Below are 115,343 nucleotides of genomic sequence, written 5' to 3' on the forward strand. Positions count from 1 at the left end.
GTCGCGTCCGAACACCCGCACATCGACACCATGACCGCGACCAGCGCGCGCCAGGTCCAGGAGAGCGTCCGCCCCCATTCCTTCGCCCTCGGCATGCTCATTTCGTTCCTCCCTCGTGGTCGTGGATGTCGTTGCAATGGGCAAGTCACACCGTGCCCTGCTCGGACTCGATGCAATGCCCTCACGCCGCCGGCTGGCGAATGCACGGACCCGCACGCCCGCGCGCGACGCGTCGCCATCGGGCGCGCGCAGGCACGGGTGTCCGTACGGGCCACATGACCGAATGACCTATATTTTGACCAAACGGACAACATTTCGCACGACGAGACGAGCCGGTCAATCAGGGCGCAGCACGGGGCGCGCGTCGAAAAGCTGCTGTCCGCCCTGCTCGTCCCTCGATCGCCCGCATCCTGGAGGACGGGACGGCCGTCGGCTCGACAAGGAGCCTGCGGGTACTACGGGGGGAGGCATGAGATCCGGATTCATGGCCTGGTCGATGGCGGGGGCGCTCTCGTTGCTCGGGCTGTCGGCCTGCGGTGGAGCGAGCGACGACGACGGGAGCGGGACGGCCGGCGGCGGTGGGAGTCCTTCCGGCAGCGGGGGTCCGGGAGGTGCGGGGGGCAGTGGCGGCGAGGGTGGAGGGGCGAGCGCGTCCTGCCACGATCTCCCGATGACGTCGGCGCTGGTCGCCGAGGGGTCCTGGGATGCGAGCCTGACCCTCGCCGGCTTCACCGGACACGACGGCCTGGTGCCCGGGGTGTTCGATTTCGCGCGCGATGCCGACGGGGCGCTCCTCGCGGTCGGCCGTTTCCAGTACATCGGGCGTCGCGCGACCCGCCCCCTGGCGCGCCTCGAAGGTGACGTCTGGAGGCCGGATCCGCGGCTGTCGTTCGACACGGATCCGCCGAGCCTCGGTGCCATCGCGACCGACGGACAGGGCCGGATCGCCGTCGCCACGCATGCCGAGCTGCCGTCGTCGCTGGAGGAGCGGGAGGGCGAGATCTGGGTGAGCGACGGCGGGGCATTCACGCGGGCAGGCACCTTCCAGGGCGCCGTGCGGCGGATGGTGTGGTTCGACGGTGCGCTGTGGGTCGGTGGGCTGTTCACGCTCGACGATCTGCCGAGCGCAGAAGGCCTGGCCGTGCTCGACGAGCAGGGGTGGCAGGCGCCCCCGGGTGGCGCCGTGGATGGGCTCGGGGTGTACACGCTGGCGACGCAGGGAAACACGCTGCTGGTGGGCGGTGCGTTCTCGTCGGTCGGGGGCATCCCGGCGGCGTCGGTCGCGACGTACGATGCCGGAGGGTGGAGGGCGTACGATCTTCCGGGGGCGTCGGTGTACGCGCTGGCGCGCGACGACGCGGGGGAGCTCTATGCCGGTGGGCTCTTCTCCGTGGAGGGCTCGTCGGAGACCGGGGGCATCGCGCGGTGGTCCGGGAGCAGCTGGGAGTCGGTGGGAGGAGGCCTGGCGAACCGCGTGTTCCGTGGCGTCGTCTCGGATCTCGCGGTGCTCGACGGCGCGCTGCACGTGGCGGGGTGCTTTTCGTGGGCGGGTGGGCCGCCGACGGAAGCGGCGTCGATCCAGGCCGCAGGGCTCGCGCGCTGGACGGGTCAGGCGTGGGAGGCGCTGGACGAGGGTGCGTCGCCGGTGGCGAGCGGCTGGTTTGCGCCGCTGCGCTGTGGCGACGAGGGGCCGGGCGCGGTCTGGGACATGGAGAACCAGCGGCTCTTCGCGGATGGGGAGCGGCTCTTCGCGGGTGGGTTCTTCGGCGGCAAGGGAGGGGTGCCGTCGCACGGCGTGATCGCCCATGAGGGCGGGGGCTGGGTCGCGCAGGGGGAGGTGGGCCAGGGGCTGTCGGGGGTGCCGAGCGCGCTGGCGGTCGGCGGTCCGAGCTGCGCGGTCCACGCGGTCGGGCCGATCTCGCACGCCGGGAGTCTCGCGGTGGACCGGCGGGTGCTCCGCCACACGGGCATCCGCTGGGAGCCGGTCGGGGCGCCAGCGCCAGCAGGTCACGACTGCGATCGGGTGGCGGTGGATGCGGCTGGGATGCCGTTCCTCGGGTGCAGCAGGGCCCCCGTGAACGACGGCGACCATGCGACCGGGGTGGTGCTCCGGTCGACGGGGGACGGCTGGGAGACGGTGGGCGACGGGTTCGGCGAGGGCGGCGTGGCCGCGCTGGCCTTCGATCCGGCCGGCGCGCTGTGGGTCACGGGCGGGGTCACCCAGGGCTTCGTGGCGCGGGTGGAGGGCGATGGGTTCGTGCGGCACGGCGCGTTCGACGGGCGCGTGAACAGCCTCGCGTTTCGGCCCGGCAAGCGGGGCGGGCCGGTGGAGGCGGTGGTGGGCGGGTCGTTCGGCAGCGTCGATGGGGTCGCGGTCCGCGGGGTGGCGCGCTGGAGCGGGGAGGCGTGGGAGGCGCTGGGTCCGGGCCTCTCCGGCAGCGTGCTCGCCGTCGCGTACGCGCCGGATGGGAGCATCTACGCGAGCACGGCGGACGATGGCAGCGACGATCGGTTGATCCTGGGGCGCTGGGACGGCGCGGCCTGGTCCGAGGTGGCGACGCCGGAGCCCGGCCCGGTGCCGGCGGGGTATGCGTTCAGCGCGCTGCTCGCGCGTGGCAACTACGTCATCGCGGCAGGCTTCGCGTGGCCAGGCTCGGGGGAGCGCAATGTCTTTGCGTACGACGGGGCAGCCTTCCGCAGCGTGCGCGGAGGCATCACCGCCATCTCGGTCGATCAGGTGGCGCTCGCTGGCAACGGGCTGTGGTTCGGTGGGTCGATCGCCGAGGCTGGACCGCCGAACGGCAGGCTCCCCACCGTCGGGGTCGCCCACCTGCGTTGACCCGCGAGCGCCCGCTCTCGTGCCCCCCGGGCGGACCTCGGCGGGGCACGAACTGCACGCCTCGCCTGTGGACCCGTGTCCGACGCCCACCGGCCGAGCCTCGCTCCTCGGCGCCCCTTGCCAGGCGCGACGAACCATTCTCTCCGCCCCTTGCCAGTCGCAACGGACCGCTCTCGGCGCCCCTTGCCCAGCGCGACGGACCGTCGACCTGGCCCGGCACGCGCATGCTGGAGGCCGTGCTCGATCCGTCCTACTTCCGGGACGTCCTCGCGGCTTCCGACCCGGACCTCGCTCGGCTTCGCCAGGCGGGCCGCGCGACCCTCGCCGCCATGGCGGCCACCGCGGTGCTCCACGGCGTCGCCCGCGCGCTCGGCCAACCCACGACCGCCGCGCTGATCGGCGTCAACATGGCCATGCTGGGGGCGGTCATCGTCAACGACCCCACCCCGCGCGCGCAGCGCATCACCACAGTGTGCATGCCCTTCGTGGCCAGCAGCGCGCTGTGCCTGGGCGCCCTGGTGTCGCCCTTCGCCTGGCTGCGCAACACCGCCCTCATCGCCATCGTCTTCGGCGCCGTGCTGATGCGCCGCTTCGGCCCTCGCGGGACCGGGCTGGGCATGGTCGGGTTCCTCTCGTACTTCTTCGCGCTTTTCTTCCACGCGAGTCCCACGCAGCTCCCGCTCATGATGACCGGCGTGTTCGTCGCCTCCGGCCTCGCCTACGCCACGCGCTTCTGGGTGCTGCGCGAGCGCCCTCAGGCCGTGCTCCGCCGTCGGATCAGCGCCTTCCGCCGCACCCTCGCGCTCGCGCTCTACCACCTCGCCCGTGCCAGCACCGAGGGGCGCTGGACGCCCCACCGCGAACGCGCCGTGGGCCGCGCCATGAACGCCGTGAACGACGCGGCCCTCTCGATCGACGATCAGCTCGAACGGCTCGGTCCGAAGGCGTTCACCTCGGGAGAGGCTTCCCCCGAGCTACCGGCCCGCATCTTCGCGCTCGAGCTGGCCCTGGAGGGGGTACTCGGGGCCGTCGAGCGCTTGCTCGCCACCGAGACCACCACCGCCGGAGAGCGCGCCGCCGCCGCCACCGCCCTCCACCAGGCCCGGTCGGCCGTGCGCCCTGGCGACACGATCCTCGAACCTCACACCGCGCGCGCGCTCGACCTGCGCCTCGCTGCGTTGCCGCCCGACGACGCCGAGGGAGGCAGCGCCCTCGGCGAGACCCGGCGCGCCATCGAGGAGCTGCTCCGCACCGCCTGGCGTCCCTGGCGCCCCAGCCCCCCCGAGCTGCTCGCCAGCACCCAGCACACGAGGAATGCCGCTGACCCGACCGACGCCTCGGGAACGCCGAGCGCGCCCCCCCCGGTCCCCGCGGAGTCGTCGCTGCGCCTCGCCCTGCAGGCAGCGCTCGCGGCGACGCTGGCCTTGTGGGCAGGGGAGGCCGTGTCGCCGAGCCGAGGGTACTGGGCGGTGATCGCCGCGTTCGTGGTATTCACGCGCGCCTCGACCGTCGGCGCCACCGTCGCACGCGCCTGGCAACGGGTGATCGGCACCGTCGTCGGCGTGTTCGTCGGCATCCTCGTCGCCCACGCCGTCCAGGGGCGGGTCTATGCGGAGCTGGCCGTGGTCTTCGCCTGCATGTTCGTCGGGTACTACACGCTGCAGGTGGCCTACGCCTGGATGGTCGCGTCGATCACCACCCTCATCGCCGTGCTGTACAGCCTCCTGGGCAGGTTCTCGCCCGAGCTGCTCTACCTGCGCGTCGTGGAGACCCTGATCGGCGCCGGCATCGGGACCGCGGTCGCCGCGCTCGTGTTCCCCGCCTACGCGAGCGAGAAGGTTCGCGCGGCCATGGCGGACGCGCTGCGCGATCTCGGCGACTACCTGAACGACACCGTGGTCGAGCGCTCTGCCAGCCGGGCCGACCTGCTCGACTCCACGCGCGCCCTCGACCGCAAGCTCCGCGACGTGCGGGCGGACATCCAGGCGCTCTCGGGTGGGCCTCCCTTGCGTACGTCCCGGGAGATGGCGCGGGTGTTCCTGCCGTTCTCGGCGGTGTTCTTCTATGCGCGGACGCTGGTCGATGCCGAGTGGCTCGCCGCGAGCGACCCTGAGGGGGGCTGCGTGCGCGCCGCGGGGCACCGCCTCGCCGACAACGCCCGCGCGCTCGCGGAAGCGCTGGAAGGGCGGGGAGGAGAGGCCATCACGCCGGGCGCGCGGACGCTGGAGGCCGGGCAAAAGGACCTCACCGACGCCGAGGCGAGGCTCTGGGGCTCTGGCAGCGCGGGCGCCGCCTTGAAGTGGCTGGAGCGCATCGACGCCTCGATGGTGCTGCTCGACCGCGTCGTGCGGGAGACGGAGCTCACGCGGGCGCACCGGCGCCGGGGCGCGGGGCGGCTGCCCGCCATGGGCTGGTTCCACGCCCGAGGCGGTCCGCACGACCGTTCCGGAGGGGCGCCCGGCGCTGGTGCTCGAGCGGGGGCGCGCGGCCCAGCGTCTCCAGGGGGCTGACCCCGAGGCGGTCGCCTGGACGGGCCACGGGGAAGCAGGCTAGAAATGGCGGGCGTCGCGTGCCGGCTCTCCCAGCCCGACCGTCGCACGCGGAGGACTCATGAAGCCTGGAAGAAACGATCCCTGTCACTGCGGCTCCGGCGACAAGTACAAGAAGTGCTGCCTGCCGAAGGACGACGCGCAGAAGCTCGCCGACTACGAGGCCACCAAGGCGGCAGCCGCCGCGGCCGCTGCAGCAGCTGCGGCTGAAGCCAGCGAGGCTGGCGAGGGGGGTGACGCGGCGACGCCGGCGGCCACCTCCGCGACCCCACCGCGCCGCGGCCAGGCCCCGGCGCCCGGCAACCCGCAGAAGCGCCAGGTGCCCACGGCCAAGGCGCCTCCGGTCCGCCGCCGCGCCGTCTGACCTGTCCCGCCCCCGTCGTCCCCCCCGACCACATCCAGCTCGTCGAGTCATCGCTCGGCCATGGTGCAATCGCACGAAAGTGATTGCAGTGCCGCAGTGGCGACTCGCATGACCGGATCATGAACTCTCGGGATGAAAGCGCGCCTCGGGCGCCGAAACCCCACGTCGCGTCGACGTTGTCCGTCAACGCTCCGTCATGGGGAGCAGCAACGAAAACCCACCGTGTTGTACACGAATTTTGGCTCATGCCATTCCACGAACTCACAGAAACAGGCGTCTGCCATGAAAGAGTACGTCCCTCCCGCGGTGGCACACCTGAACACGCCGTCTTGCATGAGTGCGCAACTATCGATCCATTCGGCCGCGTTACCGCTCATGTCGAACAGCCCGTCGAATCCACCTTCACAACCTGCCAGTGAGCCGACGGGGGCCGTCCTGTTCCGCAAGCTGTTCTCGTTCGTCGGGGAGCTGTCGCCATCGCGGCAGATGCCCGACGGCACATTCGCCGGCGAGGGTCGAGCGCCATAGGGATAGGGTTGGGATCCTCCCCTCGTGCAGGCATGGAACCACTGGGCGTCCTTCGGTGAATCTATCCTGTCATCAACCACCGCTACCGGGCCGCCGGCTCGCGCCCCACAAAGCCGCTTTCCAGCCCATTTGCAGTACGCCGTCGCGTCACACCAGTCGACGAAGCGAACAGGATGGTCCATCTGCGACTCGTCGTTCGCATCAGCTCGAACCATTTTGTTCCACCAGGAGGCCAACCCACCCTCGGGTATCAGCGACTCGTTATCCCCCTTGCTGCAGCCCGGTCCCTGCTCATCGAGAATGGATTCATCCAGTGCGGAGGCATCGACGAACTCCAGGTACTGGGCGATGGTGACCTCCGTCGAATCGATGCAGTAGGGATTCGGGTTCGCTTCCACGCGCACCATGGTCGGCCCCGGGCCAGCAGGGCACAGCGACGGCTCGCCAGGCCCTGCCGCTCCGCCTCCTCCCGTCGACGCGCCACCGCCTGCTCCCGTCCCTCCGGGGTCTGTCTCACCACCTGAAGGGCCGTTGCTGACGCCCGTCCCTCCTCCCGTGCCGTCGCCCCCGTTTCCCAGGCTGTCGAGGTCCGCCAGCAGCGAACAGCCACCGAGCAAGATCCCGCCGAGCAGCGCAGCCGCACCCCATGACATCGCCGCACGGTCGCCGTGCTCCGCGCCCTGGTGAAGCCCCCCTGCACGCGCACCCTGTCCAGCGTCCGGTTGCCTTGTCACACCGCCATTCTACCAAGGACGCGCGCTCTCGTAGCCTCGAACCCGCCTTGCTCGCAGCTCGGCCCGTCTGATACGCGCATGCCGCACGAATGAAGGAACACCACCAGGAAAGACGACGGCTCGGATCCTCGGATCTCGACATCACCTCCGTCGACTTCGGCGCCTGGGTCATCGGTGCACCGCTGCAGGATCGACACCGCCACGGTCCACGGCCTCGAGCTCGCACGCGTCACCCCCGTCTCACCAGTCACCAGCGACCATCCGCCGTACTCGCTGCTCGCGCGCAAGATGAATGCGGAGATCCTCGCCTGGTGCGTGGCGCCAGGAGCGGGTCGATACCGACGCGCCACTGCCCTCGGCCCAGCTCACCGTCGCGACGACCCCGGGAGCGCGCCACGGCGCTGCCCACGGACGACTGGAGTCGAAACCGCCCCGCATTCCAGCAGGCGCAGCTCTCGCAGAACCTGAAGCTCGTCGAGCGGCTCCTCGCGGTCGGCGCACGCAGCGCGCAGCAGGTCGGCGGCTGCATCCACGCCGACAACTTCCGCACGGACCAGGAAGCCTTCGCCGGGATCGCGAACGGCCGAGTCCTCTTCCCGCTGGCTCGTCGCCCGCTGCACTTCGTCACGCTTGCATCACGACGTCCACACGACGTCGATTCAAAGACGAGTTCGCTTCCCGTCGGCGCCGGATGATTGCGTTCGCGTCGTGACCTCGCCCAGGGATCTCCCCAATGCACCAGGAGAATCCCCATTCAATCGTGTGACGATTCCGATCTGATGCAAATTCAACGCTGGAGCGTCGGTTGACATCATTGCGATTCTGTACGATCTCATTGGCCCCAGACGCCCCCATGAGCAATCAATGGAGGGCTTCACCGGCCCGCCGCTCCGTGGCCGGCCGCGCGATGGACACCACGAAAGGATCTTGCAATGAGCCGCATCGAGAATCGTACCGCCGTGGCACGGACCCTCGCCTCGCTGGTCGGCGTGGCTGCCGCCCTCGCCGTCGGCTGCGCAGGTTCGCAGGCTGAGCCGCAGATGGTCGATGCCATGCCGCCGGAGCCCGCCATGATGGGCACGCCGCCCACGCCCCCGCCTGCCGAGGAGCCCGTCGCCGCGGCCGAGCCGGCCCCGGAGGCCGCCGTCGAGGCGCCCACGCCCGTGCCCACGCCGCTCAGCGACGAGCAGATCGCGGCCGTCTCGGAGGCCGCGAACGCCTCGCACATCGACTCCAGCAAGATCGCTCAGACCAAGGCGAAGGACGCGCGCGTCAAGAAGCTCGCCGCGACGATCCTCAAGCACCACACCGAGGTGCAGAAGAAGCAGGCCCAGCTCCTCACCAAGGCCAAGCTCGTTCCGGCCGAGAGCCCCGTCGTGGAGAAGCTGAAGACGGACGTCCAGTCGGGCATGACGGCGCTCAACGAGACGCCGGCCGCCGACTTCGACAAGGCCTACATCGAGCTGCAGGTGAAGCTGCACCAGGAGGCCCTCGCGACCATCGACAACCAGCTCCTGCCGAACGTGAAGAACGAGGATCTGAAGACGCTGCTCACCGAGCTGCGGCCCAAGATCGAGAACCACCTGAACGAGGCGAAGGAGATCCAGACCGCGCTCACGCCAGGGGCGACGGCCGTCTCCAGCCAGAAGTAATCGCGCGTCCGGCACTTCAGGGCAGGCCAGCGCGCCCCGTGGACCTTCGGAGGCCATGCACGGAGCGCCTCGGAACCTCCGAAGCCATTGCGCGTGGATTGCCCTTCGCCACTCAGCCGCCCGACACCGCAATGGTATCGAGGCGGCTTCGCAGTCCGTACACTGCAATCCAGAGGTAACACGAAAGCGGGCATAGCAGCGCCGTGCTCAGCGACGTGTGGTCGGCGGCGACCCCGGTCAGCAGGGGGATCACGGCGCCGCCGACGATCGCCATGCAGATCAGCCCCGATGCCTGCGGGGTCTCTTCGCCCATGCCTTCCAGGCCGAGGGTGAAGATGGTCGGGAACATGACCGAGTTGAACAGGCCCACGGCGATCAGGGTGTAGCCAGCGACGATGCCGCTCGTCGCGACCGAGACCCCCACCAGCGTCGCCGCAGCGACCGCGCAGGCGCAGAGCGTCGTCCCGGGCGCGAACCTTCGCAGCACGAAGCCGCCCAGGAGGCGCCCCACCATGGCCCCGCCCCAGTAGAAGCTGACCAGCCTCCCGGCCTCCATCGGCGGCAGGCCCAGGGTCCGCGGCAGCATCAGGTAGTTGGTCAGCAAGCTCCCGATCGCGACCTCCGCGCCGACGTAGACGAAGATGGAGAGCACGGCGAAGGCGAGGCGAGGCCGCCGGAGCAGCTTCAGCGTCGCCGCGAGGCCCCCGGGGTGCTCGGCCCGTGCCGACCCCATCGCGTTCCTGGCCAGCCAGAACAGCGCCGCGAGGACCAGGAGCCCCGCCGCGATCAGCAGGAAGGGCACCTGCACCGCCTGCGCCTCGTGCTGCCGGACCGCGGCGAGCTGGGCCGCGGTCAGGGTCGCAGGATCCGGGGTGACGATACCCCCGGCCAGGATCAGCGTCGCCCCCACGTGCGGCCCGATGGCGGTGCCGGCTGCGTTGAAGAACTGGGCGAAGGTCAGGCGGCTCGGCGCTGTCTCTGGCGCCCCGAGCAAGGCCATCAGCGGGTTCGCCGCCACCTGGAGCAGCGTGATGCCCGAGGCCATGACGAACAGGGCCAGGAGAAACCCCGGGTACAGGCCGAGCCGCGCCGCCGGCGCGAACATCAGGCACCCCGCCGCCATGATCGCGAGGCCCGCCACCACCGACCGCAGGTAGCCCACCCGGCTCAGCACCTGGCTCGCTGGCAGCGAGACCACGAGGTACGCCAGGAAGAAGCAGAACTGCGTCAGCATCACCTCGGCGTAGCTGAGCGCGAACAGGCCCTTCAGCTTCGGCACCAGCGCGTCGACCAGCACCGTCGCGAAGCCCCAGGCGAAGAACAGGGCGAGCACGAAGGGCGTGAGCCACCGCGCACCCCCGCTCGCCTGCGCCGTCGGGCGCGCTCCCGTCACGTGCTCCATGGTCGCTTCCCCCCGTTCCGCGCGCGGCCTACTTGCCCTGGTACACCGGCTTGCGCTTCTCGGCGAAGGCGCGCAGCGCTTCGAGGCGGTCCTCGCTGCGCAAGGTCTCGTCGTAGCGCGTGCGCTCCAGCTCGAGGCCCAGCTCCAGCGGCACCTCGAACGAGTCCTCGATGGCCTTGAGCGCCGCGGCCTGGGCGATGGGTGCGCCGTTCGCGATGGGCTCGATCCAGGTCAGCGTGTCGTCGAGCACGGACACCCCCTCCGGCGAGACGCGGTTCACGAGGCCCCAGGCGAGCGCCTGCTGCGCGTCGAGCCGCCGGCCGAGGAGGATCATCTCCTTCGCCCGCGCCTCGCCCACCACCCGCGGCAGCCGCTGCGTGCCGCCTGCGCCCGGGATGATCCCCAGCGTCGTCTCGGGCAAGGAAAGCTCGGCGTGGGGCGCGGCGACGCGCAGATCACAGATCAGCGCCAGCTCCAGTCCCCCGCCGAACGCCACGCCGTTCAGCGCGGCGATCACCGGCTTCGGGCTCCGGTCGAGCACGCCCAGCTCCGAGCGGTAGAGGCCCACCTGCACCCGCACGTCGTCGGTCGACATGCCCTGGCGCTCCTTGAGGTCGGCACCGGCGCAAAAGGCCTTGTCGCCGGCGCCGGTGATCACGATGGCCCGGATCTCGGGGTCGGCGACCAGCTCGCGGCCGAGGCGGCCGATGGCGAACAGCGCGTCGCGGGACAGGGCGTTGCGGCGGTCGGGGCGATCGAGGACGAGCACGCCGACGTGACCGCGGCGCTCGAGCTTCACAGGGGAGCTGGCTTCGGACATGGCGAGAGCCGTAGCCGAGGCCACGCGCGGCGTCAGCCCTGGCCCCTCGCCCGCGCGTTCAACCTCGGCCTTTGACCCGCTCGGCCAGGCGCGCCAGCACCGGCCGCACCAGCGCCTTGGGGACGGACTCCAGCGACACCATGGCCGCCCGCAACGGCGCGCCCGGGATGACCCGCGCCCGCCCCGCCTTCAGCCCCGCGACGGCCTCCTCGGCGCACTGGGTCGCCTCCACGTGCAGCGCCTTGGGGATGGTGTCCAGGCGGTGGCTCCCGGACACCTCCTGGAACTCCGTCGGTACCGGCCCGGGCGACAGGTTGGTCACGCTCACCCCGGTCCCGGTCAGCTCGGCGCGCAGCCCGTCGCTCAGGAGGTTCACGAACGCCTTCGTCGCCGAGTAGGCCACCATCTCCGGGTTCGGCGCGATGCCCGCGCACGAGCCCACGTTCAGCACGGCGCCGAAGCCCCGCGCCACCATCTTCGGCACCAGCCGGTGCAGGAGGAACGTCGCGCTCACCACGTTCAGCTCCAGCATCTGCTCGGTCTTCGTCCAGCCGCTCTTCACGAAGAGCGCGTGGTCGCCGAAGCCGGCGTTGTTCACGAAGATGTCGACTTGCTCGCCTTCGCGCTCCAGCGCGTCGAGCATCTCGCCCGTCGCGCTCCGGTCGAGCAGGTCCACGGCGCGCACCGAGACGCGTAGCCCGGGCCGCGCTGCCGTGAGTTCCGCCGCCAGCTCGTCGAGGCGTTCTCGCCGCCGCGCCACCAGGATCAGCGCCCCCACGTCGCGCGCGAGCACCCGGGCGATCTCCCGACCGATGCCGGCCGAGGCCCCCGTGATCAGCGCCGTCCTGCCGTCGAAATTCAAGCTCATGGCTTCGACTCCCCCTTCTTCGCGCCCTTCTGGGCGCTCGACACGCCTTCGAGCTTCGACACCCGCGCCTTCAGCTCGTGGTGCTCCCGCCGCAGCGTCTCCAGCTCGTCGCGCAGGCGGTCCGCTTCACGCCGCCCCGCCCCCGCGAGATCCCGGAGGACCTCGCGCAGCCGCCGCCGCACCCGCCCGTCCAGTTCCCGATCCAGCGCGCGCTGCATCGCGCCCCGCGCCTTGGGATCGCCCAGCTCGGCGAGCGCCCGGATCACGTCCACCCGCACGTGCGGATCGGCCGTGTCGAGCAGGTCCTCCAGCGCCTCGCGGATCTTCCGGTCGGCGCCGATCCGCGGCAGCGCCAGGATCGCCGCCCGCCGCCCGCGCGCCGGCACCCCGTAGCGGGTCCGCGCCAGCACATGGGGCAGCGCACGGTCGTCGCGCAGGTGCGCCAGCCCGTCCAGCGCGCCGCTGCGGATCACGTCGCCCCACGACGGCCGGTCCAAAATCTCCACCAGCGTATCGAACGCCGCGGTTTGCCGCGTCGCCCCCAGCGCCCGCGCCGACTCGGCCTCCACCAGGTAGCTCGCGTCGCGCAGCGCCAGCTTCTGCAGCGCCTCCGCGGCCTTGTTCGACCGGAACCGCCCCAGCGCCCGCACCACCGCGCGCCGCACCTTGGCGTGCTTCAGATCCACGCGCCCGATCAGGATGCTCAGCGCCTCGTCGGAGCGGATCCTTCCGAGCGCCTCCGCCGCCTCGGCGCGCACGCCCCAGAACTCCTTCTCGTCACCGAGCGTGCGGGAGAGGGCCTTCACCGTCACCGGATCGTCCTTCTTGCCCAGCAGGTGCGCGGCGAGCGCCCGACCGCGCGCGGTCGGCGCGTGCGCGAGCTGCCCGCGCAGAAGATCCACCGGCGCTTCCACCGACAGCTCTCCGAGCACGCGCAGGTCCGGATCCACCACCACGAACTTCGGCCGCCGCGGCAGCGGGATCGCGAAGGTGTGGGTCGCCTGCTCGACCCGCCGCACCTCGCGCTGCACCTCGCCGAAGCCGAAGTCGAGCACCAGATCGAAGGCGAAGGCCGAAGGCGCCGCGTCGGTGGACGGGCCATGGTCCCTTGCGTCCCTCGAGCCTCCGGGCCCGTGAGACTGCTTCACGGTCACCGTGCAGAGCGTGTCGTCGAACTCGATCTTGACCTCGACCTCCGCGTGCCCCGACCGGAACACCCACTGCTCGAAGAACCGCTCCAGCGACCGGCCACTCGTGTCCTCGAAGGCCCGCTGCAGGTCCCGCGTCTCCACCACCCCGCGCGCATGGCGGGTCAGGTAGGTGTTCACCGCGCGCCAGAACAGCTCGTCGCCGAGCTCGCGCCGGAGCAGGTGCAGGACCAGACCGCCCTTCTCGTAGAGGTGCCGGTCGAACAGATCGATCGGCACGTCGTAGTCGAGACAGACCACCGGCCGGCGGTAGCGCCCCTTCGCCTCGCCCAGGTAGGCGTCCATGTCGCCGACCAGGCCGTGCTCGTACTCGTCGCGGCCGAGGTGATGCTCCCGGTCCACGTGCTCCATGAAGGTCGCGAACCCCTCGTTCAGCCACCCGTGCGACCAGTCGCGGCACGTCACCAGATCGCCGAACCACTGGTGCGCCAGCTCGTGCGCGATGAGGTCGTCGCTCGAGATGTCGATCGCGGCGCGCTCGTCGAGCAGGATGTGCTCGTACATCGTCGTCGCCGTGGTGTTCTCCATCCCGCCGAAGATGAAGTCGCTCACCACCACCTGGCTGTAGCGCTTCCAGGGGTAGGGCACGCCGAGCTTCTCGCCGAAGTGGCGGATCATCTCCGGCGTGCGCGCGAACGTGCGCTTGCCGTCTTCCTCGCGGCCGCGCGGCACGAGGTACGCGAGCGGCACGCCGTTCACTTCCTCCTCGATGCGCGTGAACTCGCCCGCGACCAGCGTGAACAGGTAGCTCGGGTGCGGCTCGTCGAGCCGGAAGTGGAAGATCCCCTGCTTCTGGTCCTTCGCAGGGCTCAGCAGCTCACCGTTCGACAGGCAGGTCCATCCGGCCGGGATCTTCACCCGAAGCTCGGTGGTCTGCTTGATGTGCGGCTTGTCGACGCACGGGAAGATGTGGCGCGCGTCCTCGTCCTGGCACTGCGTCCAGACCTGGCGGGGCCGCTCCGGCACGTGCTCGTCGGGCGCGAGGAAGTACATCCCGCGCCGGGGCACCGCGCGGTACTGCACCCGGATCGATGCCTCGGCCGCCCCCTCGGGCACCGTGACGCGCAGCGCCTCGCCGTCATACGAGTAGTCGGCGGCCGAGAACCCGGCCCCGTCCGACGCCTTCCCCTTCGCGCTCGCCTGTGCTTTGGCTCCCTTCCCCTTCGCCCCCTTCGCCGATGCCTTCGCCGGAGGCGCCTTCGACGCCCGCTTCACCGACGACGCTTCGCCCTCGGCTTGCGATACGGCGATCTCCACCGCCGCGATCTCGAACCCGAGCGCGTCGAGGGTGATCTTCGTCGCCGCCGGGTCGAGCCGGACCACGTCGAGACGCGCCGACCCCTCGATGCTCTTCGCATCGATGTCGAGCGCGAGGTCGAGCGCGATGTGCCGGACGGTGAAGGGACGCGGGCGCTCGTAGACCCGTTTGGTACCGGCGAGCGTGAAGGGGCGAGAGGCCGCGAAGGAGGAGGAGGACGACAGGGAGGAGCCGCAGGCGCAGCGTTCGTGGAGACGAGACTCGGCCATGGGCGCCGAGTTTCATCGTGCCGCCGGCGCAGCCGCAAGGGCTATCTTCACGACCACGACGGAAGACGAATGGCCGGGCCCCGTCGCCGGGCAGATCGTTGGACCCCCAGCCTTCAGTCGATGTGTCCGCCGAACTGCAAGTAGACCGACGCGACCTGACCACGATCGAAGGCGGGGCCGAGAGGACGATCGACGGCGAGCAGAGCGCCCGCGCGCATGAAGAACGTCCGCTGCGTGTCGTACACGAAGTAGGGCGAGATCAACGTCTGCGCGATGTCCCCCGACGCCGTGGGAACCAACCAGGTCATCAGCGACAGACCACCACCTGCGCCGGAGCGGCTCTGGAACTCGGGCTCGACCTTGAGCTGCAGCGCCACGTCGAAGTCCCCCGAGCGGACCAGGCCGAAGTTCCGGGTACGCCGCAGCGACGGGTACACGCCCAGATCACCCCCGGCGCGGAGCACGAACCAGTTCGTGAACCGGTACTCGATCCCACCGAGGCCACCGATCGGGAGCGTGTCGGTCGCCCACAGGAAGGGGTTCCAGCCCCCCATCGCCAGCATGCTGCCACCGAGCGCATACCGCCAGTCGCGCCCCTCGATCATGCCGAGCGGGAGCGAGACCCGCCCGCCCACATACCAGGTCAGGTCCTTCTTCTGAGCCGAGTACCACAGCGAGGCCGTGGGGTTGCCGAGGGCTGCGCGCGTCGAGTCGAAGCCGACGCCGACCGGGAACTGCAACCCCAGGTACAGGTTCCTCGCCACGTCCCACTGCACGAACGGCACGGCGGCAATCGACGTCCCCGTGAACCGTGCGCTCCAGAGGTAGAGGTCCACGCCCGCGTCGGAGCGGTGCATGATCGGATCCCACTCCGCGCGCGCCTCGCGGGCCGAGAGCAAGGTGGGCACGGCCGCAGCGGCGGCAACGGACAGCACGAAACACCGGCGGATGGCGCTCTTCATCGCACTCTTGCCTAGTGTTCCTGGGTGCCTTCCGTCAATGGCGGCGCACGCCCGAAGCGCGAGACTGTCCAGGGCGATCCTGAAGGCCCTCTTTCGTGAAACATTCCCGGCGGCTACCATGCATCGCATGACCCCCCAGAGACCTGCGGTCCCCTTCCTCGAGGCCCTGCAGCGCTCGATCCTCGTGTTCGACGGCGCCATGGGCTCGCTCCTCTACGAGCGCGGCGTGTTCGTCACCCAGAATTTCGAGCAGCTCAACGTCACCCGGCCCGATCTCGTGAAGAAGGTCCACGACGAGTACGTGGCCGCGGGCGCGCAGGTCATCGAGACCAACACCTTCGGGGGCAACAGCTTCCGGCTGGAGCGCTATGGCCTGGTCGACGAGGTCCGCAGCTACAACCTCGCTGGCGCGAAGCTCGCCCGCGAGGCGGCGGGCGAGGTGGCCTATGTCGCCGGCTCCATCGGCCCCACCGGCCTCGTCCCCGGCGTGGCCTCGCAGGCCGACCTCCGGGACGCCGCCGCGACCTTCACCGAGCAGGCCGGGGCCCTCGTCGAAGGGGGCGCCGACCTGCTCATCGTCGAGACGTTCCGGCACATGGAGGAGCTGCGCATCGCCATCAACGCCGCGCGCGCCGCGGCCCCCAGCACGCCCATCCTCGCCTCGGTCACCTTCGACGCGAGCGGCACCGTGGCCGACGGCACCCCGCCCGAGCGCGTCGCCTCGCTGCTGCGCGACTGGGGGGTCGACACCCTCGGCGTGAACTGCGGCGACGGTCCCCAGCTCTCGCTGTCCATGGCCGAACGCATGCGCGGCGTCGATCTGCCGCTCTGCGCGCAGCCCAACGCGGGCCTGCCCCGCACCGTCGACGGACGCCTGCTCTACATGGCCACGCCCGAGTACTTCGACGTGTTCACCCGCCGCATCATCCAGGCAGGCGCGCGGATGGTCGGCGGCTGCTGCGGCACCACGCCCGAGCACATCCGCTGGATGGTGAAGTCCGCGCGCATGCTCGGTGGCGGCGTCTCCCCCGTGGTCGCCACGCGCCCGCAGGCCGTCCCGCTCGAGGTCCACGGGCTCGATCCCGTCCCTCTCGACCAGCGCAGCCGCCTCTCCGCCAAGATCGCCGCCAAGCAGTTCGTGGTCTCGGTCGAGGTGAACCCTTCGCCAGGCCTCAGCCCCGACAGCGCCCTCGCCGCCGCAAAGATGCTCATCGACAACGGCGTCGACGTGGTCAACGTCGCCGACGGCCCCCGCGCGACGGCGCGCATGAGCAACCTCGCCTTCTGCTCGCTGCTCATCCAGCGCTACGGCATCGAGCCCATCCTGCACGTCTGCGGCCGTGACCGGAACCTCATCGGCCAGATGGCGCACCTGCTCGGCGCGAGCGCCATCGGCATCCAGAACCTGGTGGTCATCACCGGCGACCCGCCCAAGATCGGCGACTACCCCGAGGCGACGGCCGTCTACGACCTCGACTCCATCGGCCTGCTCACCATGGCCAGCACCATGAACCGCGGCCTCGACCCGGCCGGCAAGCGCATCGCCGGCGGCCAGACCTCGTTCCTGCTCGCCACGGGCCTCGAACCCGGAGCGCAGGACCTCGACCGCGAGATCCGGCGCCTGGAGCAGAAGCGCGCCGCGGGCGCCGAGATCGTGATGACCCAGCCCATCTTCCAGCAAGAGCTGCTCGACGACGTGCTGAAGCGCATCGCGCACCTGGAGATGCCGGTGCTCATCGGCGTGCTCCCCCTCGTCAGCTACAAGAACGCCGAGTTCCTGCACAACGAGGTGCCCGGGATGCAGATCCCCGAGAACATCCGCGAGCGCATGCGTCGCGCGCCTCCTGGCGCCGAGGCCCGCAAGGAGGGCGTCCGCATCGCGCGCGAGATGCTGTTCTCCGTACGCGACAAGGTGCAGGGCGCTTACCTGATGCCGCCGCTCGGGAAATACGAGCTGGCGCTCGAAGTGCTCGACGGCCTGAAGTAGGGCCTTCGCCTCGCAGCGCGACCCGAGACGACGGGAGGGCGTCATCGACACTCCGCCCCTACCGCTCTCGCGCGCAGGCATCGCACACATCACACGCATCACACGCATCACACGCATCACGCTCGTCGCGCGTGCCAGGCAATCCGCGGTAGGCTTCTCGAAGGGGGGTAGCTGCATGACGCTGCGGCGCGACGGTGCGCTGTCCGGGTTCTGTCGGGACGACTTCGCGTCCGTCGGCGCGAGGTTGCTCGGCATGAGGGGGACGTGCTCGATGGTCGAGATCCTCACCTGGGACCATGCGGGTGGCTTCGACCGGAGGAAGCTTCGTGAGCACACCGAACGGCGAGAGGCCGAAGCACTTCCGACGTTCGACTTCGCGCAGGTCCAGCGCTTCGCCGTGGTGTTCCGGCATCACCTGGTGAATGTCCGGACCAACGTCGTGGTGGAGCTTCGCCGCTGGCGTGGCGGGTGCGCGGTCGACGGGATGGTCTACCTCGATGGGCTGCTCGCCGAGACGACGGGCGCCGCGCGTCGTCTGACGGAGCTCGCGGCCGTGATCACCGACATCGCCGCGACGCTGCACGCCGTGCTGCTCAACCTCGTGGACGAGGATGTCGGGGAGGTCCTCTCGAGGACGGTGCCGGTGACCGAGCCGCTGCTGTTCTTCGTGTTCCAGCCCGCTGCATTTCCGGCGCTGGCTCCGAAGAGCGCCCCTGGTGCGGAGCTGGCCGTGTGCTGGGTGCAGTCGCCCGAGTCGTTCATCGACGACGAGCCACCGGAACCCGAGCACAAGCGCCAGGTCGTCGCGAAGCTGGCCGAAGGGCTGGAGTTCTTGCTGTAGCGACGACGCGCTGCCGGGGCGACGACAGACGTGGGCCCTTTCGAGAGGCTCGGGCCCCTCCATCCAGGAACGTCGCGACCTTCCTTCGATGACCTCGCCACCTCACCCCAGGAACGTCGCGACCTTCCTTCGATGACCTCGCCACCTCACCCCAGGAACGTCGCGACCTTCCTCCGATGACCTCGCCACCTCACTCCAGGAACGTCTCGACCTTCCTTCGATGACCTCGCCACCTCACTCCAGGAACGTCTCGACCTTCCTCCGATGACCTCGCCACCTCACCCCAGGAACGTCTCGACCTTCCTCCGATGACCTCGCCACCTTCCTCCGATGACCTCGCCACCTCACCCCAGGAACGTCTCGACCTTCCTCCGATGACCTCGCCACCTTCCTCCAGGAAGGTCTCGACCTTCCTCCGATGACCTCGCGACCTCCCTCCAGGAAGGTCTCGACCTTCCTCCGATGACCTCGCGACCTCCCTCCAGGAAGGTCTCGACCTTCCTCCGATGACCTCGCCACCTTCCTCCAGGAAGGTCTCGACCTTCCTCCAATGACCTCGCGACCTCCCTCCAGGAAGGTCTCGACCTTCCTCCGCACCGTGCCCTCCCTCACACCAACGAATGCCAACCCATCGAAATCACACCGTTCTCAGCGAGGCCCGATCCTCACCCCGTCCCAGTAGTCGCACTCGGCCTTCCTCAGCCCCGCTTCCGTCCGCGGCGCGATGTCCAGGATCAACGCTTCATCGGTCCCGGCGTCGTAGCGCGGCCAGGTGACCCCGGCCTCCGTCCCTGGCGCACCGCTCCTCGCGTGCCGACCCCAGAACCCCCGCATCGTCAACAGCAACGTCAGCTCTTCACCTTCGAGCGGCTGCGGCAGGAGCTGCGTCCGGTTGCCGAACACGAACTTGATCTCGGCCGAGTGGAACGCACCGAGATCGCCGAACAGCCCGTTCGGAGGCGCGTACGTGAAGTGGTACAGGTACGTCGGCACCCCCGCCGCAGCCACCGCGCGCGCCGTGCGCCGCGCCGGACACACGAAAGCTGCGTCCCCCACCGCGGCCATCGCCGCAGCCAGCGACGAGCCGTATGTCGCGCTCGGGTAGCGCGCCAGCACCGCCGCGCCTTGCCCTGGCACGAGCTGCTCGACCAGCGCCTCGAAGTCCGCGTCGTCGTTCACCTCGATGTTCCCGGCGAGCACCACGAACAGGTTCGCCTCGTTCGCGTTCGCGCCCACCACGGTCGGCACCTGCTCGAAGTCCCTGGCCGCGAGCAGGGTCTCCGGGAAGTCCGGGAGGTTCCAGCCGTCGACGACCGGATACCAGCTCGACCCACCGCTGATGAAATCCAGATCCGAAGGCAGCGCATCCAGGACCTCCCGGCTCGACTTGCCACGAAGGCACGCGAGCGGATCCGACGCCTCCTGACAGCCCAGGGCCTCGGAAAGCGCCTCGCCTCGCTGGAACGCCGTGGCCTCGTCGGCGACGAGGCTGCACGGCCCGCTCTGCACGATCGCGCGCTGGAACAGGCCGCGGCTCGCTGGCGAGGTCATGTGGATGCACACGCTCGCGCCGCCCGCAGACTCACCGAAGAGGGTGACCGCGCCTGGATCGCCGCCGAAGCCCGCGATGTTCGCCTTCACCCACGCGAGCGCGGCGCGCTGATCCTCGATGCCATAGGCGCCGGCCGAGGGGTGCGCGGTGTCCTCGGCCTTCAAGGCGGGCAGCGCGAGGAAGCCCAGTGGGCCCAGGCGGTAGTTGGCGGTGACGACCACGGCGCCGGTCGCTTCGGAGAGCCGCTGACCGTCGTAGCTGGGCTCGCCCCCGCTGCCGAAGGTGAAGCCCCCGCCATGGAGCCAGACCAGGACGGGCAGCGACGAGGACGCGGGCCGCTCCGGCGTCCACACGTTGAGGGTGAGGCAGTCCTCGCTGGTGTCGCCCCCCGAGGTGCCGGCTGGACCGGCCTGCGGGCAAGCGGAGCCCGGGGCGCTCGCGTGCAAGGTGTCGGTGCGCGCCTCGGGCGGGGCAGGTGCCTTCCAGCGCAGCTCCCCCACGGGCGGCGCAGCGAAGGGGATGCCGAGAAAGGTGCGGGTCGTGTCGACGAGCGTCCCCTCGACGGGGCCTTGCTCGGTCTCGATGCGCAGCGGGCCCGGCTCGCCGGGCTCGGGCACCTCGGGATCGCTCTCGCCGCAGCCCATCGCGAGCAAGCCCGAACTCGTCGCGAGCAGGCCGAGCAGCAGGGCACGAGAGGCAGCGCGAGGGAGGCTCATGACGGGGATCTCCGGGACGAAGGGAGGAGGCAGGGAAGCACCGCGAACCCGGCAGAACGTCCGGGTACGCGCTCGTCCATCGGACCGGGGCTGTGCGCGGGCGGCAAGGCGCATCGCGCCGGATCCCTCACGCGCTCATCGCACCTCCCCGCCGTTTTCCTGGCGTGACGGACGGGGTGGCCCTGGATGACCGGCGCGACGAAGCCCTGCCCCAGCTCAGGCGAACACATCGGGCACGTAGCGGCCCTCGCGCTCCATGGAGGTGAGCCAGGCCGTCGCATCCTCCTCGGTGCAGCCCACGGCTTCCTGGCGGATGCGGACGAGGGTCGCGCGGACGGCAGGGGCCATGCGCTGGCCGTCGCCGCACAGGAAGAAGATCGCGCCTTGCTCGTAGAGGTCGCGGATGCGCTCGCGCTCTTGCCAGACGCGGTGCTGCACGAAGGTGACCTCGCCGTCCGGCTTCCGGAAGAAGGCGGGGCGCACGTCGACGATGCCGTCGCGCTCCCACTGCATCAGCTCGTCGCGGTAGATGAAGTCGACGTCGGGGTGGTCGCAGCCGAAGTACAGCACCGCCTCGCCCACGGCCTCGCCGTGCGCGTACCGGTCGGCGCGCTCCTGCAGGAAGCCGCGGAAGGGGGCGAGGCCGGTGCCAGCGCAGATCATGACCACGGGCGTCTCGTTCGAGGCGGGCGGGTGGAAGGGGACGTTCGGGGTGCGCACCGCGACGGGGATGCGGTCGCCAGGGCGGAGCCGGGCCAGGTAGCTGGAGCAGGTGCCGTGGAACTGGCCATTGCCCGAGTAGGCGGGCGCGGAGAGGACGGACACGGTGAGCGTGCAGCGCGTCGGATCGAGGCGCGGCGAGGACGAGATGGAGTACTGGCGCACGCGCATCGCGGGCAGCATCTCCAGGAACTCGGCGAACGACACGATGCACGAGGGGTAGGTCTCGAGCAGGTCGAGCACGCTGACGCGCTTGTCGAGGATCTCGGCCTTGTAGCGGTCGAGATCGCCGACGAGAGCGGCGAGGTGCGCGCGGTGCGGAGGGCAGGGGTTCTTCTCGGCGAGGCGCTCGAGGTCCTTGCGGGTTGCAGGCGCGGACAGCTCGACGTGGCGGCCGAGCAGCTCCTGGATGGAGACGGGCTTGCCGAGCGGGAGCGAGGCGGCCATGGCACCACGGGTCGAGCGAAGCACGACGGCGGCGTCGGTCCGGACCCCGAACCTGCGCGCGGCGCGCTCGACGAGATCGGGGTGGTTCTCGGGGAGCACGGCGAGGTAGTCGCCAGCGGCGTAGCTCGCGCCCTCGGGCAAGGTGAACTCGATGTGGTGCTTGGAGCGGCCGAAGGGGGAAGAGAGGTCGACCAGCTCACGGTTGGCGATGACCGTGGCCAGCGCGAGCTGGTTCTGCGCGAGGAGCTCGGCGCTGCCGGACGGGACCGCCTCGACCTCGTAGAGGGGGCTCATGTCGATCTCTTGCGGGGCGACGCCGAGCGCTTCGCCGAGCGTGCCCCAGAAGGGGGCGTACCACTGCTCGAAGTCACCGAAGAAATCGGCGCGGGCGTCGCCTTCGCCGCGCGGGAGGAGGACCGTTGCGCCAGCGCGTGCGAGCTGCTCGTCGACGCGCCGAGGCACGTTCTGGTAGGTCGCCGCCCAGTCGCGGTTGCCGCAACCGAAGACCGCATAGCGCACGCCGGAGAGCGCGCCTTCGGGGAGGCCATCGAGCCAGGTGCAGAACTGGCGCGCGTTGTCGGGGGGCTGGCCATTGTACGAGGCGGTGATGATCGCCACCGCTCCCTCTCTGGGGAGCTTGCCCGCGTGGTCGTCGAGCGGCGCGACGTGGGTGGCGTAGCCGCGCGCGCTGCCATCGCTGGCGATGCGACGGGCGAAGGCCTCGGAGGCGCCGGAGTTCGAGCCGAAGAGCAGGAGGAGGGGCGTGCCGTGAGCGGGCGCGCGGACCTTGGTCTTCGTGTCTTCCCGGGGCTCTGCCCGGGGCGCCGGCCTCGCGGCGAGCCCGCGGACCGCTGGCTTGCGCGCTCTCGCCCGGAGGACGAGGCCCTCCGGCTTCATGGTGAGCGTCTCCTTGATGACGAGCCTGTAGCGGCGTGGCCGCGTGATCTCGAAGCGCTGCAGGAGCATGGCGAGGACGAGCGTCGCCTCCTGGAGCGAGAAGGCGCGCCCGATGCAGGAGCGCTGGCCGTTGCCGAACGGCATCCAGGCCCGGTGCGGGATCTCCTGGCGCACGCCAGGCGCGAAGCGCTCGGGCATGAACCGCTCGGGGTGCTTCCAGATCGCCGGGTCGCGGTGCACGCTGGGGAGCAGGACCATCAAGGCCTGCTCGGGGTGGATCGGATAACGACCTCCGAGCGTGGTCTCCTCGCGGGCATGAACGGCGAAGATCGGCGCGGTCGGATGGAGGCGCAACGTCTCGCGCAGGATCTGGTCGACGTAGACGAGCTGGGCGAGGTGCTCGTGGCGCGGGGCCTCGTCGCCGAGCACGCGGTCGACTTCCGCCTGGGCCTTCTCGAGCACCTCGGGGTTGTCGAGCAAGAGGTGGAGGGCGAACGAGAGCAGGCCGCTCGTGGTCTCGTGGCCGGCGACGAGGAAGGTCACGAGCTGGTAGCGGATGTTCTTGTCGTCCAGGCCCTCGCCGGTCAGCGGGTCCTTGGCGTTCAGCATGAGGCCGAGCAGGTCCCGCGGGGCCTCGCGCTGGTCGAGCTTGCGGCGCTTCTCGATCAGCTCGTCGGTGAGGCCGTGCATGAAGGCGTTGTCGGCCTCGAACTGGCGGCGGGAGAGGAACATGAGCTGGTTCTGGAGCGGCAAGCGCTTCGCGCGGTAGCCGGCCTCGAGGAGGGCGCGCACCATGGAGGCCACGAAGGGATGCATCTCGCGCTGATAAAATGAGTTGAAGCGATAGTTGAACCCGCAGAGCGCAATGGTGTCGAGCGTGAGGCGGGTCATGTTGTCCGCCACGTCGATATCGGTCTCCGGTCCGAATCGCTCCCATTTGACGAGCATCTGGTCAGCGATTTCGACCATGTCGTCGAAGTAATTGCGCATGGCCGCCGGGCCGAAGGCGGGCATGAGAACGCGGTGGGCTTTGCCCCAGTTCTCCTCGTTCGAGTCGGCGGTGAACAGGCCGTCGCCTCCGAGCGCGCGCAGCTCGTTCAGCACGCCGCCCACATACTTCCCGAAGCGGGCCTCGTCGCCCGCTTCGGCGGCGAGCGCGTGGTTGCCGAGCACGAGCATGGAGCGCCCGGGGAAGGCGAGCTTGTAAATGGGACCGAGCCGCTCGGAGAGCTGGACCATGCTCATCACCGGCGAATCGGTGTCGATGTCGGGCGCATTGCCCAGAAGGGGGCGCACGGGGGGCTGGGGAATGACGCTCTGGGCCGGCAAGTCGCTCACGGGTCGCTCCTCTCGAGCACGGCTCCGACCCGCAGGGGGACGCGGGGCGGAGCGCTCACGGGAGACGGTAATGAGGTCCGGAAACTGGTCAATCGGATCTGAGTTTCCGTGCCGCTCTGCGGAACGGTGGGGCGAGGCTCCCCAGCGCGACGACGCGGAGCGCGCGTTGACGGGACGCGGCGGGGGTCGTTCTACTACGGTCGAGGCGAGGCTTCTGGGCGGCCGAGGCGAGGTTGGTGGGAAAGGCGCACGCGGAGGAGGGGTTCGAGGTCGACGGGTCGGCTCGGTCGAAGGCGACGAAGAGGCCGGGCCCGGTGCTGCGCAGCGCGACGGCGACGCTGAAGACGTTCGAGATCGTCGCCGAGCAGCAGCCCGTCGGGGTGAGCGAAGTAGCGCGGCAGCTCGGTCTCTCGAAGTCCACGGTGCAGCGCTGTCTGGTGACGCTGCACGAGGCCGGGTGGATCCGGCCCGAGCCGGACGGGCCGACGCGCTGGGTGATCACGGCCAAGTCGTTCGGGATCGCGCGGCGGGTGGGGGACACGCGGCGGCTGCGCGCGACGGCGCGGCCGGTGCTCCAGCGGCTGCACGACACGACCGGCGCCACCGTCCAGCTCATCGTGCCCGAGGGGCGAGAGGGGATCCTGCTCGAGCGCATCGCCGGGATGACGCTCCAGCACGTGTTCTTGCCGCCGGGGACGAGGGCACCGCTGCACCTGCGGGCCGAGGGCAAAGCGATCCTGTCGCGCCTCGCGGACCGGGACCTGGAGGCATACCTCGCCGAGGAGCTGGCAGCGCCGTCGCCGCACGCGGTGGTCGATCCGGCGCGGGTGCGTCGCGAGCTTCTGGAAATCCGCACGCGAGGCTGGGCGCTGTCGAAGGATGAGCTGGTCGAGGGCATCAGCTCGATCGCGAGCCCGATCCTCGATCTGGAGGGGCGCCCGCTGGCAGCCATCTCGCTCGACGTGCCCACGCGTCACTTCGAGCAGGAGCGGGCGCGAAACCGGAAGCTCGTGGTGGAGGCGAGCATCGAGATCGGCGCGCTGCTCGACGGGCGCGCGGGGCGGAGCAAGAAGAGGCGCTGAAGGGGGGAGCGGCGCGCGGTGCAGCTCGGGGAAGAGGCGCCCGAGGAAGCACGCCTTTGGCCAGGGTGGTGCGCTGGTGGTAGGTGTGGGCGGTGCGACCCAGGCGCGAGCGACGGCGACCGGAGGAGCCCCTCCGAAACGATGGGCCCGTGGTCGAGGCGAGCGCGCGAGGCGCCGGAGACGCGGGCAAGGGCGAGCGTGACGGAGCGGCTGGGGGCGGGGGTGCCGACGCGCGGGGAGCGGAGGCGTCGTCGCCGCCGCCGAAGGGCAGCCTGGACGCGGCCATCGTGCGCTTTCTGGTTCACCTGCAAGGAGAGCGGCGGGCATCGCCGAACACGGTGGCGGCCTACCGGCGGGATCTCGAGCAGCTCTCGCGGTATGCGCACGAGCGTCAGGCGCAGCAGGGGGCGGGGCGCGAGCCCGCCGAGGGGGGGCGAGGGGTGCGCGGGGCGCGCGGGGCGCGCAGCGAGGCCGGGGGCGGTCGCGCGGCGGGAGGCCGAGGGCGAGCGCGCGCAGAGGCGGTCGAGGCGGAGGGGGGCGCGGCGTCCGAGGCACCGGTGTTCACACCAGGCGACGTCGACGTGCTGCTCTTGCGGAGCTTTCTCGGAACCCTGGCGCGGACGCACTCGCCGGCATCGATCGCGCGCAAGATCGCTGCCGTGCGGGCGCTGCTCCGCTACCTGGAGCGACTGGGGGAGGTGACGAAGAACCCGGCCACGGCGCTGTCGCTGCCCAAGGTGCGGCGGCCGATGCCGACGTTCCTGAACGTCGATGCGGCGGCCGAGGTGATGGAGATCCCGGACGAGGATTCGCCCGAGGGGCTGCGCGATCGGGCGATGCTGGAGACGCTCTACGGGGCGGGGCTCCGCGTGTCGGAGCTGTGCGGGCTGGATCTGGGCAACGTCTCGTGGCGTTCGGGACCTGCCGGCGAGCGCGAGGCGACGCTGCGGGTGATCGGGAAGGGCGACAAGGAGCGTCTGGTCCCGCTCGGGTCGAAGGCGGTGGCGGCGATGCGGGTGTACCTGGAGGCGCGCGGTCAGCTGCGGCATCCGAAGACGGGGGCGCTCGATCCGCGCGCGGTGTTCGTGTCACGGCGCGGCGTGCGTCTCGGTCCACGCTGGGTGCAGAAGCTGGTGCAGCGGTACGGGGCGCTCGGGGCGGGGCGGGCGGATCTGCACCCGCACGCGCTGCGCCACACCTGCGCGACGCATCTGCTCGACGGAGGGGCAGATCTGCGCGCGATCCAGAAGATGCTGGGGCACGCGAGCTTGTCGACGACGCAGCGCTACGCGCACGTGTCGGTGGATCACCTGATCAAGGTCTACGACGAGGCCCACCCGCTGGCGAAGGCGCGCAAGACGGGCTGAGCGCACGCCGCAGGATGGGCTGAGCATGCACCGCAGGACGGCCCGAGCGTGCACCGCAGGGCGGTGAGCGGCCCGTCGCGGCGGGGCCGAGAGCCCGGCAGGCCGCTCCAGGCGTTGCCCTCCCGCGTATGCCAGTGCTACGCCATCGCCCGTGAATACGCGCGATCGACGGAGTCCTGACGAGTTCGCGCGCCGTGGCTGGGGCGCTCGGCTCGCACAGAGCCTGCTCGGGGCTTCGGCGTTTGCCCTCGTCGCTGCGCTGCTCGACGCGGGCTGGGCCTCCGACGAGGGGCCCGGCACTGGCAGGTTTGCAGCGTGGCTCGCGGACGCGGGGCTCATCGCGCCGGTGGCGCTCCTGGTGGGCGCCGGGGCCGGGGTGGCCGCGCTGCTCGCCGATCCGGAGCGGCCGCCGTCGCCTTCCACGTTGATCGCTTCGCTGCGGCTGCGCGCCGTGGGGCGGCCGGCCGACGTGGCGGCGTTCGTGCCGCTCGTGGTGTTCGCCGCGTTCGCGTGGATGACGCTGTCGGCGCACCTCGCGCGCGCGCTGCTCACGCTGGACGCGCCGGCCGCACTGACGGGGACGGCCATCGCCGCCGGGGCGCTCGGGCTGGGGCTCGTGGCGGCCCTCGCCGTGCTGGCGCTGACGCCACCCCTGCGGCATCTCCTGGCCATGCTCAGCGAGCACTGGCGCGCGCTGGTCGACCCGGCAGTGACGGGCGCCGCTGCGCTGGTCCTGGTGGGTACGCTGTTCGGGCTGGGGATCGCGTCGGGAGGGCTGTCCGGAGAGGGCGGGGTGCTCGGCATCTACGGGGTGCTGAAGCGCCCCGAGCTCGACCTGCGCGCGCCCGCGATCTTGCTGCTCACGGTCGTTGGAGGGTTCTTCGCCCCCGTGCCGCTGCGCTCGCTCCGGGGCGCGGTGGCCATCGCGCTGGCCATTCTGCCGCTCGCCCTCACGGCGCGCGCCGCGAGCGCGCTGAACACGGAGACGGCGGTGGGTCAGGCGCTGGAGCGGAGCGCTCCACTCGGCGGCAAGGCGCTGCTCGTCCTGCGTCGGGTGACGGACCGCGATGGGGACGGGGCGAGCGGCTGGTTCGGAGGGGGCGACTGCAACGACGGGGACCCTCGGATCCACCCGCTCGCAGACGAGATCCTGGACAACGGGATCGACGAGGACTGCTCGGGCAGCGATCTGACCTCCGACGCCGTGAAAGAACTCGCGCCTGCGCCGACTGCTGCGCCGATTGCGAAGAGCGCGCCGAGCCTGCCCAAGGATCTCAACGTTCTCTTGATCACGGTGGACACGCTGCGATGGGATCTCGGGTACGCGGGCAACCCGAACCCGGTATCGCCGCACCTCGACGCGCTGGCCGCGCGGTCGACGATCTTCGATCGGGCGTACTCGCTCGCGTCGTACACGGGCAAGAGCATCGGGCCGACGCTCATCGGCAAGTACGGGAGCGAGACGCACCGGAACTGGGGTCACTTCAACAAGTTCAGCGAGGAGGACACCTTCGTCGCCGAGCGGTTGAAGGGCGCCGGGGTGTTCACCATGGGGGTGCACGGGCACCGCTACTTCGGCAAATTCGGTGGGCTGGACCGCGGGTTCGACGTGGTGGACATGAGCGCGGCGCCGCCGGAGAGCGCCGACTGGGCGGTGGACAACACCGCGTCGAGCCCCGGCCTGACCGACGCAGCGCTCAAGCTGCTCGAGGAGCATGGACAGAAGCGCTTCTTCCTGTGGGTCCACTACCTCGACCCCCACGCCGACTACCTGCAGCACAAGGACGTGCCGTCCTTCGGCAAGTCACAGCGTGACCTGTACGACGGGGAGATCGCCTTCACCGACAAGCACATCGGTCGGCTGCTCGATTTCGTGGCGGCTGCGCCCTGGGGGAAGCGCACGGCGGTGGTGGTGAGCAGCGATCACGGCGAGGCATTCGGCGAGCACAAGATGTACCGTCACGGCTTCGAGCTGTGGGAAGAGCTGGTGCGGGTGCCGCTCATCGTCCACGTGCCAGAAGCGAAGCCTTCGCGGGTGACGGCGCGACGGAGCTTGATCGACCTGGCGCCGACGCTCCTGGATCTCATGAGCGTGCCGCTCCCCGCGACGGGCAACGCCGGGGCAGCACCGGCCGAGTCTGCGGACGGCGCAGGCGCAGGCGACAGCGATTTCCTGTCCGGCGTCTCGCTCCTGCCCGATGTCTTCTTGCCCGACGGTCGAGAGGCCCAGACGCGCGACGTGATCGTCGACATGCCCGGAGGCCCGTACAACGACGCAAGGCGCTCGTTCATCCACGGAGATCTCAAGCTGACCATCTCCAACGGGGTGAGGTTCGAGCTGTACGATCTCGCGAGCGATCCCGGCGAGAAGAAGAACCTGTGGGACGCTCCGGATGCGCGCGCGCTGCGCGAGAAGATCGAGGCGCGCTATGCCGCAGCGAAGGCTCGTCTCCGCGAGATCAAGGTGACTGGAAAGCGGAAGTAGCGTCGCGCCGAGAGGCGTCGCAGGCGGCTCGTGACGCAGTTCGTCGAGGGCCGTCCAGGCTGATCAGGCATGTACAGCGACCCCGATCCGGGGTACTCGTCTGGCACAGATCGGCGGCCTGGGAGGCGCGGCGGCATGAGCGTGACGAAGCGAGTAGCGTGGTGCGTGGGGCTCGGGATCTTGCTCTCGAGCAGCACGGGATGCGAGCTGATCGCGAGCCCGGATCGTTCGAAGATCCCGGCCACCGGGAGCGGGGGCGCGGGCGGCGACGGGGGCGATGGCGCGGGTGCTGCAGGCGCCGGTGGTGAAGGTGGCACCGGCGGCCAAGGTGGCACCGGCGGCACGGGTGGCACCGGCGGCACGGGTGGCACCGGCGGCACGGGTGGCACCGGCGGCACGGGTGGCACCGGCGGCATGGGTGGCACCGGCGGCATGGGTGGCACCGGCGGCATGGGCGGCACCGGCGGCATGGGTGGCACCGGCGGCATGGGCGGCACCGGCGGCATGGGTGGCACCGGCGGCATGGGTGGCACCGGCGGCATGGGTGGCACCGGCGGCATGGGTGGCACCGGCGGCACGGGTGGCACCGGCGGCACGGGTGGCACCGGCGGCATGGGTGGCCAAGGTGGCGACGGCGGCCAGGGCGGCGGGGTCAATCCCATGCCGGTCTGTGGCAATGGGGTGATCGAGCTGGGTGAGTCCTGCGACGATGGCAACACCGCCGCTGGCGACTGCTGCTCGGCCCTCTGCCAGATCGAGGCCACGTGCGAGGTGGAGCCGAACGACAGCGCCGTCGAGGCCAACGAGCTGGAGACCATCCTCGCCGGAGGCTCGCGGCTGCGCGGCCACATCAACCCGGAGAGCGACGCGGACTACTTCCGCTTCGAGATTCCCCAGGGCTTCAAGGGCTCGTTCGTGGCCGATGCGGTCGCCGGGCTGAGCGGGCTCACCTGCGGCATGCCGAACCTCGATCCGGCGTTCGTGCTCTACGACGAGATCGGCACGATCGTCGCCCAGAATGACGACATCGACGCTGACAGCGGCAACTACTGCTCGCGGATCACCGTCGAGGGGCTGGGCGAGGGGGAGTACTTCCTGGGCGTCACCCGGTCGCCGTACGCCGATCCGATCACCTTCGGCTACCTGGTCGACACGGCGCTGCTGTTCGCCGAGTGCGGCAACGGCATCGTCGAAGGCACCGAGCTGTGCGACGACGGCAATACCGTCGACGGTGACGGATGCAGCGCCATCTGTCAGTTCGAGAGCGCGACAGCCGAGATCGAACCGAACAACACGTCGACGCAAGCGCGGAACAACCCGCACTTCACGCCGAACGTGCTCATCTCGGGCGCCATCACGCCCATCGGCGACACCGACATCTTTGCCATCGACATCCCCAGCACCGCAAGCCTGCACATCGAGACCTTCGAGCAGGGCAGCCTGTCCTCGTGCGGTACCGTCGACACGACGCTGGCCCTCATCGGACCCAACGGGTCGACGGTGCTCGCTTCCGACGACGACAGCGGCATCCTGGCGTGCTCGCGGCTGGATCCATCGATCAACAGCCGTCTCGCCAACCTCGCCCCTGGCACCTATTTCGTGCGGGTCCGCGAGTACCTGAACGACGCGACCATCCCCGGCTACAACCTGCTGGTCCGCTACGCTTCGCTCTGCGGTGACGGCGTACGGCAGCTCGGCGAACAGTGCGACGGCACGCCGGACTGCAACGCCGACTGCACGCTCATCGCGGTGTGCGGTGATGGCATCGTGGGCAGCGGAGAGATGTGCGACGACGGCAACACCGTCGATGGTGACGGCTGCGACTCGTCGTGCCAGCTCGAAGGGATCGTCTCCGAGATCGAGCCGAACGACTCCCCGGCAGAGGCCGAGGCGAACGGGACGACGCTGCCCGACGTGATCTTCTCCGGTTCGGCGGATCCGGAAGGGGACATCGACTACTACGCCATCGAGGTGCCCGCGGTGGCCGACCTGGTCATCGAGACCTTCGACGGCTCGGGGCCCGGCTCCTGCTCGGGCGTCGACACCGTGCTCGAGCTCGTCGCACCCGATGGCACGACGCTCCTCGCCGAGGACGACGAGGGCGGCATCAACAGCTGCTCGCGGATATCGGGACCTGGGGCGATCCAGCTCCCCGCCGGCACGTACTACGTCGGGGTGTACGAGTACTACGGCGACATCATCCCCGCATACATGCTGCAGGTGCAGTTCGCTGCACTGTGCGGTGACGGCGTCGTCGAGGGCAGCGAGGCGTGCGACGGCACGCCGAACTGCGATCAGTTCTGCCAGCGCATCCCGGTCTGCGGCGACGGCTTCGTCGACGCGCCGGAGACCTGCGACGACGGCAACACGGTATCGGGCGATGGCTGCAGCGCCACCTGCACGCTGGAGGCCACTGCGGAGGTGGAGCCCAACGACACCGCCGGCCAGGCCGACGCGAACGGGCCGGTCACGCTCGGCGCGCTGACGCTGGGCGCGATCACCCCCGAGACGGATGTCGACGTGTTCGCCTTCGAGCTGTCGACGGTCTCGGATGTGCGGGTGGAGACCTTCGGTCCCAACGGGGCCGGGTCGTGCGTCGCGACGGACACCTACGTGGAGCTGCTCGACAGCGACGGTGTGACCGTGCTCGCGTCGGACGACGACGGTGGCCTCGCCACCTGCTCGCTCCTGTCGGCAGGCACGACGCCCGGGGTGGCGCAGCTCCCCGCTGGGACGTACTACGTGCGCGTCCAGAGCTTCAACCACGAGTACGTGATCCCGGGCTACACCCTGATCGTCGATGTCGACTCGGTCTGCGGCGACGGGGTGGTCGAGGGCAGCGAGCAATGCGATGGCGGCCCGGGCTGCACGGCGACCTGCGAGCGGATCGCGACCTGCGGTGACGGGTTCGTCGACGCACCCGAGGGCTGCGACGACGGGAACACGACCTCCGGTGACGGGTGCAGCGACACCTGCCAGCTCGAAGGCGTCGTCCCCGAGGTGGAGCCGAACGACAGCCGGGTGGAGGCCGACCAGGCACCCCTGCAGATCACGGGGGACACGCGGATCACGGGCGCGATCGGGACGATCGGCGATCAGGATCTGTTCCACGTGAGCCTCGCGGCAGAGACGGTGGTCCGCGTCGAGGTGCTCGATGCCACGGCGACGGACTGCCGCGGCGGCATCACCTCGACGCTGCGGGTGCTCGACGAGACCGGAGCGATCCTCGCCGCCGACGACACCGTCGGTGACGATCTGGCGAGCGGCATCGGTGGCTGCTCGGCGCTGGTGGTGCGACTGCCGGCCGGCGCGTACTACCTGCAGGTCGAGGAGCGTGGCAACGACGCCCCCATCCCGTTCTACCTGCTCGAGGTGCGCACCCAGACGAGCGCTGGTAGCGAGGCCGAGGACAACGGCTCCATCGCCACGGCCAACCCACTGAGTGGGACGGACGTGTACCTCCTGGGTGCTCATCCGACCTTCCAGGACAGCGACTTCTTCGCCGTCCAGGTGGCCGAAGGCCAGTCGATCCGCGCGGAGATCCTCGAAGGGGATACGGTGTCCTGCGAGTCCGGTGAGCTGGACAGCCGTTTGACCCTGTTCGATGCCAGCGGGAATCAGCTCGCCGATGACGATGACGACGGACGTGGGCTGTGCTCGGTGCTGGACGGGACCGGCGCGCTGGCCCGGGATGCCGGAGCCCACCGCCTCTCGGCGGGGACCTACTACCTCCGGGTTCGCTCGTCGACGTTCGCCTCGAGCAGCGCATCGTCGTTCAACTATCGCCTAGCGCTCACGGTTCGCTGAGAATACCCAGGGGCTTTTAGATCCGAAGTCACCCGCCACCGTGAGGTGGTGGGTGGCCGATTCGAGAAGGGAAGCAGCACATGCCGACGAATCGACGCTGGGGATACACGAGCGCGCTGGCCTTGACCTTGTTTGCCACCGGCCTCGTCGGCGCGGGCGGGTGCGTGGTCGGTGGAGCCGCGGAAGGGGACGAGCACGGCGCCGTGCCGGATCATGCCAATGACCTCGCGGGAGAGGTCATGGCGGATCCCGATCCCGAGGAGCAAGCGGTTCCGAAGAGACCCGTGGACGCGGATCCCGATCCGGAAGAGCAGCTGGCTCCGAAGGTGCCCACGGATGCCGATCCCGATCCCGAAGAACAGTTGACCCCACCCCCTGGTGCGATGGCGGACCCCGATCCCGAGGAGCAGACGACGCCGCCTGCCGAGGCGATGGCGGATCCCGATCCCGAGGACCAGAACAACGACCCCTCGGGCGGGTACTCCATCGATCCTTCGACCCCCCCGCCAGCACCCCAGGGGCGCTCCTGCGGCACTGCGGACCTCACCCGCGCAGAGGCGTTGATCGTGGAGGCCCAGCTCGCCGAGACGCGGCTGCTCGAGGCCGCCAACGCAGCGCCCCCCGCCGTCATCGTCATCCCCGTCGCCTTTCACGTGATCAACAAGGGTGCTGGCGTCGGCAACGGCAACGTCACCGATCAGATGATCCACGACCAGATGGAGGTGCTGAACGAGTCCTATGCTGGGCTCACCGGCGGCGCACCGACGCGGTTCCAGTTCGAGCTGCTCTCCATCGACCGGGTCACGAACGCCGACTGGTACAACATGGGCGCCGGGAGCCTGCAGGAGACGGAAGCGAAGTCGGCGCTGCGCGTGGGCGGCCCCGAGACGCTCAACATCTACACGGCGAACCTCCTCGGCGGCCTGCTCGGGTGGGCGACGTTCCCGAGCTACTACGAGCAGTTCCCCCACGAAGACGGGGTGGTGCTGCTCCACTCGTCCCTCCCCGGCGGCAGCGCAGCCCCCTACAACCTGGGCGACACGGGCACGCACGAGGTCGGCCACTGGATGCATCTCTTCCACACGTTCCAGGGCGGCTGTGACAAGTACAACGACTACGTGCTCGACACGCCCGCCGAGGCATCGCCGGATTTCAACTGCACCGCGGGGCGCGATACGTGCAGCGCGGCAGGGCTCGATCCGATCCACAACTTCATGGACTACTCGGACGACGAGTGCCTCAACGGCTTCTCGCCAGGACAGGCCGAGCGCATGCTGACGGCCTGGCAGACCTACCGCCGCTGATCCTGCGGGACGTCCGTCGCTCCACGCGAGGGACTACCTCGACACGCCACCCACGTCGAACCCCGAGGTCGTCCGTCGCACCGAGCGGCGGACGAGGCGCTCGTGCTTCGCGTCAACGAGGACCTCACGGCCATCTTGGCGAAGGCCAGCCCCTGCGGGCGAAGCCCTCGGCGCGCTCCTCGGCTCAGCGAAGCAGGATCCCGCCAGCAGCGCCTTGCAGCACGAAGCCGGTCAGCGAGACCAGCGCTGCACGAGCGGGGCTGAGGCCATGCACCGCGCGCAGCCCGAGCGCGCACAGCGTGAGCACGCCGAAGAGCGCGAGCGGCGCGTAGAAGGGCATGGCACGAGCGAGCGCGCCGTGGCCTGCCACGAGGTACACGATCAGGTCGGGTAGGACGAAGAACACCGTGACCGGGACCGCGTAGCCAACGCCGATGACGGCGAAGGTCGCGCCCCTGTCGCCTCGCCCTCCTGCGAGCCGGCTCAGACCGTGCGCGGTGAGACCGTAGATCCACCAGAGCGCCACGAAGAGCGGAGCGACGAAGCCCGCTTGCCACAGGTAGTAGCGATCGCGGGGGATGGGCACCAGGGTGACCGACGGGGCGTGACCGCCGAGGTGGAGCAGCAGCGCGAAGGCGGCGTACAGCGCGCCGAGGAGCAGCACGGGCACGAGGCCATCACGAGGGTCACCCGCCTGCGCCAGCGCGCCGAGCGTCTTCCGAGGATGAAGAAGGAGTCCTGCGAGCGTCCGGATCACGACACCACGCGCGTACCACGCCGCGAAGGATGCGACGAGGCGTGCGTCACGGGACGCACCTCGGAGTTCCGTGGCGGCGGCATGGCTGCCAGGCGCAGCTCCTCGACGAGGCATAGACCTGCGGCCTCGTCGGGAACGAAGTGGAGCTGGAGGTCCTTCCGGTCCTTGTCCCGGCTGAGGAGGCGTGCGGCGTGAAACATCATGGTCACGAGCACGCGCTGCCTGAAGTTGGCGCCGTGAATGATCACGGCCCAGAACAGATGCCCGAAATCGCGCTGCCCCACGGTACGTCGAGCGCCGGGATCGAGGTCCCCCAGACGCGAGCAATCAGCGAGCCAGATGAGACGACCGTGTCGGCTCCGCTCGGCGTACATGAGATCGTGGAACACGTGGACGTCAGCCTCTTCGAGGTCTCCGATCATGCGCGACTGGAACAGGTCCGGGGGCTCCATGCGCACGTCGAAGGCCCTCATCCGTCGCCAGCACTGCCCGTCGGTGTCCATCCGCCCCCTCTTCCGAAGCCGAATCGAAGCCTGAACGATCGCCAGGCCGGTCGCCATCGGTGGCTTCCTCCGCGCCCGATCAGGAGTTGCTTCATGCAGCTTCAGGCCCGTCGTGCGTTCAGCACGGCTGGCACCGCGGGGGCGATGATACGTGGGAGCGGACAGAATGGTGTTTCGATCCGATGTGACATCACCGTGAGCGCGCGCCCGCACGCCGACCGTTCCGGGCTGCGCGCCGAGGACACGGTCGTCTGAAGCCATCACCAGAAGACGTGGGGGTGCGGTCGGTCGAGGACATGGTCGACACCCCTGGTGCATCGATGATCCACCAGGGGTCCTCCACCCCCGACCTCATGGCACCAAAGCGCTGAATTCACGATGGATTTACCGCTCTCGTCGTCTGGCACGCCTCGTGTATCGCTCCGCCGTCATGCTGAAGAAGACCGTCGCTCTCGCTGCGCTGCTCGCCACCAGCCTCACCGGCTCCGCGCTCGCCGAAAGCTATTACGATCTCGCGATCAGCGCGCCCAAGGCGAAGGCAAACGCCGAGTCCGTGGTGACCGTCAAGGTCACGTCCAAGGGCGACACCCACATCAACAAGAAGTACCCGACCCGCCTCACGGTGAACCCGCCCGAGGGCGTGAGCGTCAAGAAGACGCGGCAGACCGCGACCGACGCGGTGAAGCTCAGCGACAGCACCCTGGAGTTCCAGGTCGCGTTCGAGGCCGACGAGCCCGGGACGAAGACCATCAAGGGGGAGCTGCGCTTCGCCACGTGCAAGGGCGAGGAGAGCTGCCAGCAGTACACGAAGCGCATCTCCTTCGACGTCGACGTGAAGTGACCCCGAGGCCGGCCCGGGCGGCCTTTGTACGTCCGAGCCGGGCTGGATTCAGGGATGCGCTTCCGTTACTCCTGGGTGCATGAGTGACATCCGCCTCCCTGCCGAGGTGAAGCACCAGGCCGAACTCGAGGCCCTCTCCTCTGCCGACACGGCCCCCCGTCCTCCTGGATGGCGGCTCTCTCCACGCGCCGTGGAGACCTACCTCATGGGTAGCCCCAAGCCGGTCTCCGGGGTCGCCATCACCCCGAAGTACATCGGCGACCGCGCGCTGGTGCAGGTCGCGATCGCGACGCTGGCGTCGGACCGCGCCTTGATGCTGGTGGGTGAGCCGGGGACGGCGAAGAGCTGGCTCTCGGAGCACCTCGCGGCCGCGATCAGTGGCACTTCGGGGATGGTCGTCCAGGGCACCGCGGGCACGAGCGAGGAGCAGCTCAAGTATGGGTGGAACTACGCCCTGTTGCTCGCCGAGGGGCCGTCCCAGAAGGCACTCGTCGCCTCGCCCATCCTCCGCGCGATGCGAGAAGGAAAGTTCGCCCGACTGGAAGAGGTCACCCGCACCTCGTCCGAGGTCCAGGACTCGCTGATCTCCATCCTCTCCGAGAAGCAGATCGCCATTCCCGAACTGGGTGAAGCGGTGAGCGCGACCAGGGGCTTCAACATCATCGCCACCGCGAACACGCGCGACCGCGGGGTCAACGAGATGAGCGCGGCGCTGAAGCGACGTTTCAACTTCGTCACCGTCCCGGTCGTGGAGGATCTGGAGCAGGAGATCCGCATCGTGACCAAACGCGAGGCCGAGCTGCGGAACGACTACCAGGTAGGGGTGGAGCCGCCCGCCGAGCTCGCGAAGGTGCTGGTGACGCTGTTTCAGGAGCTGCGAGCGGGGGTGACCAAGGACGGCAAGACCAAGGTGAAGCAGCCGGGGTCGGTGCTCTCGACGGCGGAGGCGATCAGCGTGCTGTTCAACAGCGGCATCCTGGCGCAGCAGTTCGGCGACGGGAAGGTGACGCCGGAGGACCTGGCGCGGTCGCTGCTCGGCGCCGTCGCCAAGGAGAGCGGCGACGATGTGAAGGTGGTGCGCGAGTACTGCGAGACCGTGGCCAAGGGGCGCTCCGGTCCGTGGAAGGAACTCTACAGCGCCGCCAAGAAGCGGTTCAGCGCCTGATGGATCTGGCCCAGCTCCGGTCGGTGCACGTCTTTCCGGTGCGGCACCACTCGCCGCGCTCGAGCGCAGCACTGCGGGCATTTCTCGACCAGACGCGCCCCTCCCTGGTGCTCGTCGAGGGGCCGAGCGATGCGACGGCATTGCTCGACGCGCTGGTGGATCCAGGGACGGTGCCGCCGGTGGCTATCCTCGGCTACCGCATCGACGGCACCCCGGGCTCGTCGCTGTGGCCCTTCGCCACCTACTCCCCGGAGTACGTGGCCGTCCGCTGGGCTGCCGAGCGCGGAGCGCGCGCGGAGCTGATCGATGTCCCGATCGGGATGGCGCTCGCGCCTTACGAGGGCGAGCCGGTGGGGCACGAGGATCTGGACGATCCGGGCTCGATGGACGGCGACGAGGAGGACGACGGAGACGGCTTTCCCGCGTCGGCGGCGGGTGAGGTGGTCGAGGGAGAAGACGAGACGGAGGATGTTCCCAACATCTACCAGGCGTGCGCGGAGGCGCGGGGCTTTCGCTCGTTCGAGGAGTTCTGGGAGGCTTCGTTCGAGGCGCCGGCCTATGACCCAGGTTCGTTCCGGGACGCGCTGCTCGCTTACGCCGATCTGGTACGCAGCGAAGGCGATCGGCTGGTGCACCGGGCGCGCGATGCGTACATGGCGCGTCAGGTGCTGGAGCGAATCGGTCCGGATCTTCCCGCCGAGCGTATCGCCGTGGTGGTGGGTGCGGCGCACGCAGCGGCATTCGTGGCCGGTGACGTCGACTTCGCGCTGGAGGACGAGCTGCCAGCGCCCGTCCCCGCGACGGCGACGCTGATCCCGTACAGCTTTCCGCGGCTCGCCGAGCAGCTCGGGTACGGGGCTGGCAACCGCGCGCCGCGCTATTACCAGCGCGCCCATGACGCGGGCTGCGATTTCCAGCGAGCGACCCTGGAGGTGCTGGTCGAGTTCACCGAGCATCTGCGGCTGCGGGGTTTCATGGCGTCGCTCTCGGACACCATCGAGGCCTACCGGCTGGCGGTGCGCCTCGCCGAGATCCGGGACAAGGCTGGGCCAGGGCTCGACGAGGTGCGAGAAGCGACCATCGCCACGCTCTGCCGTGGCGATGCGACCCACGTCGATGGCTTCCTATGGCCCTCGGTGATCGGGCGGAGCGTCGGCCGTGTGGCGAGCCAGATTGGCAAGACCTCGCTGCAGGAGGAGTTCTGGCGCGAGGTGGGCCAGCGCCGCTTGCCGGCGACGGACGCTCCGGAGTCGTTCACCCTCAAGCTGACCAACGAGACGGAGGTCGGTACCAGCGTCTTCCTGCATCGGCTGCGCATCGCCGACATTCCGTATGCGAGCTACCTGGGGACACAGCGCGGCAGCGGGCGGCGCACGCCGCAGGGCGCGACCGTCGATGCACAGACCTTCCTCGCCCAGGTGAGCGAGGCGTGGGAGGTGCAGTGGACGCCGGCCACCGACGTGGCGCTGGTGGAGAAGATCGTCCTCGGCAGCACGCTCGAGCAGGTGGTGACGCGCGGGCTCGACGAGCGCCTGGCAGCGGCGGGTGGCGCAGGCGACGCGGCCGACGTGATGCTCGACGCGGTGCTCACGAGCTGCCCGGTGACGGTCTCCACATCGCTGCGCGCGTGCGATCGACTGGCCGCAAATGATGACGACCTCCCCTCGCTCGCTCGGGCTGCGAGCAAAGTGGCGTACCTGGCATCGTTTGGCTCGTCCCGCTCTCGCTCCTCGATCGGGGACCACGTGCTGCTCCCGCTCGCACAGAAGAGCTTCGATCGGGCCGTGCTCCGGGTGCGTGGTGGGTGCATGGGCAACGACGACGCCGTGGCGCCGGCAAAGTCGGCGCTGCGTACGCTCCACGAGCTGGCGCTCTCCAAGTCGTACCTCGACGGGCGCGCGTGGCTCGAGGTGGCGCGGGAGATCACCGACGACCTGGGTGTGAACCCCTCTTGCTCGGGCCTGTGCTGCGGGCTCCTCTACCTCGCGCAGGAGATCGACGAGACCGACGTGGCAGCGCTCGTGGGTCTGCGCCTCGGCGGGGCCAGCGAACCCCTCCCCGCGGCAGCTTTCCTGGATGGGTTTCTGGAGGTGAATGCGCTGGTGATGGTGAAGAGCCGTCCGGTGGTGGAGGCGCTCGATGCCTTCCTCGCCGCGATCGATCCTGCGCGCTTCAGGGACTGCCTGCCCGTGCTGCGACGCGCCTTCTCCCGGCTCGGCGCCACGGAACGACGATACCTGCTGGAGAACGTGCTCGCCGCACGGCGCATCGCCGATCACGCGCAGGCGGCGCAGGCCGTCCTCGCGGAGCAAGACAGGCAACGGATCGAGGAGATGGGGGAGGATCTATCCAAAGCCATGGACGACCTGGACGACCTGCTATGAGCACGGACGACCTGACACCGGAGGACCGACAGGCGCTGCTCCGCTGGCGGCTGGCGCTGGGCTCGGAGGCGGAGCGCACGAGCAGCCGGTTCGCACTGACGGGCCTGACCGAGGAGGCCGGTGGCGTGGGGCTCGAACCGGGACGTCTGGGCGATCTCGATCAGGCCCTGTCGTTCGTCTACGAGGCCAAGGAGGGCGGCCTCGGCGCGTCACGCCCGTACATCCCGAAGTGGCTGGCCGCCGTGCGTGAGCTGTTCAGCCACGAGGTGGTGGCGCTGGTGCAGAAGGACGCGATCGAAAAGAAGGGTCTGACCCAGCTCCTCTTCGAGCCGGAGACGTTGCCGCTGCTCGAAAAAAACGTCGAGCTGGTGGCCACGCTGATGAGCGCGCGCGGACTCATCCCGGATCGGGCACGGGAAGCGGCGCGACAGATCGTGCGCGAGGTGGTCGAGGAGATCCGGAAGACGCTCGAAAACGAGATCCGCACCACCGTGGTCGGTGCGCTGCGGCGGAACACGACGAGCCCGCTGCGGGTGATGCGCAACCTCGACTGGAAACGCACCATCCAGAAGAACCTCAAGGGATGGGACACGGCGCGCAAGCGCCTGGTCCCCGAGCGGCTCTACTTCTGGGCGAACCAGCAGAGGCGGCACGAGTGGGACGTGGCCGTCGTCGTCGATCAGTCGGCGTCGATGGGAGAGAGCGTCGTCTACAGCTCGATCATGGCCGCGATCTTCGCGTCGCTCGAGGTGCTGAAGACGCGGCTCCTGTTCTTCGACACCGAGGTCGTGGATGTGACGCACCTGCTCGTCGACCCGGTCGAGGTGATCTTCACCGCCCGTCTCGGCGGGGGCACGGACATCAACCGCGCCGTGGCCTATGCGCAGCAGAACTTCGTCGAGCGACCCGACAAGACGCTGTTCATTCTGATCACCGATCTCTACGAGGGGGGCAACGCGACGGAGCTGCTGGGGCGGCTCCAGCAGCTCGTCGACAGTCGGGTGAAGGTGCTCTGCTTGCTCGCGCTCACCGACAGCGGCACCCCTTCGTACGACCACGAGATGGCCCGCAAGCTCACCACGCTGGGGATCCCTTGCTTCGGTTGCACGCCGAAGCTCCTCGTGCGGGTGATGGAGCGGGTCATGAAAGGCCAGGACCTGAGCACGCTCGTCGCGCAGGAGGCGAAGTGATGACGGAGACGCTGGAGGAGGCGAAGCGGATCGGGACAGGCGAGCTGCGGAGCTGGATCTCCGACGCGGGGGAGCTGCGCAAGGGGGCCGAGCTGTACGACAAGGGGCAGCTCCTGAACCTCTCTCGCCACAGGGCCAAGCTCTTCTGCGATGCCAAGGGCTCCGGCGCCTCGCCTTACAAGGTGATGATCACCTACGCGGACAAGCCCATCCCCACCTTCAAGGCGCAGTGCTCCTGCCCCGCAGCGGTGCGGGGGCGTGGTCGAGGAGGGTTCTGCAAGCACGGAGCGGCGCTGATGGTGGCCTGGGCCCGCGCGCCGGAGTCGTTCCTGGTGAGCAACGGTCCAGCCCCAGGGGCCGTGGCGAGCAGCGCTGCGAGCACAGGCGCAAGCGCATCTCCGGGCGCGGCGAGCCCGGGGGCGCCCAAGCGGAACGAGGTGAAGAAGGGCAAGGTCAGCGCCCAGGAACTCATGCGGGCTGGCGTGGAGCAGGTGGGGACGCTGGTCCGTGAACTCGGGGTCGCCGGGGTCGCGTCGTTGTCGGAGGAGCGAGAGGAGCAGGTGCAGCTCCTCGGACAGACGCTGCGGGAGAACCGACTGCGCAGGCTGTCGGCGCGGACCATCGAGCTGGGACAGCTCCTCGGAGCGGCACGCACCTCGGGAGCCACCGTGATGCCAGGGAGGTACACGGGCTTGCTCGCGGATCTGCTGCTCACGGCGCGCAAGCTGGAGAAGCACCTCGGGGGTGAACCCCTGGAGGATCGCCATGTCGAAGAGCTGATCGGAAAGACGTGGCAGAAGGGGGATCGAGTTCCCGTCCGGGACCTCCAGCTCGTGGAGTACGCCTTCATCACGAAGACGACGAGCGATGGATTCGTGGTCCGCGAGAGCCGGTTCTTCGACATCGCCTCGGGGCTGCACCACAGCGAGAAGCAGATCTTGCCCGCAGCGATTGCCAGGCGGACCGAACCCAAGCCGAGCCGCGCGGGGTACCTGCTGGCTGGCGCGCGGGGGACGACCTTCCCCGGCTTCGCGCCCCATCGCATCGATTTCGACGACCTGGGCGACGGGCGGCTGCTCGATCCATCGGTGTATGCAGCCATGGTGGAGAAGGCGCTGCCCGGAGCCGGCGCGGCCCTCGCCGCGCTGCAAGAGCACCGGAAGGACATCTTCGCGCCGGATCGGATGCCCGTAGCGCTGCGGGTGGACGCGCTCCTGTTCCGTGGGAACCGGCTGGAGGCGGTGGACGATCAGGGGAACACGCTGCACCTGCCCGAAGATCAGGCGCTCGAGGAGCGGCTCGCTGGCGCGCTGCACGCGGGCAAGCTGCGCGCGCTCGTGGGCGACATGGGGATCGACGCGGCCCTGGCGACGCTGTGGCCAGCAGCGGCGATCATCGAAGGACCACTCGGTCTGGAGCTACGCGGGGTGATGGATGCGGACGGGGAGCGCAAGGTGGCGCTCGAGGGCTCCGCCTGGGTGGTGGCCGCACGCGCGGCGGGCATCTCCGGCGCCGCCATCGCACTCGGAGAGGTGCGCGAGGAGCTGGCCGATCTCTTTCTGGGTGGCCTCTCGGGTCTGACGGCGCGCCGGACGGAGCCGCTCGCGCTCCGGCTCGAGGAGCTGGGCCTCTCGAAGCAGGCGGCGCTGCTTCGCACGCTGGCGCTGAAGCCTGAGCCCAGCGAGCGGCTCGACGACTTCATCAAGCTCTACCAGGTGCTGGAGATCGCCCTGGTGCGCCTCACGGCCGCCGCCCACGTAGACCGGGCGACCGTCGTGGCCGTCCCGACCTACGCGGGAGTCTACGTCCATCCCCCGGAAGAGCTGCTCGAGCCCGGCGAGGTAACCCGTCGTCGGGCCCAGGGGACGCTCAACCGCTACCAGGCAGCGATCCACTACGCGCGCTACTACGAGGCGCTACCGCCGGAAGCGCTGGTGACCAGCATTTTCCCCATCTGGGCGGATGGCGCCGCGGCACCGCATGTCATGGCGGCTTTCGCGTCGCGCCCGGAGGAGGGCATCGAGGCCGCCGCCAAGGCACTGAGCGTGACCACCGCACGCATGGCGAGGATCACGGCGGTGCGCGTGCTCGAGGGGGTGGGCCTCGCGTCGGTGAAGGACCGACAGCGGGCGACGTTCGCGGCAAACGCAGAACTCATGCTCCGCCAGATCAGCCGGGAGTCGCGTGATGGAGGGGTGCGCGCCTTGGCGCGAGCAGCGCTGGACGCCATCGAGGTCGCCCAGGTCGGCTCCGACGTGACGGTGCGGCGGAGGAAGCTCGACGAGCAGCGGCAGGTGGAGGATCTGTGCCGTGAGCTGCTCACCGCGCCCAAGCGGGAGGAGCGTCTGGAGGCGCTGCGTCAGCTCGAGCATCTGGGCATCGCCACGGCCATTCCGGCGATCCGGCAGGCGTTCTGGAGCGATGCTTCCACGCTGGTGCGAGACGACGCATGCCATGTGCTGGCCATGCTCGGCGACAGCCAGATGGTGGAAGTCTTCGTGCGGATGCTCGCGTCACGTGCCGAGGACGAGCACAGCGCGCGGGTCGCGGCGCAGGCGCTCGGTCTCCTCGGCGACGTACGTGGACTCGACGAGCTGCTCTCGGCCTATGCGGAGGGGTACAAGCCCGGCATCATGATGGATGCGATCCGCCGCTTCGGCCCCGTGGCGCTCGAGCCATTGGTCGCGCTCGTCGAAGCCCGCCCCGAGATCGCGACCCGTCAAGCCGCGCTGTCGGCGCTACAAGCGCTGGACGACAAGGAACTCGCCGATTTTCTGACCGCGCGGCTGAAGGCGCGGCGAGGCCAGGCGGACCTGCCCGAGAAGGCCCAGATCAGCTTGCGGCTCGCCGAGGTGCACGTGTACACGCGACGCGCCGTGGCCTCGGTGGTCAAGGAGCTGCTCGCCGGCGAGGAGACGCCCGACGCACTGCGGGCTTCGCGGAATGCGCGCAAGGTGCTGGGCTGAGAGGCCATGATTCCCCGAATGCGCGCTCCGCGGAGAGAGGCAGCCAAGATCCCCGAGACGGTCTCGTGGTGGGCCGAGTTCTACGAAGTCATCCGCCGCATTCCGCGGGGCCGCGTCTGCACCTACGGGGCCGTGGCGGCGATGGCCGGGCATCCTCGCGCGGCACGCCATGTCGGGCACGCCCTGTCAGCCCTGGGGGAGTCGGGCGAGAGCGGCCGGGTGCCCTGGCAGCGGGTGCTCGGTAGTCGCTCACGACAGCGGGCAGCGATTTCCATCAAGGATCCCGTGGGAGGCGCGCTCCAACGTGCCCTGCTCGAAGCGGAAGGAGTGGCCATCGACGAACGCGGCGGGGTGTCGCTCGATCGGTTCGGTTGGTTCGAGAGCGGCCCCGTGGTCACGCCCCGTAAGAAAAGCGCCACCCAAAAGGGTGCCACGAAGACGGCCAGCACCACGAAGAGGGCTGTCACGAAGACGGTCAGCGCCACCAGGAAGGGCGTCACGAAGACGGTCAGCGCCACCAGGAAGGGCGTCACGAAGAACAGTCCTCCCGAGAAGGGGCCCACGAGAAAGAAGGGCGCCGCGCAAAGAAGCGCTGCCAGGAGCAGCGCTCTCGCGAAGATCGCCACGAGAACGAAAGGCGCCACGAAGAGGCAACGTGGACCCTCGACGAAACGCCGGACGCGCTGACTCGAGACCAGGCCGAGCGGGTCCGCTTGTCAGCCCTCTGAAAACGGGTAACGCTCTGCGGCGATGGTGCCTCCCGAGACCGTGTCGATGACGCCGGGCGAGGAGGCCGATCCCGGTCCGCTCGTGCCGGTCCGCGCGCTGCTCGCGCCGCCTCAGGCCAAGGTGCGGGCATCGGTGGTACGCCTGCCAGGCCAGTGGTTCATCGTCGCCGACGCCTCGGAGCTGGGGCGCAAACCAGTCCCAAGGATGCTACTCGGGACGCCACTGGTCCTGTTCCGCGATGGCGAGGGGCGCCCAGGAGCCCTGCTGGATCGGTGCCCGCACCGCAACGTCCCGCTGTCGATTGGAGACGTCGTCGAGGGGCAATTGCAGTGCGTGTACCATGGGTGGCGCTTCGACGGACGGGGGGCCTGCCGGTTCGTTCCTTCCTTGATCGGCGAGCCAGGAGGCAAAGCGCGGAACGCGACGAGCTTCGCCACCGTGGAACAGGACGGCTTCATCTGGGTCTATTCGACCCCCGGAGAAGAGCCAACGTCCCTTCCCTACCGGTTTCCCCAGCTCGGCGAGCAGGGCTACACCTCGGTACGTCGACGGGTCGAGTCCGAGTCGACGATGCACGCAGCGCTGGAGAACGCGCTCGACGTGCCGCACACACAGTTCCTTCACCGGGGGCTGTTCCGCTCGAACACACGCGGGATCCAGATCACGGCGAACGTGCAACGGTCACGCGACCGGGTCGTGGCAGAGTACGTGGGGGAGCCTCGACCTTCGGGGCTCGTGGCGCGGATCCTCTCGCCCTCGGGGGGGCTGGTGACTCACTTCGATCGGTTCATCCTGCCTTCCATCGCCGAGGTGGAGTACCGCATCGGCACCGAGAACCACTTCCTGGTGAGCGCGGCGATGACACCGGTCTCCGATTTCCTGACGCACATCTACGCGGTGGTCAGCTTCAGGGTGCGGCTGTTTCCCGGTTGGCTGCTCAAGCCATTTCTGATGCCTCTCGGGCTGCGCGTGTTCGCGCAGGACGCGGCCATCCTGAAGCTTCAGACACAGAACATTCAGCGCTTCGGCGGCGAACAGTACGCTTCGACCGAGATCGACGTGCTCGGGCGGCACATCTGGCGCCTCCTGAAGAAGGCCGAACGTGGGGACGCGTCGGGTGGCGACGAGGTGCACGAAGAGCAGGTGACGCTTCTCGTCTGACGTCCGCTCCTCGTTCGGCGCGCGTGTCATCGGATACCGTCCACGTCTCACCCCGTGACGTTCACGTCGGGAGCACGAAGGGTTCCGGGGGCGGTCCCAAGGTATCGCGGGATCAACGATCTCCGTCCGACGACGGAATGCCGCACAGCAGACGATCGCCGTTCGGTGACATCGCTCCGTCCAGCACGCGTGGACGACGTTTTCCTTGAATCACAGCGCTGTTCCCTGCCTTGCAGCACGAGCGATCCAGATGCTAGACGCTGGATCGAAGTGCTCGTTCAGTTGTGCGTGCAGCATGTCGTGGGCGGGGGCCGCGTGCGCACCGGAGATACGCTCGACGTACCCGAGGGCGCGGTGCTGGGGCGTGATCCAGGTGTCGACATCCGGCTCGACCATCCATCGATCTCGCGTCGTCATGCGCGCTTCCTGGGATCACCCCTCCGGATCGAGAACCTGTCCGTCTCGAGTGGCCTCTTCGTGGACAGCGTGCCGGTCACACGCGGGGTGCGCGCGCTCCTGAACGATGGGTCGTGGGTGCAGATCGGCGCGATCCTCTTCGCCATCGTCAGACCAGCGGCCTCACCCCTCGACGGCGCGGCGACGGAAGGCACGGACGCGACCCCCATCTTCATGATCCTGCGCGACGGAGACTCCTGCGCCGTGCAGTTCGATGGGCGGCATCTGGACCTGCCTGCGGCTGCGGCCCGCGCATTCGCCATGCTCGCCCTGGCGCCCACGCAGGTGGTCGCCGCCGCAGCACTGCAGGATGCGGTCGGTGGAGGGGAGACCGCTCCGGCGCTCATCACGGCCATCCGCGAGGCGGTGCGCGCCTTGCTGGAGGAGGGTTCACTCGACGAGGAGAGGCTGCGTTCGCTGATCGCACGAAGTGGCAGCAGCTATCGTCTCTCCCCCCTCGGTGGGCTCGATCGCGATGCGCTGTTACAGCGCCTCGTGCGCTTGCGCAAAGGACAGGGCTACACGCTCTGTCTCCCACGCGATGCGGTGTGCCTCGTGGAGGCCGGCTGAGCTGGCCGTGAGCGCACCGCGACGTCGCCCCCTCGCCATCGGCCCACCGCTGCGCTAGGGCGTGCGCCGATGAGCCAGCCTGTCCACGCCCTTTTTCTCGTCTCCGCGCCCGACCAGCCCGGGCTCGTCGCGCGACTCGCGAGCTTCTTCTACGCCGGTGGTCTCAACATCATCGACGCCAGCAACCACACCGACATTCACGCCGAAGGCGGAGCGCGCTTCTTCATGCGCCTCGTCGTCGACCTCGCCGGCCTCTCCACCCCCGCAGCGAGCAAGGCGCTCCGCGGCTCGGCGACGCGGGGCGCGCTCGAGACGGCCTTCGGGGAACTCTCGGCGTCGATCTCCGCCGACTGGTCGGTGCGCTACACCGATGTCGTCCAGCGTGTGGCCATCCTGGTCACCAAGGACCCGGCCTGCCTGTACGATCTCGTGCTGCGGCAACGCGCGGGTGAGCTGAACTGTGAGATCCCGCTCATCATCTCCAATCACCCGACGCTGGAGCCCGTCGCCGAGAGCTTCCGCATCCCCTTCGTCTGTCTTCCCGTCACCCCCGAGACCAAGCAGGATCAGGAGCGTCGACTCCTGGAGCTCGCCGCGCAGCACCATGTCGATCTGGTCGTCCTCGCCAGGTACATGCAGATCCTCACGGCGGGCTTCCTCGAGGCGGCGCCACCCGTGATCAACATCCACCACGGCTTCCTGCCCGCATTTCAGGGGGCCAAGCCCTACCACCAGGCCCACGCGCGTGGCGTGAAGCTCATCGGTGCGACCGCGCACTATGCGACCCAGGATCTGGATCAGGGACCGATCATCGAGCAAGACGTCGCCCGGGTGACACACGCGCTCGGCCCCGAGGAGCTGACGCGCGTCGGGAGGGACGTGGAGCGGGTGGTGCTCTCACGAGCGGTCCGGGCCCACCTGGAGCGGCGGGTCATCGTGGCGGGTCGCCGCACGATCGTGCTGTGAGGTCGTGAGGGGCACCGGCTCACGCCATCCGGCGACGGCCCGGCGGGGCTGGCTCAGCTCATCACATTGAACATCGCGCTGGAGCCGAGCAGGGACATGCCGCCATCGACCACGATCACGGCCCCTGTGATGTAAGCGGCTGCCGGGCTGCACAGGAACAGCGCCACATCGGCGATCTCGTCACGGGTCGCATAGCGACCCATCGGGACGGCCCGCATGACCTTCTCCTTCATCTCCGGAGTCGGCGTGAGGCGGCGCATGCCCTCGGTGTCGTCCACGGGTCCGGGCGCGATGGCGTTGAGACGCACACCGCAAGCGCCCCACTCGATCGCCAGCACGCGGGTCACCATGTCCACGCCACTCTTCGCGGCGCAGACGTGTGCCTGCAGCGGCGTGGGCGAGAAGGCTTGCGTCGCCGAGATGCTCAGGATCGATGCCCCCGGCTTCCGGAGGTGCTCGAAGGCCGCCCGGCAGGTGTTGAAGGTCCCCATCAGGTCGATGTCCACGACCGACTTGAACCCGTTGGCGGAGATGGCGGCAGCCGGCGCGGGGAAGTTCCCCGCGGCGCCACACACCACCACGTCGATCTCGCCGAAGCGCTCGTGCGTCTCGCGCATGATCTTTTCCAGCGCCGCATAGTCCCGCACGTCGGCCGCGAACCCCACGGCAGTGCCGCCCGCCTCGGCGATGCCTCGGGCCGCCGCATCGAGCTTCTCCTGCGTGCGACCCACGAGCACACAGCGGGCCCCCTGGGCGGCGAAGCGCTCAGCGATCCGCTGGTTGATCCCGCTACCGCCGCCGGTGATCACGGCGACGCGGTCCTTCATCAGCCCATCCCGGAAGATGCTCTCCATGCCCGCGCCTTACTCCGGCGCCGTCGACGGGGCTACCCACCGGCGGCTCACGCGCAGCATCCCGGTGCTACCCTCTTCCCCGATGACGCGCGCTGTCTTTCCTCCTCCGCCCGCCGAGCTGCGAGGTCGGCGTCGCGAGCTCGAAACGCTCACCGCCGCCGTCGCGCATGCCCACCCGACGCGGATCGCTCTGGTCGGCGCGGGGGGGAGCGGCAAGACCACCCTCGCCTGCGCGCTCGGTCACCAGCTCGCGCCCAGCCTCCCGGGCGGGATCCACTGGATCCGCGTGGGGGCGTGGGACATGCGGACGCTGATCGGCATGCTCGCCCTGCGCTTCCGCTCCGGCGATCCGCACTCGCTTCCGGCCCTCCGGCGATGCCTGAAGGCCCTCGAAGGCGCGCTCATCGTGCTCGACAACCACGAGGACGACCGCGCCGTGGCGGCGCTGCTCGACGCCTTGCGCGGCCTGCCGATCAGCTGGGTGATCACCGCTCGCCGCTGCCTCATCGCCGGGGTGACCATCTTCCCCGTCGCGCCGCCACTCGTCACCTCGGGGCAGAGTCCGTTCCCCGCGGTCACTTCCCTCACCCGGCTTCTCCGCTGGAACCCGGTCGCGCTCGAGATCGCGAACGCCGCCGTGACGAGGGGTGTCGTCGATGTCGACCCCCTCCGCGGCTGGCTCCTCGACCGAGGCGTCGACCGCGTGCGCGCGATCGCCCACGAGGACGACCTGCCCGAGGTGGAGCTGATGGTGGCCTGGTCCTGGGGCCACCTGACCCCCGCGGCTCGCCGGATGATGGCCGTGCTCGGCCACATGGGCGGCGATCACATCGATGAAGTGTCCCTGGGGACCCTCGCCCGCGCTGGGCGAGAACAAGAGGCCGCTCTCTCGGAGATCCGGGGACTCCGGCTGGTGCAAGAGCCTCTGCCCGGCCGCATCGCCCTTCACGCGACCGTGAAGCACGTCGTCGCCGCGCGCACCCGCGCCGCGCCTTCTCGCCACTTCGATCACTACGTGAAGCTCCTGGAGCGCCACCCCGAGCGGCTCGATCTGGAGCAGACTCACCTGTTCGCGGCCATGGATCACGCCCACGACTCGGGCAGCCTCGAAGCCTCGCTCCGGGTGCAAGCCCTCCTGGCGCGCCTGGGGCTGTGAGCACCACCAGAGCGGCGCGCGCCACCCGGCTGAAAAGTTGTTCCCTGGTGGCCCTGCGCCTAACCTTCGCCCGCCCCGCGGTCGGTCTCCTCCCGGGAAATCCATCCCTGGAGGCGCCCGAACCGTCGGCCACGGATCACTCCGCTGGGTCGATTTGAGGGTCGCAGGCGGATCCAGGTTGAAAGTCCGCCATCCCTGGCGTGTTTCGCGCTATGCGGTGCCCACCGGCGTACCGCGGCTACGGTCACAGGCTGGATGTTTCGACGACTGATCACGATCTGGTCCACCCACCTCGGGTCCCACCCTCCGTCAACCGGCACGAAAGACGCTCAGCAGAGAGAGATTGAGAAAGGACAGCGTAGCTCGATGAACATGTCTGCAACCACGGGCGCCGAGGCGCCGCAGGCTCGGAAGGCCGCCGCTCACGGCGCGCACACCGCCATGGGGAGGGCCCGCGGATGAGCCGGTACACTGGACCTCGCGTCAAGATCATGCGCGCGCTCGGGACCGAGCTTCCTGGCCTGTCGGCGAAGAAGACCGAGCGTCGTCCCTATCCTCCCGGCCAGCACGGGCAGGCTCGCAAGAAGCTCAGCGAGTACGCCCTGCGCCTCCGCGAGAAGCAAAAGCTCCGCCTGAACTATGGCCTGACCGACAGGCAGCTCCGTAACCTCATGATCGAGGCACGCGGAAGCGACATCGCCGCGGGCGCGAAGCTCATCGAGCTGCTCGAGCGCCGCCTCGACAACGTGGTCTTCCGGGCGGGCTTCGCGCGGACGATCCCCGCCGCGCGGCAGCTCGTGACCCACGGTCACGTGCTCGTCGACGGCAAGCGCGTGGACATCGCCTCCTACCGGCTCCGCGCCGGCCAGACGGTGAGCCTGCGCGAGAAGAGCCGCACCCATCAGACGGTCGAGACCGGCCTGGCCCGCAAGGACCTGGAAGCTCCGACCTGGCTGACGGTCGACAAGGACACCCGATCGGCGCGCGTGGCCTCTCTCCCCGACGAGACGAGCGTTCCGTTCGCGATCGAGGTCCAGCTCATCATCGAGTTCTACTCGCAGCGCCTGTGATCTCCGGCCGACCCTCAGGTCGGCCCTTCTCTCCCTCACTCTCACGCGCCGAATTTCACCGGACCGAGCTGGCCTTCGAGCCACCAGCCCGAGACACGCTCACGAGCCACCCTCTGCTGGCCGGCGTCGGCTGGCTCGCCAGGTGAGTGCGCCCGAGTTCGTCTCGAGACCTCCCGCATACAGCGGACCAGGAAGCCTGGCGCAGCTCAGGGTGGCGGCAGCCCACGCTGCACGCGCTCGTGCCAGAGTGCCATCTCTGCTCCCCCCGGCCCCCGGTTCCAGGCGTAGTCGTGGGGCCCGGGCGTCACGTGGAACTCATGGGCCACGCCGCGCTCGTCGAGCTTCTCGCTCAAGGCACGAACCGCGGGCAAGAACGGGTCTCTCTCGCTGGAGACAAGGCGCAACGCGAGCGGCGCCTTCTGCACGGCCGCGTGAGCCAGATCGGCGAACGCCACAGCCTCGCCCAGCTGAAGCGCAGGCTGCAGCGCTGCCACCGCGCCGAACATTTCGGGATGCGAGAGCCCGACCTGCAAGGCGAGACGCCCTCCCAGGCTGACCCCATCGATGCCCGTCGCCTGTCGACCCATCCCATTGCCAGTCTCCGTCCGCACGCGCGGCAGCAGCTGCTCCACGAGGAACCGCGCGAACCCGCGCGAAGCTGCAAGGCTCCGATCCCGGTTGTCCGGCGTGTACGGCGTGACGATCACCATGCCCTCGAACGGTGCCCTCTGGAGTGAGGCGTTCATCTGGATCAGGCGCTCTGGCGCGACGAGCCCTCCGAGATCGTCCGACGTGAGGGGTGGTGCCTGCAACCGTCGCAAGAGCCGGTCCAGGTGGTAGTCATCACGCCAGCCACGCGCCCCCGCGTCGAGGCCGCGCACCGCCTCACCACGCCCGTGGAGCGCGACGAGCACCGGCCGTCGCGGGGCGCCGTCGGGCACCAGCAGCAGCGCACGTTGCGCCTCGCCGTTCGCGGCGCCAGCCTCGAAACGAAGCTCTCGCCAGCGGGTATCGACCTCGATCGTGCGATCGTCAGCCCGAGAGGAGCCACCTCGGCACCCCGTCCATGCAAGCGCCGCGAGGCTGGTCAGGACCTGCCGCCTTCGCACCATCGGACCCATGCTAACAGCAACGCAACCCTCAGCGGACAGCTCCAGGGAAGGGCCCGTCCCCGCCCGGACGAACCCGCTCGGACGAGGCGCCGCGATCGCTCGCCAGCACGGCGAAACCGCCGTCAGACACGTCGCTTGAGCATCTGGCTCGGCCAGCTCCAGAGCCCCCGCTCTTCTTCGTGCCGTGGCTTGCGCAAGAGGACCACGCTGCGCCCCTGCGCGGTGATGTTCGCCTCGACGCGATGCGGGGCCTCGAGCCAGCTCGGTTCTGCTGCCGTATCGAGGATCAGATCCCACCCGTCGCCCAGCACCTCGGGCATCCGCAGATCGAGCGACTCGCCGTGGGCGTTGAAGATCAGGTAGAAGCTGTCGTCGATGACGCGGCGCCCATAGGGGTCGAGGCTGGGGATGCCCTCGCCGTGGATGAAGACGCCCATCGACCGCGCGAACCATGTGCTCCAGTCCGCGTCGTTCATTTCCTGCCCATCCGGCCGGAACCAGCCGATGTCCGTCAGGCCAGCGCCGCGGACGGAGCGGCCTTCGAACCAGCGGCGCCTCCTGAACGCGGGGTGAGCATACTGGAAGGCGATCAGCTTCTGCGTGAACGCGAGCAGGCCATCGTCCGCGTCCTCCCAGTGAACCCACGTCAGCTCGTCGTCATGGCAGAAGCCGTTGTTGTTGCCCTTCTGGGTGCGCCCCAGCTCATCGCCGGCGAGGAGCATCGGGATGCCCTGAGAGAGGAACAGGGTGACGAGGAGGTTGCGCTGCTGTCGCCTGCGCAAGGCGAGGACGGCCGGATCGTCCGTATCCCCTTCCACACCGCAATTCCATGAGCGGTTGTGGTTCTCCCCGTCGGTGCTGTCCATCCCGTTCGATTCGTTGTGCTTCTCGTTGTACGAGACCAGATCGCGCAGCGTGAAGCCGTCGTGTGCGGTGACGAAGTTGACGCTGGCGAACGGTCGCCGACCGGTGGAGCCATAGAGATCGGAGCTTCCCGTGAAGCGATTCGCGAACTCGGGCAGCGTTGCGTACTTCCCGCGCCAGAAGTCGCGCGCCGTATCCCTGAATTTGCCGTTCCACTCTGCCCACAGGGCGGGGAAATTGCCGACCTGATAGCCGCCTTCGCCGACGTCCCACGGCTCGGCGATGAGTTTCACCTGGCTGAGCACCGGATCCTGGTGGAGCAGGTTCAGGAAGGAGGAGAGACGATCCACGTTGTGAAGCTCTCTCGCCAAGGTGGAGGCGAGATCGAAGCGAAACCCGTCGACGTGCATCTCCTGCACCCAGTAGCGCAGGGAGTCGGTGATGAGCTGGAGCACGTGGGGGTGCTTCATGTTGAGCGAGTTCCCGCACCCCGTGTAGTCCATGTAGAACGCCGGGGTCTCGGCGACGAGACGGTAGTAGCTCGGGTTGTCGAGCCCGCGGAAGCTGAGCGTCGGGCCCTGGTGATTGCCCTCGGCGGTGTGGTTGTAGACGACGTCGATGATGACCTCGATGCCAGCCTCGTGGAACGTCCGCACCATCGCCTTGAACTCGCGCACCAGATCCCCGGGGCTCGAACTGGCGGCGTACTCGGAATGAGGGGCGAAGTAGCCGAGGGTGTTGTACCCCCAGTAGTTCTTCTTCCCCTTCTCCGTCAGGAAGTGGTCGTGGATGAACTGATGCACGGGCATCAGCTCGATCGCCGTCACACCGAGCCACTGCAGGTAATCGATCATGACCGGATGGGCGAGGCCCGCGTACGTACCGCGCAGGTGCTCCGGGATGCGCGGGTGCAAGGCGGTCATGCCCTTCACGTGGGCTTCGTAGATGACCGTCTTGTGCGCAGGTCGTCGCGGCGGTCGGTCGTTTCGCCAGTCGAAGAAGGGATTGATGACGACGCCCCGCACCATGTAGGGGGCGCTATCCATGCTGTTGATCTCCTCCTCCGACTGACCGAAGCGATACGAGAACAGCGCCTCGTTCCAGGTGACGGCGCCCGTGATGGCCTTCGCGTAGGGATCCAGCAAGAGCTTGCTGGCGTTGCAACGAAGCCCGCGGGCAGGATCCCACGGGCCATGGACCCGATAGCCGTACCGCTGGCCGGGTCCGATGTCCGGGATGTAGCCATGCCAGACGTAGCCGCTCATCTCCGGCAGGGTGACCCGCGTCTCTTTCCCTGCCTCGTCGAAGAGGCAGAGCTCGACCCGCTCGGCTTGCTCCGAGAAGACCGCGAAGTTGGTACCGGCGCCGTCCCAGGTGGCACCGAGGGGGTAAGGCTGACCAGGCCAGATCTCGGCTCGATCCATGACGTAGGCCTCTCGCATGCTCGGACACGCTGTCCGAGGGGCGGGAATCCTGCGCGAAAGCGGAGCGCTCGCCTATCGGGGGAAACCTAGCCTGCGCTAGGGCGGCGCCTTGTGCTCACCCAGGCGACCAGCGCGCCGAGCGCGAGGGTCCCCGCCGCAAAGGCGGCCTCGTTCAGCTCGGCCCCGGCGAGGAGGACCAGCGACCCGATGGCTCCTGCCCAGGGGATGACGTTCCCGCCTGGAACCACCCAGCGACGGGAAGCTTCCGCATCGCTCACCGGCGCGATGCGACGAAGCCGCACCACAGCGAGGCAGGTGCATGCGTATTGCACCACGATGGTGATGTTCGACATCCCCACGAGGCGCCGGTAATCGAAGAGCGACGCCAGGCACACAGCGAGCGCCGTGGTGAGCGCGATGGCGATGTGCGGAGTGTGGAAGCGAGGGTGAATGCTGGCGATGGGCGCAGGCAGGAGACCTCTCCTGGCAATGGCTTGAGCGAAGCGTGGCGCACCGAGGGCGCTGCCTGCGTTGAAGCCCCCGATGGACACGAGGCTCCCCACGAGAACGATGAGACCGAGGCGGGGCCCGAGATGCCCGGCGGCGTCCGAGAGGGGGCTCTGCGAGACCCGGTCGAGCGCTGGATACGAAGCGACGAGGGCAGCCTGGACGGTGATGAAGAGCAGCGCGGAAAAGAGGAGCGCTCCCACCGTGGCGAGCGGGATGGTGCGACGGGGGTCCTCGACTTCTCCTGCCGGGACCGGGGTGACCTCGAAGCCCTGGAGGGGAAACAGCGCCAGGTAGACCCCCGTGCCCACACCGGCGAAGCCGCGCGGCAAGGGCCCGCCCAGGCGCGAAGGGTCGAGCGCGAAGAGCGCGCCGGCGAGGAAGCAGAAGATCGCCGCCAGCTTGCCGATCACGAACACGTTGACGACGCGCGCTCCTGGTTTGACGCCGACGTAGTTGATGGCGCCGAGCAAGACGATGAGTGCCGCGCAGAAGGCCTTGCCGGCTAGTCCCTGGAAGCCCAGCAGCTCGGCGAACAGGGTGGTGTTCGCCGCCCAGCTCACGAACGCCGCCGTCCAGCAGAACCAGCCGACCAGGTAGCCGATGCGATCACCGAACGCGCGCTGAGCGTAGATGTAGGAACCGCCCGTCTCGTCGCATCGGCCGGCGAGCTCGGCGAAGCAGAGCGCGACCGGGAGCAAGAGCGCCGCGCACAGGACATATGCGAGGGGAGACCACCCGCCCATCGCGCGCTGCATGTCGTCCGGGAGGGCGAACACGCCCGAACCGACCGTCGCATTGACGCCGATGCAGACGACGTCGAAAAGGCCGAGACGTCGCGGCGACGTCGAGCTGGGTGGCGGGGTGACGCCGGATGAGGTCACGGGGTGCGTCCCTGATCGTTACGACGCGGTGAGCGCGTCAAGGCGCTGGGCCTAACACGGCAGGCCTGGCTACAGTAGCCCCATGGGTCTCCTCCTGAAACGAGCGCTCGACCAGGCCGCCGTCTGGCACCAGACCCAGCGGCGCAAATACCCAGGCGTCGACGTGCCTTACGTGAGTCACCTGGCCGGGGTGGCCGTGGTGCTGTCGAGGCACGGGTTCGACGACGAGGTGATCGCGGCCGGTGCCCTCCACGACGTGATCGAGGATCAAGGCGTGACCATCGCGGAACTCGCCGCGCGCTTCGGAGAGCGGGTGGCGACGCTCGTGAACCTGGTGACCGAGCAGGACAAGTCGGCTTCGTGGGAGGAGCGCAAGCGCCGCTACCTGGAGGCGTTCCCGACGAAGCCGTGGGAAGCGCAAGCGATCACCCTGGCGGACAAGATCGACAACTTCCAGTCCATCGTCGTCTGCGCGATGGAGCACGGCGATCCATGGGCCATGTTCAAGCGCGGGCGCGACATGCAGCTCGAGCGCTTCGAGACGCTCTCTCGCATGTGCCAGCGCCTGCCGGCGCATCCCTTGATCGACGAGTATTCCGAGGCCCTCGCGGCCCTGCGAGAGGTCTGAGGGACACTCGTCCCGGGCAGCGGCAGGCCTCAGCCCTGGCGCAACCAGCTCTCGAGCGGCCCGGTGATCTTCTCGTGCTCGGCCTGCACATCGACGAGCTGCGCGAGGTCGACGCGCAGCCGCTGGAAACGGACATCGACGCCTCCGACGACCAGCGTCTGAGCGCCTTCCTGATCCCACCCCTGCATCCGCTCCAGCACCGCTCTTGCGGCATCCCAGTCGATCCGCTTCGTCGGCGCCGACCACAGACCGAGATGCAGCTCGGTGGCCGCCTGGCTCTCGTCCATGAACCTCGCCGGATCGGGCTCTCCGTCGTCCACCGGGTTGTATCCGGAGTCCCCGATGGCCTCCACGATGACACGCCTCGCTCGTCCCTTCGTCGCCAGATCCCAGATGCACTCCACCTGATAGGCCGGCGTGAGCTCCCATGCCCAGCGGTCGGGCCCGAAGAATGGCTTCGTCGCTTTCGGGAGCCGGGCGACGTTTTTCGGCTCCCAGCGCGAGAACTCCATCCCCTCCGCGCGGAGGGTCTCGTCGATCGCGTGGAGCAAGTCGCACAAGCGGCGGTGATACACCTGGAGCAGGCGGTAGGCGCGGCGCACATCGGTCAGCGCGCACGAAAGGTCCTCGATCTGCGTGCTCATCGGCCTCTCCATCCTTGCAGGGCTCCGGCGGTCGTGTGGATGCGGTGGCGGTTCGCGAACATCGGAAGCGACGCGAAGCTCTGACGAGGTCGGTACCCCCAGGCAGCGAGCGCAGACCGGATGTCTCGCAGGATGACCGCGGTCGCCGGCGGCAAGGGTGTCTGCAGCCGCGTGTGGATCACCTCGCTCAAGCGATTCCAGTGGAGGAACAGGAGGCCAGGCGCCCTCTCTCCCAGAGCGCTCACGAAAGCATCGCGCTGAGGACCCACCTTCGACGGCTCTAGCCCCCCCGCTGCCATCAACCAGAGGGGCGCTGCCGCGAGGTTCGGCACGGCCCGCAGGGCGTGTACCTGGTCGACCCACTGAGCCGCGTCCTGCTGCCCGCGGTGCTTCACCTCGATGACCAGCACCAGCTCCCCCCACGACACGACGACATCAGGCTCCACGTACCGCGCGTTCCGGCATGCTCCGCGGCTCGCGTAGCGGGGCCAGAAAGACCAGTCGACCAGGCCCTGAGGACGCACCGGAGGGAGGGGCTCGCCATGCAGCACCTCGCTGACGTCCCGCAACAGCGCCCAGGCGAGGTCCGGATTGAGGTACGCCATCCGCTCGGCGACCGCAGACGTGAGCAGATCCTCACGCTCTGGCAGGTCGCAGGGGGGGGTCGTCTCGGGATCGAGCGGCGTGACGCGCAGCTTGCGGTGAAGCACGGCTTTGAGCATCCGCGCAGAGCTTACACGCACCGCCCGTGCGCACGCACCGCCGACCTACTCGTCAGCGCCACGCGCATGCAGCCGGAACGAGCGAAAGAACCGCTCGACGCCCGCCGCATGCGCCTTCCCTTGCGGGCCCACCACACTCACCTCGAACAGACGCCGCTCCCCCTCCACGAAGATCCAGTACTGCCCCGCCTGCTCTCCAGGAAACGCCAGCCGGATCTCCGAGGCCTCGACGTTTCCCACGCGAACGCGCCGTCGCTCCGTGAGGCGACTCCCAGGCCGCGCGCTGATCCACTGCTCCACCTGCGCGACCAGCGCGGGGCGGTGCTCCCCCGAGAGCCTCTCGGGCAGGTCGAAGCAGGCAATCTCGTACCGGCTCCCCTCGTGACCCCTCGCCCACGAGATCCGCGCAAGCATTCTGCCGTCGGGTGTCACCCGTTCACGCAGGGGCGCCGGCATCTCTGCAGTCGCGCCGCACGCCGTCACGACCTGACGCCACGTCTCTTCTTCGGGCGGGACTCCTCGCCCCTCGTCCCCGCCCCACGTGCTCCCCTGCGCGGCGCACCCGGTCACGCCCATCACGGCGCCGAAGAGGAACCCGATCTGCGCTGTCGTCCCGAGCACCAGGATCCTCTCCAGCAGGCGCCACCCGCACACGCCATCGCACGAGACCATGAAGCCTCGCGACGCGCAACGCGCCTGGCACCAAGTGCACAAGGCCGCAGACCTCCACCGGAGTGCGCTGCGTGCCGACACGCTGCTCCGCGCTCATGCGCCCGCTTCGCCGCTCCGCCGCCGCTTCCGCTGGATCCCACCGACGCGCCAGCTACCCTTGCCTACCGAATGAACCATGACGCACCCCACCTGGCCCTCGCCCGCCTCCGGGCGCTCTGGGATGCCGAGGTTCGCCCCTCCACACGCCAGGCCCTCGCCGCCTTGGCCGTCGCCACCCTGCTCGGCGCCGCGCACCTCGCGCGGCTGGGCACGCAGCCAGCCCGCCTCGCGGCGGCCGCAGCCCTTGTTCTTCTCGTGGTGGGTCTCGTCCTCCGCGCCGTGCTCCTCTGGCGCCGCCGCGCGGATCCGCGCCGCACCATCCGGCAGATCATCGGCGCCGTCGACCCAGCGCTCGCCGCCACCACCCTGCGGGCCCTGCGCCTCACCGAACGCGCCGCCGTCGACACCAACGTCGGCTCCCCCGCCCTCGCAAAGCTTCACCTCGATCGCTCGATCGCCCGTACCCCCGCAGAGCGCATCCGAGCACGCGCTGCAGCCGCAGCCACGCGCTGGTCCACGGTCGGCCTCGTCCTCGCCTCCCTGAGCCTCGTTGCGGGGGCCATCGAACCTTTGCGCATCATCGAGGGGCTCGATGTCCTCGTCGCCCGCGCAGGCCGCGCTCCCTTGCCACTCCCCTGGCTCGAAGAGGTCACCGTCACCGCATCACCGCCAGACTATCTCCACCGCGGCCGCGAGCCCCTCTACCCCTTCTCGCCCACCTTGCAGCCGCGAGGGACCGTCCTCGAAGTCCATGGGCGACCGCTGCATCTGGGCCGGCGCCTGATCCTCACCGATGGACGAGACGAGGTCCCCTTCACCGATGACGGCTCGGGCGGGGTGGTTGCGCGGTGGACGCTCGGCGACTCGTCGACGCTGACGATCGCAGCGCGGTTCGGCTTCGTGTCCATCCCCCAGGCGGACGAGCAGCGCGTCGGTTCCATCCCCGACGAGGCGCCCCACGTCTTCCTGGAGGGCGCGCCCCGCACCGTCCGCCTCCTCGACGAGCCCGACATCCCTCTCCGCTACGAGATCACGGACGATCACGGCCTGCGCGAGGTCAACCTCGTTCTGCGCGCCGGGACCCGCGAGGAACGCCGCGTCCTCTCACGCCCGGCGGGAGACGCACTCTCGGATCGCGGCGGCTACGAGCTGCGCAGCCGCGACGCCTTCTTTCGCCGCGTCTACGTCCCCGTCGAGGTCCGCGTCGAGGCCCGCGACAACGATCCGATCACCGGACCCAAATGGGGGCGAAGCGAGCCCCTGATCGTCATCCCTCCTCAGGTCGGCGAGCCCGAGGCGCTGCGCTACGCGGCACTCCTCAAGGCGCGCGACGCGCTCGTCGACCTGCTGGCCGATCGCATGGCGCAACCTGCCCCGGGCGCGAAGTCCACCCCGGGCGCGTCGGACCTGCCGCGACATCTCGAACAGGAGAGCGCCGCGCAACAGAAGGCCGTCGCACTCATCAACGAGGTCCTCGCTGGCGATTACGGGGGCCTGAAGATACGAGGCCGCGCCGCCACGCTCGTCCGCGGCCAGCTCACCCGACTCGCCAAGGCGCTCGACGCCGAACGGCGCAAGCCCTCTCGCGAAACGCACGAGGCCTTGCTCACCGAGACCGAGGGCGTCCTCCTGGCGTTCGACGCTGGCGTGCGCGGCCTGGGCGCTCGCGACACCCAGATCGTCGCCCGACGGCTCGCCGAGGTGGCCGACGAAGCTGCGAGCGCCTCGACGGCCATTCGTGGGGGGGATCGTTCCGCCGGGACGGTCCGCCTCGACGCAGCGGTCCTGGTCCTCGATGGCGGCAGCAAGCAGCTCCTTCGCCTCGGCGAACTCGGTCTCGACCTCGGCGAACTCGTGGCGAACGATCTGCGCCGCATCGACCGGGCCCGGCTCGCAGAGGACTGGATGCACGCGGAGCTCGCCGCTCGGGACCTGGCCGCGCGCCTGCGCAAGCCGGATCCGAGCTTCATGGGAGGTGGCGGAGCCGGCATCGGCGATGGCCACGGCCACGGTGGGGTCGAGGCAGGAGGACAAGGGCCGCCCCAGCCAGGCGAGGCCTCGGAGGCCGACGAAGAGGCGGCTCAGATGGCCCGGGAACTCGAGGAACTCGCGCGCGATCATGCGGCCGAGATGGGCGCCGTGGAAGAGTCGCTGGAGCGCGCCACCTCTCCCGAGGAGCTGCGCGCCTTGCGCGAGGAGGCGCGGCGTCACGGGGAGACGATCCGCGAGGCCGTACGCCAGCTCCCGAGATCCGACGCACCAGGCGACACGGCAGAGGGCGCCGCCACGAGTGGACGAGAGCAGGCCGAGTCCATGGCCGGCTCGCTCGAACAGGGCGATCTGAGCCAGGCCCTGGAGAGCGGAAAGCAGGCTGTGGAGGCGCTGAAAGACGCGCAGCGGCGGGGTCAGGAGGCCGGCGGGAGGCTCTCGGAGGAGCGCGCTGGTCACGAAGCCGGCCGCGCCGCAGGCACGCTGCAGCAAGAGCTCTCCTGGGCCGAGGAGGCCCTCCAGCGGCTGCGACAGATGCAGTCCGAGGGCGCAAAGGAGGCACTGGAACGCGCCGGACAGCGGGAACGAGAACTCGCCGAACGCGCGCGCGAGCTGCAGCGAAAGGGCGAGCAGGGGGACAGCAGCATGCCGGACGAGATGATCGAGCGCCTCGGTGAGGCCGAGCAGACGATGCGCGAGGCCGAGCAGCTCCTTCGCGAAGGCAACGGGGAGCGGGGCCTGCAGCGGCAGCGGGAAGCCCAGCGACTCCTCGAGATGTCGCAGGAGCCCCAGGACGAGGGGCAGAACGAGAGCCCGAACAACGCATCGGAGAGCCAGCGCATGGCGCGCAAAGCGGATGTGCCCGGCAAGGACAAGCACCAGACACCGCAAGAGTTCCGGCGGCGGGTGATGGAGGGGCTGGGCAAGGCTGGCGATCCCAGGCTCAAAGAGGCGGTACGGCGCTACGCAGAAGGGCTGCTGAAATGAAGTCCACACGACGAACGAGGCCGGCGACCCTGGCGCTGACGGCGATGGTCCTGGCGTCGAGCACAGCCTCCGGGCGCCTGCCTCTCGGCGATTTCGATCGCGCCACGCGCGCCCGCGAAGCCATCCTCGAGATGGAGCTCGGCGCGGCGCGCGCGATCCTCGACGGCGCCGATCCCTCGGATCCCGCCCTGACGCTCGAGCAAGCGCGGCTCCTCATCTACGACGCCGACTGCGACGGCGCAGCCGCCCTCCTCGCCCGCTCCGATCTCGCGGCCACGCGCGAAGGAGCTGCGCTCGGTGACATCGCCCGCGGCTGTGCCCGCGGCACCGCGGCCACCGTCGTCGTCGAAGACCAGGAGCGCGGCGTGTGGGTGCGCCTCCAGGACGACGACGACCGCGGCTTCGTCCCACTCATCGCCGACGTCGCGGATCGCGTCCGCGCCGTGCTCGCGAAGGATCTCGGCGTGGAGCTGCCGCGCCCCCTTCGCATCGATCTCGTTCGTGATCAGCACACGCTCGCGGCGCACACGGGCTTGCCCCTCGAAGCCGCCCAGACCACCGGGACCGTCGCCGTCGCCAAATGGGGTCGGGTGATCATGATCTCGCCCCGCGCCACCACCCGAGGGTACGGCTGGCTCGACACCCTTGCCCACGAGATGACCCACCTCGCGCTCTCGCGCGGCACGCGCGACAACGCCCCCCTCTGGCTCCAGGAAGGGGTGGCCAAGCGGGAGGAGGTGCGCTGGCGCGAGCCCGATCCGTTCGACGACATCCCCCCGGTCGACGCCGTGGCCCTCCTCGGCCTGGAGAAGGGGCTCGGGCGGCCTCTCGACAAGCTCGGACCTTCCATCGCCATGCTCCCCACCGCCGAGGAGGCCTCCGTCGCCTTCGCCGAGGTGGCGAGCTTCATCCGCTACTGGGCCAACGAGAACGGCGACGAAGCGCTGCCGCAGCTCCTCGTCCGCCTCAAGGAGGCCACCGAGCCAGGGGACGTCGACCGCGCCATCGCGGCCGTCTCGGGGACCGATCTCGCTGGCTGGGACAAGCGGTGGCGCAGCTGGCTTTCGACCACACGGCGTGACGTCCCCCAGGAGCTGCTGCCCTGGGGCGACGTGCCGAACCGCAAGGAGGTGGCCAAGCGGCTCCGCCTCGGAGATCTCCTCGACGCCCGGGGCCACCACACCGCCGCGGCCACCCAGCTCGCCCGCGCCCAGACCCTCGCCCCCCACGAAGCCCTGGCCCGCAGCGGCCTGACCGCCGCCCTCCTCGCCGCGGGGGAGCGAGGCAGCGCGCTCCCACTCGTCGAGAAGGTCGAGGACGTCCACAACCGGGTCGCTCGCTGGTGGACGCTCCACGGCCTGCTCCACGGAGGTGACGGCCCCGAAGCCGACCGTGCCTACGCGAACGGCATCGCCCTCGACCCGCTCGACGCCAAGGTCGCCTGTGAAGAAAAGCTCGCCCCCGAGCTTCCCCGAGATCCCCTTCGCGCTGGCATCTGCGAGATGGCCCGCCGCACGCCCCGCTGAAAGCCTCCCTGCGCGCGGGCGCGGACGTGGCAGCGCCGCTCAGGCCTGCCAGATCGCGAGCAGCCACGCCGCGATCCCGGCGACGCACAGCGCGATGCCCGGCGCCGTGCCCTTCCACCCGAGCCCTCCCGCGCGTGATCCCTGTCGCAGCGCCCAGATCGCGCCGCCGACCCAGCCCACGAACCCCAGCACCAGCACCAGCACCCACCCTGCCCGCGGCGCTTCGTCCTTCGACAGCACGGCCAGGTGCTCCCGCTCCACCACCGCGTTCGGCTCGGCGCGCGTCCCTGGAGGTCGAGGCAAATTCGCCGACAGCCGCGCGATCGCGGCGTTGGCACGCGCCAGATCGTCCTCGTGGGGCGTCTTCAACCACCGCGTCTCCAGCGCGGCCGTCCGCACGCCTCGCCAGGCGAGGAGCGCAATCTCCGCGTTCCCCAGCCCCTCCGCGGTCGTCGCCAGCGCGATCAGGCGCATGTACGCCACCCGCACGTGGGGCGCGCCAGGAGCGTACCAGCCCGCCGCACGCCGAGCGTGCACCGTGGCCGCATACGCATCCCCCTGCAGCAGCGCCTCGTTGCTCTCGCCGATCTCCCGCTCTCCCGAGAAGACCACCCAGCCCGTCACCGCCGCGAGCAACGAGCCCACCACCGTGACGGTCCAGAGCGCCCCCAGCACAGCCCCGAGCCGACGCCGCGACCGACGCGCGCCAGCGTCCACGCCACCGTCCGTCACAAAAAGTCGCGCCTCCGGAAGATGAACGCCGACACGGCCAGCAAACCCACCCCCCAGGCCACCGCGTTCACCCCCGCCCACCCCAGATACATCCCCAGATTGACGTCCGACACCTCACCCGTGAGCAGGGGCCGCGCCGGTACGTAGATTTGCAGGTTGGGGACCAACTTCGACAGCAGCTTTCCGCCGTCCACCAGGAACGCCGGAAAGAACTTCTTCGGCAACCTCATCAAGTTGTCAGCGTTCCGACCGATGACCAGCATGCCGACCGTGAACAGCGCCGAGAGGAACGGCGTGGAGAACGAGGAGAAGAACGTCGCCCAGGCCGCCACGATCCCGACCTCCAGCAGCGCGAGCGCCCCCCCGACGAGCAGCACCCTGCGCTCCACGGGCGCGACACCAGCGAGCGCGATGCCCACGACGAGCAGGACGATCGACCACGGAATGAACCCGTACGTACGGAGCGACGGAACGCGCCACGCCCCGACCGCCAGCGCCACCACGATCGCCACCCCGACGCCGATCGTGAGTTCGAGTGAGCGCCCCCCGATCCCGGCGGTGATCAGCAACAGCAGCCCGGTGTCGGCGAAGACGAACACCGCGATCGTGAGCAGCGTGCCCAGGTACTTTCCGATGAGATATTCACCCCGCCGGATGGGCCGCGCCAGGATCGGGAAGAGCGTCTTCTGCTCCAGTTCCCGCTGCAACGAGGTCGCACCGATGATGATCGCCACTGCGAGGCCGAAGAGAGAGATCGACGCGACCCCCAGATCGCTCACCACCCTCGCGCTCTGCCTCAACGTGAACGCGCCGACGATGATCGAGTAGAACGCGACGGCAAAGGCGACCACCGTGAGCCCGATGAGGATACGGGCCCGGAGCGACTCCCGGTACGTGTTGAGGGCAATCGCGAACACGCGGTCAAGCATCGGCCAGGACCTTACCATGCCACGTCGCCCACGGAGGATCGCCGGCAACCAGGGTGAGTACACTCGCCGGATGCGAAGCCCACCTTTGACGGCGCGCCCTGCGACCCCTGCCGATCACCCGCATTTCGCACGCCTCTTCCCCGAGCTCGGGACGGGGGATCCCATCCCATCTCCGGAGCGCTGGACCGAAACCATGGCGGCCGGCACCTTCCTCTTCGAGGACACCTCGGCCGACGTGGTCGCATACGCCTACATTCAAGTGCTCTCGGGGACGGCCTACGTGCGCCACCTCGTGGTGGATCCTGCACACCGCGGCCGCGGCCTGGGTCGCGTCGCCATGGGCCACCTCGCCACCCGGCTCCTCGCCGCCGGGTGCTCACAGTGGTGCTTGAACGTGAAGCCCGACAACAGACCCGCGGTCCGTCTCTACGAGTCGCTCGGCTTCTCGCAAGTCTATCTCTCCGCAGCATTCCGCTTCGGTTGGGACCTCCTTCTCCGGCTCCCCCGCCCCAGCGAGCGCTGCCTCGTCCGGCCGGTCTCACCCGCTGACGACAGCGTCATCGAGGCCGCCTTTGCCCTGCCGTCGGGCCAGCTCGACGACCTCCGGCGCAAACCCGACACCGCGCTGCTGTCTCTGCACGCCATCACGCCTCCAGATGCCCCGCCGCGGGCCTTCGCCGCCTACGACCCGCACTTCCCTGGCGCCTTCCCCTTTCGTGTGGCCACCCCGGCGCTCGCCCTCCCCTTGCTCGAAGCGATCCGGCCTCATGAGCACCCGGAGAGCCCCTACATGCAGCTCGTCTCGGAACAGCAGGACCTCACGGACATGCTCCTCGAAGCCGGTGCGACCGAGCGCCTCCGCATCATGCACATGCGTGGCGCCCTGCCGCCGCCGGACGGCTGAACGGCCACGGCCACCAGCCCGACGTCCCGTCGTCCCGTCCCGAGCGCCGCTGCAGCTTCCATCATCGAAGAGGTCAGAGGAGGGCTCATCGAGAGACCCCTCCCATCTCCCTCACCCCTGGCCCACGGAGGAGACGAACCCATGGGGATCCTCGACAAACTCTTTGGAACCGAACCCGAGGCGTCTCGGTTCGATCCTGCGCGGTCACCTTCGTCATCCACAGCGCCGCCACGTGACCCTGACGCTCAGGCCGTCGAGCGTTACCGCTACCTCCTGCGCACTGCCCCTCCCGATGCCATCGAAGAGGCGCACACGGAGGCGTTCGCTCGGCTCTCCCCTGACCAGCGGAAGCAAGTCCTCGAACAGATGAGCCAGGGGGTCTCGCTCGTCGAACGCCCGGCGAGCGACGACCCACAAGCGCTCGCCCGAGCGGCCACCCGCGCAGAGCTTCAGCGACCGGGCTTCATGGAGCGGACGTTCGGGGGCCATGCCCCGGGAGCGCTCGCATCGGGTACAGGTCTAGGTGGCACGCTTTTCGCCACGATCGCCGGCAGCTTCATCGGCAGCTCCATTGCCCATTCCCTCTTCGGAGGCATGATGGCGGAAGGGGTCGCCGACGCTGGAAACGACGAATTCAGCGATGCAGGATCTCAGGACGCCGACGTGGCCATGGACACCGATGGGGGTGGTGATTTCGATGCCGGCTTCGGTGACGGCTTCGACGGCTTCGACGTCTAATGCGCAGCGATAGGGTTCGCTCCGACGCCCGACACTCCCCGGGCTCAGGAATACGACGAGCCCGCGCAGGCTCGTGAGGATGGTCGCCATCGTCCCGACCCGTCCAATCTCGATCGTCTCCCCTCCCACCATCTCATCTACCAGCCACACCGCCGTCGTGGTCTGGTGAAAGTTCGGTCTGGTGTCGACTGGACTCGAGACGGCGAGGAGCACCATTCAGCTGGTGGCTCGGCGCAGCGCGTGGAGGAGCGGAGGAAGAGTATGGGCAATGACCAGGAGATCCAGCAAAGGGTGACCAGAGCGGCCCTCGCACTCGACGCATCGGGCGATGGAGCATGGGAGCTGCCCACGGTGACCCGGGAGAGCCTGACCGATCCGGCGCTCGCCGCGTGGTACTCACCACGCTTCTGCGAGCTGCTCGGCGGCACCGACGTCGAGCTGCGGCCTGTGACGGAGAGCTGGTCCGACGCCATCCTTCCGGAGGATCGTGAGCGAGTCCAGGACGCCCGCGAGAGGCGCTTCTCCAGGCAAGGGAACAGCACGTCCGTCGAGTACCGCGTGCACACCCGACAGCGCGAGGTGCGGTGGTGGCAAGAGGTCGGGCGCGTCCAGCCAGGGGATCGTCCCGGGACGCTCCGCATGATCGGCGTCGTCCGTGACATCACCGAGGCCAAGCAGGAGCGGGAGCGGCTCGATCGGCGCCTCCAGCTGCTCGAGTATACCCAGGCCATCGAGCGCGTGGGCGGGTGGGAGGTCGACCTCGAAGATACCAGCAAGGACGCGTGGCTCGACGAGACCTACCGGATCCACGAGCTACCGATCGGCACGAAGGTGGACGTGGAGGAAGGCATCAACTTCTACGCGCCCGAGCATCAGGCCACCATCACCGCTGCCGTCGAGGGGTGCATGCGCGGAGAGCCTTACGCCGTCGAGCTCGACATCATCACGGCCAAGGGCAACCGCGTCAGCGTGCATGCCACCGGCAGACCTCACTTCGAGGGCGGCAAGGTCGTCCGCATGTACGGTTGCTTTCGTGACATCACCGAGACCAAGCGGCGCGAAGCCGAACTTCGCCGACAGCTCGCGCTCATCACCCGCCAGCAGCGCGCCATCCTGGATCTGTCGACGCCCATCATCCAGCTCTGGGACGACATCATCACCTTGCCCCTGATCGGCAGCATCGACCCGGACCGAGCTGCTCAGATCATGGATCGGCTCCTCGACGAGGTCGTCCGCGTCGGTGCCCGCTTCGCCATCCTCGATCTCACCGGCGTCGACACCGTCGACACCATGACGGCCGATCAGCTCTTCCGCATCACCCGCGCCGTCGACCTCCTCGGGGCCAGGGCGCTGTTCTGCGGCCTGACGCCGCCAGTCGCCCAGAGCATGACCGCGCTCGGGCTCGACATGGCCGGCTTCGTCACCTACCGGAACCTGCAAGAGGCACTGCAGGCCTGCCTGCGTACGCGCGGCGCGCTCGTCCCGACCTCACCTCGCCGTGTGCTCCAGGAGGCGTCGAACGCGCGTCGCGCCCGGGAATGATGGGCCCATCGTAACGCCTCACGGCCTCCACGATCTCCCGGCACGCAGCTCGGGGCGTCGACGGTGGGGAGCGGTCAGGTGATTGCGTTGGTTCCTGTGGCAATGGTCACTCCCGTGGAACGCCTGGTGTTCTGGCGCTCACCACAAGGGCTCGCTTTGCCACCGCCGTGATTCTTCAGGCGAGCTCGCTCGCCGATGTCCGCCCTCGTGGCCTTCAGCACCATTACGACCGAAATCGCATTCGTCCAACGGCTTCAAGCATCTCGCTTCGTTATATCAGCAGAAGTTCCGTACCTTCTGTCGGTCCAGCTCCGGACTCTCTCCCAGCGCCGACGTATCGATTCGGAGAATCGCGGTCAACGGAACGAAGGAGAGCGCGGAGAATCAGCATGAGCAGACCGCCTGAGACCCAGCAGAAGCAGCGCCTTTCGAGCACCTCGCTCGTGCTCGAAATCTCTGGCGACGCAGCGTGGGAGATCCCCATGCTGGCGCCCGAGAGCGCGGCCGACCCCGACACCGTCACGCTGTACTCGCCCCGCTTTTGCGAGCTGCTCGGCTACAAGGAGAGCGAGCTGCCCACGGAAGCGAAGAGCTGGATCGATGCCGTCCTTCTCGAAGATCAAACGACCTTCAGGCAGGCCCACCGTGCTCGAATCGAGCAGCAAGGCACGACCATCGCCACCGAGTACCGGGTGCGCAACCGGCAGGGTGAGGTCCGCTGGTGGCGCGAGACTGGGCGCGCAGTGCCCGGTGAAATGCCCGGCATCCTGCGCGTGTTCGGGCTCGTTCGCGACATCACCGAAGCCAAGGAAGCCGACGAGCTCGCCGTCCGCCGGACAGCTCTGCTGGCGCACACGCAGTCACTCGCGCGCGTGGGCGGCTGGGAGTTCGACATCGTCAACGACAAGCTCTCGTGGCTCGAGGAGACCTACCGCATCCACGAGGTGCCTCTCGACTACGAGCCGACCGTCGAGAAGGCGATCAACTTCTACGCACCGGAGCACATCCCCTCGATCGTCGATGCGGCCCATCGCTGGCATCAAGGAGAGCCGTGCGAGGTCCAGCTCGACATCATCACGGCCAAGGGCAATCGCGTCAGCGTGCAGGCGACCGGGTGCCCTCACTACGAGGACGGCAAGGTCGTCCGCGTCTATGGCTGCTTCCGTGACATTTCCGAGGCCAAGCGGCGCGAGGAGGCGCTCCGCAGTCAGCTCGCGCTCATCACCCGCCAGCAGCGCGCCATCCTCGACCTATCGACCCCCATCATCCAGCTCTGGAACGGGATCATCACGCTGCCCCTCATCGGCAACATCGACGCCAGTCGCGCTGCCCAGATCATGGTTCGGCTCCTCGACGAGATCGTCCGCGTCGGTGCCCGCTTCGCCATCCTCGATCTCACCGGCGTCGACACCGTCGACAGCACGACGGCCGATCAGCTCTTTTGCATCGCTCGCGCCGCCGATCTGATCGGTGCGAAAGCGTTGTTTTGCGGTCTGACGCCACCCGTCGCCCAGAGCATGACCTCTCTCGGGATCGACATGACGGGCTTCCTCACCTACCGGAACCTGCAAGAGGCGCTGCAGGCCAGTCTGCGTACGCTGGGAGCGTCCCTTCCTGGCTCGCATCGGCGGGCTTCGGGCGACGTCGAGCGTACGTCGCGCCCGTGAATGCTCCTCGCGCAGCCACATGCTTCGTCACCAACCACCTCCACGCGAGGCTGAAGGTCACGTGGATGTGAGCCAGGCAGGTGATTGCAGCGCTTCGTGTGGCAATGGTTACCAGATCAGAATACCTGGTGATCTGGCGCTCATCGGGGAGCGTTCGCTTCGCCACCCGACGCGTGGTTTCCAGGCGAGTTCGTTCGATGACATCGCGCTCCGCCGTAACCTCGAACACCATTAAGTACGAAATGGAACACGCTCGTCGGCTTCCTGTGCTCCATTTCATTGTATCAGCCGGGGGTCTGTGGCTCCTGGAGGCTTCGGCTCCGGATCTCTCCGGACCCTGAAATGTCGGCTCGGAGAGCACTCGCCCATGGGGCGCGGAGAGGCGCGAGGAATCAGCATGAGCAGCACCCTTGAGACCCAGCAGAGCCTGGTGAATGCCTCGCTCGCGCTCGAGATCTCCGGAGACGCCGCGTGGGAGATTCCCGCGATCACGCCGGAGAGCGCGGCCGACCCCGACATCGTCACGCTGTACTCGCCCCGCTTCTGTGAGCTGCTCGGCTACAAGGAAGGCGAGCTGCCCTCCGAAGCGAGGAGCTGGTTCGACGCCATCGTCCTCGAAGATCAGGCGGCGTTCCGTCAAGCACACCGCGAGCGGTTCGAACGGCAAGGCACGACCACCTCCCTCGAATACCGCGTGCGCGACCGGCGAGGTGAGATCCGCTGGTGGCACGAACTCGGACGCGCGATCCCCGGCGACGTGCCGGGAATCCTGCGTGTGGTCGGGCTCATTCGCGACATCACCGACGCGAAGCGAGCCCACGAGCACGCCGAGCGCCGGGCAGCACTGCTGGATTACACCCAGTCCCTCGCGCGCGTGGGTGGCTGGGAGTTCGACATCGTCAACAACAAGCTCTCCTGGCTCGAGGAAACCTACCGCATCCACGAGGTGCCGATCGACTACGAGCCCACCGTCGAGGAAGGGATCAACTTCTACGCGCCGGAGCACATCCCCTTGATCGCGGACGCCGTCCAGCGCTGCCAGCAAGGAGAGCCGTACGACGTCCAGCTCGACATCATCACGGCCAAGGGCAACCGGGTCAGCGTGCAGGCCACCGGCTGCCCTCACTACGAGAACGGCAAGGTCGTCCGCATCTACGGCTGCTTCCGTGACCTCACCGAGACCAAACGACGCGAAGAGGAACTCCGCAGCCAGCTCGCACTCATCACCCGCCAGCAGCGCGCCATCCTCGACCTGTCGACACCCATCATCCAGCTCTGGGACGAGATCATCACGCTGCCTTTGATCGGCAACATCGACGCCAGCCGCGCCGCCCAGATCATGGACCGCCTCCTCGACGAGGTCGTCCGCGTCGGTGCCCGCTTCGCCATCCTCGACCTCACCGGCGTCGACGCCGTCGACACCACGACGGCCGATCAGCTCTTCCGCATCACCCGCGCCGTCAACCTCCTCGGCGCGAAGGCGCGGATCTGCGGTCTGACGCCGCCCGTCGCCCAGACCATGACCTCCCTCGGCATCGACCTGTCCGCGTTCACCACGTACAGCAACCTGCAAGCGGCGCTGCGCGCTTGCCTCCGCGAGCTCGAACCACGCGCGCCGTCGTCGAAGCGCGCTTCAGGACTGGAAACGCTCACGGCACGTCGAACTCGATGATCCCGATCGGGTCCACCGAGAAAACGTCCGTCACACGGAGCCGCTGCGTGAGGTCGTCACCCGACACCCCTTGAGCCCGCATCACGGACTCCGCCTGAGCGCGATCCACGACCAGTCCTGGCAGGTTCTCCGTGCAGACGAAGCGCGTCCCCTCCACCGTGCACACGCCGTCACCGTGCGGGCCTGCCGAGACCGGGAATGACGTCGCACCGGCGGGGAATCGGCCTTCGAGCTCCACCTGCTGCACCGTGCCGACGATCCAGGTCGGGAAGGTGTACTCGATCTTCACCCAGTCCCCCTCCTCACGGTCGAGTTCCGTATCCGGGGCCGGGTACGTCGCCCACGGCTCCAGCTCCTCGGGCACTGGAACCCGGTAGAGCGCGTTCGTGACGCGCATCGCCTCCCCGTCGTCGTCGTCCCGATCGCCGCTCCCACCGTCAGCTCCGCTGCAACCGGCGACGCATGCGGCCAGCAGCGGAGCGATCAAGCACGAACCCCACCAGTTCTCAGCTCTCATCGACATGGCTCCCTATCCCGTACCGCGTGTTCTTTCCCTTCCCCCAGCGCAGCAGGACGCCCCGCTCGACCAGGGGACGCAGACGCCGCAGCGCCGTCATCTCCGACACCCCGAGCCGGGTCGCCAGCTCGCTGCTCGACGCCGGCCCTCCTCGGGCAAGTAGCGCAACGATCGCGTCCTCTCCCGAAACGGACGCAGAGAGGGCAGACGATGAGGGCGCGTTCGGGGTGGGCACGCCACTCGAGGTCGCCGGCTGCCCCTCGGGCCCCTCGCTTCTCCCGGTCTCGGCCCCTGCCGCCCCGGGTTGGCTGCCCAGCGGCATGCCGGCCAGATCCACGAGGGCGACCCCCGACGCGAGCTGATAGCCACCCGACGCGGCCTCGACCCAGTGTCCGCGCACGCCGAGCAGCGCCCGGAGCCGGCTCACCGCCGTGTGGACGACGGGATCATGCGCCTCGGGGCGGTAGCTACCGATGCCCCACACCAGCCGGAGCAGCTCCTCCTTGCTTCGTCGCGCGCCGCCAATGAGCGCTCGCAAGAATGCCCTCATGCCGTCCGACACCTCGCTCATCACCAGCACGTTGCCGTGGTCCTCCACCACCAGCCGACGGTCGAGCAGCATCAAACGCCTGCCCGGCTCGAGCCCCAGACAGAGCGGCAAAAGCCCCCAGTGACCACTCGCGATCACCCGCGAGCCCAGCTCCGGCGAGCCCCGCAGGCACGCCGCGACGAGCGCACCCAGCCGGTCCTCGTCGAGCATCTCGGCCCCGGGCAGCCCCGGCGTTTGGGGCTCCCCTCCCCGCGCGCGCAGCCACGCCCGCGAGATCCCCGAGCGGCGATGCAGCGCGCGGAGCCGCTCGTCGAGCCGTGCCTGTTCCTCGGCGTCCGCGGTCGCCAGCATCTCCATGCACGACACATCGAACTCGAGCACCGTATCCTCGTGTGCGCCCACGAGCACGCGCGCCTCGCTCACGAACGGCGCGATGCTCGCCGCCCCGTAGCGAAGCCGCGCCACGTTCGCGCAGCCGAGGAGGAAGCGGATCCTCGCCCGCACGTCGCCCCCGTCAGGAAGCTGCTCGGTCCCGAGCCGCTCCAGGAGTCCCCAGGCCGCGTCGCCCTCTCCGGCGAGCGCATGCTGCGAGGCCAGCTCGATGCACAGCGAGCGCTGCGAGTACGAATCGTCGGGTCGCGCCTTCGCAAGGAGCTCCTTCAGCGTGGCGATGGCCTCACGGACCGGCAGCACCCCGAAGCGTGCTCGGTAGATCCCCAGCGCGAAATCGAGCGCCGCCGCATTCTTCTCCAGGGAGAGCGACCGGGCGAGCGTCCGCGCCGTCTCCAGCAGAGACAGGCCTTCCTGCACCGCACCGAGCTGGACGAGCACGTGCCCGCGCAGGTCCGTCGCAAGGAAGCGCCCGTAAGGAAAAGCGGCGAGGAACGCATACTCCAAGGCGCGGAGTGCATGGCGCGCGGCCTGACGGAGCCGACCCGTGAAGTAGCGGTAACACCCCATCCCCTGCAGCACGTAGAAGCGCGACAGCGGCCCGGCGTGGCGCGATGCGGCCTGCAGGTTCAGCGAGAACTCCTGCCTGGCCTCGTCGAGCCGACCCGCCCTGCAGTACGCGACGCCGAGGAAGAACCGCGCGGCGACGAGGCTCGGCCTCGCCTCCGGTGCCTCCTTGCGCCGGCAGTGCCCCGAGAAGAGCGCCCGCGCCTCCTCGAGCCGCCCCATGAACGCCAGCGCTCCCACGAGGAACGGAAGGTCCCCGGCCTGGGTCGCCCCGTCGGGCCCATCGACGTGCTCACGCACGATGTCCGCGTAGCGCCCCGCGTAGAAGCGCTCGGCGATGGAGGGACCCCGAACCCGCCGTGCTTTTCGTGGACCCATGGCGCCCGCGATCCCGAACTCTAGCGGTCTGCTCGGCGATGCCAAGCCACAGGGCAGCTCGATCATCATCCCTCACCGGTCCTCTCCGATCCTCGTGTGTTTCCGGCCATCGAACGGACGCAGCATCCCCGCGCGAAGCAGACATCGCCCACCTCAGGGGAGGTGGATGCGTCCGGGCGCACCGTTCGCTCCCTGCTCGGTGTGGCAGCGGTTGCAGTCACCGCTCGCCTGCGGCGTGTTCATGACCCGCTCCTTGCCGTTCGCGACCACCTTGGCCCGAATGGGAAACGTCAAGGCGCCCGCCCGCCGGGGCAGGTGGAAGTTCCCCGTCGGCTCGAGGGGTAGAGAATAGGTTCGGTTCTGGGCGTCAGTGATGACGACCCGCACCTCGTCGGTACCGTCATCCACGCCGTAACAGAGATCAGGCTCGTGGAGGGTCGGGTACACCGTCCCTCCGAGCACCACGAAATCATCGTCATCATCGTCATCGTCGAAATCGCCACTCTCGGCGTGACAGGTGATGCAGGCGCGACCCGGGTTCATCCACGGCCCTTCCTCGTCGAGCTCCCCGCCCCGCGGGTGCGGGTTGTCGTCGCCCATCTTCCAGAACCGCTCGCTCGTGCAGACCGTCGCCACCGGGCCGGCCCCTCCGTCGCCGCACGCGCCACGCGGCATCCCCGCATCGAGCCAGGCCTCGAGCACGGCACGCTCGGCCGCGGGCACGGTGGGGCCACTCCCAGGAGGCATGGGCGCCGCCGTCGACGCCATGCGCTCCACGGAGAGCGCACCCACGCTCCGCGTCGGATCCGACACCGCGTTCGCCGCGAGGTCCTCGTACGTCACGAGGGCCATCGGCGCGGACGGCGTGCTCCCGTGACAGCTCCGGCAGTGCGTCGCCAGCACCGCGTCGACGTCACACGGCAAACCGCGGTCTGCCCCGGTGCCGCTTCCCCCTTGCCCCACCGGACCCCCGGCGCCGCTGCCCGAAGGCTCGGCGTCCGCACCGTCACCCGAAGGGAGAAAGCAGCCGGCGGCAGCGGAGAGCACGACCGTGAACGGCAACAGCACACGAAGCAACAGGCTCATCGTCGACACCCTCGGTGACGGTGATGGAGCGGCGCCCAGGCGCGCCTCGGGGCGCACCAGCACCGCTCCGAGGTGCAGCTCAGGAGTCGACGACGTTGAACGTCACCGCCACGTCGACGTCAGGCTTGACCGAGAGCCCCATGTAGCTCGGCTTCTCGATGCCGAACGCGGTCATGTCGACGCGCACGCTGCCGGACACCGCGTGACCCGAGCCGCCCTTCTTCGCCTCGTACTTGAACTTCACCGGCTTCGTCTGCCCGTGCAGGTCGAGCTGCCCCGTCGCCTCGCCCCCACCGACGGCGGGGTAGCCAATGGCCGCCTTGGTGACGATCAGCTTCGCGTTCGGGAATTTGCCGACCTCCAGGTACTTCTCCTTCATGTGCTTGTTGCGCAGCTCGATCCCCGTATCGAGCTTGGCGAGGGGGATCACGATCGTCACGCTGTCGGCGGTGTCGCTGACGCGCACCTCGTCCGACTTGCCGACGATGCTCAGACCGGCGGGCCCCACCGCCTTGAACTCCACCGTGGCAGCGCCCGTCGAGGCGAGCTTGGCGTGGGCGGTGAGCGCGGCCCCTGCCGTGAAGGCCGAAGCAAAGAGACCAACATGGAGCCAACGATGCATGATCCATTCTCCCTTTCGGGGACGGCCGACCTCGCGTCAGCCGTCGTGAGGATCATGTGCAACACGATTCCCCCCAGCTCCAGTAACGCCCCCTGACCCGTGTGTTGGGAATCCGGGCCGCGCCTGCAGGCTGGCGATGGGAGGTGTCGAGAGGTGCTCTGACCTAAGGCTTCTTCCGGTTCTTGAGCCGGTCCTGGAGCGCTCGCTGCCGCAGGTAGCGGCGCGCCAGCATGGTCATGGAGAGGATGCCACCGACGGTCGTCAGCACCCCGCGCCAGTTGCGGGTCCCGATCGGCGCCGCCTGGCACCCGTACTCCGCAACCAGCGGCCCGTCGGCCCCCGCGCCGACGTTGGGATCGGTTCCCTGGCGCAGCTCCTCGATGTCCGGCACCCCGTCACCGTCGCTGTCCTTCCCGGCGCCCTCGAGCGCCTGGAGGGCGAGCACGAGCGAATCCTCGTCGTAAGGAACGAGCCCACGGCTGAGCATGCTCTCTCCGAACGGGGTGGTCACCGTTCCCGCCGTCGCCGAGCCCTGATGGCAGATCGAACAATCCGGCGCCGCATCGAGCCCGAGCTCGGACTGGATGCGTGGAGGGAAGTTCGGCGTCGCGTGGGCCTGTCCCGCCAGTGCCGTGGTGAGGACCACGAACGCCGCGGTGAGGAAGGTCTTCTCAGAGGAAAACATGGAGCTGCCCCAGGAGGGAGGTCACGCCCGCGCGGCTGCCCGCGATCGGCACGTTGCGGTAATTGAAGTCGAACCTCACGTCCGCGTGAGGCGCAAAGAACCAGTTCGCCGAGAGCCAGCCGCCGAGCGAGGCCCCTTGCGCCGAGAAGTCGTTGTTGAGCACCTCGCCGGTACCGATGAAGTGGACGCCCTGGATCGGCTCCACGTCGACCTGGAGCATGCCGGTCGCGCCAGCCTGGATCGAGGCGTCTCTCGAGGAGCGCATCAAGAAATCGCCCTCGGCCATGATCACCACGGGCTTGACCGGCACGTAGCGCGCGAACACCCCGTGCGCGTGCCGGAAGAGCGGCGCCTGCGTCGCGAGATCGGTATCGGTGTACGTGATCAAGCTCGACACGCCGACGGCGAGGTTTTGACCGAACGCGCGCTCGACGTAGCCGGAGTAGCCGCGCTCTCGCAGGTCGGGGGGTGAAAGCTGGAGGTTGCCGATGATGGCCATCACCTCCATGCGCCAGGCATCCTCCACGTAGCTGAACGCAAGGCCGTGCTGCTGGGCCGCGTTGATGTCGGTGAGCGTCGCCGACCTCGCCCACATCGTGTGCTCGATGATCCGCAGGCCGTACGGGAGGTTCATGCGGCCCGCGCGCAGCATGAACGCCTCGCTCTCGCCGAGCACGACGCCGGCCCAGTGCTGTCTCGACACGAGCCGGTGCTCTTCACCGTGGGTCACCGACGCGCCGAGCGCACCCTCGGGGACGTACCCCAGCGACACCGAGGCGCGGAAACGATCGATCACCGCACCCGCTGCGGCGTCGGCTTGCATGAGCATGTACCGGGTGACGGTGGGGGCAGGCGACGGAGGTCGCACGTGCAGCAGCAAGCTGCGGACGTCGGCCTGGACGAGCAGCTGCTCCGGCAGGGGGATGGCCCCGAACAGGAAGCCGCCGAGCTTCGAGGGGTCCTCGTCCGCCGGTGGCTCACCGTAGCGCGTGCGGAGGAGGACTTCGCTTTGCGCCCGCCCGTAGAGCGTCATCAACCCGGCGCCCGACGGGTCGATGTGGCACGTCGAGCAGCTCGTGTAGTCATGCCGGATCATCCACGGGTACGCCCACGCGCGCTCGCCGACGAGCAGCACGAACAGCGGGAGGACCAGCGCCAGCAGCAGACGCGGGAGGCGCTGGCTGCGCCCCCGGGAGCGACGAACGCCTCGCTCAGGACAGATGGGTTCGACCAGGAGCACCGTATTTTCCCTGCTCGGTGTGACGACCGTCGCGCACACCGCTCGATTGCGACGTGCGCATCACGCGCAACGCACTGCACTCCATACCAAAGGTCCGGCTCGGGGAGCGTCGGAACCACATGCCCTGGGTTCCGTGTCGTCCTGGTCGCCGCCCCACGCTCGACGTGACGATCGACGTGCGACGTGCCCCCTCCACATGCCGTCCGGATCTTGGGCGCGCTCTTGTCGAGTCCGTTTCCTCCACCCCCGCACCGACGCCGGGGGCGTGGACAGATGACCGTCGAGCAGCCGAGACCGTCGCTCTCCGCTCATGACGGCAGAGGATGCGACGGCAGCGTCTCCGTCCCGTTCACTGATCGTGGGTGTTGAACTTCACGGACACATCGACGTCGGGCTTCACCGAGAGGCCCATGTAGCTCGGCTTCTCGATCCCGAAGTCCAGGATGTTGATCCGGACGCTGCCGGTCACCGCGTGGCCGTTGCCGCTCTTGGTCGCCTCGTACTTGAACTTCACGGGCTTGGTCTGACCGTGGAGCTTGAGCTGCCCCGTCGCCTCGCCCGCGCCGACCGTGGGGTAGCTGATGGCCGCCTTCGGCACGACCAGCTCGGCCTGCGGGTACTTGGCGGTCTCCAGGTACTTCTCCTTCATGTGCTTGTTGCGCAGCTCGATGCCCGTATCGAGCTTCGCGAGCGGGACCACGATGTGCACGCTGTCGGCGCTGTCGCTGGCGCGCAGCTCGTCCGACTTGCCCACGATGCTCAGCCCGGCCGGCCCGGTGGCCTTGAACTCCACGGAAGACGACCCATGCGAGGCGAGCTTCGCGTGCGCGGACAGTGCGAAGCCCGCGGTGAGCACCGAGGCGACGACACCGACATAAAGCGAACGATTCATGACCTTCTTCTCCGTGCCAGGGGCGGCCGACCCGTCGCCAACCGCTTGGTGACTATTTGCAACAGGACGCCTCGACGTTCCACTGACGCGCGCGTCGGAAACCGGGGAGGAGCCTGCATGGGCGTTGGACGACAGCTTATCTCCGAAAGTCAAACCGTGAGGTGCGATGTGTGGATGACGCTGCCGGCATCCATCGATCCAGCGACGGCGAAGACCCACAGGGGAGGCGTGCCCGACATCCTCTCCATCGGTGGTTCACCGCCATGACGCCATGGCGTCACCGTGGCAGCTCGGCACACCGAGCGTCGCCCGCCCACGGTGCGCCCCCGTCCCACCGATCACCTCGCCTGTCGGAATCGTGCTCCTGCACCGACCGCTCAGGATCCCCAGGCGCGCTCCGTAGCCGACATCACCCCTGCGCGAGCCGACATCACCCCCGCGCGCGTGCAGGGCGAAGACGTCCACCGCCGCGCGACCGACGCCGCCACCATCGGCCCGAACGTGCCCGCCGCACACGACGGGTCATGGTCTCAGCCCGTGACCGCCCGGAGCGCCACTTCCAGCTTGGCGGCGACGGCGCCCACCTCGCTCCGGTCCACGCCCAGCGTCTCGGCCGCGCTCGCGTCGCTCATCGCCCCCTCCTCGATGAGGAGCGCTGCATAACGACGACCGAGGTCCGGTGTCTTCCTGAGGACTTCCACCACGTCGATCGACAGCTCGGGGTTCACCCGCGCCGCGCTCAGCATCTGCTCCACCCGACCGGCGCGCGCCTCCCCGCTCGCGTCGTCACCTGTGGCTTTCACGCCTCTGCGCGCCGGCGGCCTGGCCGGAGCCGCAGGCTTCTCCAGCAAGAAGTCCGCGGCTCCCCGCTTCCTCGCGAGATCGCGGAGGACCTCCTCCGACGTCTCGAGCGCGCCGTCGTTGAAGAGCACCAGGGCCTCACCCGTCTTCTCCAGCAGGAAGCGGAGCATTGAGACCTGCACGGCGTCCACGTCGAGGTCCCCCGGGCGCTCCAGGATCATCATCGAGCGGCACGCCTCGAAGCGCGCCGTGACCGAGGCCGGGATCGACTTCCGGGACCGTCGGTAAAGCGCCTCGAGCTCGTCGAGGGTGGGCAGCTTGCTGCTCGCCAGCACCTCGGCGTACTCGTCCTCGCTGTCACGGTGAGCCTCCAGGTAGGCCTCGAGCACGCGCTCACACTCGTCTTCGAGGGCGCGCATCGCCTCCGGCGCGAGCGGGCTGTAGATCCACCAGGTAGCGCTCATGGCGGGGGAGATACCCGATGTCCCGGAGCCGAACAAGCGCCGCCCGGGCCCTCGCCGCACCTGACCTCACGGCTTCGGAGAGCGGGCGAAGTCACCCGCTGCAGGGTCCAGGGATCAGCCGCCGCTTCGCACCACGAGCACGTCGTCTTGTGCACGCACCACCTCGACGCTGGAGGCGAGCTGACGGAGCCGCAGCGTCCTGCCCTTCTCCGGGCCGACGACCGTCCATCGCCCCCAGACCTCCTTATCATCCTGATCCTGCACCAGCACCACCGCGCCGGGCGCCACCGGATCGATGGCGCGCACCGCGTGGACCCACAGCCGAGCTCTGGGGTGCTCCGACGCCGCCGCCGCGTCGGGTATGAAGACCGGGAAGCCACGGCCAGGCTGAAGCCGCACCGTCTCCCCAGCGATCGATTCCACGCGAACCGAGACGAACCTGGCCTTCGCCTGTTCCTCTCTCGACCCTTCCCCCGGTCCTTCTCCTCGCCCCTCGTCCTGCCCTTCTTCACGCAGCGAGAGCAGATCCCCCACCTCGATGGGTGCGCCGGTCGGCAGCGGCACGGAGACCCCCTCGGCCGACGCCTCGCTCGCGCGCTGCACGATCACGAGCGACTTCTGATCGACCTTGGGCTCGTGGAGTTCTCCCTCCAGAACGCGGACGCGCGTGTTGCGGTCCATCTCGGGGCCCAGCACCTCCGCGCGCGACCAGGCGCCCGAATGATGCACGAGCACCAGGTCCCCCTTCGCCGGCCCTCCCTGGAAGTACACGCTCGTGCGCGCGTGGAGCACGCTGCGGACGAGCGGCGTCGGCTCACGCGCGCCGCACGCGAGCCCCAGCACGCGCCCGTCGGGCGAGCGACCGAGCACGCTCACGTCACACGCCGCGCGCCCCGCCCGCATGGTGAGCTTGTCGCCGAGGGCGAGGGGCATCCCGTCCGCGACCGGCACCGTGTAGGCGCCGCCGGGCGCGCCCCGCATGAACATCACCGTGCCGAAGATGCTCCCCGCGAGGACGAAGATCGCCCCGCCGAGGAGAAGAGGCTTGCTGCGGACCACGGGGACTTGCGACGTCGGCTCGGACTGCACGGGGGCGGAGTCTAGTCACGACGCCTCGTCCGCGCGACGGCGCGGCGATGGCGCGCAGACGAAGCGCGCGCGCCGAGCGGACCGCCTGGCTCAGGGGCTCCTCATCAGGGGCTCCTCAGGGGATGATCTTGGCGACGAAGGCGTCCCAGCCCCCCGCGCTCGTCAGCGCGCCGTTGCCGAAATCGAGGGTGTCCTGGAAACGGCCCGCCACGAGCAGGTGTCCCGCCGGATCGAAGGCCACCGCGCGCCCCCACTGCTCCCCCACATCGCCGAACCGCTGGCTCGACAGGTGCGTGCCCGCCGCATCGTACCGCGCGAGGAACACGTCGACCCCGCCCGCCGTCGTCAGCACCCCTCCGCCGAAATCCCCCGAACCGGCCAGCCGCCCGGTGATCGCCACCCCGCCCTGCGCGTCCAGCGCGAGCCCGTAGCCGAGCTGCTCCATCGCGCCACCGAACCTCCGACTCCACTGGTGCCCCCCGCCGCCATCGAACTTCGCCAGGAAGACGTCATGCGCTCCGCCGTTCGGGAGAGGGCCCCCACCGAAGTCGACGACGCCCGCGATCTGGCCCGTGATGAACGCATGGCCCGACGCATCCACCGCCACCTTGTGGCCGATGTTCGAGCCGGAGGCGTGGAACGCCTTGCTCCACGAGTGCGCCCCCGCGGCGCTGAACTTCGCGAGGAACACCTCCTCGCCGCTCTGGGCCACGAAGTCGTTCCCCCCGAAGTTCACGGTGCCGTAGAAGAAGCCGGTCAAGAACACCGCGCCGCTCGCATCCAGCGCCACCGAGCGAGGCGCCTGCGACGCGGCGTCACCGAAGCGCCGCCCCCAGAGCGGCACACCGGCCGCGCTCACCTTCCCGACGAAGATGTCGTTGCTGCCCGCGGCGGGGAGCGTGTCGCCCGCGAAGGTGAACGCCGACCGCACCGCCCCGGCGACGACCACGTTCCCCTGCGCGTCCACCGCCACGGCGTTCCCCTCGTCGTCCACGCCCGCGCTGCCGAAGGACAGGCTCCACACGTGGCCGCCATCGCCGTCCAGCCGCACCACGAAGCCGTTGCTCCCCGCGCCCGCCGCGCTCAGCACGCCCCCTCCGAAGTCGATGCTCCCACCGAACGAGCCGGTGATCACCACGTGCCCCCCTGGCGCGAGGGCCACGCCCCGCATCTGCTCGCTCACGGTCCCGCCGAACCGCCGGCTCCAGAGGTGCGTCCCGTTCGGCGCGAACTTGGCGACGAACAGATCGCTCCCACCCGCCGTCGTCAGGGTCCCTCCTCCGAGATCGATGGCCCCGGAGAAGTGACCGACCAGGAAGACGCTGCCTGCGGCGTCCGTCACCACGTCGACGGCGTCCTGATCCAGCGTGTTGCCAGCCTGCCGCGACCACGCCGCGCTGCCACACGCCGGGTTCACCCCGTCGCAGTCCTCGTCCGCCGGCGTGCCGCAGTTCTCCGCCTGCGGCAGCACCTCGCCCGTGCACGTGCCCCACCCGGAGCCTTGCGCGTTGCAGACCTGCGTGCCGGCCCTGCAGATCCCGACCCCGGCCGTACCGGGTGGTCCTCCGTAGCAGCTCGCCACCGAGCCCGGCACGCACACGCATCCCTCGCCGGACTCGTTGATCTGCCCGTCGCAGTCCTCGTCGCCCGGCTGGAGGCAGGTCTCCGTCTGCGGCAGCACCTCGCCGATGCACGGTCCCCACGCGGTCCCTTGCGCGTTGCATGCGCGCACCCCGGCCATGCAATTGCCGACGTTCACGGTGCCCTGCGGCCCGCTGTAACAGGACGCCGTGGTGTTCGGCACGCAGACACACCCGGCCCCGTCCTCGTTCACCACGCCATCGCAGTCGTCGTCCACGGGCGTCAGGCAAGTCTCGGGCAAGGGCACCACCTCACCCATGCAGGGGCCGTAGCTCGTCCCCGAGTTCTGACAGACCTGCGTGCCGCCCACGCACGCGCCCACCCCCTGTGTCCCGGCGGGGCCCGAATAGCAGGGGAGCGACGTGCCGGGCACGCACTGACAGTCGACCCCCTCCTCGTTGATCTGCCCGTCGCAGTCGTCGTCGCCAGGGGTCGCGCAGGTCTCGGGCACCGGCGTCACTTCGCCCTCGCAAGGTCCGAAGCCGCTGCCGTCCTCGAGACACTGCCTCAGCCCGGCCCTGCACAACCCCGTCGTCTCGGTGCCGGGCGGCCCGCTGTAACAGAACTCGCTCGTCCCCGGGTTGCAGACGGAGCTGCCTCCGCCGCTGCCGCCCTGGCCTCCAGTCCCGCCTTGGCCTCCGGTCGCGGCGTTGCCCGCATCGCCCCCGGCGCCCCCGGCGCCCCCGGCGCCCCCGGCGCCCCCCGCACCGCCAGCCCCACCGCTCCCGGGTCCGCCGCCGCTGCCTGGCCCCGAGCTGCTGCTCCCGGGACCGCTCGGATCACCCGACCCGTCGCCATCGCTGGAGCAACCTGCCGCGAGCAGGAAGGGAACCGTCACCACTGCGGCCCACGCGCGCTTCCGACGCCGGATCGACTGCATGCCAAGAAAGCTCATGACCGCGCAGACAAGCGGTGCAGTGAGACGCTGTCAAGGCGTGGCGGGGGCGGCCTCCAGCGCCTCGATCACCAGCCGGTAGCCAGGCGCCTCCACGAACGTGAAGCTCACCGTGTCGCCGACCTTGATCCCCTCGAGCAGCGCCGGGCGGGCCACCTCGAAGTCCATGGTCATCGCCTTCATGTAGTCGGGGATCTCCTCGTGCGCGATGGCCACCGAGGCGCGCGACGCCGGCAGCGCCTTCACCACGCCGCGCACCGTCCTCCTCGGCGCCGACGAAGAGATGGCCGGAGGCGTCTTCTGACTGTTCTCCGCCGAAGGCCCGCGCTCGCATCCACCGCAGAGGATCGAGACGAACAGAACGAGAAATACCGCTCGCATGAGCCGTGAGCGTAGTGCGAGAGACCGGCCGTGGGGTGCGGCATAATCACGCACCTGCGCGCTGTTCGTTGACCGTCCCGGTGCCAGCGCGTAGGAGATGCCGACGATGCCGAGCCAGAGCGCTCCTCCCCCGAGCCGCGACGGAACGTGGGCGATCCCCCTCTTTTTCGCTCTCGCCGTGGCCGCTGGCTCCTTCGCGATTTCGTCCTCGTCGCCGGACGGTGCCCCCTGGGACGCACCACCAGCGCACGCGGCGGAGGTCTACACGGCGACCGGCATGATCATGTCGTTCGGGCCGGACCGCGCCTTCGTGAACATCGCCCACGACGACATCCCCGGGTACATGAGGGCCATGGTGATGTCGTTCAAGCCGCGCGACGCGGCGCAGATCGCCACCTTCGCCGCAGGCGACCGCGTCCACTTCCGCTTCTCCGTGCAGGGCGATGGCCAGCGGCTGATCACGTCGATCCAGAAGCGCTGAGACACGAGGCCCTGCGTGCCCGAGCTACCGGAAGTCGAGCACGCCGCCCGCGCACTCCGGACCTGGCTCGTCGGCGTCCGGGTCACCCGCGCCGAAGCGAGCCCGAGCCGCGTGCTCCGATCGATGCGGCCCGAAGCCTTTTCCGCCGCGCTCCTCGGCCGGCGGTGTGAGCGCGTCGAGCGCCGCGGCAAGACGCTGTTGCTCGGCTTCGACGCCGGCCTCGGCTTGCTCTCGCACCTCGGGATGTCGGGGCGATGGCTGCGCCGGACGCCTGGAGAAGCGCCTCCGCGTCATGATCGTGCACGCCTGCACCTCGAGGACGGCGCAGCGCTCCACTATGACGACCCGCGGATGTTCGGCCGCCTCCTCGTCGCTCCGGCCGCGCAGCTCGCGGCGCTGCCGGAACTCACCGCGCTCGGCCCCGACCCGCTCCTCGACGGCATCGACCCGGAGCGACTCGGCGCCGCGCTCGTCCGCACCACGCGCCCGGTCAAGGTGGCGCTCATGGATCCGACCCTCATCGCGGGCGTCGGCAACATCCAGGCGGCGGAAGCCCTCTTTCGCGCCGGCGTTCACCCGGCCCATCCGTCCAACCGCCTCTCGCGGCAGCAGGTGGAGGCGGTGGCAGCAGGCATCGAGGCCTCCATCGCGCACACGCTCGCGTCCCTTTCGACGACCGACGACGTGCATTACCTGTCCGGCGGGCGCGCAACCGACAACCCATTCCTCGTCTACGGACGTGTCGGCACGCCGTGCCCGCGCTGTGGTGCGCCGATCGAGACGCGCCGCCTCGCCGGGAGGAGCAGCGCCTACTGCCCCCGGTGCCAGCCAGCACCGCCTGGTGGATGAGCGGCGCGCGCGCTCAGGGTGACTTGAGCCGATCCTTCAGCTTCTGGATGGCGTCGGTCACCGGGGGGCTGTGCTTGAAGCAAGCGCGCACCACCGTCTCCAGGACCAGGAGGGTGCGCTCGTCGCCGTCCTTCACCGCCTGGTCGAGGAGGCCGAGCTTCTCGTTGCAGGGCGCGTCGCGGAGCGCGAACGCCGCGCGCACCGGCGGGCTCGCGTGGGCGGAGAGCTCGGGCTTGCGCAAAATCTCCGCCGCGCGCAAGGCGGGTCCGGAGCGGCCACGGGTCTCGACGAGACGGTAGAGGACGTCGCCTCCGCCGGTGCCGAACTGTGTCGCGAGCGCGGTGAACACGGGCTCGGCGTGCGGGTTGGTCCCCGGCGGCGAGGCGACGAGAACCGCCAGGTTGCGCGCGGCCTCGGCCACCCCTGGATCCTCCAGGGCCTTGCGGTCGCGCTTGGCCAGGTCGAGCAAGGTGCTCACCGCCTCGTCCCAGCTCCGCTTCTTCACCGCGTTCTGGAGCGCCTCGCGCGCGGCCGGGTCGGGCGCGGTGTCCGCCGAAGCCGCCGAAGCCGCCGCCGAGGGAACGGTATCCGGCGCTTCCTCGGCTCCCGGTGCCTCTTTCTGTGGAGACGCCGAGGGCGAGAGCGGGCCCGGCAAGTTCTTGAGGTCGCGGAAGGTCTCCTTCGGTGGACGGAGGTTCACGGTGGGCGCCTTCGGGCGCGTCACGGGGGCGTTCGGGTCCGGCGGCGGCGGCGCAGTTCCGCGCGTGACGAGCCACACGCAGAAGATCCCGATGACTGCGCCCACGAACACCAGGAGGCCCAGGTTGCTCTGCTCTGCAGCGACCGCCTTCGCGGGCATTTTCGTGTTGCCCGCAGCGCGAGCGGCCGCAGCGGCCGGGGCGATGGGCTCCGGAGGGAGCGCAGGGCGAGAGCCCACCGACTCCGGAGGAGGAGGCGGCTCGGAAGGCGACGACGCTGGCGCCGAGGTCGTCAGCGAGGACGCCGCTGCAGAGGCGTCCTCAGGGCGGTCGGTCGACGGGCCCTTCGCGTCGCCCTCCACCGGCGACGACGCCCGTGACCCCTCATCCGATGACGACGCGCGCGCCTCCTCAGCCTGCGGCGACGCAGAGGAGGCTGCGCCCTCTCGAGACAGCGGTTTCGTCGACGCTCGCTCCGACGTCGCTTCTTTTGACGACCCTTGCTCCGAGGACACCCGCTCCAACGACCCTTGCTCCGAGGACACCCGCTCCAACGACCCTTGCTCCGAGGACACCCGCTCCGACGTATCCTCCGACGAAATACCCATCGACGACGTGCCCGCCGATGGCGACCCCAGACCCGGGACCGAGGCCTCCGACGTCGACACGTCCGACGCCCGATCCAGGGTGGTGCGCTCCGACGGCCCGAAGGGCCTGGAAGACGGCACCGTGTTCGAGAACTCCAGGTTCGAGTCCCGCGCCGACTGGAGGGCCGCCGAGTCCAGCTCCAGGAGCGCGCTCGACGACGTGGGAACCGGGCTCGCGGCAGCGCCCTCTCCCCCGTCGAGCTTCGGCAGGGCTGCAGGCGGAGGCACGTTCGCCTTCGCCATGTTGCTCGACGGCGGACGGGTCGAGGCGGAGACCGGGCGCGGCATCGGCAGCGCCGCGGCCTCACACGCCTCATCCAGCGCCGCGAGCAGCTCCTCGGCCGACGCGAAGCGCGCCTCGGGCAGCTTCTTGATCAACCGACGCGCGATCGCCTCCAGCTCCGGGGGGACCGACACCGAAGGCGCCCGCTCGGCGATGGGCGGCGCCTCCAGCGTCGCCATCTTGGTGAAGAGCTGCACCGGATCGTTGGCCGAGAACGGGTGCTTCCCGGCGAGCATCTCGTAGAAGATGATCCCCAGCGCGAAGAGGTCCGAGCGGGCGTCGACCGATTCCATGCCGAGCGCGGCCTCGGGGGCGAGGTACGCCATGGTCCCGAACACCACACCCGCGCCGGTGAGGCGCTCGGTCATCGAGGGGCGATCGGCATGCTCCAGCTCCGCGGCCACCGCGCTCAGCCGCTCCATGCGCACCTTGGCGAAGCCCCAGTCGATCAGCTTGACGAGATCGTTCTGCGCCTCGACGACCATCACGTTGCGGGGCTTGAGGTCGCGGTGGACGATGTCCATCGTGTGCGCCGCGCCGAGCGCTGCGGCGAGCTGACGCGCGATGCTGGCCGCACGCGACGGCGCGAGCGGACCGCGCCGGATGATGTCGTGCAGGGTCGTCCCCCGGACGTACTCGGCGACGAGGTAGAAGAGCCCGTCCTCGGTCTCGCCGAAGTCGGTGGCGGTGGCCACGTTGGGGTGCTGGATGTGCGCGCCCGCCACCGCCTCGCGCTCGAAGCGCTTCACCAGCTCCGGCAGCCCCTCGGTGTCCGGATGGAGGATCTTGATGGCGACGCGCTTGCGCATGCGCACGTGCTCGCCGCGGTACACCGCCCCCATCCCTCCCATCGCGATGACCTCGTCGATGCGGTAGCGCTGGGAGATGACCCGACCGAGGAGCGAGTCGGCCCGGCGCAGGGCCGCCTTGTCGGATTGATCCGTGGGCTTGGTCTCGGCCATCGCGATGGCCGGCACCCTACCCCGGTCCGGGTGGGACGGTCGACGTTCACCCGCACCCACCCCGCCCGTCCGGCACATCGCGCCAACGTCCGAGAAGCCCTTCCCGTCGCGTCATCTTCCTCACCACAGGGGGCATCCCCTGCTCCCCTCGCCCTTCCGTTGGCGCTCCCCGTGGGTCCAGGACGTCCGTGACGAACATCCGCGGCCGACCTCCTGTTGGCCCAGTCACCGAAATCCCCTCGAAAAGGGCCTACCCATCCTCTTTTCCAGTGAGACATGGTCGCGTCGGCCGCTGACGCGACCATGTCTCACCCTGGACTGCGGCTCGTCGACGACTCACGGGACCTGTGCACGCCCCGGACTGGGTCCCGTCGACGACTCACGGGACCTGTGCACGCCCCGGACCGGGTCCCGTCGACGACTCACGGGACCTGTGTTCGCGCGCCATGGCCCCGTCGACGGCGTACCGCAGCCAGGTCGGCAGCGCCCTCGCCCCGGGCGCCGTGCGCTCAGGTCCGGCTCGCCGAGGGACCGGCCCCCGTCACGCCGGGATGGCGGGGTGGTTCGCGCGCACGGATCCCCGCTTTCGTGTCCGCGGGCAGGTGAACTTCCGGACCCGCCCCCGACGCGGGTGGCGACGCTTTGGTCACGAGGTGGACCTGCCGAAAAATTTCTCTCCGACACCAGGTCCGCCTCGCCAGGCCAGAATTCCACCCCGTGTCAGCGTGGCTCGGTCGCCGGGCGGCTCGGGCGCTCGTCGGACACAGGCGAGAGCGCCTCGAACGGCGCCGCTCGAGCCTCCAGAAGGCGCAACTCGTCACCCAGCCAGTCGAGAAACGCCGCGTCCCAGGCGACGCCCTCGGGCCACGCGGCGGCGATGCGCGCGGCCAGCACCTGATCCCACCGGCTGTAGAGCGTGTGCAAGGCGGCGTGCGCGCGCCGGGCAGCGGCGGACGCGGCGAGGCGCAGATCTTCGGGCTGCGCGTCGTCGCCCTCTCCTTCGCGGAACGTGTCCTCGCAGACGTAGTAGTTGCAGGTGGCCGGGCGGAGGGTGTGGTCGATGGTGCAGCCCTCGGCGCCATGAAACACGCACTTGTTCTGGCGTCGATCGGTGGGGCGCTCGCGGCGTCGCACGCGCAAAAGGCGCAGCCCGCCCGCGACCGGCGAGAGCCGCCCCGCCGCGATCTGCGCGAGGAGGAAGTCACGACCGCCGAGCAGGACGATGCGACCGATGTCCGACCAGTCGGCCAGCGGTGGGCTGAAGCAACACCCGGCAGCCCCCTGGGGGCAACGCGCACAGAGCGGCGAGAGCAGCCGCGTGTGAACGCCGAGCAACTCCAGGTGGATCATGAGGACGAACGACGAGGCATGCGCGGCCCGGGACCAACGTGGGAACCGCGTACCAGTACACGGTTCCCCACCGCCGCGCACGGCCCACCTCGGCGCGTTCGCACCTCGCCCCCGGGCACGACCGGACGGCGCGCTCGGGTGCTAGGCTCCGGCCGTGTCGCGACGCCCTGCGCTCGATCCGAGGGACCCTGGGGAGAAGAGAGGAGCGCCACCACGCGCCGGGAGGACGACCCTGGGATGGATCGTCGCCCACCTGGCAGGGTGTGGCGTGTCGAGCGCGCTGCTCGGCTGTGGCGCCAGCAGCGCGACGCACGGCGCGCCCGCGGTGGTGCTGGAGATCGCGCCGCTCGAGGCCGGGGTGGAGGCGAGCGGACCCGCCGCAGAGGCCGCGGAAGAGGCGCCCGATCCGCAGCGGAAGGGCATGATCCAGATCCCCTCGGGGAGCTTCGAGATGGGGTTCGACGGCTGTGACACGGACGAGCAGCCGGTGCATACGGTGAAGGTCGAGGGATTCTGGATGGACGTCACCGAGGTGACGGTCGAGGCGTACGAGCAGTGCGTCCGTGCGCAGACCTGCCAGCCCGCCCAGACGGCCGACGAGGCGGACTCGCGCCCCGAGGGCATCCTGCACTGCAACAGCGGGCGCACGGATCGGGCCCGGCACCCGGTGAACTGCGTGACGTGGCGGCAAGCGGACACCTACTGCCGGGCGCAGGACAAGCGGCTGCCCACCGAGACGGAGTGGGAGTTCGCGGCGCGCGGGACGAAGGGGCGCACCTTCCCGTGGGGCGACACGTTCCTGGACGAGGGGCTGTGCTGGGATCGAGACGACGGGACCTGCCCGGTGGGATCGTTCCCGGATGGCAACACGCCTCAGGGGCTCATGGACATGGCGGGGAATGTGTGGGAGTGGACTGCCAGTCATTACTGTGGGTACGGCGAGCCCGACTGCGACGACACGAGCTATGTCGATCGCGGCGGGGCCTGGGTGAGCGACGAGGAGCGGCTGGTGCACGCAGCCCACCGCGGCCGTGGGAACGCGCGGACGGCGGAGAGCTACATCGGGTTCCGCTGCGTGCGGTCGAGGTAGACGGGGCAGAAAGCGCGTGCGCCGAGGCGCGGGCGTAGTATCTGGCGGGCATGCCGCCGCTCGACCTCGGTGTCCTCGTCTCGGGACGTGGGTCCAACCTGCAGGCCATCCTCGACGCCGTGGCCGAAGGCCGGCTCGACGCGCGGGTGCGGGTGGTGATCTCGAACCAGGCGGACGTCGAGGCCCTGAGCCGAGCCGAGCGCGCCGGCGTGCCGACGCGCGTCGTGTCGCACCGGGCGTTCGCGGACCGCGCGGGCTTCGACGCGGCGCTGGTGTCGGCGCTGCGCGAGGCGGGGGCGTCGTGGGTGGTGCTGGCGGGGTTCATGCGGCTGCTCACGCCGACGTTTCTCGAGGCCTTCCCGGACCGCGTGGTGAACATCCACCCCGCGCTCTCGCCGTCGTTCCCCGGGGTGGATGCACAGCAGCAGGCGCTGGACCACGGGGTGAAGCTCACGGGCTGCACGGTGCACCTGGTGGACGCGGGCACGGACACGGGGCCGATCCTCGCGCAAGCGGTGGTGCCGGTGCTGGACGGCGACGACCGGGCGCAGCTCGGGGCGCGGCTGCTGGAGATGGAGCACGCGCTGCTCGTGCAAGCGCTCGGATGGATCGCCGAGGGGCGGCTGGAGCTCGTGCCGTCGGCTGCCCCCGGGGGACGCACGCGGGCGCGGTTCGCGGGGGTCGTGCCCGTGCTGGGGCTCCGCACGGCCGGAGGAGCAGCCGAAGGCTTTGGCGGCGGGCCGGAGCGGGCGCCGTGATCCAGCGGCACTACGACGTCATCGTCATCGGCCGCTCGATCGGCGCGCTCACCGCGGCGGCGCTGCTGGCGCGACGCGACTTCACGGTGATGGTGGTGGGTCACGGGGAGCGGCCGCCGAGCTACCGGATGGAGGGCCGGAGGCTCCGGCGGCGGGCGTTCACCATGCTGGCCGAGCCGTCGCCAGCGTGGCGCAAGGTGATGGTGGAGCTGGCGCAGTCGCAGACGTGGAAGCGTCGGGTGACGCCGGCGATGCCGATGATGCAAGCGCTGGCGCCGCGGCTGCGCCTGGACATCCCGCCGGACATGGCACTGTTCGGGCGAGAGATCGACCGGGAGCTGCCCGAGCTGCGGCGGGTGATCGACGAGCTGTACGCGGACCTGGCGCAGGTGAACAGCGCGGCCGACGAGGCGTTCGAAAGGGACGCGGTGTGGCCGCCAGGCACGTTCTGGGAGCGGCGAGAGACGGGGCGCTACGCCGCGATGCTGCCGTACGCCCACGCCGAGCCGGACGCGGACCTGATGGTGGAGTTCCCGCGAGGCCACCTGTATCGCGCGATCGTCACCAGCTCGGTGATGTTCGCGACCGACCTGTCGGCGCTGCCACCGCCGTTCGCGGTGGCGCGCTTGCACGGGGCGTGGACGCGCGGGGTGATGACGCTCCCCGGCGGGGAAGAAGACCTGGAAGAGTTCCTGATCGAGCGGGTGCAGGCGCACGGAGGGGTGTGCCTGCTCGACGAGCGCGCCGCAGCGATCCACGTGCGCCGCGGCGTGGCGTCCGGGGTGCTGGTCGACGGCGCAGAGCAGCCGACGAGCGCCGGGTTCGTGATCACCGATCTGGACGGCGAGGACATGGCGTCGCTGTCCGGGGGGGAAGGGATCCACAAGCGCGCGCTGCGCGAGTGGCCACGCATCACGTCGTCGGTGGGTCGGTTCGTGGTGTCGCTGGTGGTGCGCGACGAGGGGCTGCCCGCGCCGCTCGGGCCCGAGGCATTCGTGCTGCCAGGACCTGGAGGTGGGATTGCGCGGCCCGGGGGGCGCACGACGGGCGAGGTGCGCGCCGCGTCTCGGCCACCGCCAGCGATGGGGGGCGGTGTGCGCGGCGTCCGACCTGGACCTCTCCGCCCGGCGATCCACCTGCAGCGCTGTGCGCTGCCCACGTCGCCGGGAGAATCGCTGCTGATCGCCGAGGTGCTCTTGCCAGACCGAGGGCAGCTCGGGCTGCGTGACGCGCGCCAGGTGGTGCTGGACGCCTTGACGGCGGAGTTGCCGTTTCTCGAGCGCCACTTGCTCCTCGTCGACTCGCCGCACGACGGGCTGCCTGCGTGGGTGTACGAGGATGGGCGACGGCGGCTCGTGGAGCGGGGAAACGTGAAGGGCGCAGAGCCGATGATGCGCCAGCTCGAGGTCGATCCTCCAGGCTATCTGGGCCTCTCGGGTGAGCCGATCCGAGGCCCGATCGAGCGGACGCTGCTCGTCGGTCGGACGGTGCTGCCCGCCCTGGGGCAAGAAGGGCAGCTCCTCGCGGCCTGGGGAGCTGCACGTCTGGTGACGCGCACCGATCGGCGGAGAGAGAGGATGCGTCGCGACATGTGGAGCAAGGTGGAGATCGGGTGATCTCTCCCACCTCGAAGAACACGCACAAACCAGCGTGGCTCGCGACCTCCGGAGTTTAAGATGCGCCCCATGAGCTCTCATGACCGATCGGATCCCGAGGAGGCGCTCCGGCGGCTCCAGCAGCTCGTGGACGGCATCCCCGATGCCGCGCTCTACGCGCTGGTGATCCGGACCGATGGCTCGGTGCAGTACGAGCACGCGAGCGCGGGGGTCGAGCGGCTCTCGGGGATCCCCGCGCACGAGGTGCTCGCCGACGCGAACGCCCTGCTCACGCTGGTGCTGCCCGACGATCTGCCCGGGGTGCGCCTGCGGCTGAAGGCCTCGCTCGACAGCGGCGAGCCGTTCGACTGCGAGCTGCGGGTGCGCAGCCGCGACGGGGTGGTGCGCTGGGTGCGCAACCGGGCCACGGTCGTGAAGCTCCCCGACGGCTCGACCCGGATCACGGGCCTCGCCGTGGACGAGTCGGAGCACAAACAGGCCGAACTCCAGCGCGAGCAAGCGGAGCGGGCGCGCCGCACCTCGGAGGAGGCGCTGGTCGCTGCGCAGTCGATCGCGCGGCTCGGAGGCTTCCGACTCCACCTGCCGACACGCACGGTCCTGTGGACCGACGAGATGTTCCGGCTCCTCGGGCGCAAGGTGGGCAACGACCCGCCCTCGTTCGACGAGCTGATCGAGATGATCCACCCGGAGGACCGGCGTGGCTTCCTGGACGCGCTCGACCTGTGCGGCCGCGAGGGGGTGCCCTACATGCTGGAGCACCGGGCCCTGCGGGCGGATGGCGTCGTGGTGCACCTCGCATCGAAGGGGGTGTCGCGGCGCGACGCGACCGGCAAGGTGGTGGAGATCATCGGCACCGCGCAGGACGTCACCGAGCGGGTGATCGAGGAGCAGGCGCGCGCGCGGCTGGAAGAGCGGCTCTTGCAAGCGCAGAAGCTGGAGAGCCTGGGGCTGCTCGCGGGGGGCATCGCGCACGACTTCAACAACCTGCTCACCGGGGTGCTCACCGAGGCGAGCCTGGTGCTGGACGAGGTGCCCTACGGCTCGCCGGTGCACGGCGCGCTGCGCGCCATCGAGACGTCGGCCCGGAGGATGAGCGATCTGACGAAGCAGCTCCTCGCTTATGCGGGCGGGGGGCCGTTCACCGTGGAGCGGCTGGATCCGGTGCAGCTCGTCGGCGAGATGCTGGAGCTGCTCCGCCGCAACATCGGCCGAGAGGTGAAGCTCCTCGTCGACACGCCGCGGCTCTCCACGAGCGCCGACACCGCGGTGTGCGTCGAGGCCGATCCGACGCAGCTCCGCCAGGTGGTGATGAACCTGGTGCTCAACGCCTCCGACGCACTCCAGGGCCGGAGCGGCGAGGTCCGCATCCGGTCGTGGATCGAGACGGGCCAGAACGCATCCACGTCGAGCACGACGCTGGCCAGCAAGTCACCGAGCACGACGACGACGCTGGGGGCCACGGTGCGTCCGACCGGGCCCGGGGTGTGGGTGCTGGAGGTGTCGGACACCGGGTGCGGGATGACGCCGGAGACCCGGCGGCGCATCTTCGACCCGTTCTTCACGACCAAGGGGAGAGGTCGGGGCCTCGGCCTCTCGGCGGTGCAGGGCATCGTCCGCCGGATGTTCGGGCAGATCGAGGTGGAGAGCGAGGTGGATCGGGGGACGACGATCCGGCTGCGCGTGCCGCTGACCGCGGGTCAGGCGCCGCTCGCGAGCACGCGGGAGACGCCGTCGCGCGCAGCGCTCCAGAAGCTCCGGGTGCTGGTGGTCGACGACGAGGAGGCGGTGCGGATCACGCTGTCGCGCGTCCTCGGTCGGCGCGGGCACACGGTGGCGATGGCGGAGGACGGCAGCGACGCGATCGAGACGTTCCGCAACGCGCGCGGCAACTTCGATCTGGTGCTGCTCGACATCAGCATGCCGCGCAAGAACGGCTACGAGGCGCTGGAGGCGATCCGGAACCTGCGGGCCTCGGCCCGGGTGGTGCTCATGAGCGGCTACTCGGAAGCGCACCTGGCCGGCGCCGGGATCCACAGCGAGAGGGGCTCGGAGTCGACGATCGATGGGTTCCTGGAGAAGCCGTTCGCGGTGGAGGCGATCGACCGGGTGCTGGCCGAGGCACTGCGGGCGCGAGGCGAAGCACTCTGATCCCACGATGGGGGTGCATCCCACGACGGGGGTGCGCCCCCCGTCGGCCTGAAGCGGCCGCACCGGGAGGGGGCGTCACGAGGGTGAGGGAAGCGCCGCGGCGAGATCGGGCACGATGGCGTAGGCCGCCTCGGCCTCCTGCTTGCCTTTGAGCAGGACCGTCACCGCCTTCGCGCCGGCCGGGCGGCCAGCGGCCTGCCAGGTGCGGGCATCCATGAGGATGCCACCGGGTATGGCCTCGGCCTGGAGGCGAGAGGCGACGTTCACGCGATCGCCGATCAGGGTGAACTCGCGGCGGCCCTGAGAGCCGATGCTGGCGAGCACCACCGGGCCGGTGGCGATGCCGAGGCGGGTCGGAAAGATGGGCCGCGCAGCGTCGCGAAGCCGGCCATTGAATGCAGCGATCTCGCGCTGGAGGTCGTGCGCGGCGAGGACGGCGGCGCCAGCGTCCTTGAAGAACGAGAGCACGCCGTCGCCGAGGTACTTGTCCACCTGGCCGCCGCGGCGGTGAATGGCCTGGGTGAGGGTGGCGAGATAGAGACTGAGATCGGCGAGCAAGGGGCCCGGCTCGATCTGCTCCGAGATGCGCACGAAGCCGGCGACGTCGGTGATGAGGATGGTGAGCACCTCGCGCGTGGGCACGGGCGGAGCCTCCGGTGACGCGCTGGCCGCGGCGATGCTCGCCCAGGCGCGGTCCGAGAGGTACTCCCGGAGGGTCGCGTGGAGCTGCTGGATCTCGAGGTAGCGCTCGGACAGCTCCTTTTGCTGGCGCGCGAGCTCGCGTCGCTGGCGGTGCAGGAGGAGCTGGGTGCCCACGCGAGCGAGGACCTCCTGGACGTGGAACGGTTTGGTGACGTAGTCGACGCCGCCCGCGTCGAAGGCCGCCACCTTGTCCTCCAGCTCGGACAGCACGCTGATGAAGATCACCGGGACGTCGGCGGTGCGTCTGTCGGCCTTGAGCCTGCGGCAGACCTCGTAACCATCCATCTCGGGCATGTTGACGTCGAGGAGGATGATGTCGGGCGGGTCGGCGGCCGCCGCGACGAGCGCCATCGCGCCCGTGATCGCCGCGCGGACCTCGTAGCCCTCGGCGCTGAGGACCGAGGACAGGAGCGAGAGGTTCTCGGGCTTGTCGTCGACGACGAGCACCACGCCCGGCGACGTGGACGAGAGGCTGGGCCGGCGCCACGACAGGGGCGGGCTGGAGTCGTGGCGGGACGTGTCGCTCACGAGGCGTTGCTCCTCGTCGCGGCGCAGCGCGAGGGCTCCGGTTGGCCGAAGAGGGCAAGGATGCGGTCGAAGCGGTACTGGCGCACGAGGTCCATCAAGGCCTCGGCGAGCAGCGGGTCCTGGACCCGGATCATGTCGAGCAACGTGAGGACGGCGTTGCGGTCGAGGCGGGTCGCGGCGTCGCTCAGCTCGACGCGCCACTCGGCCGGGAGGGTCGCCACCCTGGCCCGGAGTTCCCCCTCGGAGGGCGCGGGGGGCACCTGGGTGGGCCTGGCTTCTTCGTAGACCAGCTCGACGGCGAGGTGCTTCGCGATCTTGTCGCAGATCTCGTGATCCCGGTACGGTTTGCGGAGGAAGTCGTCGCAGCCGGCAGAGAGCACCTGGGCGCGGTTGTGCTCGAAGGCGCTGGCGCTCATGCCGACGATGATCGTCGAGCGGCCGCGCTCGGTGCCCTTGATGCGGCGGGTGGCCTCGTAGCCGTCGAGCAGGGGCATGCGCATGTCCATGAAGATCAGGTGCGGCTCCCACATCTCGAACTGGGCCAGAGCGCCGAGGCCATTGGTGGCGCCGCGGACCTCGAAGCCGAGCCCGCCGAGGAGGCGGATGAGCAGGTGGCGCGACTGCCACCCGTCGTCGACGACGAGGACGCGGCATGGCGGCTGGCCAGGGGCGATGCTCACCGCAGCGCGGGGTTCGCGGGTGGCGCGCACGGCGGCGAGGTCGGAGAGGCCGACGCGCACGTCGAAGCTGAAGGTGGAGCCCTTGCCCGGCTCGCTCTGCACCTGGATGTCGCCGCCCATGAGCATCACGAACTGGCGGCTGATGGCGAGGCCGAGCCCTGTGCCTTCACCGAGGTCGCGGCCCGTCTGCGACTGAGAGAAGGCCTGGAAGAGGTCGTCGATCTCCTGGGCAGCGATGCCGGGGCCGGTGTCGGAGACCTCGAAGTGGAGGCGGAGACGGCCGCCGGACGCCGGTTCGCCCGAGCGCGGGGGGGCGTGGGTGTGGAGCACCACCCTGCCGCGGGAGGTGAACTTGAGGGCGTTGCCGAGGAGGTTGATCAGGACCTGGCGCAGCTTGCCCTCGTCGGAGCGGACGTAGCGCGGCAGGTCGGCGTCGCGGTCGATCTCCAGGACGAGCCCCTTCTTGCGGGCCTGAACGGAGAACATCTCTTCGACGCTGCCGAGCAGGCGGTGCAGGTCGAAGTCGGTCTCGTTGAGGCTGGCGCGCCCCGCCTCGATGCGGGCCATCTCGAGGATGTCGTTGATCAGGCCGAGGAGGTGCTCACCCGCCTTGCTGATCACGAGCAGGTTCTCGCGGTGCTGCTCGCTGAGGGCGCGGTCGCGCTCGAGGAGCTGCGCGAAGCCGAGGATGGAGTTGAGCGGCGTGCGCAGCTCGTGGCTCATGTTCGCGAGGTAGGTGCTCTTGGCGCGGGTCGCGGCCTCGGCCTGGGCGCGGGCGCGCTGCGCCTCCTCGGCGGCGCGGCGCTCGGCGGCGAGCTCGGCGAGGAGCGCGCGTTCACGCGGGGTCGGCTCGGGCAGCTCGACCTCGGGGAGGAAGGGTCGGGCGTCGCCCAGGGTGACGGGCAGCTCGCGGGCGACGAGCAGGTGACCGGAGGCCGGCGCGTCGTCGGCAAGGCGCGAAGGCGAGAGAGGCTGGGCCAGCGGGACGGGCGCAACGGCGAGACGCACGGTGCGCTCGGCCTGGGTCAGGCGGAGCTCGGTCAGGGTGCCGGCGAAGAGGGGGCGCAGCGCCGCAGCGAGCGGCCCGGGCACGGACGCGCCCACCCGCACGCCGAGCAGGCGCTCGATGATGCCGTTGGCGAGGAGCACGACGCCGTCGGTCGTCACGACGGCCAGGCCCTCGGTCGAGGTCTCGGCGACGAGGGAGAGCGCCGCACCGAAGGCGCCGAGGCCGTCGTCCGGCCGCACAGGGGAGGTCGCGATCGATCCTGACGTCCCCGTGGCCAGGGGCAGCGCGACGGAGGAAGGTTCGACAGGGATGGATCGGGTCACTGGCCGTCCGAGAGCGAGGGCCCATCCTACATGACTCCGAAGTCCGGCAGGGCTGCGTTCCAGCACCGCAGGCGTCGCCGCGGTGCCACACGGCGCCCCGCGGCGGTCGTCCGGCCAGGGCGCTGGAGGAAGGCTCGCGGCGCGATCGTCGACGCGCTATGCGTGGGGGACCGGAGGCGACCCGATTTTCATGGCGCAGCGCTCCCGGGCGATCCCGCCCACCGACGTTCGTGTGTGCTCTTCTCGATGCGGTCGACGACGACCGCTCGCCGCCAGCCTCGCGCTGGTGGTGACCTTCGCAGTGTCTGCGGCCTCGGCGCAGAAGCTGCCCCCGAGACCCGTGACGCCAGGCGAGCCGAAGCCAGCGGTACCGGCGACCCCCACCGCGACACCACGGCCTGGGCAGGCTGCCTCGGGCAAGGCGGACGCGAGCAAGGCGAACCCCGCCAAAGCGCAGGCGACACCGCAGGCCCCGGCGACACCGCAGGCCCCGACGGCGCGACGGCCGGTCGTGGTGTCCCGGTGGGTGGGAACCACGCCCGACGAGATGGTGAACCACGCGCTGTTGCGGGCAGGCCGCGGGAGCGACGACGCGCTGGCGGGGATGCTGATCGCCGCGGCCCTGGACGAGCGCGCGGCGCAGGGGAGGGCGCGTGAGGGGCTCGCGAAGCTCGGGCAGTCGGACGGGCCGCTCGCCGACGAGGCGAGGTGGCTCTCGCTGCTGCTGACGCCAGAGCCTCCGGGGCAGGTGTGGCCTGGCGTGCGCTCGATCGCCTTCGACGCCCCCGCAGATGCGAACGGCCTCGTGAAATCGTGGGCCGTGCTGGGGCCCTTCCAGGACAACAGCGGCGATGGGCTCGGGCGGCGCGAGGGGCCCGAAGCGGAGGGGGCGTCGTTCTCCGATACCAAGGCGCACCACTCGTGGGGCGTGTACGAGGTGGCCTGGCGCAGGGCGCTGCCCGCGTCCTCGACGGCCCGGGGTGTGCCGCTCGATCTCTACGTGCATCCACGGGTCGAGGCATGCTCGTACCTGGCGTCGCGGGTGACGATCCCCGAGGCGCTCGATCGCAAGCCGTTCCTGGTGCACGTGGGCGCGAGCGGCGCAGCAAGGCTGATCTGGGACGGCGCCGACGTGGTGTCGAGCGAGGCGGTGCACCGGGGGCTGGTGCTCGATCGGATGGCGGCGAAGATCGCGGCGCCTGCCGGAGATCACTTGCTCGCGGTGAAGGTCTGCTCGGGCTCGGTGCCCGACGACGGGCGGGTGCGGGTGCGCTTCACGGACGAGGGCCGCAAGCCGCTGCCGCTCTCGACGTCGTCAGATCTGTCGCGCCTCAAGCTTCCGCCCGCTGGGGCGCAGGCGGCCGCGCTACCCGCCGGGATCGCGCCCGTACGAACGGCCCTGGAGGCTGCGCTCGAAACGGGCGCATCACCCACGGTGGATCAGATGCTGCGCTCGGCCATCGTGCGGACGCTCGGCGCGGGAGACGATCAGCGGTCTCCGCGCGCACCCGGGCTCCTCGACGTGGTGACGCGCGCGAAGGAGGTGTCCCCGGACACGCTCGCCCTGGTGGGCTGGATCTCGCCCTTCGGCGCGAACCGCAGCGGCTGGCTGGAGCAAGCGCGAGCGCGCGGCCTGGCCGAGAAAGACCGCACGGCGGCGGCGTTCGCGCAGCGGCGCCTCATCGCGTCGCACCTGAGCGCGCAGCTCACCGAGTGGGCGATGTCGGCGCTGCGAGAAGACCCGCTGCGCACGGCGCGCGATCTGGAGGCGCGGCTCATCCGCGCGGTGGCGAAGCGGCAGCTCGGCGGCGGGCTGACGCGGGCGGCGCTCGACGAGCTGTCGAAGCTCGCAGAGGAGCAAGGGGCGCGCACGCCGACGAGCGTGTGGATGGAGATCTTCGACGCAGCGCGGTCGGTGCCCGACGTGCAGCGGCGCGCGGCAGAGCGCCTGTCGGAACTCCGGCCGGGGGCGCGGGACGCTTCTTACGTGCGCACGTTCAGTTCGGTGGACGGCGCTGCGCTCGAGAAGGCCGCCGCCGCCGTGCTGGCAGAGCAGACGAGCGCGGAGGACGTGATCCGGCTCGGCCGTGCGCTCTACAACGCCGGTCGTTACGCCTGGGCACGCGAGGTGCTGTTCTGGGCGACGTACGTGGCACCGAACCGGCCCGAGGCCTTCCAGGGGCTCTCGGAGGCGCGGAACGCGGCGAGGGCGATGGGGCTCGGCGGCGATCCGGCCATCGAGGGGGAGCGGGCGCTGGAGGCGCTGACGCGGGCGCGCGACCTGACGCCATCGGACCCGACGTTCAAGGCGCAGCTCTCGTTCCGGCTGGGCAAGGACACCGCCGACGCGCCAGGGCGACAGCACATGCCCGACGAGCAGTACCTCACCGCGCCGAGCGTCTTCTTGCAGCGAGGCAAGGCGAGCCCGGCGAAGAAGGGCGAGGTCTTCGACCGGCAGCTGCACTGGACGCGGGTGGTGACGTACCACCCCGACAAGCGGGTCTCGCAGCTCATGCAGTACGCGCGCGAGATCGTCATCGAGCCGCGCACGGAGCAGGATCTCTACGAGATGGGGATCCCGGCAGAGGGGGCGCAGACGGAGCTGCTCTTCGCGCGGGTCCACCGGAAGGACGGCTCGGTCGCCGAGCCCGCCGAGCAGAGCGCTGGAGGCGCACAGCCCTCGATCCGCTGGGCTGCGCTCGAGGCGGGCGACGTGGTCGAGGTCGCGGTGCGTTCGTGGACGGCGGGGCCGGTGGGGCGGCGGGGCGACGCGCCCTTCTACTTCATCGACTACGTCGGCTCGACGGACACGCACCCCATCCTCTTCAACGAGGTGGTGATCGACAGTCCGAAGGCGACGCCGCTCGCGGTGGATGTGCTGAACGGCAAGGCCGATCGGGTGGTGACGAGCGAGAAGGACGGCAGGTCGATCACCCGGTTCATCTGGGATGATCCGCCGGAGGTCCCCGAGGAGCCCTTCGCACCGCAGATGTCGGAGGTGCTCCCCGTGGTGGTCGGCTCGACGTTCCACGGGTGGAACGATTTCCGGGAGTGGTACCGGGCCGCGGTGCAGGGGTTCACCGAGCCCGACGAGCAGGTGCGGAGGCTCGCCGAGGAGCTGACGCAGGGGAAGAAGACGCAGGAGGAGAAGCTCCGGGCACTCTTCAACTTCGTGGCCGACGACATCCGGTACGTGAACTTCGTCTCCGGGGAGTGGTGGCTGCCGAACCGGCCGCAGCAGCTGCTCGCGCGGCGGCAAGGCGACTGCGACGACAAGGCGATGCTGCTGATCACCTTGCTCAAGTCGATCGGCATCGAGGCCACCGAGGTGCTGGTCCAGACGCGGTACACGTCGATGCCGTCGGTGCTGCGCAGCGAGAAGGTGGCCATCCCCGTCTTCGACCACGGGATCGCCTACCTGCCCGGCAAGGACGGCAAGCCCGGGCTGTGGCTGGACGCGACGAGCCCGCAGAGCCGCCTCGGGCCGCTGCCGTCGATGGACGCGCGGACGCTCGCGCTGTTCGTGACCGAGGGGCCCGCGAAGATCGTCGAGACGCCGGCGAGTTCTCCAGCCGATCACGGGGTGGAGGCCGACTGGACGATCCGGCTGTCGCCGACGGGCGCCGGAGACCTGATCGCGAAGGAGCGGCACCTGGGTGACGCGGCGTTCGAGCTGCGCTCCTACCTCGCCGAGCCGGACGCGCGGGCGCAATGGGTCGAGCAGTTCCTGGCGGCGGGATGGTTCCCGACGGTGGACGTGAAGCCCAAGATCGACTTCGAGGGGGAGCTACCGAACGGGGTCGCGACGCTGGGGTACGAGGCGCACTCCGAGGGGCTGGCGCGGCTCGAAGGCGATGAGCTGGCGGTGCCGATCGCGGGGACGATGACGATGACGTCGGCGTTCGCGCCGCTGCCGAAGCGCAAGCTGCCGGTGGTGCTGCCGCCGAACCTGTCGCCAGCGCACCGGACGTGGACGATGACCATCGTGGCGCCGCCTGGCTACCGCTTCGCGGAGTTGCCGCCTGCGGGCGAGGAGGACGGCGGCGAATTCGGGCGCGCGTCGCTGTCGTTCGCCAAGGGAGCGGGGCCGAACGCGGTGGTGGTCAAGCGGAGCTTCGTGCTCGATCGGTCGACGATCCCGGTGGCGAAGTACCCGGCCTGGCGCGCGTGGCTCCAGCGGGTGGATGGGCTGATGCACCGGATGGTGCGCCTGACCCCCGAGCGCGGTGCGGCGCCCCCGGCAGGGAAGCCGGCGAGCACGAGTCAGCGGTCAGTGCGATGAAGGTGTCGCCGTCGCGGCAGCGCGGCGGCGGCCGAGGGGGGGCACCGGCGAGCGCGAGAGGCTGTGCGCTGTACGTGACGTCACGCGGCGTTGCGCGGCGTCGCGCACAGCGCGGCCTCGACGAAGCTGGGGTCACTCCGGATCGCAGACGCCGTCGCAGAAATGTTCGATGCGCCCGTCGGGCTGGAAGAAGGCGTCGAGCTGCTGCTTGATGCGGGGGTTCCGCCGCACGCCCTCGTGGACGTCGTTCTTCTCTTCGGCGGTGGGCACGCGGGCGTCGATCCCAGGCTCATTCTCCAGCTTGAAGTCGACGAGGACGAGCGCGTCGTCCGCAGGCGCGGTGGTGGTCGCGAGCCCGTACACGGCGCGAGGCGAAGGGTCGAGGAGGGGGACGCCCAGCGCGCGCGCGTTGAGGTGGCTGGCCAGGTTGTTCACCGAGTGATCGCCGATGCCGACCTGCAAGAGGAGGCGTCGACCGGCGGGGCTGTTCGGGTAGGGATCCTGCAAGACGCGGCCCGAGTAGGTGATGGGGTCGACCCGGTCCCAGGTGTGCTGGCTCAAGGCCATGATCTTCTGGAGGGTGAGCGGCTCGTCGATCACCGTCGAGAGCAGCCCGAGCAGCTCCGTGTAGCTCGCGGAGCGCGACATCATGAGCGAGTACGGTCCGCCACCGACGCTGAGAGCAGCGCGCTCGAGGGTGGGTGAGAGCGAGAGCAGGGTGACCCCGAAGATCGCGCCCTGGCTGATGCCGTAATAGTAGAGCTGCTCCTTGTCGAAGAGCGGCTTGTCGAAGCGCTGAAGCTCCGGCAGATCGGCGAGCCCTCCCTTCACGGCGTAGGACAGCGCGATCATGTTGACCATCGCCTGGTGGAGGCGGTCGACGAACCGGAACATGACGCCCACGTCCGAGAGGATGTCGGCCGCGGTCGCGATGATGTCGGGCTCGCTCATGCCCCACCAGTCGACGGAGGCGGTGACGTAGCGCTGCTCGTTGGTGAAGTCGCGCATGAAGCCGTAGTTGATCTCCTCACGGAGGCCGAAGAAGCCATGGCCGTACTGGAGGATGCGCGCCGGCTCGAAGTTCGCGTCGTCGGGCAAGGCGCTGCGTGGCACCTGGAGGAGGAAGGGCACCTCCGTCTCGCCGTTCGCCGCGGGGCGACCGTCGCTCCCGCGGTGGATCGCCGCACCGGTGTCGACGCTCTCCAGGTAGAGAGGGACCCGCAAGGTCCCCTCGATGCGCACAGCAATGTTGGGGTCCTCAGGCATGTCCTGCACCGACGTCACGGTGATCGCCGGAGGGGTCTGGGTCATGCGCTGGATGGCGTCGTCACGGATGGCGAGCATGTCCTGGGTCAGCCACTCCTCGGAGCCCACGGTGAAATCCCAGGCGAGCTGGAGGTTCGCGCGGGTGACGCCGGCGGCCTCGAGGACCGGGAAGATGGCTTGCTCGTAGTGGGTCGCCTGCGCGCTGAGCGCGGGCTCGGCGCTGGCAGAGGCGTCGCGGATGCGATCGAAGCCGACAGGAGGCTTGATGGGCTGGCCCTGCAGGTCGACGAGGCCCTGGAAGGCGACGATGTAGCGATGGCGGTTCTGGAGTTTCACGTAGGGGCGCACGATGAGCGCGCGCGAGGCCTCCTTGTCGGTGCTGCGATCCAGCTCGGCCCAGTGGGGTACGAGCTGGCCGGTGTCGGCGTCGACGAGCAAGGTGGTGCTGTCGGCGCGGAGCGCGGCCGCCGGGTCGTCGGTGTGGAAGGTGAGCTTCTGCGCGTCCACCCCCTCCGGGAAGATCGCGAGGATGGGCATGTGGTGAGAGAAGCCGTCGACGGGGTGACGCTGCATGAAGTCGAAGGTGCGCGCGTTCTTGTCCCGTGGCGCCGCCGCGTCGGAGAGGCGGACCCGGCGTCCGGTCGGGGTCGAAGGATCCTCGGTGAGGAAGAAATCCGAGGGGTACGGCAGGAGGCAGTCGCTCTGGTAAGCGATGGGGTTGCACCCTTCGGGGATGGCGAGCGGCTGGGGGGAATCGACGCTGTCGTCTCCACCGCAGGCTGCAGCGAAGGAGCCGAGGACGAGGGCGAGCGCGGACAGCGTGCGGCGCGGAGCTTTGTTCATGCGGGTCTCTCGGCCGCGAGGGTATCACGGGGCCGCACGGATCCCGCCTCCCGTGCGCCACGGCGGGGCGGAGTTACTTCGAGAGCAAGGCGAGGGTGCGCAAGGAGGGTTGGGCGAGCCAGTGGACGCCGAGGGAGGTGCCGGCGGCGTCGAAGGTGACGCCTCGCGACAAGGCCCACTCCGCGAGCGCTCTGCCGAAAGCGGCCATGTTCGGCCAGCGATCCTGCGGCGCCTTGGCGAGACCGCGCTCCACGATGTTCCAGAGTTCGTGCTCGTGCTGGAACTGCTCCGGCCGCCGCAGCCGGGTGTTGAGGACATCGAAGATCACCGTCGCGCTGTTCGGCCCCGCGAAGGGCCGCACGCCGCTCACCAGCTCGTAGAGGACGGTGCACAGGCCCCAGACGTCGGTACGCTCGTCCGGATCGGTGCCACCGCGGATCTGCTCGGGGGCCATGTAGACGGGGCTGCCGAGCATCATGCCGTGGGTGGTCAAGCGGGTCGCCCAGATGGCGGCAGAGACGCCGGCGACGCCGAAGTCGATGAGCTTCGGGACGATGCTGGCGCCTTGCTCGATGAGCATGATGTTCGCCGGCTTGACGTCCCGGTGGACGACACCTTCGCGGTGCGCCGCGAGGAGCGCGCCGGCGACCGGCAGCACGATCTGCACGGCTTCGGTGGAAGGGAACGTGCCCAGTTCGGAGAGGCGCTGGGAGAGGGAGGAGCCCTGGAGCAGCTCCATCACCAGAAAGGGATCACCGGCGAGCGTGACGCCGAAGTCGTGAACGCGCACGGCCGAGGGGTGTGCGACGCGGGCCGCGGCACGGGCTTCCTTCAGAAGACGCTCGGCGGCGTGCTGCACCTCGGCCTCGCGGCGGATGAGCTTGAGCGCGACATCGAGTTCGAGGCTGATGCTGCGCGCGCGCCACACTGCACCCATCCCGCCGTGACCGATCTGGTCGACGAGGCGGTAACGCTGGGCGAGCACGTCCCCCGCGGCGTAGGCCCCCAGCACCACGGGCGGCGTGAGCGCGGCAGGCGCTGCCGTGGTGTCGGTCGGGTGCGTCGCGGTGGACTGCACATCGGTGCGCTCCCGCGCGACCGTGGCCGCATCTGGATCGAAGTGCCGTGACGCGCCAGCGGGAGGCGCATTGCCAGAAGGAAGTAGCGCACCAGGAAGCGGCGACACGCCTCGGAGTGGCAGCGCACCAGGAAGCGGCGACACGCCTCGGAGTGGCAGCGCGCCAGGGAGCGGCGACGCGCTGAGTGGAGGCACACTCGAAGGCAGAGGCGGTGCGCTTGGTGGCACCGGCGGCCCCCCTGGAGGAAGAGACGGCACGCCTGGAGACGGAGGGGGCATGCTGTCCGTGCGATCCCGGCGCGGCTCGAAGATCATCCGGTAGCTGGTGGGCGGCCGGTCATACCCGCTCGGAGGGGATGAATCTGGGGCTGGTGTTCGACGGCGGGTCATCGACGAAGGGAGGCTGCTCTGCGGCACCCACGGCTCGCGTTCGCGTTGGCCCATCTTGCCAGAGTACCACCCGCAAAGGTCAGGCCGCGTGGACGGGCCCGGTGTGGATCTCAGCGTCAGGCGGTCATGACGCACAGCGCCCGGCTGCTCTGAAGCCTGGACTACATGGTCATACGTGGGGCAGTGAGGCCTCGGCGGCTCAGGGTGAGACCGCAGCGCGAGACTCGGAGGCCTCACCTCGGTTCGACGGATGCGTCGGCGCCGCAAAGGCACGACGCAGTGCGCGCGCCTGATCCAGAGCGAGGTCGGCGACACGCCGCACGGTGTCCGTGAGCGAAGGACGGGTCGCGTAAAGCCGGACGAGGGGCCTCACCGCGAGCGAGAGGTCCATCTTGTAGCGCGAGGTGCCCGCCAGAAAATCGTACTCCTTGTGACCCGCAGCGATGGCCTCACGGATGGCGAGCGCATGCATCGCGATGCCCGCGCGCAAATTCTGCGGGAGGTCGGGGCGACGCCCCCCCTGATAGAACGAGACCCGACCTTGCCAGACGATGTTGTACACGGCAGCGATCGGCTCACCGCGAACCTCGAGCCACGAAAGATCCAGGGATCCTCGCTCAAGCAAGGCGGGCATGACGGCTTCGTGGAACGCACGGAAGCGCGGCGAGGCGAACGCGCCCGGCTTCTCGTCGGCGGACCAGCGCGCTTCGTGGAGCCGGATCAACGTCTCCATCGCCGTGGGCAGCTCGTCGGCTCGGGTGACCCGCGTGAGGCGCAGCGGAGACCCCGCCCATGCTTCGAGGTCACGCAGAGAGCGACGCACCATGTAGCGGCGTGACGAAGGAAGCGCAGCGAGATAGCCATCCCAGGAAGCGGGGAGAGGGATGTGCGGACAGGCGCCGGTGATCTCCAGGTGTGCGCTCGCTCCTCTGGCACGCAGCTCGCGCGAGAGGAGCACGGGGAAGACATCGTCGCCGCGCATGGCGGGCATGCGGAGCTCGTCCCACGCCCCCAGCGCGTCGGTCGCGAGCGCATCGGCGAGCGCACGCGCCACGCTCGACTCGGCCCCACGCTCGACGATCACGCCGAGGTAATCGGAGCCCGTCTCATCGGCCTCATCCTCACCCGAGCCGCACAGCTCGAGCGTGCGCAACGACAGACCGACCCGATGGCGACGAGGTCGTTCGCAGAAGGGTGCGAGACCGACCAGGCGCGGCCCATCCCAGAAGAGCACAGCCCGCAGTGCCCGCCCATCCAGGGGGCCGAAGACGCGCCACCAGGCGAGCACCCAGGGTGGCGCGAGCGTCGGTTCGCTCTGGGCGCTGCGCTGCAGGAGCTCTTCCCAGGCTGCGCTCGAAGCGACGAGGCCGGCAGTGTCGGTGACCATCTGGACACGCAGCATGCTCCTCCGTGCATCCCACGATGGGATCGTGACAGACACGTACGATGGCGCTCACGTGCGAAGGGCGTCGATGGCGCGTTCCATCCCTGCCTGGACGATGCGACGTCCCTTCCGGATCGCGCGCGCCGCCTGGTAGACGCGCTCATCGGTCCACCCCATGCGGTAGCCCAGCTCGATGGAGCGGCGCTCGGAGGTCGCATGCTCGTAGGGGACGCGGTGGAACGAGATCTCGCGTCGGTCTGTGTCCAGCACGGCGAGTTCGGCGTGGCCATCGCCACGACGCGCCGCGTCCACCGAGCCCGGGTTGGCGAAGAAGACGCGTCGTCGGCTCTGGATCGGTAGATCCTCCCCGAGGGCCAGCGAGGTCACGTCCCCCTCTCGGGCAGCGTAGAGGGCAGGTGCGTGGGTGTGACCGAAGAGACAGATCCAGGCGCTCGGAGCGAGCCGCCGCATCATCGGTAGATTCTCCTCGATGCGCTGTTCGTCGCGCATGTACTGGCAGACGTCGGCGAAGCTACCGTGAACGAGCACGACCCCTGCGTCGAGGACGCGGACCCGAGGGAGCTGCAGCAAGGTCCTCAGCGTGGCTTCGGAGAGCATCTGCCGGGTACGACGGAGAGCGAACGCCGCCTTGTCACTACAGCGGTCCATGTTCAGCTCTTGCGCTGCGATGAGATCGTGGTTGCCCGCGATGGTGATCGCACCTCGCGCCTCCAGGAGCCGCACACAGCGGTTGGGATCGGCGTTGTAGCCGACCACATCGCCGAGGCAGAGGATGCGATCCACGGAGCGCGCGTCCAGGAACGCGAGCGCTGCTTTGAGGGCCTCGAAGTTACCGTGGATGTCCGACACGATCCCGTAGCGCGCCATAGTTCACCTTCCGCACCACCGCGCTGCCAGCCCACCATGCGAAGGGGGCAGGGTCTTTCCATGCGAACGCTTCGTACACGGTCCCCGGATGGGAGACCGAAAGGAGCCACGCGCCCAGCGTCAGTCCGTCCTCGCGCTGCTCGCGGTAAGCGAGCCAGTCCCGATAAAAATTGAGCCACCGACGATGTGACTCCGGACGGGGCGCTTCGTCCGGATGTCGTCCATGAACTAGCAGATTGTAGGCCACCGCTGGCAAATTCACACCCGACGCAGCGCCCACGTAATGCCACAGGGTGTAGCGGGCGTTGATCTCCAGGACATACAGCGCACCGCTCTGCGCATCCCGGATCAGGTCGATCTTGAACGGCCCCTTCAGACCGAGCCGGCGCGTGACGTCACGCCCCATCGCCTCCACCTCGGCGTCCTCGGCGACCTCGATGAGGGAACTCTCCCCGGCGAAGGCGGGAAACGTCCGCACCTTGCGCCCGCAGAACGAGGCGAGGAGCTTGCCTCGTTCATCTGCAAAGCCGTGGAAGGACAGGAGATCTCCGGTGGCTCCCTCGATGTGCTCCTGGACCAGCAGCTCGCCCCGCAGCCGGACGAAGGCGGGGTGGGACAGCAGCTCCTGCCGCGTGGCGAAGATCCTCGCCTTGGCGTGTCCGCCGAAGAGCTCCCGCTGGATCTCCTTCCAGGCCGTCTTCCGCCGCGGCTTGATGAGGAGAGGTTCACGCAAGGACTCGAGGGCGCCGAGATCCTCGCCCGGATCGAGCGTGCGCGGCGCGCGCACCCCGGCCGCCACGCAGAGGCGCGAGAAGCGCTCCTTGTCGAGCAAGGACCAGGCGAGTTCCTCGTCGTTCAGCACGAACAGGAAGCGCTCGGCGAGGGCCTCCCGGTGCCGGTAGATGAGATCGAGGTCGCGGTCGCTGCCGTAGACCAGCGGAGACCGCCGTCCGAGCTTCGCCACGAGCTGATCTCCCAGGGCCAGCAAGGCGGTGACGCCCTGGTCGCGATCGGCAGGGAGGATCACCGCGCCGTGGACATAGCGAGAGTGCCTGGAGATGTCGTCGGGGTCGCGGGTCGCAAGGATCACCGGGATCCCGGCCATCCCGTGGGGCCGGATCAAGGTCAGATCACCGAGGACGACGGCCGGCGGCTGAGACGGCGACGATCCCTCGAGGGAAAAAGCTGCCCTCTTCATGGAGTCCACCCTCGCGGTGCAGCCCTCGTGCCCGCCGTGGTCGAGTGCAGGCTGCACACTTTCAGGCGGTAATTTGGACGGCCGACGCTCCCCGGAGTACGTGACCGACCGTGCATGTCGGCATCGATCGTCTCCCTGATCTCAGCGCATTTCAGCAGCTGAGGACCGCTCGCGTCGGCGTCCTGGCGCACCCCGCGAGCGTGAACCGCAACCTGACCCACATCGCCGATGTCCTCGCGGCCCACGGCGTCCGTCCGCGCATCTTCTTCGGCCCCGAGCACGGTTACGGTGGCGAGGCCCAGGACATGGACGCCGTCTCCGGGAGCGTCGATCCGCGGACGGGCGCGCGTGTGATCAGCCTGTACGGCGAGCGCTTCGAGGATCTGACGCCGAAGGCGGCGGACCTCGCGGAGATCGACGTGCTGATCATGGACCTCGCCGACGTCGGTTGCCGCCACTACACCTTCGTCTGGACGTCGTTGATGGTGCTGCGCGCAGCCCATCAGGCGGGCGTGAGGGTGGTGCTGCTGGATCGGCCGAACCCGATCGGCGGCGCGCTGGAGAGCGTCGAAGGCGCCCTTCAAGAGCCTGGATTTCTGTCCTTCGTGGGCCTGGAGGCCGTCCCCATCCGGCACGCGCTCACCGTCGGGGAGATCGTGGCGCTCTTCGCCCGACGGGAAGGTCTCTCGGTGGCACACATCGATGCCAGCGGCACGCGGGTGGGGTCACCCGACGCCGCCCTCACGGTGGTGCCTCCGCTGGGATGGGCGCGCGAGCAGACGGCAACGGCGTGGGATCGTCCGTTCGTGATGACGTCACCCAACATGCCGACGGTGGAGACGGCGCTCGTCTATCCCGGGGGGTGCTTGATCGAGGGGACGAACCTCTCGGAAGGTCGAGGGACGACCCGCCCCTTCGAGCTCGTGGGGGCGCCGTGGGTGGACGGGCGCAAGCTCGCCGAGGATCTCCTGGCGACGGGGCTCGCGGGGTTCCTGCCGCGGCCTCTCACCTTCTGTCCCACGACCCGGAAGCACGCCGGCAAGATCTGCGGTGGTGTGCAGATCCATGTCACCGACACGGTGGCGTTTCGCCCGGTCGCCACCTACGTGGCATTGATCGGTCTGGCGCGCCGCCAGAACCCGGAGCTGTTCGAGTTCCGGACGGAGCGCTACGAATACGTGGACGACATCCCGGCGATCGATCTCTTGCTGGGTTCGGCAAAGGCGCGCAAGGCGCTGGAGGCGGGGGAGGACCCGGCAGAGGTGGCCACCGAGGCTGCGCGGGTCGATCCGGCGTGGGCCGGGGTCATGCGCGAAGCGTTGGTCGCGGCGGGTTCCACACGGGACTGAGCGACCCGTCGGGGTTGCCCTTCGGGGGCGACGAGCGTGACGCGCGTGACCGTGACGAGCGTGAGCATGACGAGCGTGAGCGTGACGAGTGTTGCGAGCGTGACGGCGCGACAGGGCTCCCGAAGGAGCCCTGCCTGCACTCAGCGCCAGGGAGTGAAGGCGACGTCGTTCACCGGGACGAGCCGCGAGGTGAAGAAGATCTTCAGCGTGCCGAGTTCGGCGCGCGCGCCGGCCAGCGTGAACGGGATCTTGCGCGTGTCGCCGGGCATCTTGAGGGTGAGCTCGCCACGGAGGAGCTCACCCGTGGCGTCACGCCCCGCCGCACGGCTGATCTCGATGACGTAGCTGCCCTTGGGCATGCCGAGCAGGGCGAGGGACTCGCGGCGCACGCTGGTGACGTCCTGCGCCGTGACGGTCACCTTCGGAGAGGGTGAACCCATCCAGGAGATGCGGCGGCCTTGCTCGTCGATGAGCGCGAGGTCGACGTCGGCGGAGCCGCTCCACTCCGCGAGGAGCTGGACATCGCCCCGCAGGCTCGTCGCGGGGGACGAGGGGTTGGTGGTGAGCAGCCGCTCGGCTTGCTCCCGGACCTGGGGAGCGAGATCGGCGCGGATCTGGTCGGCCAGCTCGTTCATCCCTTGGAGGCGCGCGCACTGGAGCGCTGCGGAGACCAGCTTGGCGTCTCCGGGGGCGAGGTCGGCGAGCGCCAGGCGGTGCCGGCACGCGAAGGCGGGCGCGCCCGAGAGATCGTGAAGCTCGGCGAGGCGAGCCTGGATGGCTCTGTCACCCGGCCGCACGTCCGCGAGTCCGCCGAGGATGCGCGCTGCGCGCTCGCGATCCCCCTGACGGGCGGCGAGATCGGCGCGCGCCGTCAGCGCGTCCGGATCCAGCGCGTCGCGGCCGCTCCAGCGGGAGGTCAGCTCCTGCGCCTCGCCGAGCCGTCCGCTCACCGCGTACAGCGCGTAGAGGCCCACCGTCTTGTCCCGGCTGTCGGGGGTCACCGAGAGCGCACTCTCGGCGGCGAGGAGTCGAGAAGCGGTCTGCGACGCCACGCTGTTCACCGCCTCGAAACTTCCCTTGCGATCGAAGACACGTCGCATCGGGACCAGCGAACGATCCCTGGGGGTGGCAGGCGGCTCGGCCCACTCACGACGTCGCCAGCTCGACGACTTTCCTTCGGCGGCCATGGGCGCAGGCGCTGCCGTCGTCGGCGCAGGCGCCGGCTTCGCGGGCGGTGGCGGGGACGCGCCCTTGCTCGCGGGGGCAGCGCCGAGGCCTCCTCGGGACCCACCCGGGCCTGACTCCATGTCGTCGAACCTGCTGTCCAGGCTCGCTTCCTTCTTCGCCGCGGAACGCGACACGCCCCCCGCGCGGCTCTCTTCTTCGGCCTCCTCGTCGGGCACCGCGCCCTCCGCGTCGGCGCTCGCGCGCTCGGCGAGGAACTCGCCCGTGAAGGCCGGCGCCACACCGCCACGGTCCAGACCGAAGGCTTTGAACATCGCCTCGCTCTCCAGGACGAGCAGGGAGGTGTACCGGCTGGCCACGTTGAACCGCTTCGACAGCTCGATGACGGTGGGCTTCTGCGCCTCGCTGCCCACGCGCTCCAGCTCGGCGATCTTGGCGGCGGCGAACAGACGGGGCACGAAGGCATTGCCTGGGCTCGAGCTGGCCACGATGGAGACGGGGTAGCTCTGCTCGAACTTCTCCCCGCTCACCTTGCCCTTCAGGCGGATCGTCCCGCTCACGTCGCTGCCAGCGCTCATCCTGGCGACGATGAAGGTCTCACCGCCCGCGCGGATGGGATCGAGGCGGGCTGGCGTGACCTGGGTCAGGCCCGAGGGGAGTTCCACCTCGGGGTCACGCAGCATGATCCCGTACGCCGCGCCGAGCACGTCGAGTGCAGCCGCGGAGACCCGCTGACCGGGGACGTAAGGCACCACCACGCCGCCACCGCCACGCGCCAGCGACTGGAGCGAACTCGTGTCGGCGTCGGCGCCGAGCGCGACGGCGACCACCGTCGCCTCACCGCCCGTCAGCGAGGCGCGCACGGCAGCTTCGAGGTGCGCGGTGCGCGTGGGTCCGACCGTCGGGGTGCCGTCACCGAGGTAGATGATGCGGACATCCTTGCCTCCAGCCGAACCGGCAGCAGCCCGCGCCGCGATCATGGCGGCCGCGAGATCGCTGCCACCGTCCGGCTCGACGCTGCCGAGGAAGCGCTCGACGTCACCAGCGGCGGAAGCCCCCGGCGCCATGGGCCGCGCACCGCCTGCGCTGTCATCCATGGAGCGGCACACCGTGTCGCAGGCGAGCACCACGAACTCGTCCCGCCGATCCATCTCTTTCACGATGGCCGAGGCGAGCCTCGTCGCACGGGCGAAGCGCTCGCCGACCATGGAGCGGCTGGAGTCGACCACCACCACGTGACGCCGCTCGCGCGCCTCGTGCCAGCGCGGGAGCTTCGGCCTGAGCGCGATCGCCACGTAGGGAGACGTGTCGCGCACCACGACCTGGGCCGCCTCGATCGCCATCCTCTCGTCTGCAGTCTTCGCCTTGCTCGCCGCCTCGACGAGCGATGCGTCGGGCTGAGCCGATGCGTCCGACCGGTAAGCCCAGGCGGTCGCCTCCTTGTCCCGGTCGGTGAGGGCGTACTCGACGGTGAGGTCACCGGCCGGTGTGAAGCCCTGCACCGCGAGCGTGCGACGCTCGCCTGCGCCGCCGTCACCGGCCGAGGTGAGATCGTAGCCGCGCGTGTTCACGCCGAACTCCCGGTCGTGACCGAGCAACTGGACATCGAGAGAGAAGTCTCCGATGCGCGTCGTCCCGTTCTCGTCGTGCGCCAGCGGATAGGTATAGCGGCGCACGCCTCCGGACTGCTCGACGAGCTGCGTGTAGGTCAGCACCACCCGCCGGGAGCTGCGCTTGGGGATGGGGAAGATGCGCAGCTCGAAACGGCCGCCGCGCTGCCACTCGAGCAGCGCCGGATCGCGCCAGGGTCCTGGGACCCACACGATCTCCTCGCGCGGACGGGGCGCCTTGGGTGCCGCGTTCTGGATCACGCCGCGCCAGATGGCCGCACCACGATCACGATCGACGAAGGCCCCTTCCATGAGCTTGCCGTCCACTTCCAGCGCCAGCCGCTCGATCTGGGCTCCCGGGGGGAGCGGGAAGCGGAAGATTCCCTCCAGCTCCTCGTCGGTCTCGTTGGTGAAGGTCTCGTCGACCTCGGTTCGCGCCACGACGTCCACGATCCGCACCTTGACGGCGTGCTTCGACAGCCGGAGCGCGCTCTCTCGCTCCTGGGTGGAGCCAGGTTTGCGCGCGCGCAGCTCACCGACGCCGCGCAGCGAGGGGGCGTCGAGCTCCTCGGAGGTCCGATCGCTCCACTCCATCACGTCGGAGAGCGAGCTGGTACTCGCCACACGGGGCGTCCCGCCGCGTGCGATCAGCGCCTCCTCTCCGGCCCGGACCTCCACGGGTGCGCCACGCTCACCGCTGACGCGGACGCTCCCGCGCACCACCTCGACCGCGGATCGCTCGTCTCCCGCGGTGATCGCGAGCTTCGTGCCCAGGACCTCGACCTCACCTTGCGGGATCAGGAAGCGCGCCGACCTGGCAGCGTCGAGGGCTGCGACCTCCGCGACGACCACGCCCGCCTCGACGCGTGCCTTCCGCTCCTCACCCGCACCGATCCACAGGCGCGAGCTGCGATCGATCGACAGCTGCGTCCCATCACCGAGCGCGAGGTGAACCCGGGTACGCGCGTCCGTGCGGAGCGTGACCGGGAGCGAGAGCTCGCCGTTCTCCGCCAGAGGAGCACAGGCCCCTGTTTCGCTGCACGCTTCGAGCCCTCCGGTCTTGTCCGCCGAGGCCCGCTTGACGCTGACCACCTTCCCGGACCAGGGCTCTGCGCTGGCGAACACCCCTTCGGTCACCGCCTTTTGCCCCTTGAGCCAGAAGCCCATGCTCGCCGCAGCAGCGACCGCCGAGATCGCGGCCACGGCGAACACCGCTCTCCTGCCACCAGGAGCACGCCGCGCCGGTCCCTTACCGGCGAGAGGCTGGGGTCGTTCCTTGCTGGAGACAGCGACGTCTGCCGCCGCATCGTGAACGGTCGGCGCTGGAGGAAGCGCTGCGGCTCCCTTCCTTTGCGTGTCGAGGACGTGCTGGCTCACCGCTGCCACGGTCGCCCCACGCTCGGTCGACGCGCGCTCGCTCCCCCGTCCATCGCTCGTCGCGACACCGGCTGGCGAAAGCTCGGCGTGCGGCTCGCCTGGCGTCGTCGCCGTCGCGGGCCGCGCGTCGTTCTTCGGGTCGAACGCCGTTGCACCACGAAGAGAGGAAGTCTCCTGCGGCTCCATGTCCGGAGCCATCACCGCGGGCGAGACGACCGCTGGCGTCGAGACGACCGCGGATTCCGAGCTGACCACGGACTCCGAGGCGACCACCGGCACCGGCTCTCGCGCTGCCAGAAGGCGCCCCACGAGGTCGTCCACGAACCCTTCCGCCGGTCGGAAGTCTGCGCCAGCGCTCGCCACGGCCTCCGCCGCACGAGTCGCCTCGTGCTTGAGGTCACGGCATGCATCGCACCCATCGAGGTGCTCGAACAGCGCCGCCTCTGCGGTCCCGTCCAGCACCTCCGCGAGGCGCTCCGAAAGCTCGTCACACGGACTCTCCGGACCCATCCCCGTGCTGCTCATGGCCTTACTCCTCACCCAGTTCTGCACGCAGCTTTGCCAGCGCGCGGCTCACACGCTTGCGCGCCGCCGCCTCGTCCACACCACACGCGAGCGACAGCTCCTTGAACGAAAGCCCTGCCTCGAACCGGAGCACCACGGCCTCTCGCTCGCTCGGCTTCAGCTTCGCCAGCGCGGCGCGCGCGCGTTCGGCGCGCTCCTTCTCCAGCGCCAGCTCCCCCGTGTCGGGTCGAGGCCGCGTGTCGTGGACCAGCCGAAGCCTGGACTCGCGCCGCGCCTTGGTCTCGGCGTGACGCCCGCACAGGCGGCGGGCGATCCCGAAGAGCCAGGCCCGGACACTGCCCTCGGCCCTGTACTGAGGAAATGCGTCGTAGGCGGCGAGCAGCGTCTCCTGCACCAGCTCCTCGGCTTCGGCCTGCGAGCCCGTGAAGGCCATGCAGAGCTTGCCGAGGGCGAGCGCGTACGTCTGAGCACACCGCGTCAACGCTTGTCGATAATTGCCCTCTCCGATGAGCGTCTCGATGGAGCGCCCTCCGACATCTTCCTGAGACCCCACCAGCGCCAGTCCAGCCGCCATACCTGCCTCGTCGCTGGCCATGTGCCCTCGTCTCCCGATTTCGTGACCGCTTTTTTTTCGTCCGGT

Annotated in this window: 80 protein-coding genes; 39 read left to right on the plus strand and 41 right to left on the minus strand. The window is 69.8% G+C overall.

Annotated features, from left to right (window positions below; translation table 11 throughout):
• Window positions 1–469 precede the first annotated feature (469 nt).
• The 3 genes from CMC5_RS00835 to CMC5_RS46800 all read left to right on the plus strand — a co-directional run bounded on the left by CMC5_RS00835 (window position 470) and on the right by CMC5_RS46800 (window position 5,752).
• Window positions 470–2,839, plus strand: a complete 2,370-nt coding sequence (locus CMC5_RS00835) for a hypothetical protein (protein WP_156338011.1) — start codon at window positions 470–472, stop codon at window positions 2,837–2,839.
• A 236-nt stretch (window positions 2,840–3,075) separates the two neighbouring features.
• Window positions 3,076–5,349, plus strand: coding sequence for an FUSC family protein (locus tag CMC5_RS00840; RefSeq protein ID WP_169796416.1), 2,274 nt, complete (start codon window positions 3,076–3,078; stop codon window positions 5,347–5,349).
• A gap of 100 nt (window positions 5,350–5,449) precedes the next feature.
• Window positions 5,450–5,752, plus strand: coding sequence for an SEC-C metal-binding domain-containing protein (locus CMC5_RS46800; protein WP_050428633.1), 303 nt, complete (start codon window positions 5,450–5,452; stop codon window positions 5,750–5,752).
• A gap of 194 nt (window positions 5,753–5,946) precedes the next feature.
• Here CMC5_RS46800 and CMC5_RS00850 read toward each other — a convergent pair whose 3' ends face one another.
• Window positions 5,947–6,678 carry a formylglycine-generating enzyme family protein gene (locus CMC5_RS00850; RefSeq protein ID WP_218920215.1) on the minus strand — a complete coding sequence of 244 codons (732 nt, stop codon included), beginning with the start codon at window positions 6,676–6,678 and terminating at the stop codon, window positions 5,947–5,949.
• 647 nt (window positions 6,679–7,325) lie between these two features.
• On the opposite strand from CMC5_RS00850, the gene CMC5_RS43840 reads away from it, so the two are divergent.
• Window positions 7,326–7,709: an aldo-keto reductase family protein gene (locus CMC5_RS43840; protein ID WP_156338015.1), complete on the plus strand. Its 384-nt coding sequence runs from the start codon at window positions 7,326–7,328 to the stop codon at window positions 7,707–7,709.
• A 237-nt stretch (window positions 7,710–7,946) separates the two neighbouring features.
• Window positions 7,947–8,666, plus strand: coding sequence for a DUF4142 domain-containing protein (locus CMC5_RS00860; RefSeq protein ID WP_050428636.1), 720 nt, complete (start codon window positions 7,947–7,949; stop codon window positions 8,664–8,666).
• Between the two features lie 112 nt (window positions 8,667–8,778).
• Here the strand turns inward: CMC5_RS00860 and CMC5_RS00865 are convergent, their stop codons facing one another.
• The 5 genes from CMC5_RS00865 to CMC5_RS00885 all read right to left on the minus strand — a co-directional run bounded on the left by CMC5_RS00865 (window position 8,779) and on the right by CMC5_RS00885 (window position 15,453).
• A complete protein-coding gene (locus CMC5_RS00865; protein WP_050428637.1) occupies window positions 8,779–10,068 on the minus strand; it encodes a sugar MFS transporter in 1,290 nt (429 codons plus the stop codon).
• A gap of 28 nt (window positions 10,069–10,096) precedes the next feature.
• Window positions 10,097–10,888 (minus strand): enoyl-CoA hydratase-related protein, encoded by a 792-nt coding sequence (locus CMC5_RS00870; RefSeq protein WP_050428638.1) that lies wholly within the window; start codon window positions 10,886–10,888, stop codon window positions 10,097–10,099.
• Between the two features lie 58 nt (window positions 10,889–10,946).
• Window positions 10,947–11,756, minus strand: coding sequence for an SDR family NAD(P)-dependent oxidoreductase (locus CMC5_RS00875; RefSeq protein WP_050428639.1), 810 nt, complete (start codon window positions 11,754–11,756; stop codon window positions 10,947–10,949).
• Entirely contained in the window at window positions 11,753–14,491 is a 2,739-nt protein-coding gene (locus CMC5_RS00880; protein WP_050428640.1) for a M1 family metallopeptidase, read from the minus strand. Before CMC5_RS00880 ends, CMC5_RS00875 begins: the two co-directional genes overlap by 4 nt.
• 113 nt (window positions 14,492–14,604) lie before the next feature.
• Window positions 14,605–15,453 (minus strand): hypothetical protein, encoded by an 849-nt coding sequence (locus tag CMC5_RS00885; RefSeq protein WP_245678203.1) that lies wholly within the window; start codon window positions 15,451–15,453, stop codon window positions 14,605–14,607.
• Between the two features lie 127 nt (window positions 15,454–15,580).
• Between CMC5_RS00885 and CMC5_RS00890 the strand changes: the two genes are divergently transcribed.
• Together CMC5_RS00890 and CMC5_RS00895 are read left to right on the plus strand one after the other, a co-directional pair.
• The gene (locus CMC5_RS00890) at window positions 15,581–17,440 is read left to right on the plus strand and encodes a bifunctional homocysteine S-methyltransferase/methylenetetrahydrofolate reductase (RefSeq protein ID WP_050435621.1); all 1,860 of its coding nucleotides are present in this window, start codon (window positions 15,581–15,583) and stop codon (window positions 17,438–17,440) included.
• Window positions 17,441–17,615: 175 nt separating this feature from the next.
• The gene (locus CMC5_RS00895; protein ID WP_050428641.1) at window positions 17,616–18,281 is read left to right on the plus strand and encodes a hypothetical protein; all 666 of its coding nucleotides are present in this window, start codon (window positions 17,616–17,618) and stop codon (window positions 18,279–18,281) included.
• Between the two features lie 648 nt (window positions 18,282–18,929).
• On the opposite strand, the gene CMC5_RS00900 is transcribed toward CMC5_RS00895, so the two are convergent.
• Window positions 18,930–20,549 carry a carboxylesterase/lipase family protein gene (locus CMC5_RS00900; protein ID WP_050428642.1) on the minus strand — a complete coding sequence of 540 codons (1,620 nt, stop codon included), beginning with the start codon at window positions 20,547–20,549 and terminating at the stop codon, window positions 18,930–18,932.
• Between the two features lie 216 nt (window positions 20,550–20,765).
• Window positions 20,766–23,951: a bifunctional cytochrome P450/NADPH--P450 reductase gene (locus tag CMC5_RS00905; protein ID WP_050428643.1), complete on the minus strand. Its 3,186-nt coding sequence runs from the start codon at window positions 23,949–23,951 to the stop codon at window positions 20,766–20,768.
• A 236-nt stretch (window positions 23,952–24,187) separates the two neighbouring features.
• On the opposite strand from CMC5_RS00905, the gene CMC5_RS00910 reads away from it, so the two are divergent.
• The 5 genes from CMC5_RS00910 to CMC5_RS00930 all read left to right on the plus strand — a co-directional run bounded on the left by CMC5_RS00910 (window position 24,188) and on the right by CMC5_RS00930 (window position 33,996).
• Window positions 24,188–25,033 carry an IclR family transcriptional regulator gene (locus tag CMC5_RS00910; protein WP_050428644.1) on the plus strand — a complete coding sequence of 282 codons (846 nt, stop codon included), beginning with the start codon at window positions 24,188–24,190 and terminating at the stop codon, window positions 25,031–25,033.
• A 149-nt stretch (window positions 25,034–25,182) separates the two neighbouring features.
• Window positions 25,183–26,400, plus strand: coding sequence for a tyrosine recombinase XerC (locus CMC5_RS00915; protein ID WP_082362134.1), 1,218 nt, complete (start codon window positions 25,183–25,185; stop codon window positions 26,398–26,400).
• A gap of 151 nt (window positions 26,401–26,551) precedes the next feature.
• Entirely contained in the window at window positions 26,552–28,885 is a 2,334-nt protein-coding gene (locus CMC5_RS00920; protein WP_050428645.1) for a sulfatase-like hydrolase/transferase, read from the plus strand.
• A 135-nt stretch (window positions 28,886–29,020) separates the two neighbouring features.
• On the plus strand, window positions 29,021–32,692 hold the full coding sequence (locus tag CMC5_RS00925) for a pre-peptidase C-terminal domain-containing protein (protein ID WP_245678204.1): 3,672 nt from the start codon (window positions 29,021–29,023) through the stop codon (window positions 32,690–32,692).
• An 80-nt stretch (window positions 32,693–32,772) separates the two neighbouring features.
• Window positions 32,773–33,996 (plus strand): M43 family zinc metalloprotease, encoded by a 1,224-nt coding sequence (locus CMC5_RS00930; protein WP_050428648.1) that lies wholly within the window; start codon window positions 32,773–32,775, stop codon window positions 33,994–33,996.
• A gap of 184 nt (window positions 33,997–34,180) precedes the next feature.
• On the opposite strand, the gene CMC5_RS00935 is transcribed toward CMC5_RS00930, so the two are convergent.
• Together CMC5_RS00935 and CMC5_RS45590 are read right to left on the minus strand one after the other, a co-directional pair.
• Window positions 34,181–34,753, minus strand: a complete 573-nt coding sequence (locus CMC5_RS00935; protein WP_050428649.1) for a YIP1 family protein — start codon at window positions 34,751–34,753, stop codon at window positions 34,181–34,183.
• The gene (locus CMC5_RS45590; protein WP_169796417.1) at window positions 34,750–35,256 is read right to left on the minus strand and encodes a hypothetical protein; all 507 of its coding nucleotides are present in this window, start codon (window positions 35,254–35,256) and stop codon (window positions 34,750–34,752) included. The genes CMC5_RS00935 and CMC5_RS45590 overlap by 4 nt, the downstream gene beginning before the upstream one ends.
• A gap of 430 nt (window positions 35,257–35,686) precedes the next feature.
• Here CMC5_RS45590 and CMC5_RS00945 point away from each other — a divergent pair, with 430 nt between their 5' ends.
• The 9 genes from CMC5_RS00945 (at window position 35,687) to purU (ending at window position 47,684) form a co-directional block, all read left to right on the plus strand.
• On the plus strand, window positions 35,687–36,097 hold the full coding sequence (locus tag CMC5_RS00945; protein WP_156338019.1) for a hypothetical protein: 411 nt from the start codon (window positions 35,687–35,689) through the stop codon (window positions 36,095–36,097).
• Window positions 36,098–36,176: 79 nt separating this feature from the next.
• Window positions 36,177–37,262 carry an ATP-binding protein gene (locus tag CMC5_RS00950; RefSeq protein ID WP_050428652.1) on the plus strand — a complete coding sequence of 362 codons (1,086 nt, stop codon included), beginning with the start codon at window positions 36,177–36,179 and terminating at the stop codon, window positions 37,260–37,262.
• Entirely contained in the window at window positions 37,262–39,646 is a 2,385-nt protein-coding gene (locus CMC5_RS00955) for a DUF5682 family protein (RefSeq protein ID WP_050428653.1), read from the plus strand. Before CMC5_RS00950 ends, CMC5_RS00955 begins: the two co-directional genes overlap by 1 nt.
• A complete protein-coding gene (locus tag CMC5_RS00960) occupies window positions 39,643–40,836 on the plus strand; it encodes a VWA domain-containing protein (RefSeq protein ID WP_050428654.1) in 1,194 nt (397 codons plus the stop codon). The genes CMC5_RS00955 and CMC5_RS00960 overlap by 4 nt, the downstream gene beginning before the upstream one ends.
• Window positions 40,836–43,802, plus strand: a complete 2,967-nt coding sequence (locus CMC5_RS00965) for a HEAT repeat domain-containing protein (protein ID WP_063796191.1) — start codon at window positions 40,836–40,838, stop codon at window positions 43,800–43,802. Before CMC5_RS00960 ends, CMC5_RS00965 begins: the two co-directional genes overlap by 1 nt.
• 18 nt (window positions 43,803–43,820) lie before the next feature.
• Window positions 43,821–44,489, plus strand: coding sequence for an MGMT family protein (locus tag CMC5_RS49075; protein WP_281180808.1), 669 nt, complete (start codon window positions 43,821–43,823; stop codon window positions 44,487–44,489).
• 63 nt (window positions 44,490–44,552) lie between these two features.
• Complete coding sequence (locus tag CMC5_RS00975; protein ID WP_245678206.1) at window positions 44,553–45,692, plus strand: aromatic ring-hydroxylating oxygenase subunit alpha; 1,140 nt, start codon at window positions 44,553–44,555, stop codon at window positions 45,690–45,692.
• A 270-nt stretch (window positions 45,693–45,962) separates the two neighbouring features.
• Window positions 45,963–46,718 (plus strand): FHA domain-containing protein, encoded by a 756-nt coding sequence (locus tag CMC5_RS00980; RefSeq protein WP_050428655.1) that lies wholly within the window; start codon window positions 45,963–45,965, stop codon window positions 46,716–46,718.
• A gap of 69 nt (window positions 46,719–46,787) precedes the next feature.
• The gene (gene purU / locus CMC5_RS00985; protein WP_050428656.1) at window positions 46,788–47,684 is read left to right on the plus strand and encodes a formyltetrahydrofolate deformylase; all 897 of its coding nucleotides are present in this window, start codon (window positions 46,788–46,790) and stop codon (window positions 47,682–47,684) included.
• Window positions 47,685–47,737: 53 nt separating this feature from the next.
• Here the strand turns inward: purU and CMC5_RS00990 are convergent, their stop codons facing one another.
• Window positions 47,738–48,538, minus strand: coding sequence for an SDR family oxidoreductase (locus CMC5_RS00990; RefSeq protein WP_050428657.1), 801 nt, complete (start codon window positions 48,536–48,538; stop codon window positions 47,738–47,740).
• Here CMC5_RS00990 and CMC5_RS00995 point away from each other — a divergent pair.
• Both CMC5_RS00995 and rpsD read left to right on the plus strand, forming a co-directional pair.
• Window positions 48,537–49,694: a P-loop NTPase family protein gene (locus CMC5_RS00995; RefSeq protein ID WP_245678207.1), complete on the plus strand. Its 1,158-nt coding sequence runs from the start codon at window positions 48,537–48,539 to the stop codon at window positions 49,692–49,694. The two genes, CMC5_RS00990 and CMC5_RS00995, sit on opposite strands and share 2 nt — an antisense overlap.
• 458 nt (window positions 49,695–50,152) lie before the next feature.
• A complete protein-coding gene (gene rpsD / locus CMC5_RS01000; protein ID WP_050428659.1) occupies window positions 50,153–50,764 on the plus strand; it encodes a 30S ribosomal protein S4 in 612 nt (203 codons plus the stop codon).
• Window positions 50,765–50,970: 206 nt separating this feature from the next.
• On the opposite strand, the gene CMC5_RS01005 is transcribed toward rpsD, so the two are convergent.
• From CMC5_RS01005 to CMC5_RS01015, 3 genes are all read right to left on the minus strand, one after another.
• The gene (locus CMC5_RS01005; protein WP_245678209.1) at window positions 50,971–51,876 is read right to left on the minus strand and encodes an alpha/beta hydrolase; all 906 of its coding nucleotides are present in this window, start codon (window positions 51,874–51,876) and stop codon (window positions 50,971–50,973) included.
• 122 nt (window positions 51,877–51,998) lie between these two features.
• Complete coding sequence (glgX, locus tag CMC5_RS01010; RefSeq protein WP_050435625.1) at window positions 51,999–54,164, minus strand: glycogen debranching protein GlgX; 2,166 nt, start codon at window positions 54,162–54,164, stop codon at window positions 51,999–52,001.
• 86 nt (window positions 54,165–54,250) lie between these two features.
• Window positions 54,251–55,555: an APC family permease gene (locus CMC5_RS01015; protein WP_050428661.1), complete on the minus strand. Its 1,305-nt coding sequence runs from the start codon at window positions 55,553–55,555 to the stop codon at window positions 54,251–54,253.
• 82 nt (window positions 55,556–55,637) lie between these two features.
• On the opposite strand from CMC5_RS01015, the gene CMC5_RS01020 reads away from it, so the two are divergent.
• On the plus strand, window positions 55,638–56,183 hold the full coding sequence (locus CMC5_RS01020; protein WP_050428662.1) for an HD domain-containing protein: 546 nt from the start codon (window positions 55,638–55,640) through the stop codon (window positions 56,181–56,183).
• 29 nt (window positions 56,184–56,212) lie between these two features.
• Here the strand turns inward: CMC5_RS01020 and CMC5_RS01025 are convergent, their stop codons facing one another.
• From CMC5_RS01025 to CMC5_RS01035, 3 genes are read right to left on the minus strand one after another with little or no spacing between them, the layout of a single operon-like run.
• Window positions 56,213–56,827 (minus strand): hypothetical protein, encoded by a 615-nt coding sequence (locus CMC5_RS01025; RefSeq protein ID WP_050428663.1) that lies wholly within the window; start codon window positions 56,825–56,827, stop codon window positions 56,213–56,215.
• Window positions 56,824–57,549 (minus strand): hypothetical protein, encoded by a 726-nt coding sequence (locus tag CMC5_RS01030; protein ID WP_050428664.1) that lies wholly within the window; start codon window positions 57,547–57,549, stop codon window positions 56,824–56,826. Before CMC5_RS01030 ends, CMC5_RS01025 begins: the two co-directional genes overlap by 4 nt.
• Window positions 57,550–57,594: 45 nt before the next feature.
• A complete protein-coding gene (locus tag CMC5_RS01035; RefSeq protein WP_050428665.1) occupies window positions 57,595–58,221 on the minus strand; it encodes a hypothetical protein in 627 nt (208 codons plus the stop codon).
• A gap of 168 nt (window positions 58,222–58,389) precedes the next feature.
• Between CMC5_RS01035 and CMC5_RS01040 the strand changes: the two genes are divergently transcribed.
• Entirely contained in the window at window positions 58,390–61,296 is a 2,907-nt protein-coding gene (locus CMC5_RS01040) for a hypothetical protein (protein ID WP_050428666.1), read from the plus strand.
• Entirely contained in the window at window positions 61,293–62,822 is a 1,530-nt protein-coding gene (locus CMC5_RS01045) for a gluzincin family metallopeptidase (RefSeq protein ID WP_156338021.1), read from the plus strand. Before CMC5_RS01040 ends, CMC5_RS01045 begins: the two co-directional genes overlap by 4 nt.
• Window positions 62,823–62,861: 39 nt before the next feature.
• Here CMC5_RS01045 and CMC5_RS01050 read toward each other — a convergent pair whose 3' ends face one another.
• Together CMC5_RS01050 and CMC5_RS01055 are read right to left on the minus strand one after the other, a co-directional pair.
• Entirely contained in the window at window positions 62,862–63,554 is a 693-nt protein-coding gene (locus CMC5_RS01050; protein ID WP_082362140.1) for a hypothetical protein, read from the minus strand.
• Complete coding sequence (locus tag CMC5_RS01055; RefSeq protein ID WP_050428668.1) at window positions 63,551–64,483, minus strand: ABC transporter permease; 933 nt, start codon at window positions 64,481–64,483, stop codon at window positions 63,551–63,553. The genes CMC5_RS01050 and CMC5_RS01055 overlap by 4 nt, the downstream gene beginning before the upstream one ends.
• Before the next feature lie 70 nt (window positions 64,484–64,553).
• Between CMC5_RS01055 and CMC5_RS01060 the strand changes: the two genes are divergently transcribed.
• From CMC5_RS01060 to CMC5_RS01080, 5 genes are all read left to right on the plus strand, one after another.
• Window positions 64,554–65,387, plus strand: a complete 834-nt coding sequence (locus CMC5_RS01060; protein ID WP_169796418.1) for a GNAT family N-acetyltransferase — start codon at window positions 64,554–64,556, stop codon at window positions 65,385–65,387.
• Window positions 65,388–65,528: 141 nt separating this feature from the next.
• Entirely contained in the window at window positions 65,529–66,125 is a 597-nt protein-coding gene (locus tag CMC5_RS01065) for a hypothetical protein (RefSeq protein ID WP_050428670.1), read from the plus strand.
• 261 nt (window positions 66,126–66,386) lie between these two features.
• Window positions 66,387–67,667, plus strand: coding sequence for a PAS domain-containing protein (locus CMC5_RS01070; protein WP_050428671.1), 1,281 nt, complete (start codon window positions 66,387–66,389; stop codon window positions 67,665–67,667).
• Between the two features lie 389 nt (window positions 67,668–68,056).
• Entirely contained in the window at window positions 68,057–69,334 is a 1,278-nt protein-coding gene (locus tag CMC5_RS01075) for a PAS domain-containing protein (RefSeq protein WP_050428672.1), read from the plus strand.
• Between the two features lie 397 nt (window positions 69,335–69,731).
• Complete coding sequence (locus CMC5_RS01080; protein WP_169796420.1) at window positions 69,732–71,006, plus strand: PAS domain-containing protein; 1,275 nt, start codon at window positions 69,732–69,734, stop codon at window positions 71,004–71,006.
• Here CMC5_RS01080 and CMC5_RS01085 read toward each other — a convergent pair.
• The 11 genes from CMC5_RS01085 to CMC5_RS01140 form a co-directional block, all read right to left on the minus strand.
• Window positions 70,984–71,529 carry a hypothetical protein gene (locus CMC5_RS01085; RefSeq protein ID WP_156338023.1) on the minus strand — a complete coding sequence of 182 codons (546 nt, stop codon included), beginning with the start codon at window positions 71,527–71,529 and terminating at the stop codon, window positions 70,984–70,986. The genes CMC5_RS01080 and CMC5_RS01085 overlap by 23 nt on opposite strands.
• The gene (locus CMC5_RS01090) at window positions 71,513–73,408 is read right to left on the minus strand and encodes a winged helix-turn-helix transcriptional regulator (RefSeq protein ID WP_169796421.1); all 1,896 of its coding nucleotides are present in this window, start codon (window positions 73,406–73,408) and stop codon (window positions 71,513–71,515) included. Before CMC5_RS01090 ends, CMC5_RS01085 begins: the two co-directional genes overlap by 17 nt.
• A 153-nt stretch (window positions 73,409–73,561) precedes the next feature.
• The gene (locus CMC5_RS01095; protein WP_050428677.1) at window positions 73,562–74,494 is read right to left on the minus strand and encodes a hypothetical protein; all 933 of its coding nucleotides are present in this window, start codon (window positions 74,492–74,494) and stop codon (window positions 73,562–73,564) included.
• A 79-nt stretch (window positions 74,495–74,573) separates the two neighbouring features.
• Entirely contained in the window at window positions 74,574–75,116 is a 543-nt protein-coding gene (locus tag CMC5_RS01100) for a YceI family protein (RefSeq protein WP_050428678.1), read from the minus strand.
• Window positions 75,117–75,279: 163 nt separating this feature from the next.
• Window positions 75,280–75,801 carry a thrombospondin type 3 repeat-containing protein gene (locus tag CMC5_RS01105; RefSeq protein ID WP_050428679.1) on the minus strand — a complete coding sequence of 174 codons (522 nt, stop codon included), beginning with the start codon at window positions 75,799–75,801 and terminating at the stop codon, window positions 75,280–75,282.
• Window positions 75,788–77,041, minus strand: coding sequence for a hypothetical protein (locus CMC5_RS01110; RefSeq protein ID WP_050428680.1), 1,254 nt, complete (start codon window positions 77,039–77,041; stop codon window positions 75,788–75,790). Before CMC5_RS01110 ends, CMC5_RS01105 begins: the two co-directional genes overlap by 14 nt.
• Before the next feature lie 349 nt (window positions 77,042–77,390).
• Complete coding sequence (locus CMC5_RS01115; RefSeq protein ID WP_050428681.1) at window positions 77,391–77,933, minus strand: YceI family protein; 543 nt, start codon at window positions 77,931–77,933, stop codon at window positions 77,391–77,393.
• 530 nt (window positions 77,934–78,463) lie between these two features.
• Window positions 78,464–79,198, minus strand: a complete 735-nt coding sequence (locus CMC5_RS01125) for a hypothetical protein (protein ID WP_050428683.1) — start codon at window positions 79,196–79,198, stop codon at window positions 78,464–78,466.
• A 114-nt stretch (window positions 79,199–79,312) separates the two neighbouring features.
• On the minus strand, window positions 79,313–80,287 hold the full coding sequence (locus CMC5_RS01130) for a hypothetical protein (RefSeq protein ID WP_050428684.1): 975 nt from the start codon (window positions 80,285–80,287) through the stop codon (window positions 79,313–79,315).
• A gap of 115 nt (window positions 80,288–80,402) precedes the next feature.
• Window positions 80,403–82,808: a hypothetical protein gene (locus CMC5_RS01135; protein WP_050428685.1), complete on the minus strand. Its 2,406-nt coding sequence runs from the start codon at window positions 82,806–82,808 to the stop codon at window positions 80,403–80,405.
• A 48-nt stretch (window positions 82,809–82,856) separates the two neighbouring features.
• Window positions 82,857–83,204 (minus strand): copper-binding protein, encoded by a 348-nt coding sequence (locus CMC5_RS01140; protein ID WP_050428687.1) that lies wholly within the window; start codon window positions 83,202–83,204, stop codon window positions 82,857–82,859.
• A gap of 106 nt (window positions 83,205–83,310) precedes the next feature.
• Between CMC5_RS01140 and CMC5_RS01145 the strand changes: the two genes are divergently transcribed.
• Both CMC5_RS01145 and mutM read left to right on the plus strand, forming a co-directional pair.
• A complete protein-coding gene (locus tag CMC5_RS01145) occupies window positions 83,311–83,685 on the plus strand; it encodes a copper-binding protein (RefSeq protein ID WP_169796422.1) in 375 nt (124 codons plus the stop codon).
• Between the two features lie 15 nt (window positions 83,686–83,700).
• Window positions 83,701–84,534, plus strand: a complete 834-nt coding sequence (gene mutM / locus CMC5_RS01150; RefSeq protein WP_050428689.1) for a bifunctional DNA-formamidopyrimidine glycosylase/DNA-(apurinic or apyrimidinic site) lyase — start codon at window positions 83,701–83,703, stop codon at window positions 84,532–84,534.
• 13 nt (window positions 84,535–84,547) lie between these two features.
• Here the strand turns inward: mutM and CMC5_RS01155 are convergent, their stop codons facing one another.
• Complete coding sequence (locus tag CMC5_RS01155; protein ID WP_169796423.1) at window positions 84,548–87,124, minus strand: serine/threonine protein kinase; 2,577 nt, start codon at window positions 87,122–87,124, stop codon at window positions 84,548–84,550.
• Between the two features lie 720 nt (window positions 87,125–87,844).
• The gene (locus CMC5_RS01160) at window positions 87,845–88,474 is read right to left on the minus strand and encodes a hypothetical protein (protein ID WP_063796192.1); all 630 of its coding nucleotides are present in this window, start codon (window positions 88,472–88,474) and stop codon (window positions 87,845–87,847) included.
• 154 nt (window positions 88,475–88,628) lie between these two features.
• Here CMC5_RS01160 and CMC5_RS01165 point away from each other — a divergent pair, with 154 nt between their 5' ends.
• From CMC5_RS01165 to CMC5_RS01180, 4 genes are all read left to right on the plus strand, one after another.
• Window positions 88,629–89,564 (plus strand): formylglycine-generating enzyme family protein, encoded by a 936-nt coding sequence (locus tag CMC5_RS01165; RefSeq protein WP_156338025.1) that lies wholly within the window; start codon window positions 88,629–88,631, stop codon window positions 89,562–89,564.
• Between the two features lie 50 nt (window positions 89,565–89,614).
• The gene (gene purN / locus CMC5_RS01170) at window positions 89,615–90,322 is read left to right on the plus strand and encodes a phosphoribosylglycinamide formyltransferase (protein ID WP_050428692.1); all 708 of its coding nucleotides are present in this window, start codon (window positions 89,615–89,617) and stop codon (window positions 90,320–90,322) included.
• Window positions 90,319–91,938, plus strand: coding sequence for an NAD(P)-binding protein (locus CMC5_RS01175; RefSeq protein WP_050428693.1), 1,620 nt, complete (start codon window positions 90,319–90,321; stop codon window positions 91,936–91,938). Before purN ends, CMC5_RS01175 begins: the two co-directional genes overlap by 4 nt.
• Window positions 91,939–92,007: 69 nt before the next feature.
• Window positions 92,008–94,086 (plus strand): hybrid sensor histidine kinase/response regulator, encoded by a 2,079-nt coding sequence (locus CMC5_RS01180; RefSeq protein ID WP_050428694.1) that lies wholly within the window; start codon window positions 92,008–92,010, stop codon window positions 94,084–94,086.
• 75 nt (window positions 94,087–94,161) lie between these two features.
• Here the strand turns inward: CMC5_RS01180 and CMC5_RS01185 are convergent, their stop codons facing one another.
• Complete coding sequence (locus CMC5_RS01185; RefSeq protein ID WP_050428695.1) at window positions 94,162–95,316, minus strand: response regulator; 1,155 nt, start codon at window positions 95,314–95,316, stop codon at window positions 94,162–94,164.
• Window positions 95,313–97,328 (minus strand): ATP-binding protein, encoded by a 2,016-nt coding sequence (locus CMC5_RS01190; RefSeq protein ID WP_050428696.1) that lies wholly within the window; start codon window positions 97,326–97,328, stop codon window positions 95,313–95,315. The genes CMC5_RS01185 and CMC5_RS01190 overlap by 4 nt, the downstream gene beginning before the upstream one ends.
• A gap of 190 nt (window positions 97,329–97,518) precedes the next feature.
• On the opposite strand from CMC5_RS01190, the gene CMC5_RS01195 reads away from it, so the two are divergent.
• Window positions 97,519–101,610: a transglutaminase domain-containing protein gene (locus CMC5_RS01195; RefSeq protein ID WP_082362145.1), complete on the plus strand. Its 4,092-nt coding sequence runs from the start codon at window positions 97,519–97,521 to the stop codon at window positions 101,608–101,610.
• A gap of 132 nt (window positions 101,611–101,742) precedes the next feature.
• Here CMC5_RS01195 and CMC5_RS01200 read toward each other — a convergent pair whose 3' ends face one another.
• The 5 genes from CMC5_RS01200 to CMC5_RS01220 form a co-directional block, all read right to left on the minus strand.
• A complete protein-coding gene (locus CMC5_RS01200; protein ID WP_050428699.1) occupies window positions 101,743–103,719 on the minus strand; it encodes a hypothetical protein in 1,977 nt (658 codons plus the stop codon).
• A 73-nt stretch (window positions 103,720–103,792) separates the two neighbouring features.
• Entirely contained in the window at window positions 103,793–104,905 is a 1,113-nt protein-coding gene (locus tag CMC5_RS01205) for a serine/threonine-protein kinase (RefSeq protein WP_245678212.1), read from the minus strand.
• A gap of 481 nt (window positions 104,906–105,386) precedes the next feature.
• Window positions 105,387–106,589, minus strand: a complete 1,203-nt coding sequence (locus tag CMC5_RS01210; protein ID WP_050428700.1) for a GNAT family N-acetyltransferase — start codon at window positions 106,587–106,589, stop codon at window positions 105,387–105,389.
• A gap of 51 nt (window positions 106,590–106,640) precedes the next feature.
• A complete protein-coding gene (locus CMC5_RS01215; protein WP_050428701.1) occupies window positions 106,641–107,459 on the minus strand; it encodes a metallophosphoesterase family protein in 819 nt (272 codons plus the stop codon).
• Window positions 107,422–108,657, minus strand: coding sequence for a carboxylate--amine ligase (locus CMC5_RS01220; protein WP_050428702.1), 1,236 nt, complete (start codon window positions 108,655–108,657; stop codon window positions 107,422–107,424). The genes CMC5_RS01215 and CMC5_RS01220 overlap by 38 nt, the downstream gene beginning before the upstream one ends.
• Before the next feature lie 110 nt (window positions 108,658–108,767).
• Here CMC5_RS01220 and CMC5_RS01225 point away from each other — a divergent pair, with 110 nt between their 5' ends.
• Window positions 108,768–110,006, plus strand: a complete 1,239-nt coding sequence (locus CMC5_RS01225) for an exo-beta-N-acetylmuramidase NamZ family protein (protein WP_050428703.1) — start codon at window positions 108,768–108,770, stop codon at window positions 110,004–110,006.
• A 140-nt stretch (window positions 110,007–110,146) separates the two neighbouring features.
• Here the strand turns inward: CMC5_RS01225 and CMC5_RS01230 are convergent, their stop codons facing one another.
• Window positions 110,147–114,703 (minus strand): VIT domain-containing protein, encoded by a 4,557-nt coding sequence (locus CMC5_RS01230; protein ID WP_050428704.1) that lies wholly within the window; start codon window positions 114,701–114,703, stop codon window positions 110,147–110,149.
• A gap of 4 nt (window positions 114,704–114,707) precedes the next feature.
• Window positions 114,708–115,298 (minus strand): RNA polymerase sigma factor, encoded by a 591-nt coding sequence (locus CMC5_RS01235; protein ID WP_245678213.1) that lies wholly within the window; start codon window positions 115,296–115,298, stop codon window positions 114,708–114,710.
• Window positions 115,299–115,343: the final 45 nt, after the last annotated feature.

Origin of the sequence: Chondromyces crocatus, from assembly GCF_001189295.1 — a bacterium.
Lineage (GTDB): Bacteria > Myxococcota_A > Polyangia > Polyangiales > Polyangiaceae > Chondromyces > Chondromyces crocatus.

Bases quoted from the DNA above. Each gene is read 5' to 3' on its own strand.
- CMC5_RS49075 (WP_281180808.1), top strand. From the start codon at position 43,821: ATGCGCGCTCCGCGGAGAGAGGCAGCCAAGATCCCCGAGACGGTCTCG.
- CMC5_RS00945 (WP_156338019.1), top strand. From the start codon at position 35,687: ATGCTGAAGAAGACCGTCGCTCTCGCTGCGCTGCTCGCCACCAGCCTC.
- CMC5_RS00950 (WP_050428652.1), top strand. From the start codon at position 36,177: ATGAGTGACATCCGCCTCCCTGCCGAGGTGAAGCACCAGGCCGAACTC.
- CMC5_RS00835 (WP_156338011.1), top strand. From the start codon at position 470: ATGAGATCCGGATTCATGGCCTGGTCGATGGCGGGGGCGCTCTCGTTG.
- CMC5_RS01095 (WP_050428677.1), bottom strand. From the start codon at position 74,494: ATGAGCCTGTTGCTTCGTGTGCTGTTGCCGTTCACGGTCGTGCTCTCC.
- CMC5_RS46800 (WP_050428633.1), top strand. From the start codon at position 5,450: ATGAAGCCTGGAAGAAACGATCCCTGTCACTGCGGCTCCGGCGACAAG.
- CMC5_RS01230 (WP_050428704.1), bottom strand. From the start codon at position 114,703: ATGAGCAGCACGGGGATGGGTCCGGAGAGTCCGTGTGACGAGCTTTCG.
- CMC5_RS00890 (WP_050435621.1), top strand. From the start codon at position 15,581: ATGACCCCCCAGAGACCTGCGGTCCCCTTCCTCGAGGCCCTGCAGCGC.
- CMC5_RS01045 (WP_156338021.1), top strand. From the start codon at position 61,293: ATGAAGTCCACACGACGAACGAGGCCGGCGACCCTGGCGCTGACGGCG.
- CMC5_RS01200 (WP_050428699.1), bottom strand. From the start codon at position 103,719: ATGAACAAAGCTCCGCGCCGCACGCTGTCCGCGCTCGCCCTCGTCCTC.
- CMC5_RS01215 (WP_050428701.1), bottom strand. From the start codon at position 107,459: ATGGCGCGCTACGGGATCGTGTCGGACATCCACGGTAACTTCGAGGCC.
- CMC5_RS01115 (WP_050428681.1), bottom strand. From the start codon at position 77,933: ATGAATCGTTCGCTTTATGTCGGTGTCGTCGCCTCGGTGCTCACCGCG.
- CMC5_RS00925 (WP_245678204.1), top strand. From the start codon at position 29,021: ATGAGCGTGACGAAGCGAGTAGCGTGGTGCGTGGGGCTCGGGATCTTG.
- purU (WP_050428656.1), top strand. From the start codon at position 46,788: ATGAGCCAGCCTGTCCACGCCCTTTTTCTCGTCTCCGCGCCCGACCAG.
- CMC5_RS00880 (WP_050428640.1), bottom strand. From the start codon at position 14,491: ATGGCCGAGTCTCGTCTCCACGAACGCTGCGCCTGCGGCTCCTCCCTG.
- CMC5_RS00960 (WP_050428654.1), top strand. From the start codon at position 39,643: ATGAGCACGGACGACCTGACACCGGAGGACCGACAGGCGCTGCTCCGC.
- CMC5_RS00895 (WP_050428641.1), top strand. From the start codon at position 17,616: ATGACGCTGCGGCGCGACGGTGCGCTGTCCGGGTTCTGTCGGGACGAC.
- CMC5_RS00865 (WP_050428637.1), bottom strand. From the start codon at position 10,068: ATGGAGCACGTGACGGGAGCGCGCCCGACGGCGCAGGCGAGCGGGGGT.
- CMC5_RS01210 (WP_050428700.1), bottom strand. From the start codon at position 106,589: ATGCTGCGTGTCCAGATGGTCACCGACACTGCCGGCCTCGTCGCTTCG.
- CMC5_RS01055 (WP_050428668.1), bottom strand. From the start codon at position 64,483: ATGCTTGACCGCGTGTTCGCGATTGCCCTCAACACGTACCGGGAGTCG.
- CMC5_RS00995 (WP_245678207.1), top strand. From the start codon at position 48,537: ATGCCCGCGCCTTACTCCGGCGCCGTCGACGGGGCTACCCACCGGCGG.
- rpsD (WP_050428659.1), top strand. From the start codon at position 50,153: ATGAGCCGGTACACTGGACCTCGCGTCAAGATCATGCGCGCGCTCGGG.
- CMC5_RS01090 (WP_169796421.1), bottom strand. From the start codon at position 73,408: ATGGGTCCACGAAAAGCACGGCGGGTTCGGGGTCCCTCCATCGCCGAG.
- CMC5_RS01125 (WP_050428683.1), bottom strand. From the start codon at position 79,198: ATGAGCGCTACCTGGTGGATCTACAGCCCGCTCGCGCCGGAGGCGATG.
- CMC5_RS00990 (WP_050428657.1), bottom strand. From the start codon at position 48,538: ATGGAGAGCATCTTCCGGGATGGGCTGATGAAGGACCGCGTCGCCGTG.
- CMC5_RS01030 (WP_050428664.1), bottom strand. From the start codon at position 57,549: ATGCTCAAAGCCGTGCTTCACCGCAAGCTGCGCGTCACGCCGCTCGAT.
- CMC5_RS01160 (WP_063796192.1), bottom strand. From the start codon at position 88,474: ATGATCCACCTGGAGTTGCTCGGCGTTCACACGCGGCTGCTCTCGCCG.
- CMC5_RS01065 (WP_050428670.1), top strand. From the start codon at position 65,529: ATGGGGATCCTCGACAAACTCTTTGGAACCGAACCCGAGGCGTCTCGG.
- CMC5_RS00930 (WP_050428648.1), top strand. From the start codon at position 32,773: ATGCCGACGAATCGACGCTGGGGATACACGAGCGCGCTGGCCTTGACC.
- CMC5_RS01075 (WP_050428672.1), top strand. From the start codon at position 68,057: ATGAGCAGACCGCCTGAGACCCAGCAGAAGCAGCGCCTTTCGAGCACC.
- CMC5_RS01020 (WP_050428662.1), top strand. From the start codon at position 55,638: ATGGGTCTCCTCCTGAAACGAGCGCTCGACCAGGCCGCCGTCTGGCAC.
- glgX (WP_050435625.1), bottom strand. From the start codon at position 54,164: ATGGATCGAGCCGAGATCTGGCCTGGTCAGCCTTACCCCCTCGGTGCC.
- CMC5_RS00965 (WP_063796191.1), top strand. From the start codon at position 40,836: ATGACGGAGACGCTGGAGGAGGCGAAGCGGATCGGGACAGGCGAGCTG.
- CMC5_RS01025 (WP_050428663.1), bottom strand. From the start codon at position 56,827: ATGAGCACGCAGATCGAGGACCTTTCGTGCGCGCTGACCGATGTGCGC.
- CMC5_RS01040 (WP_050428666.1), top strand. From the start codon at position 58,390: ATGAACCATGACGCACCCCACCTGGCCCTCGCCCGCCTCCGGGCGCTC.
- purN (WP_050428692.1), top strand. From the start codon at position 89,615: ATGCCGCCGCTCGACCTCGGTGTCCTCGTCTCGGGACGTGGGTCCAAC.
- CMC5_RS45590 (WP_169796417.1), bottom strand. From the start codon at position 35,256: ATGGACACCGACGGGCAGTGCTGGCGACGGATGAGGGCCTTCGACGTG.
- CMC5_RS00875 (WP_050428639.1), bottom strand. From the start codon at position 11,756: ATGAGCTTGAATTTCGACGGCAGGACGGCGCTGATCACGGGGGCCTCG.
- CMC5_RS01135 (WP_050428685.1), bottom strand. From the start codon at position 82,808: ATGCAGTCGATCCGGCGTCGGAAGCGCGCGTGGGCCGCAGTGGTGACG.
- CMC5_RS01180 (WP_050428694.1), top strand. From the start codon at position 92,008: ATGAGCTCTCATGACCGATCGGATCCCGAGGAGGCGCTCCGGCGGCTC.
- CMC5_RS01140 (WP_050428687.1), bottom strand. From the start codon at position 83,204: ATGCGAGCGGTATTTCTCGTTCTGTTCGTCTCGATCCTCTGCGGTGGA.
- CMC5_RS01080 (WP_169796420.1), top strand. From the start codon at position 69,732: ATGAGCAGCACCCTTGAGACCCAGCAGAGCCTGGTGAATGCCTCGCTC.
- CMC5_RS01220 (WP_050428702.1), bottom strand. From the start codon at position 108,657: ATGAAGAGGGCAGCTTTTTCCCTCGAGGGATCGTCGCCGTCTCAGCCG.
- CMC5_RS01070 (WP_050428671.1), top strand. From the start codon at position 66,387: ATGGGCAATGACCAGGAGATCCAGCAAAGGGTGACCAGAGCGGCCCTC.
- CMC5_RS01100 (WP_050428678.1), bottom strand. From the start codon at position 75,116: ATGCATCGTTGGCTCCATGTTGGTCTCTTTGCTTCGGCCTTCACGGCA.
- CMC5_RS00955 (WP_050428653.1), top strand. From the start codon at position 37,262: ATGGATCTGGCCCAGCTCCGGTCGGTGCACGTCTTTCCGGTGCGGCAC.
- CMC5_RS01035 (WP_050428665.1), bottom strand. From the start codon at position 58,221: ATGGTCTCGTGCGATGGCGTGTGCGGGTGGCGCCTGCTGGAGAGGATC.
- CMC5_RS00870 (WP_050428638.1), bottom strand. From the start codon at position 10,888: ATGTCCGAAGCCAGCTCCCCTGTGAAGCTCGAGCGCCGCGGTCACGTC.
- CMC5_RS00885 (WP_245678203.1), bottom strand. From the start codon at position 15,453: ATGAAGAGCGCCATCCGCCGGTGTTTCGTGCTGTCCGTTGCCGCCGCT.
- CMC5_RS01005 (WP_245678209.1), bottom strand. From the start codon at position 51,876: ATGGTGCGAAGGCGGCAGGTCCTGACCAGCCTCGCGGCGCTTGCATGG.
- CMC5_RS01195 (WP_082362145.1), top strand. From the start codon at position 97,519: ATGGCGCAGCGCTCCCGGGCGATCCCGCCCACCGACGTTCGTGTGTGC.
- CMC5_RS00975 (WP_245678206.1), top strand. From the start codon at position 44,553: ATGGTGCCTCCCGAGACCGTGTCGATGACGCCGGGCGAGGAGGCCGAT.
- CMC5_RS00900 (WP_050428642.1), bottom strand. From the start codon at position 20,549: ATGAGCCTCCCTCGCGCTGCCTCTCGTGCCCTGCTGCTCGGCCTGCTC.
- CMC5_RS01085 (WP_156338023.1), bottom strand. From the start codon at position 71,529: ATGTCGATGAGAGCTGAGAACTGGTGGGGTTCGTGCTTGATCGCTCCG.
- CMC5_RS01105 (WP_050428679.1), bottom strand. From the start codon at position 75,801: ATGTTTTCCTCTGAGAAGACCTTCCTCACCGCGGCGTTCGTGGTCCTC.
- CMC5_RS01060 (WP_169796418.1), top strand. From the start codon at position 64,554: ATGCGAAGCCCACCTTTGACGGCGCGCCCTGCGACCCCTGCCGATCAC.
- CMC5_RS01235 (WP_245678213.1), bottom strand. From the start codon at position 115,298: ATGGCCAGCGACGAGGCAGGTATGGCGGCTGGACTGGCGCTGGTGGGG.
- CMC5_RS01145 (WP_169796422.1), top strand. From the start codon at position 83,311: ATGCCGAGCCAGAGCGCTCCTCCCCCGAGCCGCGACGGAACGTGGGCG.
- CMC5_RS00860 (WP_050428636.1), top strand. From the start codon at position 7,947: ATGAGCCGCATCGAGAATCGTACCGCCGTGGCACGGACCCTCGCCTCG.
- CMC5_RS01155 (WP_169796423.1), bottom strand. From the start codon at position 87,124: ATGGCCGAGACCAAGCCCACGGATCAATCCGACAAGGCGGCCCTGCGC.